118 protein-coding genes and 1 tRNA gene (1 of these 119 only partly in view) are annotated in these 111,642 nt (G+C 62.0%); 50 read left to right on the top strand and 69 right to left on the bottom strand.

Translation table 11 applies throughout. The features are described from left to right. The 7 genes from AC05QJ_RS15115 to AC05QJ_RS15085 form a co-directional block, all read right to left on the bottom strand. On the bottom strand, nt 1-114 hold the start of the coding sequence (locus tag AC05QJ_RS15115) for a S49 family peptidase (RefSeq protein ID WP_476747627.1). The gene continues 858 nt to the left of window position 1, outside the view; 114 of the gene's 972 nt are visible here — the first part of the coding sequence; it begins with the start codon at nt 112-114; the stop codon falls past the left edge of the window. After that, nucleotides 111-1,382, bottom strand: a complete 1,272-nt coding sequence (locus tag AC05QJ_RS15110) for a phage portal protein (RefSeq protein ID WP_476747626.1) — start codon at nt 1,380-1,382, stop codon at nt 111-113. The genes AC05QJ_RS15115 and AC05QJ_RS15110 overlap by 4 nt, the downstream gene beginning before the upstream one ends. A 2-nt stretch (nt 1,383-1,384) precedes the next feature. Continuing rightward, nucleotides 1,385-1,573 carry a hypothetical protein gene (locus AC05QJ_RS15105; protein ID WP_476747625.1) on the bottom strand — a complete coding sequence of 63 codons (189 nt, stop codon included), beginning with the start codon at nt 1,571-1,573 and terminating at the stop codon, nt 1,385-1,387. Beyond that, nucleotides 1,570-3,375, bottom strand: a complete 1,806-nt coding sequence (locus AC05QJ_RS15100) for a terminase large subunit (protein ID WP_476747624.1) — start codon at nt 3,373-3,375, stop codon at nt 1,570-1,572. Before AC05QJ_RS15100 ends, AC05QJ_RS15105 begins: the two co-directional genes overlap by 4 nt. Next, on the bottom strand, nt 3,335-3,643 hold the full coding sequence (locus AC05QJ_RS15095) for a phage terminase small subunit P27 family (protein WP_476747948.1): 309 nt from the start codon (nt 3,641-3,643) through the stop codon (nt 3,335-3,337). Before AC05QJ_RS15095 ends, AC05QJ_RS15100 begins: the two co-directional genes overlap by 41 nt. 298 nt (nt 3,644-3,941) lie before the next feature. After that, nucleotides 3,942-4,259, bottom strand: coding sequence for an HNH endonuclease (locus AC05QJ_RS15090; protein WP_476747623.1), 318 nt, complete (start codon nt 4,257-4,259; stop codon nt 3,942-3,944). 3 nt (nt 4,260-4,262) lie between these two features. Next, complete coding sequence (locus AC05QJ_RS15085; RefSeq protein WP_476747622.1) at nt 4,263-4,586, bottom strand: phage holin, lambda family; 324 nt, start codon at nt 4,584-4,586, stop codon at nt 4,263-4,265. Nucleotides 4,587-4,737: 151 nt separating this feature from the next. On the opposite strand from AC05QJ_RS15085, the gene AC05QJ_RS15080 reads away from it, so the two are divergent. Continuing rightward, a complete protein-coding gene (locus tag AC05QJ_RS15080; protein WP_476747621.1) occupies nt 4,738-4,980 on the top strand; it encodes a hypothetical protein in 243 nt (80 codons plus the stop codon). A gap of 100 nt (nt 4,981-5,080) precedes the next feature. Here the strand turns inward: AC05QJ_RS15080 and AC05QJ_RS15075 are convergent, their stop codons facing one another. From AC05QJ_RS15075 to AC05QJ_RS15035, 9 genes are all read right to left on the bottom strand, one after another. Further along, a complete protein-coding gene (locus tag AC05QJ_RS15075; RefSeq protein ID WP_476747620.1) occupies nt 5,081-5,752 on the bottom strand; it encodes a hypothetical protein in 672 nt (223 codons plus the stop codon). Between the two features lie 11 nt (nt 5,753-5,763). Continuing rightward, nucleotides 5,764-6,084 (bottom strand): hypothetical protein, encoded by a 321-nt coding sequence (locus tag AC05QJ_RS15070; RefSeq protein ID WP_476747619.1) that lies wholly within the window; start codon nt 6,082-6,084, stop codon nt 5,764-5,766. Further along, the gene (locus AC05QJ_RS15065; RefSeq protein WP_476747618.1) at nt 6,081-7,406 is read right to left on the bottom strand and encodes a tyrosine-type recombinase/integrase; all 1,326 of its coding nucleotides are present in this window, start codon (nt 7,404-7,406) and stop codon (nt 6,081-6,083) included. Before AC05QJ_RS15065 ends, AC05QJ_RS15070 begins: the two co-directional genes overlap by 4 nt. Continuing rightward, a complete protein-coding gene (locus AC05QJ_RS15060; RefSeq protein ID WP_476747617.1) occupies nt 7,403-7,843 on the bottom strand; it encodes a VRR-NUC domain-containing protein in 441 nt (146 codons plus the stop codon). Before AC05QJ_RS15060 ends, AC05QJ_RS15065 begins: the two co-directional genes overlap by 4 nt. Further along, nucleotides 7,840-8,136 (bottom strand): DUF1364 domain-containing protein, encoded by a 297-nt coding sequence (locus tag AC05QJ_RS15055; protein ID WP_476747616.1) that lies wholly within the window; start codon nt 8,134-8,136, stop codon nt 7,840-7,842. The genes AC05QJ_RS15060 and AC05QJ_RS15055 overlap by 4 nt, the downstream gene beginning before the upstream one ends. After that, entirely contained in the window at nt 8,118-8,321 is a 204-nt protein-coding gene (locus tag AC05QJ_RS15050) for a hypothetical protein (RefSeq protein WP_476747615.1), read from the bottom strand. Before AC05QJ_RS15050 ends, AC05QJ_RS15055 begins: the two co-directional genes overlap by 19 nt. Beyond that, on the bottom strand, nt 8,308-9,696 hold the full coding sequence (gene dnaB, locus AC05QJ_RS15045; RefSeq protein WP_476747614.1) for a replicative DNA helicase: 1,389 nt from the start codon (nt 9,694-9,696) through the stop codon (nt 8,308-8,310). The genes AC05QJ_RS15050 and dnaB overlap by 14 nt, the downstream gene beginning before the upstream one ends. Next, nucleotides 9,689-10,399 carry a helix-turn-helix domain-containing protein gene (locus tag AC05QJ_RS15040; protein WP_476747613.1) on the bottom strand — a complete coding sequence of 237 codons (711 nt, stop codon included), beginning with the start codon at nt 10,397-10,399 and terminating at the stop codon, nt 9,689-9,691. The genes dnaB and AC05QJ_RS15040 overlap by 8 nt, the downstream gene beginning before the upstream one ends. Before the next feature lie 279 nt (nt 10,400-10,678). Next, on the bottom strand, nt 10,679-10,915 hold the full coding sequence (locus AC05QJ_RS15035) for a helix-turn-helix domain-containing protein (protein ID WP_476747612.1): 237 nt from the start codon (nt 10,913-10,915) through the stop codon (nt 10,679-10,681). A gap of 113 nt (nt 10,916-11,028) precedes the next feature. Between AC05QJ_RS15035 and AC05QJ_RS15030 the strand changes: the two genes are divergently transcribed. The 3 genes from AC05QJ_RS15030 to AC05QJ_RS15020 all read left to right on the top strand — a co-directional run bounded on the left by AC05QJ_RS15030 (nt 11,029) and on the right by AC05QJ_RS15020 (nt 13,389). Beyond that, nucleotides 11,029-11,850, top strand: coding sequence for a S24 family peptidase (locus AC05QJ_RS15030; RefSeq protein ID WP_476747611.1), 822 nt, complete (start codon nt 11,029-11,031; stop codon nt 11,848-11,850). A gap of 145 nt (nt 11,851-11,995) precedes the next feature. Continuing rightward, nucleotides 11,996-12,388, top strand: a complete 393-nt coding sequence (locus AC05QJ_RS15025; protein ID WP_476747610.1) for a hypothetical protein — start codon at nt 11,996-11,998, stop codon at nt 12,386-12,388. 122 nt (nt 12,389-12,510) lie between these two features. Further along, on the top strand, nt 12,511-13,389 hold the full coding sequence (locus AC05QJ_RS15020) for an exonuclease domain-containing protein (protein WP_476747609.1): 879 nt from the start codon (nt 12,511-12,513) through the stop codon (nt 13,387-13,389). Nucleotides 13,390-13,461: 72 nt separating this feature from the next. Here the strand turns inward: AC05QJ_RS15020 and AC05QJ_RS15015 are convergent, their stop codons facing one another. Further along, nucleotides 13,462-13,788 (bottom strand): DUF1654 domain-containing protein, encoded by a 327-nt coding sequence (locus AC05QJ_RS15015; protein ID WP_476747608.1) that lies wholly within the window; start codon nt 13,786-13,788, stop codon nt 13,462-13,464. Nucleotides 13,789-14,333: 545 nt separating this feature from the next. On the opposite strand from AC05QJ_RS15015, the gene AC05QJ_RS15010 reads away from it, so the two are divergent. The 9 genes from AC05QJ_RS15010 to yejK all read left to right on the top strand — a co-directional run bounded on the left by AC05QJ_RS15010 (nt 14,334) and on the right by yejK (nt 19,337). Then, entirely contained in the window at nt 14,334-14,639 is a 306-nt protein-coding gene (locus AC05QJ_RS15010; RefSeq protein WP_476747607.1) for a hypothetical protein, read from the top strand. Between the two features lie 58 nt (nt 14,640-14,697). Further along, nucleotides 14,698-14,880 (top strand): hypothetical protein, encoded by a 183-nt coding sequence (locus AC05QJ_RS15005; RefSeq protein ID WP_476747606.1) that lies wholly within the window; start codon nt 14,698-14,700, stop codon nt 14,878-14,880. A 68-nt stretch (nt 14,881-14,948) separates the two neighbouring features. Continuing rightward, entirely contained in the window at nt 14,949-15,146 is a 198-nt protein-coding gene (locus AC05QJ_RS15000) for a hypothetical protein (RefSeq protein WP_476747605.1), read from the top strand. Between the two features lie 251 nt (nt 15,147-15,397). Then, a complete protein-coding gene (locus AC05QJ_RS14995; RefSeq protein WP_476747604.1) occupies nt 15,398-16,249 on the top strand; it encodes a ParB/RepB/Spo0J family partition protein in 852 nt (283 codons plus the stop codon). 3 nt (nt 16,250-16,252) lie between these two features. Continuing rightward, entirely contained in the window at nt 16,253-16,636 is a 384-nt protein-coding gene (locus tag AC05QJ_RS14990) for a response regulator transcription factor (RefSeq protein ID WP_476747603.1), read from the top strand. Nucleotides 16,637-16,655: 19 nt separating this feature from the next. Next, the gene (locus tag AC05QJ_RS14985) at nt 16,656-16,916 is read left to right on the top strand and encodes a hypothetical protein (protein ID WP_476747602.1); all 261 of its coding nucleotides are present in this window, start codon (nt 16,656-16,658) and stop codon (nt 16,914-16,916) included. Beyond that, nucleotides 16,913-17,443: a MerR family transcriptional regulator gene (locus AC05QJ_RS14980; RefSeq protein ID WP_476747601.1), complete on the top strand. Its 531-nt coding sequence runs from the start codon at nt 16,913-16,915 to the stop codon at nt 17,441-17,443. The genes AC05QJ_RS14985 and AC05QJ_RS14980 overlap by 4 nt, the downstream gene beginning before the upstream one ends. A 24-nt stretch (nt 17,444-17,467) precedes the next feature. Continuing rightward, a complete protein-coding gene (locus tag AC05QJ_RS14975) occupies nt 17,468-17,902 on the top strand; it encodes a hypothetical protein (RefSeq protein ID WP_476747600.1) in 435 nt (144 codons plus the stop codon). 427 nt (nt 17,903-18,329) lie between these two features. Further along, complete coding sequence (gene yejK / locus AC05QJ_RS14970; protein ID WP_476747599.1) at nt 18,330-19,337, top strand: nucleoid-associated protein YejK; 1,008 nt, start codon at nt 18,330-18,332, stop codon at nt 19,335-19,337. On the opposite strand, the gene AC05QJ_RS14965 is transcribed toward yejK, so the two are convergent. After that, nucleotides 19,338-19,544, bottom strand: coding sequence for a hypothetical protein (locus tag AC05QJ_RS14965; protein WP_476747598.1), 207 nt, complete (start codon nt 19,542-19,544; stop codon nt 19,338-19,340). A gap of 199 nt (nt 19,545-19,743) precedes the next feature. Next, a complete protein-coding gene (locus AC05QJ_RS14960; RefSeq protein WP_476747597.1) occupies nt 19,744-20,307 on the bottom strand; it encodes an SEC-C metal-binding domain-containing protein in 564 nt (187 codons plus the stop codon). Between the two features lie 186 nt (nt 20,308-20,493). Between AC05QJ_RS14960 and AC05QJ_RS14955 the strand changes: the two genes are divergently transcribed. Next, nucleotides 20,494-21,606 (top strand): hypothetical protein, encoded by a 1,113-nt coding sequence (locus AC05QJ_RS14955; protein ID WP_476747596.1) that lies wholly within the window; start codon nt 20,494-20,496, stop codon nt 21,604-21,606. Between the two features lie 218 nt (nt 21,607-21,824). Here AC05QJ_RS14955 and AC05QJ_RS14950 read toward each other — a convergent pair whose 3' ends face one another. Together AC05QJ_RS14950 and AC05QJ_RS14945 are read right to left on the bottom strand one after the other, a co-directional pair. After that, nucleotides 21,825-22,043: a hypothetical protein gene (locus tag AC05QJ_RS14950; RefSeq protein ID WP_476747595.1), complete on the bottom strand. Its 219-nt coding sequence runs from the start codon at nt 22,041-22,043 to the stop codon at nt 21,825-21,827. A gap of 98 nt (nt 22,044-22,141) precedes the next feature. Then, nucleotides 22,142-22,369: a hypothetical protein gene (locus tag AC05QJ_RS14945; RefSeq protein ID WP_476747594.1), complete on the bottom strand. Its 228-nt coding sequence runs from the start codon at nt 22,367-22,369 to the stop codon at nt 22,142-22,144. Nucleotides 22,370-22,467: 98 nt separating this feature from the next. Here AC05QJ_RS14945 and AC05QJ_RS14940 point away from each other — a divergent pair, with 98 nt between their 5' ends. Together AC05QJ_RS14940 and AC05QJ_RS14935 are read left to right on the top strand one after the other, a co-directional pair. Continuing rightward, a complete protein-coding gene (locus tag AC05QJ_RS14940; RefSeq protein WP_476747593.1) occupies nt 22,468-22,776 on the top strand; it encodes a hypothetical protein in 309 nt (102 codons plus the stop codon). A 3-nt stretch (nt 22,777-22,779) separates the two neighbouring features. Next, nucleotides 22,780-23,151: a hypothetical protein gene (locus AC05QJ_RS14935; RefSeq protein ID WP_476747592.1), complete on the top strand. Its 372-nt coding sequence runs from the start codon at nt 22,780-22,782 to the stop codon at nt 23,149-23,151. Here the strand turns inward: AC05QJ_RS14935 and AC05QJ_RS14930 are convergent. Then, nucleotides 23,140-23,736: a hypothetical protein gene (locus tag AC05QJ_RS14930; RefSeq protein ID WP_476747591.1), complete on the bottom strand. Its 597-nt coding sequence runs from the start codon at nt 23,734-23,736 to the stop codon at nt 23,140-23,142. The genes AC05QJ_RS14935 and AC05QJ_RS14930 overlap by 12 nt on opposite strands. 61 nt (nt 23,737-23,797) lie before the next feature. Between AC05QJ_RS14930 and AC05QJ_RS14925 the strand changes: the two genes are divergently transcribed. The 13 genes from AC05QJ_RS14925 (at nt 23,798) to AC05QJ_RS14865 (ending at nt 30,808) form a co-directional block, all read left to right on the top strand. Beyond that, a complete protein-coding gene (locus AC05QJ_RS14925) occupies nt 23,798-24,721 on the top strand; it encodes a DNA cytosine methyltransferase (RefSeq protein WP_476747590.1) in 924 nt (307 codons plus the stop codon). Nucleotides 24,722-25,007: 286 nt separating this feature from the next. Then, entirely contained in the window at nt 25,008-25,838 is an 831-nt protein-coding gene (locus AC05QJ_RS14920; RefSeq protein WP_476747589.1) for a hypothetical protein, read from the top strand. Beyond that, complete coding sequence (locus tag AC05QJ_RS14915; protein ID WP_476747588.1) at nt 25,835-26,095, top strand: hypothetical protein; 261 nt, start codon at nt 25,835-25,837, stop codon at nt 26,093-26,095. Before AC05QJ_RS14920 ends, AC05QJ_RS14915 begins: the two co-directional genes overlap by 4 nt. 49 nt (nt 26,096-26,144) lie before the next feature. Then, nucleotides 26,145-26,540: a hypothetical protein gene (locus tag AC05QJ_RS14910; protein WP_476747587.1), complete on the top strand. Its 396-nt coding sequence runs from the start codon at nt 26,145-26,147 to the stop codon at nt 26,538-26,540. Next, nucleotides 26,531-26,896: an HNH endonuclease gene (locus AC05QJ_RS14905; RefSeq protein WP_476747586.1), complete on the top strand. Its 366-nt coding sequence runs from the start codon at nt 26,531-26,533 to the stop codon at nt 26,894-26,896. Before AC05QJ_RS14910 ends, AC05QJ_RS14905 begins: the two co-directional genes overlap by 10 nt. Next, nucleotides 26,893-27,162 carry a hypothetical protein gene (locus AC05QJ_RS14900; protein WP_476747585.1) on the top strand — a complete coding sequence of 90 codons (270 nt, stop codon included), beginning with the start codon at nt 26,893-26,895 and terminating at the stop codon, nt 27,160-27,162. The genes AC05QJ_RS14905 and AC05QJ_RS14900 overlap by 4 nt, the downstream gene beginning before the upstream one ends. Beyond that, nucleotides 27,159-27,494, top strand: coding sequence for a hypothetical protein (locus AC05QJ_RS14895; RefSeq protein WP_476747584.1), 336 nt, complete (start codon nt 27,159-27,161; stop codon nt 27,492-27,494). The genes AC05QJ_RS14900 and AC05QJ_RS14895 overlap by 4 nt, the downstream gene beginning before the upstream one ends. Then, nucleotides 27,491-27,955, top strand: a complete 465-nt coding sequence (locus AC05QJ_RS14890) for a DUF2591 domain-containing protein (RefSeq protein ID WP_476747583.1) — start codon at nt 27,491-27,493, stop codon at nt 27,953-27,955. The genes AC05QJ_RS14895 and AC05QJ_RS14890 overlap by 4 nt, the downstream gene beginning before the upstream one ends. After that, entirely contained in the window at nt 27,943-28,275 is a 333-nt protein-coding gene (locus AC05QJ_RS14885) for a hypothetical protein (RefSeq protein WP_476747582.1), read from the top strand. The genes AC05QJ_RS14890 and AC05QJ_RS14885 overlap by 13 nt, the downstream gene beginning before the upstream one ends. A gap of 43 nt (nt 28,276-28,318) precedes the next feature. After that, nucleotides 28,319-29,092, top strand: a complete 774-nt coding sequence (locus AC05QJ_RS14880; protein WP_476747581.1) for a DNA-methyltransferase — start codon at nt 28,319-28,321, stop codon at nt 29,090-29,092. A 56-nt stretch (nt 29,093-29,148) separates the two neighbouring features. Next, nucleotides 29,149-29,472: a hypothetical protein gene (locus AC05QJ_RS14875; RefSeq protein ID WP_476747580.1), complete on the top strand. Its 324-nt coding sequence runs from the start codon at nt 29,149-29,151 to the stop codon at nt 29,470-29,472. 39 nt (nt 29,473-29,511) lie between these two features. Next, nucleotides 29,512-29,757, top strand: a complete 246-nt coding sequence (locus AC05QJ_RS14870; RefSeq protein WP_476747579.1) for a DUF4224 domain-containing protein — start codon at nt 29,512-29,514, stop codon at nt 29,755-29,757. 1 nt (nt 29,758) lies between these two features. Then, entirely contained in the window at nt 29,759-30,808 is a 1,050-nt protein-coding gene (locus AC05QJ_RS14865; protein WP_476747578.1) for a tyrosine-type recombinase/integrase, read from the top strand. A 99-nt stretch (nt 30,809-30,907) separates the two neighbouring features. Here the strand turns inward: AC05QJ_RS14865 and AC05QJ_RS14860 are convergent. The 17 genes from AC05QJ_RS14860 to AC05QJ_RS14780 form a co-directional block, all read right to left on the bottom strand. Further along, nucleotides 30,908-30,981 (bottom strand) — tRNA-Cys (locus AC05QJ_RS14860). 191 nt (nt 30,982-31,172) lie between these two features. Beyond that, the gene (locus tag AC05QJ_RS14855) at nt 31,173-31,823 is read right to left on the bottom strand and encodes a methyl-accepting chemotaxis protein (protein ID WP_476747947.1); all 651 of its coding nucleotides are present in this window, start codon (nt 31,821-31,823) and stop codon (nt 31,173-31,175) included. A gap of 1,725 nt (nt 31,824-33,548) precedes the next feature. Further along, the gene (locus AC05QJ_RS14850) at nt 33,549-34,316 is read right to left on the bottom strand and encodes an autoinducer binding domain-containing protein (RefSeq protein ID WP_476747577.1); all 768 of its coding nucleotides are present in this window, start codon (nt 34,314-34,316) and stop codon (nt 33,549-33,551) included. Between the two features lie 253 nt (nt 34,317-34,569). Next, nucleotides 34,570-36,195 (bottom strand): methyl-accepting chemotaxis protein, encoded by a 1,626-nt coding sequence (locus tag AC05QJ_RS14845; RefSeq protein ID WP_476747576.1) that lies wholly within the window; start codon nt 36,193-36,195, stop codon nt 34,570-34,572. Between the two features lie 278 nt (nt 36,196-36,473). Further along, nucleotides 36,474-37,478, bottom strand: coding sequence for a CDP-6-deoxy-delta-3,4-glucoseen reductase (locus tag AC05QJ_RS14840; RefSeq protein WP_476747575.1), 1,005 nt, complete (start codon nt 37,476-37,478; stop codon nt 36,474-36,476). Between the two features lie 104 nt (nt 37,479-37,582). Beyond that, nucleotides 37,583-38,590, bottom strand: a complete 1,008-nt coding sequence (gene dmpG / locus AC05QJ_RS14835; protein WP_476747574.1) for a 4-hydroxy-2-oxovalerate aldolase — start codon at nt 38,588-38,590, stop codon at nt 37,583-37,585. 9 nt (nt 38,591-38,599) lie between these two features. Further along, nucleotides 38,600-39,532 (bottom strand): acetaldehyde dehydrogenase (acetylating), encoded by a 933-nt coding sequence (locus AC05QJ_RS14830; RefSeq protein WP_476747573.1) that lies wholly within the window; start codon nt 39,530-39,532, stop codon nt 38,600-38,602. Then, nucleotides 39,529-41,388 carry a feruloyl-CoA synthase gene (locus AC05QJ_RS14825; protein WP_476747572.1) on the bottom strand — a complete coding sequence of 620 codons (1,860 nt, stop codon included), beginning with the start codon at nt 41,386-41,388 and terminating at the stop codon, nt 39,529-39,531. The genes AC05QJ_RS14830 and AC05QJ_RS14825 overlap by 4 nt, the downstream gene beginning before the upstream one ends. 106 nt (nt 41,389-41,494) lie before the next feature. After that, the gene (locus AC05QJ_RS14820; RefSeq protein ID WP_476747571.1) at nt 41,495-42,277 is read right to left on the bottom strand and encodes a 2-keto-4-pentenoate hydratase; all 783 of its coding nucleotides are present in this window, start codon (nt 42,275-42,277) and stop codon (nt 41,495-41,497) included. Between the two features lie 40 nt (nt 42,278-42,317). Continuing rightward, nucleotides 42,318-43,289: an NAD(P)H-dependent flavin oxidoreductase gene (locus AC05QJ_RS14815; RefSeq protein ID WP_476747570.1), complete on the bottom strand. Its 972-nt coding sequence runs from the start codon at nt 43,287-43,289 to the stop codon at nt 42,318-42,320. Between the two features lie 43 nt (nt 43,290-43,332). Further along, complete coding sequence (hcaB, locus tag AC05QJ_RS14810; RefSeq protein WP_476747569.1) at nt 43,333-44,145, bottom strand: 3-(cis-5,6-dihydroxycyclohexa-1,3-dien-1-yl)propanoate dehydrogenase; 813 nt, start codon at nt 44,143-44,145, stop codon at nt 43,333-43,335. A gap of 120 nt (nt 44,146-44,265) precedes the next feature. After that, nucleotides 44,266-44,787: a 3-phenylpropionate/cinnamic acid dioxygenase subunit beta gene (locus tag AC05QJ_RS14805; RefSeq protein ID WP_476747568.1), complete on the bottom strand. Its 522-nt coding sequence runs from the start codon at nt 44,785-44,787 to the stop codon at nt 44,266-44,268. 11 nt (nt 44,788-44,798) lie between these two features. Further along, nucleotides 44,799-46,148, bottom strand: a complete 1,350-nt coding sequence (locus AC05QJ_RS14800; RefSeq protein ID WP_476747567.1) for an aromatic ring-hydroxylating dioxygenase subunit alpha — start codon at nt 46,146-46,148, stop codon at nt 44,799-44,801. Nucleotides 46,149-46,179: 31 nt separating this feature from the next. Continuing rightward, nucleotides 46,180-46,533: a non-heme iron oxygenase ferredoxin subunit gene (locus AC05QJ_RS14795; protein ID WP_476747566.1), complete on the bottom strand. Its 354-nt coding sequence runs from the start codon at nt 46,531-46,533 to the stop codon at nt 46,180-46,182. Further along, on the bottom strand, nt 46,530-47,378 hold the full coding sequence (locus AC05QJ_RS14790) for a DODA-type extradiol aromatic ring-opening family dioxygenase (RefSeq protein WP_476747565.1): 849 nt from the start codon (nt 47,376-47,378) through the stop codon (nt 46,530-46,532). The genes AC05QJ_RS14795 and AC05QJ_RS14790 overlap by 4 nt, the downstream gene beginning before the upstream one ends. A gap of 4 nt (nt 47,379-47,382) precedes the next feature. After that, on the bottom strand, nt 47,383-47,679 hold the full coding sequence (locus tag AC05QJ_RS14785) for an extradiol ring-cleavage dioxygenase (protein WP_476747564.1): 297 nt from the start codon (nt 47,677-47,679) through the stop codon (nt 47,383-47,385). A 5-nt stretch (nt 47,680-47,684) separates the two neighbouring features. Beyond that, nucleotides 47,685-48,500: an alpha/beta fold hydrolase gene (locus AC05QJ_RS14780; RefSeq protein ID WP_476747563.1), complete on the bottom strand. Its 816-nt coding sequence runs from the start codon at nt 48,498-48,500 to the stop codon at nt 47,685-47,687. A gap of 304 nt (nt 48,501-48,804) precedes the next feature. Between AC05QJ_RS14780 and AC05QJ_RS14775 the strand changes: the two genes are divergently transcribed. The 7 genes from AC05QJ_RS14775 to AC05QJ_RS14745 all read left to right on the top strand — a co-directional run bounded on the left by AC05QJ_RS14775 (nt 48,805) and on the right by AC05QJ_RS14745 (nt 56,912). Continuing rightward, nucleotides 48,805-49,386: a TetR/AcrR family transcriptional regulator gene (locus tag AC05QJ_RS14775; protein WP_476747562.1), complete on the top strand. Its 582-nt coding sequence runs from the start codon at nt 48,805-48,807 to the stop codon at nt 49,384-49,386. 547 nt (nt 49,387-49,933) lie between these two features. Then, the gene (locus tag AC05QJ_RS14770; RefSeq protein WP_476747561.1) at nt 49,934-50,968 is read left to right on the top strand and encodes a branched-chain amino acid ABC transporter permease; all 1,035 of its coding nucleotides are present in this window, start codon (nt 49,934-49,936) and stop codon (nt 50,966-50,968) included. Next, nucleotides 50,968-52,734, top strand: coding sequence for a branched-chain amino acid ABC transporter ATP-binding protein/permease (locus tag AC05QJ_RS14765; protein WP_476747560.1), 1,767 nt, complete (start codon nt 50,968-50,970; stop codon nt 52,732-52,734). The genes AC05QJ_RS14770 and AC05QJ_RS14765 overlap by 1 nt, the downstream gene beginning before the upstream one ends. After that, the gene (locus AC05QJ_RS14760) at nt 52,731-53,495 is read left to right on the top strand and encodes an ABC transporter ATP-binding protein (protein WP_476747559.1); all 765 of its coding nucleotides are present in this window, start codon (nt 52,731-52,733) and stop codon (nt 53,493-53,495) included. The genes AC05QJ_RS14765 and AC05QJ_RS14760 overlap by 4 nt, the downstream gene beginning before the upstream one ends. Before the next feature lie 53 nt (nt 53,496-53,548). Next, entirely contained in the window at nt 53,549-54,685 is a 1,137-nt protein-coding gene (locus AC05QJ_RS14755; RefSeq protein WP_476747558.1) for an ABC transporter substrate-binding protein, read from the top strand. A 32-nt stretch (nt 54,686-54,717) separates the two neighbouring features. Further along, nucleotides 54,718-55,989: an OprD family porin gene (locus AC05QJ_RS14750; RefSeq protein WP_476747557.1), complete on the top strand. Its 1,272-nt coding sequence runs from the start codon at nt 54,718-54,720 to the stop codon at nt 55,987-55,989. Nucleotides 55,990-56,120: 131 nt separating this feature from the next. After that, the gene (locus AC05QJ_RS14745) at nt 56,121-56,912 is read left to right on the top strand and encodes a hypothetical protein (RefSeq protein WP_476747556.1); all 792 of its coding nucleotides are present in this window, start codon (nt 56,121-56,123) and stop codon (nt 56,910-56,912) included. Between the two features lie 124 nt (nt 56,913-57,036). Here the strand turns inward: AC05QJ_RS14745 and AC05QJ_RS14740 are convergent, their stop codons facing one another. Beyond that, on the bottom strand, nt 57,037-58,455 hold the full coding sequence (locus AC05QJ_RS14740) for an amino acid permease (RefSeq protein ID WP_476747555.1): 1,419 nt from the start codon (nt 58,453-58,455) through the stop codon (nt 57,037-57,039). A gap of 456 nt (nt 58,456-58,911) precedes the next feature. On the opposite strand from AC05QJ_RS14740, the gene AC05QJ_RS14735 reads away from it, so the two are divergent. From AC05QJ_RS14735 to AC05QJ_RS14695, 9 genes are all read left to right on the top strand, one after another. Continuing rightward, complete coding sequence (locus AC05QJ_RS14735; RefSeq protein WP_476747554.1) at nt 58,912-60,330, top strand: aminotransferase-like domain-containing protein; 1,419 nt, start codon at nt 58,912-58,914, stop codon at nt 60,328-60,330. 57 nt (nt 60,331-60,387) lie between these two features. Next, nucleotides 60,388-61,116 carry a FecR family protein gene (locus AC05QJ_RS14730; protein ID WP_476747553.1) on the top strand — a complete coding sequence of 243 codons (729 nt, stop codon included), beginning with the start codon at nt 60,388-60,390 and terminating at the stop codon, nt 61,114-61,116. 98 nt (nt 61,117-61,214) lie between these two features. Further along, the gene (locus AC05QJ_RS14725; RefSeq protein ID WP_476747552.1) at nt 61,215-61,973 is read left to right on the top strand and encodes a class I SAM-dependent methyltransferase; all 759 of its coding nucleotides are present in this window, start codon (nt 61,215-61,217) and stop codon (nt 61,971-61,973) included. Between the two features lie 299 nt (nt 61,974-62,272). After that, nucleotides 62,273-63,124 carry an STAS domain-containing protein gene (locus AC05QJ_RS14720; RefSeq protein ID WP_476747551.1) on the top strand — a complete coding sequence of 284 codons (852 nt, stop codon included), beginning with the start codon at nt 62,273-62,275 and terminating at the stop codon, nt 63,122-63,124. 4 nt (nt 63,125-63,128) lie between these two features. Beyond that, nucleotides 63,129-63,491: an STAS domain-containing protein gene (locus AC05QJ_RS14715; protein ID WP_476747550.1), complete on the top strand. Its 363-nt coding sequence runs from the start codon at nt 63,129-63,131 to the stop codon at nt 63,489-63,491. Beyond that, nucleotides 63,488-63,892: an anti-sigma regulatory factor gene (locus AC05QJ_RS14710; protein WP_476747549.1), complete on the top strand. Its 405-nt coding sequence runs from the start codon at nt 63,488-63,490 to the stop codon at nt 63,890-63,892. Before AC05QJ_RS14715 ends, AC05QJ_RS14710 begins: the two co-directional genes overlap by 4 nt. Then, the gene (locus tag AC05QJ_RS14705) at nt 63,883-64,896 is read left to right on the top strand and encodes an ATP-binding protein (RefSeq protein WP_476747548.1); all 1,014 of its coding nucleotides are present in this window, start codon (nt 63,883-63,885) and stop codon (nt 64,894-64,896) included. The genes AC05QJ_RS14710 and AC05QJ_RS14705 overlap by 10 nt, the downstream gene beginning before the upstream one ends. Next, a complete protein-coding gene (locus AC05QJ_RS14700) occupies nt 64,893-65,762 on the top strand; it encodes a sensor histidine kinase (protein ID WP_476747547.1) in 870 nt (289 codons plus the stop codon). Before AC05QJ_RS14705 ends, AC05QJ_RS14700 begins: the two co-directional genes overlap by 4 nt. Continuing rightward, entirely contained in the window at nt 65,752-67,710 is a 1,959-nt protein-coding gene (locus AC05QJ_RS14695) for a response regulator (RefSeq protein WP_476747546.1), read from the top strand. Before AC05QJ_RS14700 ends, AC05QJ_RS14695 begins: the two co-directional genes overlap by 11 nt. Nucleotides 67,711-67,939: 229 nt before the next feature. Here the strand turns inward: AC05QJ_RS14695 and AC05QJ_RS14690 are convergent, their stop codons facing one another. Beyond that, nucleotides 67,940-68,836, bottom strand: coding sequence for a LysR substrate-binding domain-containing protein (locus tag AC05QJ_RS14690; protein ID WP_476747545.1), 897 nt, complete (start codon nt 68,834-68,836; stop codon nt 67,940-67,942). Nucleotides 68,837-68,987: 151 nt separating this feature from the next. On the opposite strand from AC05QJ_RS14690, the gene ydiJ reads away from it, so the two are divergent. Beyond that, the gene (ydiJ, locus tag AC05QJ_RS14685; protein WP_476747946.1) at nt 68,988-72,008 is read left to right on the top strand and encodes a D-2-hydroxyglutarate dehydrogenase YdiJ; all 3,021 of its coding nucleotides are present in this window, start codon (nt 68,988-68,990) and stop codon (nt 72,006-72,008) included. 17 nt (nt 72,009-72,025) lie between these two features. Here ydiJ and AC05QJ_RS14680 read toward each other — a convergent pair whose 3' ends face one another. The 24 genes from AC05QJ_RS14680 to AC05QJ_RS14565 form a co-directional block, all read right to left on the bottom strand. Beyond that, the gene (locus tag AC05QJ_RS14680) at nt 72,026-73,156 is read right to left on the bottom strand and encodes an OmpA family protein (protein ID WP_476747544.1); all 1,131 of its coding nucleotides are present in this window, start codon (nt 73,154-73,156) and stop codon (nt 72,026-72,028) included. 21 nt (nt 73,157-73,177) lie between these two features. Next, complete coding sequence (gene tssE, locus AC05QJ_RS14675) at nt 73,178-73,618, bottom strand: type VI secretion system baseplate subunit TssE (protein ID WP_476747543.1); 441 nt, start codon at nt 73,616-73,618, stop codon at nt 73,178-73,180. Nucleotides 73,619-73,622: 4 nt separating this feature from the next. Continuing rightward, on the bottom strand, nt 73,623-74,156 hold the full coding sequence (gene tssJ, locus AC05QJ_RS14670; protein ID WP_476747542.1) for a type VI secretion system lipoprotein TssJ: 534 nt from the start codon (nt 74,154-74,156) through the stop codon (nt 73,623-73,625). Then, on the bottom strand, nt 74,137-75,225 hold the full coding sequence (gene tssG, locus AC05QJ_RS14665; protein WP_476747541.1) for a type VI secretion system baseplate subunit TssG: 1,089 nt from the start codon (nt 75,223-75,225) through the stop codon (nt 74,137-74,139). Before tssG ends, tssJ begins: the two co-directional genes overlap by 20 nt. Beyond that, nucleotides 75,189-76,949, bottom strand: a complete 1,761-nt coding sequence (gene tssF / locus AC05QJ_RS14660) for a type VI secretion system baseplate subunit TssF (RefSeq protein ID WP_476747540.1) — start codon at nt 76,947-76,949, stop codon at nt 75,189-75,191. The genes tssG and tssF overlap by 37 nt, the downstream gene beginning before the upstream one ends. Nucleotides 76,950-76,978: 29 nt before the next feature. Beyond that, on the bottom strand, nt 76,979-78,565 hold the full coding sequence (gene tssA, locus AC05QJ_RS14655; protein ID WP_476747539.1) for a type VI secretion system protein TssA: 1,587 nt from the start codon (nt 78,563-78,565) through the stop codon (nt 76,979-76,981). Between the two features lie 21 nt (nt 78,566-78,586). Continuing rightward, a complete protein-coding gene (locus AC05QJ_RS14650; protein ID WP_476747538.1) occupies nt 78,587-79,420 on the bottom strand; it encodes a DUF3592 domain-containing protein in 834 nt (277 codons plus the stop codon). A gap of 44 nt (nt 79,421-79,464) precedes the next feature. Continuing rightward, a complete protein-coding gene (locus tag AC05QJ_RS14645) occupies nt 79,465-82,818 on the bottom strand; it encodes an ImcF-related family protein (RefSeq protein WP_476747537.1) in 3,354 nt (1,117 codons plus the stop codon). A 14-nt stretch (nt 82,819-82,832) separates the two neighbouring features. Then, nucleotides 82,833-84,122, bottom strand: a complete 1,290-nt coding sequence (locus AC05QJ_RS14640) for a hypothetical protein (protein WP_476747536.1) — start codon at nt 84,120-84,122, stop codon at nt 82,833-82,835. 45 nt (nt 84,123-84,167) lie between these two features. Beyond that, nucleotides 84,168-84,722, bottom strand: a complete 555-nt coding sequence (locus AC05QJ_RS14635; protein WP_476747535.1) for a hypothetical protein — start codon at nt 84,720-84,722, stop codon at nt 84,168-84,170. Then, complete coding sequence (locus AC05QJ_RS14630; protein WP_476747534.1) at nt 84,712-85,689, bottom strand: hypothetical protein; 978 nt, start codon at nt 85,687-85,689, stop codon at nt 84,712-84,714. The genes AC05QJ_RS14635 and AC05QJ_RS14630 overlap by 11 nt, the downstream gene beginning before the upstream one ends. A gap of 102 nt (nt 85,690-85,791) precedes the next feature. Continuing rightward, on the bottom strand, nt 85,792-86,220 hold the full coding sequence (locus AC05QJ_RS14625; RefSeq protein WP_476747533.1) for a hypothetical protein: 429 nt from the start codon (nt 86,218-86,220) through the stop codon (nt 85,792-85,794). 13 nt (nt 86,221-86,233) lie between these two features. Continuing rightward, a complete protein-coding gene (locus AC05QJ_RS14620; RefSeq protein WP_476747532.1) occupies nt 86,234-89,695 on the bottom strand; it encodes a type VI secretion system Vgr family protein in 3,462 nt (1,153 codons plus the stop codon). Nucleotides 89,696-90,137: 442 nt separating this feature from the next. Next, on the bottom strand, nt 90,138-90,680 hold the full coding sequence (locus AC05QJ_RS14615; protein WP_476747531.1) for a hypothetical protein: 543 nt from the start codon (nt 90,678-90,680) through the stop codon (nt 90,138-90,140). Between the two features lie 172 nt (nt 90,681-90,852). Next, on the bottom strand, nt 90,853-91,209 hold the full coding sequence (locus AC05QJ_RS14610) for a hypothetical protein (protein WP_476747530.1): 357 nt from the start codon (nt 91,207-91,209) through the stop codon (nt 90,853-90,855). A gap of 197 nt (nt 91,210-91,406) precedes the next feature. After that, nucleotides 91,407-91,928: a hypothetical protein gene (locus AC05QJ_RS14605; RefSeq protein ID WP_476747529.1), complete on the bottom strand. Its 522-nt coding sequence runs from the start codon at nt 91,926-91,928 to the stop codon at nt 91,407-91,409. A gap of 895 nt (nt 91,929-92,823) precedes the next feature. Further along, nucleotides 92,824-95,439 (bottom strand): type VI secretion system ATPase TssH, encoded by a 2,616-nt coding sequence (gene tssH, locus AC05QJ_RS14600; RefSeq protein WP_476747528.1) that lies wholly within the window; start codon nt 95,437-95,439, stop codon nt 92,824-92,826. Nucleotides 95,440-95,531: 92 nt separating this feature from the next. Beyond that, nucleotides 95,532-96,023 (bottom strand): Hcp family type VI secretion system effector, encoded by a 492-nt coding sequence (locus AC05QJ_RS14595; RefSeq protein WP_476747527.1) that lies wholly within the window; start codon nt 96,021-96,023, stop codon nt 95,532-95,534. A 48-nt stretch (nt 96,024-96,071) separates the two neighbouring features. Beyond that, the gene (locus AC05QJ_RS14590) at nt 96,072-97,769 is read right to left on the bottom strand and encodes an OmpA family protein (RefSeq protein WP_476747526.1); all 1,698 of its coding nucleotides are present in this window, start codon (nt 97,767-97,769) and stop codon (nt 96,072-96,074) included. Further along, nucleotides 97,766-98,443 (bottom strand): type VI secretion system protein TssL, short form, encoded by a 678-nt coding sequence (gene tssL / locus AC05QJ_RS14585; protein ID WP_476747525.1) that lies wholly within the window; start codon nt 98,441-98,443, stop codon nt 97,766-97,768. The genes AC05QJ_RS14590 and tssL overlap by 4 nt, the downstream gene beginning before the upstream one ends. Continuing rightward, entirely contained in the window at nt 98,440-99,795 is a 1,356-nt protein-coding gene (gene tssK / locus AC05QJ_RS14580; protein ID WP_476747524.1) for a type VI secretion system baseplate subunit TssK, read from the bottom strand. Before tssK ends, tssL begins: the two co-directional genes overlap by 4 nt. A gap of 23 nt (nt 99,796-99,818) precedes the next feature. After that, nucleotides 99,819-101,357 carry a type VI secretion system contractile sheath large subunit gene (tssC, locus tag AC05QJ_RS14575; protein WP_476747523.1) on the bottom strand — a complete coding sequence of 513 codons (1,539 nt, stop codon included), beginning with the start codon at nt 101,355-101,357 and terminating at the stop codon, nt 99,819-99,821. A 34-nt stretch (nt 101,358-101,391) separates the two neighbouring features. Beyond that, nucleotides 101,392-101,895, bottom strand: a complete 504-nt coding sequence (tssB, locus tag AC05QJ_RS14570) for a type VI secretion system contractile sheath small subunit (RefSeq protein ID WP_476747522.1) — start codon at nt 101,893-101,895, stop codon at nt 101,392-101,394. A 355-nt stretch (nt 101,896-102,250) separates the two neighbouring features. Then, nucleotides 102,251-103,336, bottom strand: a complete 1,086-nt coding sequence (locus tag AC05QJ_RS14565; protein ID WP_476747521.1) for a GlxA family transcriptional regulator — start codon at nt 103,334-103,336, stop codon at nt 102,251-102,253. A gap of 85 nt (nt 103,337-103,421) precedes the next feature. Here AC05QJ_RS14565 and AC05QJ_RS14560 point away from each other — a divergent pair, with 85 nt between their 5' ends. From AC05QJ_RS14560 to AC05QJ_RS14550, 3 genes are all read left to right on the top strand, one after another. Then, nucleotides 103,422-104,399 carry an ABC transporter substrate-binding protein gene (locus tag AC05QJ_RS14560; RefSeq protein ID WP_476747520.1) on the top strand — a complete coding sequence of 326 codons (978 nt, stop codon included), beginning with the start codon at nt 103,422-103,424 and terminating at the stop codon, nt 104,397-104,399. 61 nt (nt 104,400-104,460) lie between these two features. Then, nucleotides 104,461-105,579: an aryl-sulfate sulfotransferase gene (locus AC05QJ_RS14555; protein WP_476747519.1), complete on the top strand. Its 1,119-nt coding sequence runs from the start codon at nt 104,461-104,463 to the stop codon at nt 105,577-105,579. Between the two features lie 75 nt (nt 105,580-105,654). After that, entirely contained in the window at nt 105,655-107,958 is a 2,304-nt protein-coding gene (locus tag AC05QJ_RS14550; protein ID WP_476747518.1) for a TonB-dependent receptor, read from the top strand. Between the two features lie 206 nt (nt 107,959-108,164). Here the strand turns inward: AC05QJ_RS14550 and AC05QJ_RS14545 are convergent, their stop codons facing one another. The 3 genes from AC05QJ_RS14545 to yfcF form a co-directional block, all read right to left on the bottom strand. Next, on the bottom strand, nt 108,165-108,413 hold the full coding sequence (locus AC05QJ_RS14545; protein WP_476747517.1) for a type II toxin-antitoxin system Phd/YefM family antitoxin: 249 nt from the start codon (nt 108,411-108,413) through the stop codon (nt 108,165-108,167). 242 nt (nt 108,414-108,655) lie between these two features. Next, nucleotides 108,656-108,970 carry a DUF3077 domain-containing protein gene (locus AC05QJ_RS14540; RefSeq protein ID WP_476747516.1) on the bottom strand — a complete coding sequence of 105 codons (315 nt, stop codon included), beginning with the start codon at nt 108,968-108,970 and terminating at the stop codon, nt 108,656-108,658. 375 nt (nt 108,971-109,345) lie between these two features. Then, nucleotides 109,346-109,978, bottom strand: a complete 633-nt coding sequence (gene yfcF, locus AC05QJ_RS14535) for a glutathione transferase (RefSeq protein ID WP_476747515.1) — start codon at nt 109,976-109,978, stop codon at nt 109,346-109,348. Nucleotides 109,979-110,364: 386 nt separating this feature from the next. Between yfcF and AC05QJ_RS14530 the strand changes: the two genes are divergently transcribed. Further along, on the top strand, nt 110,365-110,799 hold the full coding sequence (locus AC05QJ_RS14530) for a hypothetical protein (RefSeq protein ID WP_476747514.1): 435 nt from the start codon (nt 110,365-110,367) through the stop codon (nt 110,797-110,799). Between the two features lie 15 nt (nt 110,800-110,814). On the opposite strand, the gene AC05QJ_RS14525 is transcribed toward AC05QJ_RS14530, so the two are convergent. Further along, nucleotides 110,815-111,624 (bottom strand): substrate-binding periplasmic protein, encoded by an 810-nt coding sequence (locus tag AC05QJ_RS14525; RefSeq protein ID WP_476747513.1) that lies wholly within the window; start codon nt 111,622-111,624, stop codon nt 110,815-110,817. Nucleotides 111,625-111,642 lie beyond the last annotated feature (18 nt).

The raw sequence follows: 111,642 nt of genomic DNA, 5'->3' as shown, positions 1-111,642 counted from the left end.
GATGTTGAGACTCATCGTTTGATTCGCCCAGCGGACCGCGAGATCCAGCATGTCGGGCGTTGTCAGCAACGGCTGATTGAACAGCAGGCTGGCAGCACGCAGATGTCGTTTCATGCAGCAAGCATCCTCAAGATGTCGTCGCGCTGCTGTTCAAGCTGAGCGCGAACGTTAGGGTTGTTCATGTCGGGTAGGCCGTTTGCCACGTCGGTCATGTTGAGCGGCTGCAGATAGGTGTCGCCGTTCGCTACTGGCGGCATGTTCTCCAAGCGGCGGATGTCGTTGATCGACAACCAACCCCATTGCCGTCCGATCGCGTAAGCGTCATAACGGCTTTTCTGATCGCCTCGCAGCAGCCCGGAAAGGTTAAATTCAATGAAGTACTCTCGGCGCTCCGATGGGAGCAGGAAGTCACGCATCATCGCTTGCTCATGGCGCTTCACCCACGGCATGAGAGCGAAGATCACGTACTGAATCAGCAACTGCTCCAGGCTGTTGTAGCTGGCCTTCTCCAAATCATTGACCATGTGAGGCGGGATCTTGTAGATCCGCGCGAGGTCCAGACCGGTCGCTTTGAGAATCCCCAGCAACTCCGCGTCGACGTTGTTCATCGAGACTGGCTTGAAGGTCATGCCCTCTTGAAGCATCGCCACCTTCTTGGCGTTGTCGATACCTGAGAACTTGTTACCCCACTGATCCAGAATGCGGTCGACGCTGCTCTGCTCTCTGATCGGCGGCGCCTCCTTTGGCCGCTCGATCACGCCACTGACCGCGGTGCCGTTCGCAAAGGATTTACCCGCGTACTGGCGAACTGCTTGGGCCAGGCCGACGGCATCTGCATGGAGTTCGACCGGAGACAGACCGGTATAGTGATTCTTGGTGTGCCAGCGCACATGGTGGATCAGGCGCATGGGCAGCGGCTCGTGGCCGCCGATGCGATACACCGGCCTCAAGTCACTGCCTTTCAGCACCATGACCTTGTCATTGTGCAACGGGTACAGCGCCTTCACCGATCCATCATCGTTACGCTCGACGTAGCTGAAGCAATTACCCCTCAGCCCGAGCGCAAGTTGGCTGGACTCACGATATTCGTAGGGCGTCTGCCAGGGGTTTGGCTGATAACGCAGGACATCGTAGAGCTGATGCATCGTCGCCGGTTCGCGCTTGCCATCCCCGAGTCGGCGATAGAGTTCAAGAGGTAGCTGGCCAACACTTTCAGCCAGCAGCGTGACGCAATTTTGTAGAACCGTGATCGCCAGCGCACTGTCTGGCGTGACCTTTACGCCGGAAGCGGAACGGCCTGAGCCGATCAAGCTGCGCCAGAAGCCGCTGCTGCCATCGGATACCAGGCCCTCATTCGGGCCGAGCACATTACTGAAAAACATGCTCACCCTCCTGCTGGGTTGCGTTTGTCTTGAATACGCGCAGCAGCCCTATCAGCTAGCCAGGCCCAGCCGATCATGCTGAGGCCAGCAACGATGAGTGCAAGGGGAATGCTGACCAGGGCGATCCCGGAAACCAGCAATCCAAAGCCCACCAGCCCGGCAACCCACGCCGCGATTGCGATTTTGTTCAAACCCCGACTCCTTCGTCGTAGATGGAGGTGCCGCTGCTGCCGGCAGAAACTGCACCACTGATACCGGTGGCCATGATCGACGCGATGATTCCGTCGACCCGACCGGTTGCCTTTGCCTTGTCAGCCTTGCGGTTGCTCGCCGGGTCGGAAACGATGACCGCATTGCCGGCACACCAGGTCATTACCGGATTACCGTCGTGCCGTAGCGACTCCACCGCCTGAACATCCGAGTCATCGAATAGGTCTCCAGCGTCGTCGTCACCTCCGGATCTGACTGCTGAAACGCCGAGCAAGCGGCGCTCGAATTCGTCCACCGCAGGCCCCATGTCCTTGAACCCCTGCCCGAACTCGACCAGCTCAGGGAGCTCAATGTCGTACTCGCTCATCAACTGACGCATATCCTCGATACGCCATCGGTCGTAGGCGATCTTGTCCACTTGGAAAAAGCTGCAAATCGTCTGCAACCTACGAAGCACATGCAGCTTGCTGATCGCTCGACCAGGTGTTGTCTCCAGCTCGCGAGCCTTGATCCATGCAGCGTAAGGGACCTTGTCGCGAGCCTCACGCTTGTCCAATTCATGGTCCGGGATCCAGAAGTACGGCAGCAGCCGCCAATGCGGATCCTCGTAGGTTGGATAGAAGAGCAGGACAAATGCAGTTAGGTCGGTGGTGCTGGACAGGTCCAGGCCGCCGACGCAAGGCCGATTACGCAGCAGCGACATAGGCACGCGCTCTTCCGCCTGGCTCCACACGTCCCAAGATATCCAGGGCGACTCCGCGCCCGTCCATTCGCAGAAATTGAGTCGGCGAACCATGGCCTCCTTGCTTGGCATGCCGCGAGCCTCTGTCACCTGCTCACGCAGATACTTCATCCCCGGCAGGTCGGCATCTTGCAGGGATGGGTTGGACTTGAACCAGCAGCTCTCGTCCTGGATAGGGTCATCACCCTCATCGAGCGAGCAGATGTATGCAAAAAATCCATCGTCGACGAGGGCCCCGGAGGCCACCTTTGAGCCGTACTCGTGGTACTCCCAGCAAGGCCCCCGTTTGTTCGACCCACTGTTGGTGATCATGAAAATGAGGGCCTGCTTGCGGCTCTTCGTGCCTGCTCGCATCATCTCCACGACCATGTTGGTCTTGTGCTCATGCACTTCGTCGATGAGAGCCATGTGCGGCCTGGGCCCAGACTGACCGTCATCGGAGCTGATTGGTCGAAAGAACGACCCCGTCTTGAGGTAGGCCAGGTTCCAGATATTCATCCCCGTGCCGCTGCAGGCAAGCCGCTTGGTAAGCTCCGGCGACTGCTGCACCATGGCCACCGCGTCGCGAAACAGGATCATGGCCTGGTCTTTCTTGGTCGCCGCAGCATAAACCTCAGCCCGCGCCTCATTGTCACTGACCAAACCTTTCAGGCCTACGCCAGCTGCCAAAGGCGACTTGCCAGAACCCTTGCCACTTTCGACGTATACAACCCGGAAACGGCGGTAGCCGTCACTACCCTTCCAGCCAAAAATGCTGCCCACGATGAATTTCTGCCAAGGCAACAACTCGAAGGGCTGGCCCTCGAACTCCCCACCATTGAGTTTCAGTACGGCGCGATAGAACCGGATAGCCTTATTGGCTTCTTCTAGATCCCAAAACAAACCGCGGCCAGGGCCTTCAACAAGATCCCGAAGGTGGCGAGCGCATGCGTTTCGGATGTCTGGCCCGGCGATCCGCACGCCGGAGTGCACTTCAGTTGCGTACTGGGTAGCAGGATCGTCAAGCGAAGTGCTCCGCGAGCGGGTCTTCTTTGTCGTCATGCTCTTTAACCTGAACCTTGGATCGAGCTGCTGGAGTAAGGCCGAACTCGACCAGGTAACTTTTGAAGCGACGATCAACGTCGGCAAGCATGGCAACAGCAGGGTTCGCCTTGAGAACCAACTCCCCTTGGGTGCTGGTGGTCTCGTAGGTGCGCCCCTGGGCGTCGACCATTTCGCGCAGTGCGAGGATTTCGGCGTAACAATCGCAGAGCCGTTCGAGCGCGAAGCCATCCGCCTCGGTGAGAACACCCATCCGATCGAGTAGCACTGTCAAACGGCCCCATGCCACCTGCCCCTCACTCGCCAGATGCGCGGGCGCGCTAGGGATGCGCCTGGCCGGCTGAGGCTCGTTCTTGTTGATCGGGCGCTTGCCGGGATTCCCTCTGACAAGCTTCAGCTCTGTCGGAGTGGGTCGTCTCCCAGCCATTTATCAGCTCTCAAAAAAAAGATTTCATTTCGCGGTTTTGCGTAAAGAGAGGGGCGATCGGTCAGGAATGCTTACGGAAAAAACATTCTCACCCCCCTACCCCTCAGGGATGGGGCCCCGAAGCGCCCACAGGGCTTCATCAGCGGCGATTCCAGTGGTGCTTGGGGTCCAGCGGCCTCCCACTGGTGTCGCAGCCAGCCTCGCGCCCTGACTTCTCCAAGCGCTGCTTGTAGGAGCTGTGGCAGTTGGTGCACAGGGACTGCCAGTTGGTGCGATCCCAGAACAGGGTCATGTCACCACGGTGTGGGTTGATGTGGTCAACAACGGTGGCAGGCTTGTTCAGTCCTGAGTTCAGGCACCGGATGCACAGCGGGTTCTTGCGCAGCCAGCCTTCGCGGGCCTGCTGCCAGCGGTAGCTGTATGGACTTGGCTTCTTGGCTGGTTCGCGAGCGAGCACCTGCTATCCCTCCACTTTCTTACTCATGAACCGATCCGAGTAGTCACGCAGCTTTTCCACTCCAATGAAGCCAACCATGCAGCCGGCGAAGACCGAGAGATTCGGGGGTAGCGCGAAGTACTCCAGAACCGGCAGCAAGCTGATTGCGATCAAGCCGCAGATAGCGCCCTCAAGGGCAATCTTGCGGCCGCGACCACCACCATAGATAACGCGGCACATGGCAACAGCAGCAGCGATGCCGCCGGTATAGAGCTGAGGCTGACGTGCTACCAACCAGGCAAGCGCCGCTGCCCACAGTGTTGGGTCCTTTTCCGGCATGTTCGGCATCTCGATTCCTCCCGTTGCGGGGAGCGCAAATGAATTGGCCCACCGAAGTGGGCCCTTGAATTGTTTCCGGGAAGTCATGGATGAATAGACAGCTACGCCCGAATATAGCCAAGGGCTACCATCCAGCCTCAATCCATGAAAAGGAAGTCCCATGCAAGTTGACCTGTATCGAGACCAAGACCGCTGGCTCATTATTGAGGAAGGCAGGGAGATTCCACGGATTAGTGGGGCTGGATCGGTGTTTCTAGATGGCATTAGCTACGAAAGAACCGTCGCTATCGAAAATCTCCCAACAGGACTCAAGCAAGCCGAGGTCCTCAACTCACTACAAACGAAGGGCTTCTATGCTGCGAGGTATCAGTCAACCTTGACCGAAGTCGAAATTCAGGACTGAACAAACAAAAAAACCCGGCTTTGGGCCGGGTTTCTTTGTTTGTTCGCCAAAGGCGAAATTATCACGATGGCGAAATAGTGCCAAAACACTCGCCAAATAGTCAAGCAGCTTTTTCGCGCGCCCTCATACGCTCTACAACCTGGGCAACGGGCCGCAGAGCCTGCCGGTCCAATTTGTCGATGTGGGCACCCAGCCGGCCCCATACTTCAGCCCAGTCACGCGCCCAATGGCTGGGCTCCATCTTCACGCCGGTGCGCTCCTCCACGAAGATGCACACCGCACTTGGCCCCCACCCTTCTCGATCATGGACCATTTGCTTGTGCGATTGCAGAGCCGCCATCGCCATCCAGTAAGCGCGCTCCTTTTTGCGGCCCGACAAATCATCCAGCCCGCTACCTAGCCACGCTAGGCCATGAGCAATGCTCAGGTCGTTAGCGTTGGTGATCGGCGAATACATGAAATTGCCGAAAGTTCGTAGCGATTTAGGCAGTGTGTCGATCGCTACCATGACCATGCCGGCGACCAGCATGTGTGCGCAGCGTGAATCAGTGAGGCGGCGTCCTGATCGGGTTTCGTGTACGCCTTCCGTGCGGATTTCGTAGACCTTGGCTACCTCTTTGCCGTCATGGTTCTCCAGCATGACCATAATCTTGTTTTCCCCCGCACCGAACTCCCGCCCGATCACAGCCGCCTCTGCGGCGACCGCCAATGCAGAAGGCCGGTCTTCGTGGAGTGCGTCGTGCCAAGCCTGGCGTGCGCAGATTACCTTCATGTCCTTTCCCCTCAATCCCCGGTGTAGTTGCTACCACCGGCACCCAGCCGGTTGGCTTCCTGATAAATCGCCTCCGGCCCAGTGGCCCGAGGGTTCTTCAATTGCTCAATCTGCTTCTTCGCTGCGCGCAGGTTCATCCCCAACTGGGCGGCCAATGCCTCCACCGGCATCGGCCGATTGGTCCAAGGATCAATCCAGCCGGAGCCGCAGCAGACGTCACAGCCCAGTTCATGAAAAACGCCCTGCACGACCCCGCGACCTTGGCAGGCGCCGCACTCGGCAAGCCTGATCATGTGCTGTTTGAAGGACGGCCCGTGGCTCTTCCTTGTCATTTCGAATCCTCGCCTATGGTTGACTCCGCAATGCCGCTGGAGCCCTCGACGGGCGCGGCCTGTGGCGAAATACCGGAAACTTCGGATCTAGGTTCGGTCAAGCCGTGAATCAGGCCGAATCCCTTCTGGTCTAGGTGCGCGTGCCACTTCTCCAGGGCCTCGCGCCTGCGGGCCATCATGTCGGACTGGACATACACCTTTACGTTGTGGCTGACGGCGTGGTTGATCAGCATCTCGCCCACCAGGTGGTCTACGCCGAGATCGGCCCAACTGGTGCGGGCAAGTTTGCGCAGGTCGTGACTGGTCCACTCGCCCTGGCCAAGCCGGGTGAACACCTGACTGGCTTTCACGTCGCTCAACGCCTTGCCGTTGCGGCCCGGGAATACGAATACGCCCTCATAGCCCTGATTGCGCTGAGCCTCCCGGTAGGTCATCAGCACCGAGCGCACTTGATCGGTCAGTGGTAGGCGATGCTCGACGCCAGTCTTCGTGTGCTCGGCAGGGATGAACCACTCGCGCTCCGCCAGGCTGATATGGCTCCAGCGCGCCTGCCTTGTCTCACCCAGGCGGGTCCCGTGACAAAGCATCATCAAGCCCAGCAGGCCAGCCAGCGAGCTGGTGTCCTTGGCGACCAGCTTGCCCTCGCCCGCATCCTCGCGAAGCTCCAGGGCAAACAGATCCATCAGGTACTCGATGTCCTTCGCGCGAAGCCGGGACGGCTTGACGCTAACCTTGGCCTTGGAGAAGTCACTGAAGCGGATTCCGGTGAACGGGTTCTTACTGATCAGCCCGAGCCGGTGCGCTTGCCGGAACGCCAGGACCAACAGTTGGAAGACCAGGCGCACGTAGTCAATCGATAGCGACTCCTGCAGCGGCCACATCAACTTGCGATCGAGCAGCGCCTTGTCGATCTCAGCCAGTGGCGTGTCGCCCAGGCGAGGTATCAAGTGTTGCTTCATCACCGAGGCCGCAGTGCTCTTGCGCTTGGCCGACAGGCTGCGGTCGCGGGACATGCGATCGGCAAACCACGACAGCAGCTCACCGGTCAGGATCCAACTGGATAGGCTTGAGCCCTCCCCGGCCTCAAGCCGCAGGCGGATATCCGGCAACGCAGTGGCGACCTTGGAGGCGCTCAGCTCAGGGTAGGAACCGATCAGGTTCCACTTGCCCTTGTGGATCAGGTACCAAGAACCGCGCTCGCGGGACCGATGAAATCTGAAATAAAGACCCTGATTGCCCAGCGCGCGCAGATCGCGGACCTGGCCAGTAGCCTGGCGGCGGATTTCTGCATCGCTGATTTTCACAGCGGCGGTGTTGGTCATGCTGCAACCTCCGTTTTCGGCAGCAGCAGATAGGCCCGAAGCTGCTCCATAGCGTCGAAGTGCCCACGGCAAACGATGGCCAGATAGCCTTGATCGTTCAGGCGGCGAATACAGGCTTGCTGACTGGCGGACACTGGCGCCGGATCGATAGTCGCCTTGAACTCAACGTACAGCCCGAAGTAGCCACCGCGGGCCATGGGCAGCACCAGGTCCGGGATGCCTGCCTTCACCCCCTGGGCCTTGAGCTTCGCGGCCACGGCCTTCACGCGGTGCCCACCGTTCGGGACGTGATAAATCAGATCGCGCACTTCGGGATAGCGGAGCTCGATCTCCCTCATGAGTGCGGCCTGCTCCTGCCCTTCGCGGTCGACAGGCTTGGCGCGTGTGATCTTGGTACCGGGCGCACGTGGATTGCGAAGTGGTGGTCTCTGAGTCATGCGACAAGCACCCCCTCGTTGAGCAGGATGTCCTGGGTGCGCATGACGCCTTCCGCGTGATGATGCCGAGCCGTTTCGCGATCAACACAGCAACTCCGGCCGTCACAGGCGTCATGACATGCACTACATGCCCACGCGCCCTGCATGTCATGCGGCTTCCTGCCCATGCCGCAGGTGCCGGCGAGCCGGTAGTGCGCGAGCACCGTGGTTTCAGGGTTGCCGTTGCAGACGCCAGGAATGCGCACTTGGCACTCCCGACCGCGCGCGGCCTTGGTCAGTTTCGATTGCCGCATGGGCTTTCCTCTCCGTGGAGGTCGATGACTTGATAGGCGCTCGGCCACAGGCGATAGCCGTGGGCATTGGCCAGGCTTTCGTCGCGGTAGAGCGCTATCGGGGGTTGTGGTTTGTCGGCCAGGCCGAACAGGTCGGATCGGCAGTACAGGGCATAGCGGTATTCGGTGAGCTCAGGCTGCAGCATGGCGAGACCTCCCCTGGTAGCGGTCGGCCATGGACTTGCCTTTTTCTGGTTTTGCAGATGAAGGGGGAATCCACCCGGAGGCGAGGTCTTCGAAACGGTTGTACTGCCCAAGGAACGCGGCGCGAACGGTGCCCGTTTCGATGTCCCGGCCCTTCCCGATGATGATCTCGGCGATACCCTTGGCTTCGGTGTGCTCGCTGTAGACCTCGTCGCGGTACACGAACATGATCACGTCGGCGTCTTGCTCGATGGCCCCGGACTCGCGAAGGTCAGACGGGATTGGGCGCTTGTTGGGGCGCTCTTCGCACTTGCGGGACAGCTGACTCAGCAGGACGACCGGGATACCCAGTTCGTTTGCAAGCAACTTGCAACCACGGCTGATGCTGGAAACCTCCTCGGTGCGATTGCCCCCGTCGCCCTCAACGAGCTGGAGGTAATCGATCATCAGGATGTCGAGGCCGTAGCGAAGCTTGTGGCGTCGAGCCAGAGAACGGATCCGGCCGATCGATGACCCGGCCTTGTCGGCGATGTACAGCGGGGCAAACTGGATGAGCCGCGAAGCGGTCGCCAACTCGGCGCCGTGGTCCTGGCAGGCAGTGCCGTTCTTGATCAGGTTGAGCGGGATACGACCTTCAGCAGCGACAAGACGGTCGATCAGCTGTCGCTTGTTCATTTCAAGGCTGACGACCAAAGCCGACTTGCCCTGCCGGATGGCCGCATTGGCTATGAATTTCATGGCAAGAGTGGTTTTGCCCATCGCTGGGCGCCCCGCGAGCACGTAGAGATGATCGGGCTGCAGGCCGCCGGTCTTCTCGTCCAGATCGACAAGCCCCGTCGACAGTCCGATCAGGGTTTCACCGCGAACATGGCGGTCGTGGCGCTCCTGCCAAACCTCGATCTGCTCACCCATCACATCCCCGGCCTTGACGATCTCGTCGTCATTGGTGGCGCTATCGATGGCCATCGCCGCGGCCTGAACGGCAGCGATCTTCGCCTGGATGCTCTCGCTACCCTGAGCCACCTCGATGGCGTGCTCGCCCAGGCTGTACAGGGCGCGCTCAATGGCCCGCTCGCGAACGATGCTTGCGTAGGTCTTGGCGCTAGCGACACTGGGGGTGTTGTTCACGATCTCGGCGCAGTAGGCCAGCGCCCTATCACCGTTCGCCAAAAAACCAATTCGATCTGCAACCGTCAGGAAGTCCACGGCGTTGCCATCGGATCGCACCGCGAGGATGCCGCGGAAGACCTCAGCGTTCTCGGCGAAGTAGAACGACTCCGGCGACAGGTCTTCGCTCAGGGTGTCGATCAGCTCGGGGCGGATCATCATCGCGCCCAGTAGGCCGTGCTCGGCCTCGGCGTTGTAGGGATCACGCATGGTAATTGCCCTCCACCACCTTCACGAAGTTGGTCGGGGCGATCAGCCAGTCGAACGTGCAGCGGAATGGGTTCCCGTCCCTACCCTTCGCTTTGCCCATCAGGAAGTCGCTCGACTGAACCATGCCGAAGAAATCGCGCCAGAATTCCAGATCCTGGTGTACGGGACTTTCGCTCCAGCGAGCGCCGACTTTCTTTCGGCGATCAGGGTTGATCAGGATCACCTTCGGCAATTGCGGCAGCATCTCGTTGAACAGGTCGACGATCTGATCGACCGGAACCTGCTTCGAGGGGTCGCGAGTAGCTACTGACGGTTCCTTGATGGTTCTATTACGGTTCTGGGGGCAGGAGGTGCCGGGGTGTCCGGCATCTGGTGCCGGGGTGGTCGGCATATCCTGCCGGGGTGGGGCGGCATCTGGTTCCGGGGGGCAGGAAATGCCGGGGTCATATAGATTCGGGCTCACCGTGTACCAGGTTGAGCGCCCTGCTCTCTGATGCGCAGTCAGAACATGGACCTGCTCAAGCCAGCGCAGCGCATTGCGAACCGCCCGCTCTGACAGGCAGGTGCGTTCCGCGATACGAGCCACAGAAGGCCAGCAGACACCGTCATCGTTTGCGTTGTCGGCGAGAGAGATCAGCACAGCCTTTTGAGCTGGGCTCATACCCTGCAATGGCCAGCACGCGGTCATGATGATCGTGCTCATTGGCCGCCCTTACCCGCCTGACGCGACAGTTTTGGGGCATAACGAAAACCTGCCGCGCGAGCGTTGCTTGCGTCGTGATGGAAGTGCATAATCGACCTCGAAAAGATGTTGAAGAGACCGCCCTGCCAGGCGGTTTTTTTTCGCCTGCGATTTATGGGCTGGATAAATCAACAGGTGTTTTGCCCATCTACTGGCAAGGCGCCAGACGGTAAATAATTCGAATCGCGGCAGATGGATTGCTCGCCAAAAGCCATCTCATGCAGTGCCTGGGTTGATGGATCACGCGACACCCTTCAGCGCTTTCCGTGCAAACTGAATGAGATCAGGGCGCAGTCCGGCGATAGTGATCTCGCCATCAGATGCATCCTGAAGACGTTCGGCCAGCTCTGTAGAAGCCTTTCGATGGCCGCCCGCTAGCTGCCACATGTGGCCTATGGTGGTTTTTGCGGCGGCAGCCACTTCCTGCCGCCGCTCGTTCGTGGCCCCACCCAGCCAATCACGAAGGTGCTCATTCATGAGGATTCTCCTTACACATCTAACAGAATTTAGCTTGCGGCTAATGTTTGAGCAAGGAGAATTTAGCTTTGCGTACATTTAGCAGACAGCTAAAGACTGGCATTCTTCGCGTCATGGATATCTACGAGATTCGCAAGCACAACCTGGTCAAGCTGATTGGCAGCCAGAAAAAAGGATCCTGCGCAGAGCGCTGGGGAATGGCGCCCGCCCATCTCAGCCAGATTCTTTCGGACAAGACGGCGAAAAACTTAGGCGATGACGTAGCGAGGCGTATCGAAGCTATTGAGGGCCTGCCGCGCGGCTGGTTCGACTCAATTCCTGAGGAGGTCCACGACGCATCGCCAATGGCCGATCCGAGTCCGAGATCAGCTTCCGACCTTGTCAAACAGATGCTTGCGAAAAGCGGTAAACGAATTCCCGAGGCTACACGTCAGCGACTGCTTGCAGCGGCCGAAGAGACAGCAGCGCCAAACCCGATCAACGCAGACCTCTCCAGACCAGGATTAGTTGGCGATGAGGTATGGATCGCGCATTACGACGTCCGTGGTTCCATGGGTGGAGGGCAAGTAGCGCACGACCATCCAGAGATGCTTCAGGATGTGCGGGTAAGCCCTAGACACCTGCGAGAGCTGGGCGTCGAGTTCAAGGAGCACTACCACCTGAAGCTGGTTACAGGATGGGGCCAGTCCATGGCGCCCACGATTAAGAATCGCGACCCGCTAATAGTAGATGCGAGCATCCGCGCGTTTGTTGGCGATGGGATCTATTATTTCTCTTGGGGAGGCCATGAATACATCAAGCGACTGCAAATTGCGGACGAGGAGTATTTCGAAATGATCTCTGACAACCCGAACCATAAAGATCGAATGATCCGCCAAGAAGAAACCTATATTCAGGCAAGAGTACTTCTGGTGTGGAATGCGAATTTGTTGTAGCGGAACCCCTAACCATGCGCAAAACAGCCTCAATGGGTAGAGCGACTCGGCACCAACTTGTCTGAATAAGCAGTGATACAACGCGCAGGAGCGATGTCGTCTTAACAAGACAGAAAATTAATAGCATGGAAGAGCCAGCAAAGATATGAGTCGATTAATTCACCGCAACCACAGCGAGCCTGAGCGACTGGGCTTGGATTGGAACTCTGTTTGGCAAGGCGCCGACTCAGGATTGATCAAGTCTTGGGAGGTCGGCCGTCAGCTTGCAATTCGAGAACCAGTCTTGGCCGAATGCGCCAGGGCGGATGAGCTCCCGCCGCTAAATTGGAAGGGCGGAGTCAGTAAACAACTCAAGAAACGTGAGAAATTTGGATCGCTACATTACCTCGCCCAATGGCAAGGCCTTCGCGGACAAGACCTTGAAATTGACATGGATGCAGAGGTCACCCTCACCTGCTCCAAGACTGGAATGGTGGTAACTTTCACTCCAGATTCCCGCAAGTTTGCTACCCAGCAGAATGACAGTGCCGATGATTGAGATGGCGTGACGGACCTAGGTCGACACAGACACCTGAGATTCCGCCTGTTGTACGAAAAGCCGGCTGCCGGCCTAGCGCTTGGCCTTGGTAGCCTCTGGTTTCACTAGACCAAGGAGAGGCCGTGCATAAAAATCGATTTATAACCATTGACGTCGAAACTGCAAACTCTTGGTTTGGTTCGATCTGTCAAATCGGCGCCGTTGAGTTCGTAGATGGCCAAATAGTCAACGAGTGGGAGAGCTTAATTGATCCCGAGGACGAGTTCCTTGATTTCAATATTAGCATCCACGAGATCACTGCAGATATGGTTGTGGGCGAACCACTGTTCGACGCCGGACTTAATCAAATAAAGCTGTTGGCTGGTGACAGTCTAGTAGCTAGTTATGGCCATTTCGACAGATCAGCCTTCAGTCAAGCCTGTGATGTTCGCAGACTACCTCGAATGAGCAACCATTGGCTGAACATTCACCCTGTAGTCAAGCGTGCATGGCCAGAAAAGTATGCCGAGGGTGGTTACAGACTGAATTCGGTTTGCAAATACCTAGGTATTCCTCTTCCCCGTCATCACAATGCCGTAGACGACGCCAGGGCTGCCGGATACGTCCTCTTGAAGGCTTGCGAGTCGACCGGGATCCCACCCTACGACTGGCTGGCAAGAAACAAGCGCCCGGTACGCATAGCGGATGCCCCCGCTGTCAACGTTGATGGCCCTTTGGCCGGGGAGAGCATTGTCTTTACCGGCGCTATGCAGATGCCTCGTCAGCATGCCCAGAACCTTGCTGCATCTATCGGTTGCGCTCTCACTAATGGTGTGACCAAAAAAACCACCATCCTCGTGGTCGGAGATCAAGATCTGACCAAGCTCGCAGGTAAAGAAAAGAGCAGCAAGCACATTAAAGCCGAAGAGCTAAATACTGCGGGCCAGAACATCCGCATTATTAGTGAGACTGACTTTATGGCAATGGTCGCGCTTGATGACGAGGACAATCGAAGCGCCTGAACCGGGGTGCGCAAATCCATATAAGTACTCCGAGAGAGCGGCGGGCTGACACCCGGCGCGCTCTCTGTCTCCTCAGAACGGCAGCTCGTCTCCAGCAGCCTCTTCGCCGCTACCACCCTCCCCCCTTTCAACCGGCTGCTCACCAGCTGGCTTCTCCCATTGCAACAGCACCGATCCATCATCGCAGAAGGTCATATCCAAGCCGTCCGTTTCGGATAGGAGCTCCATGATCGAATCCCAATCCTGGTCGCTGTCCGTATCCAGACGATGGATAAGCACTCTCCTCCCCAGCTGCGCTAATGGCGAATTGATCATTTCCGAAACGCGCAAGCCTAGACGCTCCAGGCTAGTCAACTGATCCCGTGTCGCATCGAGATGCTCCCTGATTGCCGCCGGCATTTTCCTACCTCCATTACTGTATATCCGTACAGGTCCCGACCAATAGTAGCTCACTGCTAAACGAGCCGTAAAGGTGATCGCCAACGGAAGGCAATCCAGTCGATTTTTAGTGCCGGCGAAATTAATTTAGCTTTGAGCTATTGACGATACTTTAGCTTGAGGCTAAATTTGGTCTTGCTCGAGACACAGGCTCCCGAGGAGGCCGTGAAGGCCATCGCTCTTTACACAATCAGACGTGACCACCGCGACGCACCCGAGCCATTACTCGGGTCGGGAAAAGCTAAGCCGCCGCCCATGCAGCCTCTGGATAGCTGCCGTGTACCCACAAGAGGTCACGCGAAACTACGCAAGCCAGTCGGGCCACCAGTAGTGGCAGCGGCCAGTGATACGAATCGGGCGATGCGCGTAGCGGAGAGGAACTACCGAGAATTCCTCGGCAGTTCAGCCCAGTCCACCGTGGCGAGTAACGGAGACCAGAAAGACCGATTTCACTGGCTGGCCTTCGAAGTTGAGGGCCAGACGGGAAATCACTCGGAGACAGCACCGTGAACAAAGAAGAGATCTACGACGAACAGATCAGCCCGCTGATGCAAAAAATCATCGGCATTTGCCGTGAGCACGGCATTGCAATGATCGCCAGCTTCAACATCGCCCACGACGGTGAAGGGCCGAACGGCGAAGACTGCTCTCGCCTGACTTGCACCTCGCACTTGCCTGATGCTGAAGGCACTTTCGATGAGCGCTTCAGTAATGCCGCCGTGGCGATTCAACGAAGCGCACCGCACCACATCGGCATGAACATCACTACGCAACACGCCGACGGCACCAGGACGCTGACGGCGGTGATTTGATTTCACTGGCTGGCCTTGGCGACAGGGCCAGACGGGAAATCAACCAGCGGGGAAGGCAATGAGTAATCAAATCGCGCTATTTGAAGCGCTCAAGCTGGCCAAGGCGGAAGAAAAGGTCGCCTACGAAGAGGCCAATCGCCTTGAGGCTGAGTTGGGGGCTGCGACGCATCGATATTCCGATGCAAGAGCTCAGGTAAGCAAGATGCTGCGCGCAATCGAAGAGTCAGCACTGGAAACCTGAATTGCTCGATTTCACTGGCTGCCCTTCGGGGTTGAGGGGCAGACGGGAAATCAACCAGGAGATAGCAAATGCCCCAGTACAGCTTTCGCCTCATGGCGGTTTGCGAGGTCGTCGTGACCGCCGAGAACGAAGAGCAGGCCGGTCTGCTGGCCGCTGACGAAACGCCAATCAGCGCCTATTCATTCGAGTCTGGTGAGCTTTCTTGCTTGGTTACTGACGCGAATAGTGCCCAGTGCGTGCGCCACGCCGATTACGTAATCGACTGAACAACCAGCGCCACGTCAGCCTGACGTTAACTGCCCGATCCACCTGGTGCCCCTATCTCCAGGCTGCATCGGAGATTGATCTGAGCGTGCCCGAGCGGGCTGCAACGCCGGATGAGTAAAGACCGCTCAAATCCCCTGTGTCCGAGCAACTGCGGACGTGTACGTAAAAGATCTGCGTAGCGGAAATAAGCAGGCTTGCGCCCTGGTGTTCCGATCAATCTCCAATGCAGCCCCCAACGGAAGTTAATTGCATGACCAAATCAATCAGGCAAATGCTCAAGGACGGCGAGATGCGCCGCGCCGACGCAATCAAAGTGCGGCTTGAAGATATCCACGAAGAGCCAGGCTTCAACCTCCGCACCGAGGGCGAGGCGCTTGAGTCCAGCATCAACGCCCTCGCGGAGTTCATCGCGGACGGCGGCGTCATACCGGCGCTTGAGATTCGCCCGCGGGATGCCGGTGGCGTCTGGGTCGTTGATGGTCACCGCCGGCGCCGGGCGCTGCTGAGGCTTGACCAGGCTGGACGACTGCCGCGCACGCCCAGCAAAGAAGATCCGAACGTTCTGGAGTTCTGGGTTGATGTGCGCATGTTCGAGGGCAGCGATGCCGACCGAGTTGCGCGGATCATCAGCAGCCAGGAAAACGAGAAGCTTTCCCCGCTCGAACTGGCCGAGGGCTACAAGCGTCTCAGGGCGTTCGGCTGGACCGTGGAGCAGATCGCAAAGAAGGTCGGCAAGACCCGGCAGCATGTCGAGCAGGTCGTCACCGTCGGCAATGCAAACACCGATGTGCAGAATCTGGTCGCCGCCGGGCAAGTATCAGCAACGACCGCCGCTCAGGTCGTCCGCACTCACGGTGACGACGCCGGCAAGGTACTCGGCGCCGAGCTCCAAAAGGCCCAGGCCAGCGGCAAGAATAAGGTCACAGCCGGCACGATCAAGGGCCCGTCTATACCGAAGCCACGCCTTGAAGCCGTACACGCCGCCTCACGCAATTTGATTGCATCACTCAACGCAATCGACGAAGACAGCCAATCCCTCACCCTTTCGACCGCGCTTGTCCTTGAGCTGCGCAAAGCCCTGGAAGGCGCCCTACCGAGATAGATCATGGACACGATAACCAACGGCGCATGGACGGGCCATCTTGGTAAAGGCCTTGCCCCTCGCGAGCTTGAAGCCCTGCTGCTGGTCGCGCAGGGGCTGACGACAAAAGAGATCGCCCGCCAGATGAGCATCGCACCTGGTACCGCGGCGAATCGCATCGAGACGGTGCTTTTCAAGCTTGATGCAAGACGCCGGACCGACGCGATCGCAAAAGCAATCAAAGGCCAGATCATAAGCCCGCTCTGCTTCATCCTTGCTGGCTTCATCGCTATGCACGCCATGCTCGACGACGGCGACCCGATGCGCCGCGACCGACGTGTACCAGAGCGCCGCACCGCTCAAATCCGAATAGTTCGTAAGGCTGAGGCCTTCGAGCATCACGTCTGACCCCTTCCGAGGTATCCCCATGCAACCAGCAATGCATCCTGCGTTCGCGCAGAAGCTTGCTGTGCTCGCGGCATTGCTTGAGCGCAGCAAATACGTGCGAGCCGAAGCTCGCGCCAAGGCCTCTCCCCGCTTTCAGGCTTCGAGTAATGGGAAGACGTGGGACGTGATCGAGATCGCGACAGGTGTCGTACACGGCTTCGCATTCAGCTATCAGGCCGCAATCAATTTCGTAAATGCGATGGAGGCTGGAGCAGCCAGTAAGACGAGGGCTCACCCATGAACATCGGTACCGCTATCCCCGATCCGCACCAAGCGATCGCTGAGCAGTTGGCAGACCAGGTCAACGCCTATCTTGCCGCTGGTGGCAGCGTCACTGTCGGGCCGCCCTTTAACTACACCCCTCGCCCGCCGGCCCGATTCAATAATCAGGCGCCAGTGGTCGAGCGTAAGGAAGCCGGCCGGAAGCGGCGTGAAGAGCTCGCGAAGCGAAACGCGATGGTTCGCGAGTTGGCCAAGACCATGACCTACAACGAGGCAGCAAAGGCCACCGGTATCGCCATGGCAACGCTGCACCGCATCGCCAAGGAAGGTGAATTCCTTTTCCAAGTCAGCGAGGGACGGAGCAGCAACGGTCGGAAAATCGACCGCAACGCCGATGCCAAAAAGCTGGAACGCCTGGTCTCGCTGCGCGACTGCGGTATGTCACGGAACGCCGTGGCGAATCGAATGGGCATCAGCGACAAGCTGCTGCAGCGCTTGATTGATGACTACAGCATCGACTTTCCGGCACGAGGCTTACGGCGGTGAGCAAGGTTTCGAACCGAGCCCGGCATGGCCGGCGCCAGCAATTCATTCATCTGCCGCCCAGCGGCTTGGGAGGCGCCTGTGGCAAACAAGGACAAGACGAAGGGTGCGGAATATTCGCGCCGATCCAGGGAGAAGAAAAAAGCCGAGGGTGCTCGACTAGGTGTAGAGCAGGTGCTGATCGAAATGCCTGCCGGCATCAAGAAGCTGCTCGCTGCCGAGGTGAAGGCTCACGGCTACGACCAGGTGCAAGCGCTCTGGCAAGACCTGGCTCTGTCCTGGGCTGCTGCTGATACTGAAGAGCGAGCGCGTCGGCTGCAACGACCTGACGCGCCAGCTTTTGAGATATCGCCGAAACTGGCGAGAAAGTTCGAAAAGGCAAGCTTAGCCGAGCTTAGTCGCTATGCAGGTGATGACAACTCAGCCTCGCATTCAGCCAAGAATTTATCTAATGCCTCCTGATTGGCAAGCATAGAATCCGTAGCAAAACGGTAATTGATATGCAAATCATCATGCGTCAGATCTAGTTCGCTACAAATAAACTGCCGGCAACGAATCAGCGCCGTGAGAATTCGGTGAAGCTCAAGTTTCAGTTTTGTATTCGAATCGGTTGGCTTCGCTAGATCAAGCTTTTCTAATACTCGCTTCACTTCATCTATTTTTTCACGAACCGTAAGTCCACCTATGTAGTTACTGTGATTGTGATAGATGTGAGTCCAGTTATGATCTACTTGCGCTCTAGACATAGATCCCTCGTTATCAGCCGGCCAAGGCTGACTTTCTGGTCAGATTATTCCTTTCGAGACCGGTCCGATTGCCGGCCCTCATTAAATAACGCATTCGCAAACAAATTGCCACCATGCCGAGCCCCGGCCGCGGAGGATCCAACATGCCCATTCGCAACGCAGTGATGCACTTCATCGACAAGAAGCCGGACGGCAGCCCGGCATGCCTGCACCTCGCCAGTTCCACTCTGCCCGACAGCGCCGCCATCGAGAACCTGGTGCACGATGTCAACGACACCTACAACGCCAAGACCGGCAAGGGCTGGGGTTACTTCCAGCCGTCGTCAGGCGCGTATCCACTCTGTGACTGGCTGGATGAGTGGTTCCTTCAAGGCTTCAGCTTCATCGACTTCACCAGCACTGCGGTCGAGCACCTGACCAAGCTGATGGAAGAGTCGAATCTGTCCGTCGGCGGGCATGTGCTTTTCGCCCACTACCAGCAGGGCCTGACGGAGTACCTGACCATCGCCATCCTGCAGCAGGTCGAGACGGTGGCTGTAGCTCATGACCTGAGCGTGGCGATCTCGCGCAATCTGGACACAGGCACCCTCGCCTTCGGCGCTCGCATCAATCTCAGCGAATGGAAGGGCAACCCTGCGTCAAGGCAGTACGTGTCGTTCATCAAGCCCAAGGGCGGCCGCCGCGCTGTCGGCTACTTCCAAGACTTCATCGGAGTGACAGAGGGTGTAGACTCGCCGGGCGAGACGCGCACGCTGCTGAAAGCCTTTAGCGACTACGTGAAGGCGGAAGACTTGGCCGACGATACTGCCAGCGAGAAGAGCCATGACCTGGTGGCGTACGCCCAGGCGCAGAGCAAGACGGGGGAGCTGGTAAAGCTGGACGATTTGTCGGAACTGCTGGACGAGGAGCGCCCGAAGACATTCGCCGAGTTCATTCGGGGCGGCGACTACGGGATCTCAGAAACCTTCGCTCCGGACAAGCGTACCCTCAACCAGTACCGGCGCTATACCGGACGGGCTGAGGGTATGTCGATCAGCTTTGAAGCCCGCCTGCTCGGTAAGCGCATCGAGTTCGATCAGGACGGCGCCACACTGACCATTAAAGATCTGCCTACGCAATTGATAGAGCAGTTGAAAAGACGTGCGGCCTGATCAACGGCGTCGGAGGTCGAAAACCAGACTTTTTCCGACGCCCAGTCTATCGAGAATAGCCTTGGGGGTTTCAAGCTTGAAGTAGACCCAGTGCCCGGAATCATCAGCCTTCGGTTCGTTGTGCGAAATATACCGAGACACTTCACCTTGAAGCATTCCCAGAGCATGTGCCAATTCAGACTCTTGCAGCTCACCTGGCATTGCCATTTCCTTCTCCTTTCTGGATCACTCGCCCATTAGAAATACACAGACCCTACCCCCTCTGTTCGCCCGCGCAGTGCCAACTCGCCGATACTTTTCTGGAAAGCCGCGGCGAGAACAGCTGGTTCTACGATGAGACCGCGCTGGCAGAGCGCTGGTCTTCAATCCAGCAACTTAAGGAAATGGAATTTATACTAGCAAGCGATCATCCCCCGAGCGCTGCCAACCCAATAGCCGCTGCTAGCTGAATCCACATAGCAGCATTAATTCCTTGTTTATCACACCAGGCCTTCAGATCGGTTTTCTCAATAGCATTTGCGGCTCCTGTCTTTTTTATATCCTGTATAGCCTGATCTATAAGCTCCTGCGGAGGGCGGTCACTTTGATCCAGTCGATTCAATACTTCCCCAAGATTAGGGGCGTTCGGATCGACATGGAGATAGTCATCAATATGGCCATTACTGTGCACTAGATCCACCCCAACATCTGCGATAATACGGGCCTTGCCTACAGTGAAATTGCTGTGCTCAGATTTAATTCCAATAGACATACCGCCTCCCAAAGAACCATGACAATGTTTATATTTTTTCAAAGATCCGCAAGGACAAAGCTGGTTTCTACCAACCTTAAGTCTCCTTCCAGAGCTAATATCTATGTTATCTAAACGCCCACTCTTAGCTCCACTCAACTGAATACCTACATCAAAACCATGAACAGTAATGTTGTTCATAACAACAGTTTGATAGTTGCCGATTTTGATTCCAGCCACGTACACCTCCTATGTTGAAAAGCAGTTGAGCATTCGGCTGGCCAAGTCACAGAAATCGAAAGCCGGACCCATCACCTTTCTTGCCGCTTTTTGAAATTTGCGTTCAATGACTATTAGTAATAAGTAGCTCAGGCGCGCAAATCACGCCACCCCTGCAAGGGGTATACTTGCACGGAGAAACCCCAAATGCCCCAAATCAACCGCACCGCCAGCATCATCTTCGGCGACGCCGAAATCATCATCCGCGAGCCGCACCCAGGCCGCCAGCCATGGGACCAGGAGAAGGCCTGGGAGCGGGAGTACCGCAACCAGGTGCTGAAGCGTATCGTGCAGACGCTCAATCGCTTGGGGTGGACCTGCGCCATGCCCGAGCTGAGCGAGCGCGACAAAAAGGATGACCCATACGGCATCAAGGAGAACTTCCGCCGCAACAAGCGCGTGTGCAGCAAGGGCGACCTGAAAGCCGATCTGGAGCTGTCCGGCGCTTCGATCACCTTCGAGATGTTCCAGAACGTCAACGCGCCTGATCGCCCCGACCATGACGGTCGGTACCAGAGCGACAAAGAGAAGCACATGCCCTACCTGATGCGTCTGGAGATGGAACGCACCCGCCGGCGTATCCGCACCTATCTGTGCAACATCTTCAGCGGCTACTACTTCGACGAGGAGTGGATGCGCAAGCACGAGAAAAAGGTCGGCCCGGGGCACCTCACGGCTCTCGAGCGAATCCAGCTCCACTACGAGGGAAGCTGGCACTTCAAGGGTGTGGACTGGAACGAACGCAAAAACCAATCGTGGATGAGCAGCAACCTGAAGTCGGCGGACGGCCATATGCTGGAGCATGGCCAGACCGTATGGTTCACCGACTACAAAGGCCGGTGGCAGCGCGGTACGGCGCTCTACAACATCAACAACATGTGGTGGGTGGTCACTGGGCCTTACAGCTACACGAACGAGTGCTGCCGTGAGCTGTACGTGGCTCCGCCTGAGCACATCCAAATCAAGGTGAACCAGAAACGACGCCGGAGTCGACTGGAATCCTTGATGTCTCAGGCAGCGGCCAAGCTGGAATTCAAGCGTGCGGAGGTGCTGAAGAACATCCTATTCCCGCCGGAGGAGTCGCTGTACATGATCTGGACGGAGCGTCATGGCGGCGCATTCTTCCGACCTGGTTACAGCGGCTATACGACTGATACCGGCCAGGCGGGTAAGTACACTCGCGCCGAGCTGAAGCCATATTTGGGCAGCGCAGACGAACGGGACTACCTGCGCGCGATTCCCGTGCGCACGGCTGCGTGACCCGCCCAGGCTACAAGCGTCCATCCCTTTGCGTTCGGCGTGCCCATGAAACTACCCGTTGTCAAAACGGCGCCCATCACCACTATCCTTGCAGGGTCAGCGGCGAAGCATATTATCTCCATCAAACCCCCTACCTCGACAGGGCCGAGCGCTGACGGAAGACATGGAGATCGGCGGCTCTGGTGAGGAGACGCAGAGCCTTCGAGGCTAGATAGCCTTCAGGATTCGAATGAACAATGCGACAAATACCGCCACACGGCGTCTTGGGCCCGTGCCAGCAGCTTTTGATAATCCTCCGGCGGTTCGCTATCAGCCTGTAACGGCTTATCCATCAGGTAAGCGCGTACAGCACCATAGGTCTGAGCGCATTCTTGCGACAGCTCTTTTGCCCTTTCTGAAAACTTTGCATTTCCCACAGCAGCCTCCCTGGCCAGCATCATTGCCAGCCTTTAAATGGTCTATATGCTGAAAGTTTCATAATGCGAAAGCAAGCGGGCCCAACATGTGCCCAACCCTTGAGCTAAAGCGTTGGAACTTAACCACCCTTCTCTGACCACCGGTAGCCGATCTCCCTGGGAATCTCCAAGGACAAAGAGCCGTTCAGCTTATAGGCAAGCGTGGGGTCATCATTGGCTGAGCTCCGAAACCAGAGCAGCCATGAGCCGTCTGAACGCTCATACGCCTCGTCGAGATGAGTGCGTACCTGCTCTTCTGTAAATCCGAAAAACGTAGCGATCATTCGGTCGCGCAGCTCAATGTTCACCAGCGCCTCCACTCGGCTTCGGTGCCGACAGAAATGAATAGCCCACTTTAATGAATCACGCCAGCCCGGTGAGGGCAGCGCCTGCAATGGAGATTGCCGTGAGCATCCCAGTGAATGCCCTGAAAGAAGATGAGCTTCTGCACTACGCCGCGCTCGACCCGGGTGCTGCTGCGGAGCTTGCGCGCCGTATCGCCGAGCAAGGCGTTGACCCAAGCGCCATTGCCGAAGGGCTGCGCGAAGAAATCCGCACCCTTGAAAGCCAGCTCGACGACGAGTCCCGCGATGCCGACGAGCTGCGAGATAACGCCGAGGACGCCTGCCGCTGGATTCGGCGCGCACTCGACCCTGATGACCGCGAGCTTTCGACGGAGCAGATGCTCCAGAAGGCTCTGGATTGCCTGGAGTAAGCAATGAGCACGTTTGCAGTTTTTGGCATGACCCGTGATGTAGCGCTGGCCGAGGCCAGGAAAACCACCAAGACCACCAAGCCCAGCGGCAGGGTTGGCTTCCCCCCCATTGACCTCACGGTCGCTGAATGGGGCGAGGCGGTCGACAAGCAGGCGCTGAAGATCATGCAGGGCAAGAAGGTGCGCCAGCTGAGCCCTACCTTCGATGCGCCGCAGTATGCCGAGCAGTTCGTTGCCCTGGTCCGCAAGCAGTGTGAGTGCCGTGATCTGCGGATCAGGGCGAAGTGCGTGCTGACGGACTCCGATGGGCGGCCGATCATCAATGCGAAGACCAGGGCACCAAAGACTGGCTGGCAAGACTACTCACGAGGTTAAGCCTTCCAGGGTTTCAATCGCTAAGCGCAAGTCGGAGATCGCCTGCCTGCAAGAGTCGCTAGCTTCTACCTCATTGTTCAGCATGTTGATTGCATCGGACGCTGGCTCACGCAAAACTTTATCGACTCCTACGGCCCGAGCGTGCGCTACTCGCAAATCAGCCAGTAATGAGAGTTCAAACCCGACCATGGATCCTACTGGCATCTCGCTCAATATCTGGCCCAAGACGCTCAGTTGCTCTGGCCCGCCAGAGTAGATCCACCTAACAATAAAGGTTCGATCTTTAAGAGCCCTTTCCATATGTTCAAAGTGCCGTTTAAGCGGCCAAGCAATATAAGTTAACGTCACTCGGATGTTTGATCGCTGCTGCCGTTCTTTGGCCCGTTCGTGCAGCGCTGGAAACAAACCGGCGGCCACAATAGCAACTACCGAAAAAATGGCCTGTATCCAAGCGGGCATCGCCTCATTCGCCATGGCCGCCTTGCCAAACTCCCAAATTCCGCCATCGGGAAGCAGTTTCGAAAACACCACGCCGGCCCCAAAAAGGCAAACACAACCGCCCCAAACAACCCTGTCTCTCTTCATTTGACCACCCTGGCAATTAGCCGATGGATTATGCCCGGCAGTGGCTACACGAGGTATCCCCATGACAACAGCAATCGACCTGTTCGCCGGACTCGGCGGATGGAGCACCGGCGCGCGCGCCGCAGGCGTCCAGGTTCTCTGGGCGGCAAACCACTGGCCAGAGGCCGTGAAGTGGCACGCAGCCAATCACCCGTCCACCGAGCACGTCTGCCAGGACTTGCACCAGGCACGCTGGGAGCAGGTGCCGGCCCACGACATCCTGCTGGCCTCGCCCTGCTGCCAAGGTCACGCGAAAGCGCGCGGCAAGAAGTCGGGCAACCCGGAGCACGACGCATCGCGCTCGACGGCCTGGGCGCCGGTATCGGCCCTTGAGTTCCACCGACCACAAGCGGCGGTGATAGAGAACGTGCCGGAGTTTACCGACTGGGTGCTATACCCAGCCTGGCTGCAGGCAGTGCAAGCGCTTGGATATCAGGCAGCGCCGCACATCGTGGACTGCGCAGACCTCGGCGTGCCGCAACACCGGGTTCGCCTGTTCATGGTCCTGACGCGCAGCAAGGCCCCGCTGATGCTGCAACTGCCACGCGAGCGGCATGTGCCGGCCGCCAGCTTCCTCAACTTCGATGGTGGGCGGTGGTCACCAGTCGAGAAGCAGGGGCGCGCCCAGGCCACGCTCGACCGAGTCCGCAACGGGCGCCAGCGCTTCGGCGGCCGCTTCATCATGCCCTACTACGGCAAAGGCTCCGGGACCACCGGCCGCGACATCAACCGGCCGATCGGCACCATAACCACCTTGGACCGTTGGGCCCTGGTCGACGGTGACCGCATGCGGATGCTCAGCGCCAACGAGGCATTGGCCGCCATGTCATTCCCGGCTGAAACCCTGCGACCGGAAAATCACCGGCTGACCATGCACATGGCAGGCAACGCGGTGCCCCCGCTGGCAGGGCAAAGAGTGATTGAGGCGCTACTCAAGGCTGGGTAACGGGAGGATTCAGTATTTAGGGGAGCGCTCGCAGGAAGGGCTTGTCCACCCCCTCTTTTCGGCGCTCAGCCAGCCATTTCCGACTTAACTCAACATCGATCTTAAGTGCTCTATGGCGGCAGAGATGTAGAACGGTTCCACCTATGTTGTATGGCCCACACGCAGGGCAATTAACTGATCGCCCCCGGTGCTTGATAGTTTTTTCCCTAGCGACTTCCCTACAAACATAACACCGCATATCAACCTCCTTTTCGAATTCGGCCCACTATAGCCGCGAGGTATCCCCATGCCCACAGAAAACCGATCCAGCAATACCGAGATGGTCAGCGTGCCCCGTGAGCCAACGCCAAACATGTTGGCGGTAGGGCTTGAGGCTGATGGCCTGCTGCACAAGTGGTACGCAATGGTCAACGCTGCGCCAGCCCCGCATCCCCACGCCGAGCCGATAGCGTGGATGGTTGGTACTGCCTTCTGGTGGACCAAAGAAGAGGCAGAGCGGGATGCTGCGGCGACTGGGCTGCCGATTGTTGGCCTGGGGCCGATGACCGGCGCTGGACCAGTCATGCAACAACAGGGCGCGCCGGTGGCGCTTCCAGAGCGAAAGCGCGCTCCATCGGATCGAGCCACAACCTGGAACTCCCGCATCGAGGGCTTCAATGAGTGCCTTGACGAAATGTCCAAGCTTGGACCGCTCTACTCCCGACCGGTCCAGGCAGAAACTGTGATTACGGTAATCACCGCTGAGCAGGTCTTAGGCGCTTATCAATTCGCATCATTCGAGCCTGCCAAGCATCTTCGAGGCACTACAAACTGGTGCGCCGCATTTGCTCAAGAGCTGAACTATCGAATCGGCGCAGACACAGGCGAAGTCGAGCGAATCGCCAAAGAGCTTCGCGAGACTCGAGAAGAGCGTGATGGCCTGCGCCGAAGCGTGGATGAGTTCCAGTCTCGTAGCCACGGGATCAAGAATCTCGCGGCGATTGAGCAGCTGAACGACAAACTGGCCGATCGGGATGTGCTGCTACAAGACCTTCTGGATTACGACATCAGCGCGAACGCTCGCCGAAGGATCGAGGAAGCTCTATCCGCCAGCGCAGAGCCAGAGGCGAAGTCGTGAAAACGCATTTCGCACCATTCACCGACCTGGATGACATTGAGCAAGCACCCTGCGGCACCTGGCTAGGGGAATCCTCCGAGCTGTCAGGAGACTGGGCCATGGTCGATTGCCAGCTCTGCAAGAATCGCCGAGAAAGGATCATCGCTGCCGCAGCTGAAGAAGAGCGCTTCATCGTCGAGCAGATGGGCGACATGGCGGCCTTCATGCGCGCGGTGGATTCAGCCCCGCAAGAGAACATCTGTACTCCTCAGCTGTAACCCCTCTCCCCTCTATTCACTGCCGCGATATAGCGGCCAAGGAACGACCGTGCCTGAAGAAATGAAACAGGCCGCGCAGAAGGCATGCACCTTCCATCGCGGCACCTGGGAATGTCGTGGTGATGGATATCTGTGGGATGCAGACCACGATGGCTGGGACCCCGACGAAACCGACAATCCCTGCCCCTGCTGCAACACGCTCGAATACCTGGAGCGCGCAAAGGAAGAGGCCGAGAGCGTCAGCTCCTGGTCGGACGGGCATTCATCCGGCACCGGTGAAGACATCTGGCTCAACTGCTTGAGCTGGGCGGAGGCGGCAAACCCCGAAGGGCTTCCGGAGGTCCTCCAGAAGATCGGCCCGGTAGAAGCCTTGGTCAGTGACCCAGAGTCGCCCGACGGCTACTTCGTCCGAACCAACAATGCCGAGGTGACGGCATGCGCCTGAAGAAAGCCGAGCGTGAGCAGGTCCGGCTGAAGTACGGCGGTCGTTGCGCCTATTGCGGCAATGACCTGGGCGAGCGCTGGCACGCCGACCACTTCTCCCCGGTGATCCGCTTGCCCGATGAGCGCGTGGCTGAGCAGCTGCAGAACCACAACCTGGCCAACATGATGCCGGCCTGCGTGCCCTGCAACCTAAGCAAAGCCCGTATGCAGCTGGAGGACTGGCGCCGCTGGCTAGCCGGCCACGTAAACAGCCTGAACCAATACCACCCCATCTATCGCCTGGCCAAGGCCTACGGCTTGATCGCCGAGACCGGGGCCGAGGTCGTCTTCCACTTTGAAAAGGTTAGCCAACCATGACCCGCCTCGCCCTCTGCCTCCTGCTGGTGGCCACCGGCGCCAGCGCAGACCAAATACCCAGCGGGGTAACCGTTTTCCACGACGACGCCCGGGGCGCGACCTGTTGGCTCTACGAACTGGGTGTGCGCGGCGGCATCAGCTGCATCCCCGACAGCCAGCTTCAGGCCGGCAACCAGCGCCAGCTCTCCCCGCACGAACAGCAGGACAACGGACCTACACCCGCACTGGCGCCTGGGCGCTGGATTGATGAGAGGTATCAGCTGTGACCGAACTTGAAGAACTGCTGCTGGCCGCCAAGGCCGCCGGGCTTGAAGTTGAGCCCTGCACCTGCAGCGATCCGAAATGGCCGCTTCGCATCAAGGGCCAGTCGGGCACCCGGGCGCACTGGAATCCCAGCATCAACGACGGCGACGCATTCAAGTTGGCCATTGATCTGGGCATCCAGATCCACGTCGAAGGGCCTGGCGAGTCTGAAGCCGTATGGGCTGACGACACCATGATCTGGGTGAACAGCGAATACGCCCAGGGCGATCGCCGGAAGGCTGCGCGCACTGCCATCGTCAGCGTTGCCGCCCAGCGCGGAGAGCAAATGCCATGACCGACCTGATCGAAGTGAGCGCGTCGAACCTCTCCGGCGAGGCGCTGGGCTGGGCAGTTGCCACGGCCGAAGGGCTAGATGTGTACTTGGAGCCGCCCGGGTACAACGGCGTGCCTTGGCGGGTGTTCGCCCGTTACCAGGGCCAGGCGATCGAGCACACCAAGCGCTATAACCCGTGGGAAGACTGGGCGCTGGGCGGGCCGCTGATCGAAAAGTACAAGGTGTCGCTCTCGCCGCCAACCAGCGCGGTGCACCGCAACTTCGGATACATGGACAAGCGCAACGGCTACTACGAGTCTGGGTTCTGGGGTAGCACGATCTTCGGCAGGGAGCGCAAGCACCGCCGCACGGCATTCCACCACCCCGACAACCCTTTGACTGTCGCCATGCAGGCGATCGCCCAGTTTGAGCTCGGCGATACCGTCCAGGTGCCAAAGGAGCTTATTCCATGCCCAGCATGATCAAGGTTTCAACCTGCGACCTTGCCGGCAAGGCGCTGCTTTGGGCCGTCGAAATGGTAGACGGCCCGATTCCGGCGGCGGACGGCCAGCTGCAACTGCCACTGGGCGGCCAGGCCATAGACGACGCGACCGGTGAGTATCTGATCCAGAAGCACGGCATGTGGATTGATCGCGGCTACAGCTGGCCCTGGCTGGCCTGCGTGTCAGGTCATCCGCTGGACCGCCAGCCCGGCGATACCCGGGCAGAAGCTGCAGCCCGCGCTGTAGTTCACCACGCCCGAGGCGAAACCATCAACGAGCCACAGGAGCTGATGCCATGATCGCCCTCGCCTACATGGCCTACCTGATCTACAGGGGGCCGCGATGAACGAAGTCAGCCTGTACCAGGGCGACTGCCTGGAGGTGATGAAATCGTTGCCCAGCGCCAGCGTCGACATGGTGCTGGCTGACCTGCCATACGGCACCACGCAGTGCGCCTGGGATGTTGTCATCCCCTTCGAGCCGCTGTGGGAGCAGTACCTGCGGATCGCAAAGCCTGATGCTGCCATCGTGCTGTGCGCGGCCCAGCCGTTCGCGTCATTGGCGGTCGCCAGCAACCCCGCACACTACCGCTACGAGTGGATCTGGGAAAAGGGCAACGCCACCGGCTTCCTCAACGCCAAGAAACAGCCTCTGCGCGCCCACGAGTCTGCCCAGGTCTTCTACCGGCGCCAGCCGGTGTACAACCCCCAGATGACCGGCGGCCACCAGCGGCGCACAGCAAGGCGGAAGACGGTCAATTCGGAATGCTACGGCAAGGCGCTGCAGCTCACTGAGTACGACTCGACAGAGCGGTACCCTCGCTCCGTGCAGTTCTTCTCGAGCGACAAGCAAACCGCCAGCTATCACCCCACGCAGAAGCCCGTAGCCTGGATGCGGTTCCTGATCGCCACCTACACCAACCCTGGTCAAGTGGTCCTCGACAACACGATGGGCAGCGGCACGACCGGCGTTGCCTGCATCCAACTGGGCCGGCGCTTCATCGGCATCGAGCAGGACGAGGTGCATTTCGGTACCGCGCAGCAGCGCATTGCTGAGGCCATCACCATCCGCGACACCCCTGCAGCGCAGATCGAACTGTTCGAAGCGCGCGCCTAACCCCTCCCCCTACAACTCAAGCCCGCCGACATGCGCGGGCATGGAGAGCTATTGCCATGACGAAAGAAGAACTGGCGGCGCTGCCCGAGAAGGTGCGTATAGCCATTGAGGCCGGCAAAGCGGCTGCAGCGGCCCATCCCAACGACGGCGGCAGCGCCAACCTCGACCGCGTCGTGATCCCGATACCTGGTGTGCGCGCCAGCCAGTTACCCAGCCTTCCTGGCTACGTGCAAAAACGGAGCGGCTACCTCCAGCAGGGGATTCACTTGGACACGCCCTGGCCGGGGCAGGGCAACCAGCACAGTGCTGGCGTACGAGCCATGCATCTCTCACTTCAAGCGCAAGGCGTGGATTGCCACGTCTGGCATCAGCTCGACTGAGCACTCATCTGCCGCCACCGGCGGCGTGGAGACCATCCCATGGAAAACGAAATCCTCTCGGACGAGGAGCTGGTGGAGATCACCGGCTACAAGCCCAGGGCGTGGCAGCGCCGCTGGCTCAATGACCGCGGCTGGCACTACATAGAGAGCCGCGGCGGTCGCCCGCTGGTTGGGCGCCAGTATGCGCGCCTGAAGCTGAGCGGCGCGGTCATCGACATCGTTCCTTCAACGCCGCCGCCTACGCCAAAGCCGGCATGGGTACCCGACTTTTCCCGAGTGAAGTGAGATGCGCCCTAGGAACATAGAAAACCGCGACCTGCCGCCGGGCATGTACCGGCGCAAGCGGACCAGGAAGAACGGCAAAGAGTGGGTCGGCTACTACTACCGGGACCAAGCCGGAAAAGAGCTCCCACTCGGCACCGATCTGGCCAGGGCCAAAATGAAGTGGGCCGAGCTCGAAGCCAAGCGCCTACCCGCAGAGCTCACGACCATGAAGGGCATCTTCGATGAGTACGAGAAGAAGATCATTCCAGGCAAGGCGCCGCGAACCCAGAAGGACAACATCTACGAGCTGAAGCAGCTGAGGGACGTATTCGACGAAGCCCCAATCGACGAGATCACCCCGTCAATGATTGCCCAATACCGCGACAGCAGATCGGCCAAGACCAGGGCAAACCGGGAGATAGCCTTGCTCTCCCATGTAATCAACACTGCCCGCGAATGGGGGCTCACGACCAGAGAGAACCCCTGCCTGGGTGTGAGAAAAAACAAGGAAAAACCACGGGACTACTACGCAAACGAGATCGTCTGGAAAGCCGTGTATGAGGAAGCGCCGCAGGAGCTGAGGGAGGCGATGGATTTGGCCTACCTTTCAGGGCAACGACCAGCGGACGTGCTCGCAATGCGGAAGGACTTCAGGGAGGGAGTTTATCTGCGGATAGCCCAGGGCAAGACGGGCAAGAAGCTGCGCATCCTCTTGGAGGTCGATGGCGTGCAAAACGCCTTGGGCAACCTGCTGGACCAGATTGAGAGACGGAACAGCCATCATCTGTCGCCTTTTTACATCGTGAATGAAGACGGCAAGCGGATGAGCTGGGGCATGCTGCGAAACCGTTGGGCAGATGCGAGAGAGGCAGCCAGGGCCAAAGCCATGGCAGAGAAGAAGACGGACCTGGCCAAGCAAATTGCCCAGTTCCAGTTCAGAGACATTCGCCCGAAAGCGGCATCGGAGATCAAAGACTTGGGCGATGCGAGCACCCTGCTCGGGCACTCCCAGACAGAAATTACCGAGCGCGTTTATCGACGAGTGGGCGCCATCGCGAAGCCGTCTAAATGACGAAGTTTCGGAACTCTACCCCTAAAGTTTCGGAACTCCGGTATCATTTCGCGCAAACTAAAAAGCCCCGCAGACGTTAATCTGCGGGGCTTTGAATAGTGGAGGCCGAGGTCGGAATCGAACCGGCGTAGACGGATTTGCAATCCGGAGCATAACCACTTTGCTACTCGGCCTCATGAGCTTCTGAAATCTTTCGATTTCTCTAACTCGTTGAAAACGTTGAGTTTTTTATTTCTCGTCGCTTTCGATGGGGGCCATTATGCGTGCATTCCCCGATGCTGGCAACCCCCTGATTTAAAAAAAGTTTCTGCCCGTACAGCGGGGCGGTTTTCCTTACGCAACCGCCCTGCCCCGTGGGCTCCCTTCATGCCGCCTTGCGCTGCCCGCTGGCGCGGGTGACTTCGAACAACCCCACCAGTTTCTGCAGCTTGTTGGCATTGAGTCGCACGGTTTCCGCACTGGCGTGCAGAACGCTCACGGTCTGGTGCATCTCGATCGAGGACTGGTCGACCTCCTTGATGGTCCGGCCGTAGTCCAGGCTGCGCTGGTTGAGTTGCTCGATGATGCTGAACATGTTTTCCACGGCCTGGTGCAACTGCACGTTTTCCGAAGACGCCTGCTCGGCGAGGCCCAGGCTCTGGTCGACGTTTTTCACGCCGTCTTCCATGAAGCCCACGGCTTTCTGGGTTTCGCCCTGCAGGCTTTCCACGGTCACGCGGATTTCCTCGGCAGCGCTGGAGGTGCGTGCGGCGAGGCTGCGCACTTCATCGGCCACCACGGCAAAGCCGCGACCATGCTCTCCGGCCCTTGCCGCTTCGATGGCGGCGTTGAGGGCCAGCAGGTTGGTCTGGTTGGTGATGTCGCTGATCAGGCCACTGATCTTGCCGATCTCGGCCATGCGGCTGTCGAGCAGTTGCACGCTGGAGGCGGAACGCTCGACCACGTCACGGATCGACTGGGTGCCCGCCTGCACGGTGAGGAACTGCTGGTGGGCACGCTCGACCACCTCATCCATGGCCTGCTTCATCTGTTCGGCGCCGGCCGAGGCCTGCTGGATCTCGCCCAGTTGCTCCTCGACGATGACCATCATGCGGTGGATGGCCTCGGCCACCTCCACCGAGGTGCTGCTGGCTTCGCGGCTGCGGCCAAGCATCATCTGGTTGGTGGTGCCAACGCTGTGACTGGCCTTGACCACCTGACCCACCACTGAATCGAGGTGGTCGATGAAGCTGTTGATCCAGCGCCCCATGTCGCCGGTTTCATCATTGGCCATGCGTGCCGGATCCAGGCGCTGGCGCAGGTTGCCCTCGCCTTCGGCGATGGTACGGATCACCCCGGTCATTTCGGTCAGCCGCGCGGCCAGACGCTTGGGCCCCAGGGTGCTGAACACCCAGGCGGCGACCAGCAGGCTGCCGGCTTCGCAGAGGTCGATCAGGTGCTGCGGCAGGCCGCTGTAGTGCTGCACGACATAGTTGCAGGTGAACAGGCCCAGCATGGTCGCCAGGTACGGTTTCATCAGGCCGTAGCTCAACGAGCGGCGCCGGTAGACCTCCTCGAGGTCGGCCTCGCACATCATGCCCCAGCGGTCTGGCGAGCCGGGCAACTGGAAGGTGACGCCCTTGCCCACCACCGGGATGTGCCGGTAATCGGAGTACCCCGGATAGGTGACGAACAGGTTGGAGCCATTGCGGATGGTTTCACGCACGCCGGGGTGCAGTTGCTGGGTGGCCGGGTCGGTGAAGCGCAGTTCCAGTTCGGTGTGACGCTGCACCTGTACGGTCTTCCAGGCCGTGTGCACCCCACTCTTGAGGTTTTCACCGTGGCTGAAGGTGCCGTCCTCGAAGCGCGAGCGAGACAATGCCACCCCCGGTTGCAGGCTCGGGTCGAAACGCGACTGGACCATGAACAGGTAGTTGTCTCCGGACTCGGCGAAGATATGCCCGGCCTCGCGCTGGATCAGATCGCCCAGCACATCGTTGGGCACTCGCCCGCACAGGCAGGCGACGGCTTTGCCGGCAACCTTGATCGGTTGGTAGAACATCAGCGTCACTTCGTCATGAAAGCGCGACGAGGACGGCCCGATGCTCAGGGTCAGCGGGTCGCTGTAGGGCCCGTGCAGGAACGGCGCCTTGAGGCCTTCGGCCAGGGCCGCCGGATTGACGGTGCGGCGCTCCGGGCCTGTCCAGGTCGAAGCCAGCAACTTGCCGCTGGGGTCGAGCACGAACAGCTCGGAGAAGTCCTCGGCTTGCGCCAGCTTTTCCTGAAGGGACAGCGGGTGGAGAGCGCCCAGGTCGCCCAGGCCCTGGCCCAGCTCGGCCAGATGCTCCCACTGCTCCACCGTCCAACTGGTGAGTAGCTTGACCCGGGTTTCAGCGATCGCCTCGAAGGTTTGCTCGATGACCGGATAGGCCGAGCGATTGACCCGGCAGGCCCAACCCATGGACAGCTTGCCGGTCTTGCCGAACCACGGCAGCCAGCGACGCTCTTCCCCCGATAACTGCATGGAGTTGCTTGCAAGCGACATAGACCTCTCCAATGACGACATCCCAATGGGTTTCGAGAGGCAACTTACAGGCCAACTGAAAGCTTGCTAACTAACCGAACGGTCAAAGGCTGGCTTTATGCCACTTCCGAGGAACCCGGATGAACGCCGCAGCGGGTTGGGAAGAACGAAAAACGCCCCAAAGCGGGGCGGATTGTTCGACAGAGCGTTCATTAAGGTGCAATAACTCCAATCGATTCAGGAACTTGCCAGCATTGGCCAGTCACTGGCCCGACGCCCGAAATCGACCGGCTCGGTTGAGGGGTGGGTTTCGCGGGTCTTGAACAGGCCGAGCTGCGCGGCACGGGCGATGGCCGCCACCTTGTTCTGCACGCCGAGCTTGACGATGGTGTTGCGTGCGTGAAAGTTCACCGTCGACTCCGACAGATGAAGGATCTCGGCCACCTCTTCGGCAGTCTTGCCAATGGCCGACCAACGCAGCACTTCGATCTCCCGCTCGCTCAGGTGCAACGCCTCGATCTTGCGCTTGAGTTCATCGACCTGGTTCATGTGGATCACGTTGCACAGCAGCAATACCTGCCCGGCCTTTTCGTACCACTCCTCATCGCCGATCGGCCCGTCCCGGCGCGACACGTCGAGGATGCTGAACACCCCTTCGGAGTGCGCGCCCTGAGACCAGCCATGGCACATGCCGAAGGTCTGGGCGTCGCTCCACATCCCCGGCGCGCAGCGAAAGAATTCCTCGTTCCAGAAGATCGGCAGGATCGAACGCCGGCAGTGCGCAATGCGCGGGTCGACATCGGTGTAGCGCCGGGTCTTGTAGGTCTTGATCCAGCCCGCCGGAAAGGTGCTCCAGAGCACGGGACGGGCGTCGAGGCTGGTCCAGCAGGAAAAACCGAAGAAATCGAACCCCAGTTGCACGATCAGGCCGTGCAAGGCATTGAAGCGAAGGTTGGGGGAGATTTCCCGTGCCAGGACATGCAGGACTTCGGCACTGAGCGACATGATGGCAACGCCTCTTCATCGGCGCCGGTATCCATTCCAGTGCGCGTGCGGGTTATTGAAAATGTGGGTAGCAGGAACCTGAGGCTAGATGGGCGCTGGCAGCCCAACAACCAGAACTTGGATATATATCCAAAGCATTCCCTGCCGCGGGGAAGCGTCTAGGTCGAGGCTCGACGGGAAAGAACAGGCAAACGCCGGCAATCGCCGCGACGGAACTTTTTTCTCCCGTCGCGGTAACTGCCGGCGCCGCTACTCAGACCTTGAACTTGGAAATCATCACGTTCAGTTCCACCGCCAGGCGCGACAGGTCCTGGCTGGCGGCGTTGGTCTGGTTGGCGCCGGCCGAGGTCTGCATCGACAGGTCGCGGATGTTGACCAGGTTGCGGTCCACTTCCCGCGCCACCGAGGCCTGCTCTTCCGAGGCGCTGGCGATCACTAGGTTGCGCTCGTTGATGGCGGCGATGGCTTCGGCGATCACCTTCAGCGCCTCGTCGGCGGCCTGGGCCACTTCAAGGGTGCGGCTGGCCTGGCTCTGGCTGCTGTGCATGGTACTGACCGCACGGTGAGTACCGGCCTGGACGCCGCCAATCATCTGCTCGATCTCTTCGGTGGACTGTTGGGTGCGATGCGCCAGGGCGCGGACTTCGTCGGCGACCACCGCAAAGCCCCTGCCCGCCTCGCCGGCTCGCGCGGCCTCGATGGCGGCATTGAGGGCCAGCAGGTTGGTCTGGTCGGCGATGGAACCGATCACATCCAGCACGCGGCTGATGTCGTTGACGTGGTTGGCCAGGGTCTCGACCTCCTGGGCGGTGTCGCCGACATCGCCGACAAGGCTCTGGATCGAGGCCAGCGCCTGGTCGACCTGGGCCCGGCCATGCTGAGTGGTGTCATCGGCGCGGCGCGAGGCATCGGAGGTGGACACCGCGTTGCTGGCGACCTCCTCGACCGCAGCGGTCATCTCGTTCACCGCCGTCGCGGCCTGTTCGATCTCGGCGCTCTGTTGCAGCAGGCCGCGGCTGGTGTCGTCGGTAACCGCATGCAGCTCTTCCGAGGCCGACGCCAGGCGATCGGAGGACTCGGCGATCTGCCGGATCGTGGTGCGCAGGCGTTCCTGCATGGTGCGCATCGACTGCAGCAGCAGCGCCGGTTCGTCGCGGCCGATCACGATGATTTCCTGGGTCAGGTCACCGTGAGACACACGGTCGGCCACCACCACGGCTTCGTGCAGCGGGGTGACGATGCTGCGGGTGAGGACGGCAGCGATGGCGATCATGGCGGCGAGGATCACCACCAGGGTGATAGTGATGATCAGGATCGCCCGGTTGTACGACTCGTTGCTGACCTTGCCCGACTCGACCAGCCCGTCGTAGTTGTAGCGGATCAGGTTGCTGAGGTCGTTCATCATGGCATCGGCATACGCCACCAGCGGGCCGTTGAGCAGATCGATGGCATCGTCCGGACGCTCGGCGCGCACCGCATCCAGCAAGCGTTTCTGCAACTCGTGGTATTTGCCGTAGGCGCCCTTGAAGGTGTCGAACAGCTCGCGGTTCTGCGGGCTGTCGATACTGGCCTCGTAGGACTTGAGGTTGGTGTTGATCTCCTGCTGGCGCTCGGCAATCAGGTCCAGGGTGCGCTGGCGTTCCTCCGGGTCACGCAGCATGATCGAACGCAGCGTCAGCGCCCGGGTGCGGCCAAGGGCCAGGCCGACTTCGGCCAGGGAGTGACTGCTGGGTTGCCAGTAACCGGTGATCTTGTCGGTGGCCGAGTTCATCTTGTCGGCTTCGAAAATGGCGACCGCGCCCAACAGCAAGACCAGCACCGCCAGCACCGCGAAGGCAAATCCGGCTCGGTAGCCGATGGAGAGATTTCTGACCCGCATTGACCTTTCCTCAAATATCCGCCCTGGCCTGGGTGGTTGTGAAAGCCAGGGGGATGAAGCCTTGGAGCCCACGGGCACGGCAAATTGCGCCGGCTGCGGGGCGTGGTGCACACAAGGTTTCTGCCGCGGTGAGCGGTCAATTTCTAGTTAGGTCGGGAGGCCCGATGCATCAGGTGCCGACGCGGGGCGCTGGCACCTGAAAATACCTTTGGATTCTACGGGAATGGCAAAATGATGGCAAACCGTAAGGGCGCACAAATGCCTGTCATGCAGTGCGACTAAACAAAGGCATCCGCGTAGAAATCCGCCTCCGCCAGCCCCCGTTCCGCCACATAATCCCGCCGCGCCGAATCCACCACGATCGGCGCGCCGCAGGCGTACACCTCGAAGCCCTTGAGGCTCTGGAAATCGCTGACGACCTGGCGGTGCACGAACCCTGTCGCACCCTGCCAGTCGCAGGCCTCGGTCGGCTCGGAAAGGACCGGGGTATAACGCAGCCACGGCAGCTCCGCCTCCCAGGCCAGCAGTTGCTCATGGCGGTACAGGTCTTCGCGACGGCGACCGCCCCAATAGAGGTACACCGGGCGGCGGTTGTCGCCGCGCTCGCGCAGTTGCTCCAGCAAGGCCTGGATCGGCGCAAAGCCGGTGCCGCTGGCGAGGAAGATCATCGGCGCATCACCGTCGCGCAGGAAGAACGACCCGAACGGCCCTTCCATGCGCAGGATCGCCTTGGGTTGCAGGGCGTTGAACACATGGCCGCTGAACACGCCGCCGGGCATGTGGCGAATGTGCAGTTCCAGTTGCTGGTCGCGGGCAGTCGCGGTGGCCATGGAATAGCTGCGCCGGCTGCCGTCCTTGAGCAGCACTTGCACGTACTGCCCGGGGAAATAGTTGAAGGCGCTGCCCGGCGCCAGCATCAGGCGCAGCACCGCCACGTCATGGCTGACCTTGTCGATGGCGGCGACCCGCACGCCCATCTGCTGGATGCTGATGCCGCGCAGTTCGGTGACTTCCGGCGCATCGATGACGACATCGGAGCGGGCCCTGGCGCAGCAGAACAGTGCCAGGCCCTGTTCGCGTTCGGTCTGGGTCAGCACATCGAAGGGGCTGTCGCCGTGGTCGACGTCGCCGTCGAGCACACGGCCCTTGCAGCTGCCGCAGGTGCCGGTGCGGCAACTGTGCTTGAGCATCAGGCCGTCGGCCAGGGCCGCGTCGAGAAGGGTCTGATCGGCAGTGACCGGGCAGCTCAGGCCGACCGGCTGGATGTTCAGGGTGTAGTTCATGGTCTGGGCCTCGGATGGGTTTGGTGTTCAGAATCGCCAGCGCCCACAAGCACGCTGTGCACACAGCTACCGCCTGTGGGAGCCGGCTTGCCGGCGATGGCGATCTAACGGCGACTCAGCAGATCCAGCGCCACATCGACGATCATGTCTTCCTGCCCACCCACCATCCGCCGCTTGCCCAGCTCGACGAGGATGTCCACGGTCTTCAGCCCATAACGCGCCGCCGCGATCTCGGCATGCCGCAGGAAGCTCGAATAGACCCCGGCATAGCCCAGCGCCAGCGACTCGCGGTCGACCCGCACTGGCCGGTCCTGCAACGGGCGAACGATGTCGTCCGCCGCGTCCATCAGGGTGTAGAGGTCGGTGCCGTGGTTCCAGCCCAGGCGCTCGGCAGCGGCGATGAACACCTCCAGCGGCGCATTGCCGGCACCCGCGCCCATGCCGGCGAGGCTGGCATCGATGCCGTCGCAGCCCTCTTCCACCGCCACGATCGAGTTGGCAACGCCCAGGCTCAGGTTGTGGTGGGCGTGCATGCCGGTCTGGGTTTCAGGGTTCAGCACCGCCTTGAAAGCGCGCATGCGGTCCCTGATGTCCTGCATGTTCATGGCGCCACCGGAGTCAGCCATGTAGATGCACTGGGCGCCGTAGCTTTCCATCAGCTTGCCCTGGGCCGCCAACTGCTCGGCGGGGATCATGTGGCTCATCATCAGGAAACCGACGGTGTCCATGCCCAGTTCGCGGGCGTATTCGATGTGCTGCTTCGACACATCCGCCTCGGTGCAATGGGTAGCGACGCGAACCACCCGGGCGCCAGCATCGTAGGCGGCCTTGAGGTCGTGGACCGTGCCGATGCCCGGCAGCAGCAGCGTGGCGATCTTCGCGTGGCTGACCACATCGGCGACCGCCTCGATGTACTCGAGATCGGTGTGCCGGCCAAAACCGTAGTTGAAGCTGGAGCCCTGCAGCCCGTCACCGTGGGCGACTTCGATGGAGTCGACCCTGGCGGCATCCAGCGCCCGGGCGATATCGCGGGCATTGTCGAGGGTGTACTGGTGGCGAACGGCGTGGCTGCCGTCGCGCAGGGTGACGTCGGAGATGTAGATCTTGTTCATGGTCGGTCCTCAGCCGTTGATCATCGACAGGGCCATACGCTCGGCGGTGGCCAGCGCGGCGGAGGTCATGATGTCGAGATTGCCGGCATAGGCCGGCAGGTAATGGGCGGCGCCTTCGACTTCGAGGAACACCGAGGTCTTCAGGCCCGAGAACACGCCAAGGCCGGGGATTTTCAGGTCGCTGACGTCGTCGAACTGCACCTTCTGCTTGAGGCGATAACCCGGCACATAGGCCTGCACCGCCTGGGCCATTTCTTCGACCGAGGCTTCAACCCTGGCCCGGTCCGCCGCCTCCGACAGCACGAACACCGTGTCGCGCATGATCAGCGGCGGCTCGGCCGGGTTCATGACGATGATCGCCTTGCCCTTGGCCGCACCGCCAATCACTTCGATGGCGCGGGCGGTGGTTTCGGTGAACTCGTCGATATTGGCGCGGGTGCCGGGGCCGGCGGACTTGCTGGCGATGGAGGCGACGATCTCGGCGTAATGGACCTTGGCCACGCGGGACACCGCCGCGACCATCGGAATGGTCGCCTGACCGCCGCAGGTGACCATGTTGACGTTGAGCTGGCCGAGGTTCTGCTCCAGATTCACCACCGGCACGCAGTACGGGCCGATGGCGGCCGGGGTCAGGTCGATCAGGCGGATGCCGGGCTTGATGGAACGCAGGAAGGCATCGTTTTTCACATGAGCGCCGGCGCTGGTGGCATCGAAAACGAAGTCGATTTCGGCAAACTCCGCCATGCGCGTCAGCCCTTCCACGCCCTCATGGGTGGTGGCGACCCCCATGCGGGCAGCACGGGCCAGGCCATCGGATGCCGGATCGATTCCGACCATCACCGACATATCCAGGTGCTGCGCATGGCGCAGGATCTTGATCATCAGGTCGGTGCCGATGTTGCCGGAACCGATGATGGCGACTTTCAGTTTGCGTTGACTCATACCGCTTCTCCGTAGACTTCGGCGAGCAGGATCACGTCCTGGTCGAGGGTGTCGGCATACAGGCGCTGGACCGCTTCGGCACGCAGCGTCAGGGCGGCGCGCTGGTTGATGTAGCCCTTGTCGGTGATTTCGCCGTCGTTGAGGCTCGGCGGGGTGTCGAGGATCAGCAGGCGCACCGCGTGCTGGGACGACGCCGGGAAGTCCCGGGCCAACGCCTGCAGGCCGGCGCACAGGGCCAGGCGCACCTCCGGCTGCAGCGCCAGCTGCGCACCGCTCATGCCCTCGCCCGCCTTGCCCAGCAGCTCACGCAGGGCCGGGGTCGGGTAGACCAGCGCGCCGATCACGTCGCGGTCATGGCCACAGATCACGCAGTCGCTGGCGTAAGGCGCCAAGGCGCTGACCAGCCGCGGACGCAGGGTGCCGACCGAGACCCAGGTGCCGCTGCTGAGCTTGAAGTCTTCGGTGACGCGGCCATCGAACAGCACGCCCAGTTCAGGACGCTCGGGGTCCACCAGGCGTCCGGCATCGCCGATGCGGTAGAAGCCCAGTTCATCGAACGCCGCCTCGGTGCTCTGCGGGTCGTTGAGGTAGCGGGGAAACACCGACGGCCCGCGCACGCGCATCTCCAGCTTGTCGCCACTGGGCACGAAACGCAGCTGTGTGCCCGGCACCGGCAGGCCGATATTGCCGGCCTTGTCCAACTGAAAGTGCACGCTGGTTACCACGGGCGAGGTCTCGGTCGAGCCCCACTCGGTGGCGAAGAACAGCGGCGCCTCGCGCACCTGTGCGGCGCGAGCCACCAGGCGCTGCCAGGAGCTTTGCGGCAGTGCGGCGGCGGCGTAGAACAGCAGCTCCAGGCGGCCGAACAGCGCGTCGGCCAGGGCCTCGTCGCGCTCCAGGTACGGCAGCAGCGCCTCGTAGCCGCGGGGCACGTTGAAGAACAAGGTCGGCCTGACCGACTTGATGTTCTCTACGGTGCGGTCGATCTGCCCCGGCAGCGGGCGGCCGTCGTCGATGTACAGGGTGCCGCCGTTGCGCAGTACCAGATTGAAGTTGTGGTTGGCGCCGAACACGTGGCTCCACGGCAACCAGTCCAGCACCACCACCTCGATCTGCTCGATGAAGCGCCAGCACTGGGCGATGGCCTGCTGGTTGGCGCAGAGCATGCCGTGGGTGTTGATCACCGCCTTGGGCGAGCCGGTGGAGCCGGAGGTCAGCAGGTAGCGCGCCGGGGTGTCGCCATTCAGGCGGGCGAAGGCGTCCATCACCGCCAGGCTCTCGGGCTTGTACAGCAGCGGCAGGGCCAGGCCGTCAGGGATCTCCTGGGCATTGCGCGCGGCCACCACCGGGCAGCGCGGCTTGACCAGCTCGATGGCACGGCAGTAGGCGTCGCCGTCGTTGACGAAGATCAGCGCCGGGTCCAGCACCTCGATGATCGCCTTGAGCTTGGCGCAGCCGCTGCCGGTGTTGCGGGCATAGGCCACCGACACGGTGGACACCGGAATGCCCACATGCAGCGCCGCCAGGGTCAGCAGCGCCTGGTCGATATCGTTTTCCGAAAGCATCAGCACCGGACGGCCCGGCACGGTGTCCAGTTCCAGCAGCCCCTGGGCCAGGGCACCAACGCGCTGGCGCACTTCGCCGTAGGTCAGGGTGAACCAGCTGCCATTGCGCCGCTCGGCCAGGTAGGGCCGGTCGGGCGTGAGTTCGGCCCAGTGCTCCAGCCATTCGCCGATGCAGCGGGCATAAGGTTGCAGAGGCTCGGGAGAGCTGAGGATGAAACTGCCGTCCGCGCCGGGCTCGCAGAGCACGCGCGCCGGCGCCAACCGCGTCGGGTCGTTGAAGATGTCGTACATGGCACGCCCTCGTGAGTTCGGCAGACCGGGTGGCCGCCGCTCACTGATTTATTGTTGTGACGTTCGCCGGCACCCTCGCCGGCGTGTGTGGATTGGTCAGCCTGGATCAGGCGAAACGGCAGCTCACTTCGCCCAGCCGGGTCAGGCGCAGGCGCAGGCTGTCGCCGGCGGCAACCGGGACCATCGGCCCCAGCGCCCCCGACAGCAACACATCGCCGGCCTGCAACGGACGCCCGGCCTCGGCCATGGTCCGCGCCAGCCACAGGCAGGCATCCAGCGGATTGCCCATGCAGGCGGCACCGACGCCGATGGCCGCCTGGGCGCCGTTCTTCTCCAGCAGCATGCCTTCCAGGGCGAGATCCAGGCCACTTAGGCTGACTGGCGTCTTGCCCAGCACATAGAGGCCGGACGAAGCGTTGTCGGCGACTGTATCGACCAGGGTGATCTTCCAGTCCTCGATCGCCGAATCGACGATCTCCAGGGCTGGCAGTAGGTGGTCCACCGCCCGCAGCAATTCGGCCAGGGTGGTGTCGGCATGGGGCAGGTCACGACCGAGGATGAAAGCGATCTCGCCTTCGGCCTTGGGCTGGATCAGGCGACGGCTGTCGATGGTTTCGCCATCGCGGATTTCCATGTCGGCGAAGAGCATGCCGAAGTCCGGCTGATCGACGCCCAGTTGCTGTTGTACCGCCAGCGAGGTCAGGCCGATCTTGCGCCCGCTCAGGCGCCGGCCGGCGGCCAGGGCGGCCTGGGTGTTGAGTTCCTGGACGGCGTAGGCGTCGGCCAGGCTGTTGATGTCGAAGCGCTCGGAAATGCGGCCGCACGGGGTGCGGCTGTCCCGGGCGCGGGCCAGGGCCTCGGCGGCCGGTTGCAAGGCGGGATGGGTCATGGCGTTTCTCCTGAAAACAACGCTTGAAAACGAAGTCGGCTTACAACGCGCGGGCGCGGCTTTCGCGGTAGCCCTGGTGCAGTTCGTCCACCAGTTCGGCCACGCAGTAGTGGCGGTTGATCTGGCCCACGCCCTGCCCCGCCGACCACACGTGTTTCCAGGCCTTGTTGGCGCTGGCGATGTTGCCGGAGAAGTCGATGCTGGCGCGGCTTTCGGCGGCCGGATCGATACCGGCCTGCTCCAGCGACGGGCGCATCCAGTTGGCAAGCACGCCGCTAACCGCCTTGGTGGTCACCACGTCGTCCAGCGAGCAGTCCACCAGCATGTCGCGGTAGGCGTCTTCCACCAGGCTCTCTTCGGCAGCCACCAGGCGCGTGCCCACCAGCGAAAAATCGCAGCCAAGCACTTGCGCGGCGTGGATATCGCGGCCATTGGAGATCGCCCCGGCCAGGCCCAGCGGCCCGTCCCAGAACTGCCGCACTTCGCCGACGAAGGCGAACGGGTTGTAGTTGCCGGTGTGGCCGCCGGCACCGTTGCAGACCAGCACCAGGCCATCGACGCCGGCGTCCACCGCCTTGCGTGCCAGCGCCGGGCTGATGACATCGGCGATGACCACGCCGCCGTAGGCATGCACGGCGTCGAGAACGCGTTTCGGGCTGCCGAGGGCGGTGGACACGATAGGCGGCTGGTAGCGTTTGACCAGTTCCAGCTCGGCGTCGAAGCGGTCGTAGGTGCTGTGCACGATCATGTTCAGCATCCACGGCGCCCGCGCCTCACCGCGCCGGGCGGCGGCTTCGCGCTCGGCGACGATCTCGCCGAGCCACTGGTCCAGCTGCTCGACGGTACGGGCGTTGGGTGCCGGGAAGCTGCCGATGATGCCGGCCTGGCAGCAGGCCGAGACCAGCTTCGGCCCGGAGACCAGGAACATCGGCGCCGCCAGCACGGGCAGGTTGAGGCCGGCGAACAGTTCCAGCAGGTGTTGTTGCGGTGCACTGAGGCTTCTGTTGCTCATCACGCATCTCTCTTGTTTGTCTTGTAGAGCACGCAGGTGTGGTTCAGGTCTTGCGGTGCTTCGCCGCGCCGCTGCTGCGGATTTCCCAGCCGCCATCGCTGTGGATGATGGTGGCGGTGGTCAGCCCGGCGTTTTCCCGCGAGGCCAGCAGCACGTAGTGGCCGGTGTGGTCCTCGGGTTCGGCGATGCGTTGCAGCGGTACCGCCTGGGCCGCGCCGGCCTCGAACCCAGGGATCTGGTTCAGTGGCACGCTGCGGCTGTTCAGCCCTTCCAGGCTCTTCATCGGCGTGTTGGTGGCGCCAGGGGCGACACCGTTGACACGGATGTCCGGCGCCAGCTCATAGGCCAACTGGCGGATCATGCCTACCAGGGCATGCTTGGCGGTGACGTAGAGGATGCCACCGCCGCCGGCATAAAAGGCACTGTTGGACAGGGTGAAGATCATGCTGCCACGGGATTCACGCAGCGCGGCGGTGGCCGCCTGGGCGCCCAGCAGGTAACCCTGCACGTTGATCGAGAAGAGTTTCTGGAACGCGCTCTCGAAATCTTCCGGGGCGATGCGGTCGAGCCGGGTGAAGTAGTCGAACACCGCGGCGTTGCCGACGAAGGTGTCGAGCTTGCCGAAGGCTTCCAGCGTTGCCGCCACGGCGCGCTGGTTGTCCTGCCAGCGCGACACGTCGCCCTGTACGGTGATGATCGCCTCGCCCAGTTCGGCAGAGAGTGCCGCCAGTTGCGCGGCGTCGCGGCCCATTACTGCGACCTTCGCGCCTTCGGCGACATAGCGACGCACGATGGCGCTGCCGATGCCGCCGGTGCCGCCGGTGACCAGGGCGACCTGGTTGTCTAGCCAACCCATAAATCCATCCTCAAGAATTTGCAGTGCTCATTCGGGCCTCATCGCCGGCAAGGCCGGCTCCCACAGGGTTCGGTGTCGCCGCGAACATTGTGGGAGCTGGCTTGCCAGCGATAGGCACCCCTACAGGAAGGTATTGATGTTCTTGCACAGCAACATGGCATTGGGGATCAGGATCTTGCGCTTGAGCAGTTTCAATCCGTCCGCCTCCACACGCAGTACATCCTCGCGCCGCCCGGTGATCTGCGACTGTTCGTCCAGGCCGCGGCTACGCACATTGATGAAGCAGGAATAGGCGCGGTACTCGCCCGGCGCATCGCCGGGGTACACCTCGATATTGCTCACCAAGTGCACATTGCGGGTCGGCGGGTTCTCGGCCCAGGCCGAGGGCTGCTTGAACCGCGACACCCGCCGCTGCAGCTCGCGAATACCATCGTCGAAGAAGGCCATGTGCTCCAGGGTGTAGGGCCCGGACTTGTCTTCACGGCGGCGGTTCTCGATGCCCGGCATCCAGTAGTGGATCGCTTCGCTCAGGGTACGCAGCCAGTCGTCCCAGCATTCGTCATCCAGCAGGCGCGCTTCGCGCAGCAGGAATTGCTCGACGCGGCGCACCTCTTCGAAGGTCAAGGGTTGTTCCAGTGTCATGGGGTTTCTCCTCAGCGCATCGTGCCGTTGCGGTCCGGGACATCGGCCCAGGTCGGCGCTTGCAGCAGGTCTTTCCAGCGCTGGTAGAACGCCCGCGCGTTGCATTCGTTGAGCTGGCCCTTGAACACGTTGCCCGGCAGCTCGCTGTCGTCCAGGCGGGTGTGCATGCCCAGGCCGACGTAGAGGTCCTGGTAGCGGGTGACCACGCCCTTGGCCGTCTTGGTGCAGTACTCCCAGTTCTCGCCGTCGTCCATCTCGAACACACCGGTGGGCGAGAAGGTCATCATCGCGCCGCGCCGCCATTTGTCCTTGATGTCCTGCGGGGCGTTCTTGTTGACGATCACCCAGGTGAACAGCTCGATCTTGTGCGGCCCGCGGGGCTGCCAGATGCGCACCGTGTTCTGCCCCGGCAGGAAGGAGAAGTTGGGGAACACGGTGAACGAGGAAATCGCCCCGATCAGCTTCGAGCGGAATTCGCCCAGGCGCTCGGCCACTTTTGGCCGCAGCACATGCAGGTATTTGTTGATGTCGCGCTCACCGAGGGTGGCGGCGTTGCCCACCACATCGGTGGCGAACTCGTAGCCGTGGCCGTTCCAGTTCACCGAGTAGGATTCCGGCAGCTCGCCGACATTGGCCACCGGGCCACCGAGCATGGCCTTGGCCGCCGAGTCGTGGGTCCAGCCGCCGTGGAGGATGTCGCCCACGAAGTTTTCCGCAGCGATCTTCCAGTTGCAGTCGATGGTGGAGCGGATGCAGCCGCCGAGGAACTCGCTGCCGCCCTCGTCCATGTCGAGCATCACGTCCAGGTACCAGGTCATCGGCCCGAGGTATTCCTCGAGGGTCGGGCCATCAGCGGCGAAGGTGGCGAACACCAGCCCCTTGTAGGTAGCGACCCGGGCTTCGCGCAGGCCGTGCTTCGCTTTGTCGAAGTGGCTTTCCTCGTAGCACTTGGACTCGTGCATGCCCATCAGCCGGCCACCGTCGGCGCCGAACGACCAGCCGTGGTAGTTGCAGATGAAGCCGCGGGCATTGCCGGCCTCGGCGAAGCAGACCTTGTTGCCGCGATGCGGGCAGGCATTGAGGAAGACTTTCAGCGAGCCGTCCTTCTGCCGCACCACCAGCACTTCGTCCTCGCCCATGGAGGTGGTCAGGTAGTCGCCGAATTTCGGCAGTTGCGACTCGTGGGCAACGAACAGCCAGCAACGGGCGAAAATCTTCTCCAGCTCCTGTTCGTAAATGGCCTGGTCCCAGAACACCTTGCCCGACAGGCGGCCCTCCTCCATGTCGCAGATGCGGTCAAGGTTATCCAGGCTCGGGGTCGATTCGAGGGTGCGCAGCGGTATGTATTTATTGTTATCCATGGTTCGGACTCACACGGGAATGCGGTGGATATCAGACCGGGCTTTCGGCTTCGGCCAGGGCCTCGTCGGCTTCCAGCGCGACGTCGGCGTAGACCTCGCGGTCGGTGACGATGATCTTGTAGGTGCGCAGGTGCCGTTCGCAGGGGAAGGTCACCGCCTTGCCCGTGGGGATGTGGAACTGGCCCCAGTGCACCGGGCAGGTGATCAGGTCGTCCTCCAGGTCGCCCTCGGCCAGCGAGGCCGTGGCGTGGGTGCACATATCGGTAGTGGCGTAGAAGGTACCGCCCAGGTTGTAGACGCAGATGGCGTCGCCCTCGGCCTGCTCGACCTTCTTCAGTTCGCCTGGCGCCAGTTCGTCGCGCTGGCACAGCAAGACCCGACTCATACCCGGCCCTCCTTCAATTGCAGGAAGCCCAGCCCGGTGACCCAGGCCGGCACTGCCTCGTAAGCGATCACCTCGCCCACCGGCTGCTCCAGGGCCGCCATGGCGCAGGCGAAGTTGCGGATTTCCATGGCGCCGTTGCCGCCGCGCCGCAGGATGTCTTCATCGCGGTAGGCGCACAGGGCGTCGAGATCACCCTTGACGCCCAGGGCGAGAATCTCGCGGTCGAAGTCTTCGGCCACCTTGCCCATCTCGACGGTGCCAACCCAGTGGCTGATGCCGCCGCTGCCGATGATCACCACGCGCTCGTCGGCGTCGAAGGCCTCCACCGCCGCGCGCAGTTGCCGGCCAAGGTCGGCCGAGCGTTTCAGCGAGATATAGGGATCGACGCCGCAGGCCAGGTACACCGGGATGCTCGGCAGGGTCTTGCCCATCAGTTGCTCGGCGGCCTGCACCACCAGTTGGTGCGGGATCGAGAACGAATGGTCGACGGTGAAGCTGCGCGCCACGCTCCAGTCGATGCCGCTGGCGTCGCCGTGGGCGACGATGTGCTCGGCCAGCGCCTGATGGTTGGTCACCACCCGGCGCTGCAGGCCCGGCAGGCGGTCGATCGGCCCGTCCACGTCGCCGGTGCCGATCACGTAGCGCGGCAGGCAGTGGGTGCCGAACAGAATGTAGTGGTCGCAGCCGACGATGATCACCGAGGTCGGCTCAAGCTCCGCCAGGCGCCGGGCGCAATCGGCGTAGGCCTGCCACACTGCGTCGCGCTGGGCTTCGGGCGGCGCCTTGGGCGCCACGAACATGACCGGGTCGTGCGGCATCCAGAAGCCGCCAACTATCTTGCCCATCTCATCACCCCTTGAGCGCGGCGGAGAACCCCGCGCTGTCTTGGTCAGTGCAGCCCAGGCGCTGCTTGTAGATCGCCATGTCGCGTTCGGCAGAAAGCTCCTGCCAGAAGCCCATGGTCAGCATCGGATTGACCCCGGCGGCCTGCAGCCCGGCCACATCGAAGCCGAGGATCATCGCCGTCTCGTCCTCGCTCAGTTCGAAGCGGGCGAGAAAGCCCGCCGGATCCTGGCGAAAGCGCTCCTTGGCGGCGCGCTCGACGCAGAGTTGCCAGAGCACTCGCTCCATCAGGTTTCGGCTCATGGCACTTACTCGCTGAGAAAATCACGGACCAGCGCTGCAAAGCGCCGTGGCTGCTCGCTCTGCACCCAGTGACCGCAATGGCCGAACAGATGCAGGTCGGCATTGGGCACGCTGTTGGCGATCAGCAGGCCGCATTCCGGCGGCACCACGCGGTCTTCACGACCATGCACCACCAGGGTTGGCGCCGTGATTTTCGCCAGCGCCGCCGCCGGGAAGCCCTTGACCAGGGTCTGGCCTTCGGCGGCTGGTTGCGGGATCAGCTTGCGCAGGGCGTCCTGGGCACCGGGACGGGCGCTGGCCTCGAAGCGCGACTGCACCAGTTCGTCGGTGATCAACGATGTGTCGTAGGGGAACAGCTCCATCAGACGGCGCATGTTGTCCAGCGATGGCTCGTACTCCCAGGCGCCGCGCAGGCCGGGGGTCTGGATGAACTCGCCGGCCGGCGTGCCGAGCAGTACCAAGCGATCGACCCGCTCGGGGGCGAACACCGCCAGGCCGATGGCCACGGCGCCGCCGAAGGAGTTGCCGATGAACGAGGCTTTCTGGATGTCCAGCGCATCCATGATGCCCAGCAGGTGGTTGACCCACAGCTTGATGTCGTACTTGGCATCGGCCTGGAATTCGGTGAAGCCGAAGCCGGCGATGTCCGGCACGATCACCCGCCAGCGGTCGGCGAATACCGGGATGGTTTTCGCCCAGTTGGTGCCGCCGGAAACGCCCGGACCCGAGCCGTGCAGCAGGAACAGGGCCTCGCCCTGGCCGGCTTCGTAGTAGTGGGTGTTGTGCCCTGCGGCCAGCAATGTCTTGGCAATTGCGCTCATCGAGGTCTCCGTTTTTATTCTTAACATACAGATGTGTATCTAGATGCTATGGAGGGTTTTGACGTGCGTCAACGAAAAAAATGGAGAATCGTGCAAAATTATGCAGGTCAACCTACATAACTGTATTTTAAGAATTGAGGAAATTCGGCACACTGGCAGCGTTCCAGGGCACGTCCCGCCTGCGTTGGCGGCGATAGCCTCGGCATTGCGCCGGGCGCTAGAATGCCCTCCTTCGCGCCCCGGGCCGGACCACGAATCTGCCGCCCCTGGCGCCCTCCAGCTCGATGAACAAGGCCCCTACACGATGTCATCACGCACCAATCTCACCCGCGAAGACTGGATTCATGCCGCTCAACACGTGCTGGTCAGCAGCGGCGTCGATGCGGTCCGGGTCGATACCCTGGCCAAGGAACTGAAGATCACCCGTGGCAGCTTCTACTACCACTTCAAGAGCCGGGGCGAGCTGCTCGAAGGCATCCTCGGCAACTGGCGCGCCCGCGCCACCGAAGACGTCATCCTCAACCTGCGCAACGCTCATGCCTCGCCGCTGCAGCAGTTGCAGCGCCTGCTGGAGCTGCCCTCACACGGCCAGACCGCCAAGGACGCCGCCGCCATCGAACTGGGGATCCGTGCCTGGGCCCGCCGCGACAAGCAGGCGCGCCAGGCCATCGACGAAGTCGACAGCCATCGGCTGAACTACATCGAAGGGTTGCTGATCCAGGCCGGGGCACCGGCGGATGAAGCGCAGGACCGGGCTTACCTGATCTATGCGTACCAGATCAGCCTGTCGCTGCTGCACAGCGACGACACCACCGAGCAGCGGATGGAACGCAGCCAGCGCATGGCCGGACTGCTGCTGCCACAGGGCGCGGCCGTTCCGGCCTGACACTGTCTGATTGCCTGGCACAAACCCTTGTAGGAGCGGCTTCAGCCGCGATTGGCCGCATAGCGGCCACAAAACCAGTATCCCGGGCGCATCAGGCAGATCGGGGGCTCAGGTTTTGCGACGGCTTCGCCGCCGTTCGCGGCTAAAGCCGCCCACAAAAGACCGATGCAATCTTCGGATTGCGAGCAAACCAGCCTCCTCCGAGCCAGTTGCCGCCCTGCCGACTCCATGCACCCAACCCCGCCAAGAGATACATAACTGTATCTTCTAATTTCAAAACCCCCTCTTTCTCCCTTCCCCTATTGACAAACCTCCTCGGTGACCCGCTAGTCTATACATACACATTCGCATGTGTATTCAAATAAGGTCGCCCACAGCCCACACCGGGGCTGGACCCTAAGACAATAAAAATACAGTTGGGTATCTCACTATGTTCTCGCATGCGCGCACCGGCCGCCCCGCCGATACACCGCCTCCCCTCGACCTGACCGACAGCCCGTCCGCGCGGCCCGGCCTTTCCTGCCCCATCACTCGCTGAGGCTTGCTCATGGATCTCTCGATACTGGCGTTTCTCGGCCAGGACGGCCTGACCACGGGCGCGATTTATGCGCTGGTGGCCCTGGCCCTGGTCCTGGTGTTCTCGGTGACCCGCACCATCCTGGTGTTCCAGGGTGATTTCGTGACCTACAGCGCCCTGACCCTGGCGACCCTGCAATTGGGCCTGCTGCCCGGCACCCTGTGGCTGCTGATCGGCCTGTCGCTGCTGGCCTGCGGGCTGGACGCGGCGCTCGCCCTGCGTCACGGCCACTACCGCCGGCTGCCGGGCCTGGCGCTGCGCTACCTGAGCCTGCCAGCCCTGCTGTGGCTGGTGCTCGGCTCACTGGACCTGAGCGCCCTGCCGGGCGTGCTGCAGATCCTCGTCACCCTGGCACTGGTCACACCGCTGGGCCCGCTGCTCTATCGCCTGGTCTACCAGCGCGTGGCGGAAACCTCGGTGCTGATGCTGTTGATCATTTCGGTGGCGGTGCACATCGCGCTGGTGGGCATCAGCCTGTGGATGTTCGGCGCCGAAGGCGTACGCACCCAGGCCCTGGCCGAGGCCACGCTGCTGCTCGGCGAGCTGCCGGTCAGCCTGCAGAGCCTGCTGGTGATCGCCTGCGCCCTGGCGCTGATCGGCCTGCTCTATGCCTTCTTCGGCCACAGCCTGTACGGCAAGGCCCTGCGCGCCACCGCACTGAACCGCAACGGCGCGCAACTGGTGGGCATTCCCACGCAACTGGCGGGGCAAAGCGCCTTTGGCCTGGCGGCCTTCATCGGTGCGGTGTCCGGGGTGCTGATCGGCCCACTGACCACGCTGTATTACGACTCGGGCTTCCTCATCAGCCTCAAGGGCTTCGTCGCCGCGATCTTCGGCGGCCTCGCCAGCTACCCCATCGCCGCCTGCAGCGCGTTCTTCGTCGGCGTGCTGGAGAGCTTCGCCAACTTCGGCGCCTCGGCCTTCAAGGAAGTCATCGTGTTCACCCTGGTGATCCCGGTGCTGCTGTGGCTGTCGCTGAAACACCCTCACCTGGAGGACCACTGATGAGCCGTCGCCTGCTTCCCTTGCTCCTGCTGCTGGTAGCGATGTGCGCCGCGCCGGCAGTGCTGCCGCCGTTCCATGTCACCCTGCTCAACTACGTCGGCCTGTACAGCCTGGTCGCCCTGGGGCTGGTGCTGCTTACCGGCATCGGCGGCATGACCTCCTTCGGCCAGGCCGCGTTCGTCGGCATCGGCGCCTACGCCACTGCGGTGCTGAGCACCGAGTACGGCCTGTCGCCCTGGCTGGGGCTGCTGGCCGGGCTGGCGATCACCCTGGCGGTAGCTACCTGCCTCGGCCTGCTGACCCTGCGCCTGGCCGGCCATTACCTGCCGATCGGCACCCTGGCCTGGGGCCTGGCGCTGTTCTACCTGTTCGGCAACCTGCCGGGCCTCGGCGGTTTCGGCGGCATCCAGGACCTGCCGGCCATCGAGGTGTTCGGCTGGCGTATCGGCAACGCCGCCGACTTCAGCCCGCTGCTCGGGCTGATCCTGGTCGCCAGCCTGTGGCTGCTGCACAACCTGCTGGACAGCCGCCAGGGCCGCGCCATCCGTACCCTCAAGGACGCTGCGGGCATGGCCGAAGCCATGGGCATCCCCACCGGCCGCAGTCGCCTGCAGGTGTTCCTTATCGCCGCGCTGCTGGCAGCGCTGTCGGGCTGGCTGTACGCCCACCTGCAACGGGTGGTCAATCCAACGCCGTTCTCGGTGGTGATGGGCATCGAGTACCTGTTCATGATCGTTCTCGGCGGTGTCGCCAGCCTGTGGGGCGCACTGCTCGGCGCGGCCTTGCTGACCCTGCTCAAGCAAGTGCTGCAGGACGTGCTGCCGCACCTGTTCGGCCAGGCCGGCAACTTCGAAATGATCTTCTTCGGCGTGCTGATCATCCTCGTCCTGCAGTACGCCCGTGGCGGGCTGCTGCCGCTGGTGCAGGCGGTACTGCCGAGCGTCCGCCGACACACGCCGGTACCCGCCAGTGCCGCCGCCCTGCCCCGGCGTAGCCTGCCCGCTCACGGCCAGCCGCTGCTGGTGGCCGAAGGGCTGGTCAAGCGCTTTGGCGGCCTGGTGGCCAACAAGGACATGGGCCTTGCGATCAACAGCGGCGAAGTCACCGCGCTGATCGGCCCTAACGGTGCTGGCAAGTCCACCCTGTTCAACCTGCTCTCCGGGGTCCTGGCGCCCAACGCCGGGCAGATCAGCTTCCTCGGCCGGCGCATCGACGGCCTTGCACCCCGCGCCATCGCCCGCCTGGGTGTCAGCCGAACCTTCCAGCATGTGCGCCTGCTGCCGGAGATGAGCGTGCTGGAAAACGTTGCCCTCGGTGCCCACATGCGCGGCAGCGCCGGGCTGCTGCGCTCGATGCTGCATCTGGAGCGCGCCGAGGAAGCCAGCCTGCTGGCCGAGGCGGCGCGGCAGATCGAGCGGGTCGGCCTCGGCGAATTCATGCACACCCCGGCCGGCAGCCTTGCGCTGGGCCAGCAACGCATCGTCGAAATCGCCCGGGCGCTGTGCAGCGACCCGATCCTGCTGCTGCTCGACGAACCCGCCGCCGGGCTGCGCTACGGCGAGAAGCAGGCCCTGGCGCACCTGCTCGAACAACTGCGCAGCGAAGGCCTGGGCGTGCTGTTGGTGGAGCACGACATGGACTTCGTCATGGGCCTGGCCGACCAGATCGTGGTGATGGAGTTCGGCCAGCGCCTGGCGAACGGCACCCCGCTGCAAATCCAGGAAAACCCCGCGGTCCTGGCCGCCTACCTCGGAGGTGTGGAATGAGCCGCCTGCTGGATGTACGCAACCTGTCGATCAACCACGGCAAGGTCGAAGCGGTACGCAACCTCGACCTGCACCTGGACGAAGGCCAGATCGTCAGCCTGATCGGCCCCAACGGCGCCGGCAAGACCACCCTGATGGCGGCGCTGATCGGCCTGTTGCCGTCCACCGGCGACGTCAGCTACGCGGGCGCGCCGCTGCTGCCCCACCACAGCGTGGCCCAGCGCATCGACAAGGGCATGGCGCTGGTGCCGGAAAGCCGCGAGCTGTTCGGCCTGATGAGCGTCGAGGACAACCTGCGCCTGGGCGCCTTCAGCCGCCATCGCCAGGGCCACCGCGACCACCAGCAGACCCTCGACGAAGTCTTCGCCCTGTTCCCGCGCATGCATGAACGCCGCGACCAGGCCGCCTGCACCCTGTCCGGCGGCGAACGGCAGATGCTCGCCATCGGCCGCGCGCTGATGGCCCGGCCGCGCCTGCTGATGCTCGACGAGCCGAGCCTGGGCCTGGCGCCGCGGGTCATCGGCGAGATCTTCGAGATCTTCAAGACCCTGCGCGAGCGCGGCGTTTCCATCCTGCTGGTGGAACAGAACGCCCGCGCCGCACTGAAGATTTCCGACTACGGCTACGTGCTGGAAGTCGGCGACATCGTCCTGCAGGGCGACGCCGCCGACCTCGCGCAGAACCCCCGGGTGGTCGAGAGCTACCTGGGCCGCAAGTCCCCTTCCCCCGCCACGGAGGCCGACCGCGCTACCGGCACCTAGCGCCCGCTGTACCTGCTTGCTCAACGCCATAACAACAATACTCAGGAGCTTCCATGAAACCCTTCCTTCCCTTGCTGCTGGTGGCCGCCCTGTCGGCTGCCGCACAAGCCGACGTCACCGTCGGCGTGGTTCTCTCCACCACCGGTCCCGGCGCCTCGCTGGGCATTCCGGAACGCAACACGGTGGCCCTGCTGCCCAAGGAAATCGCCGGCCAGGCGGTGAAATACTTGGTACTCGACGACGGCAGCGACAGCACCGCCGCAGCCAAGAATGCGCGCAAGCTGGTGAGCGAAAGCCAGGTCGACCTGCTGATCGGCTCCACCACCGTGCCGACCTCGGCAGCCGTGGCGCAGATCGCCAAGGAAAGCCACACCGCCCAGATCGCCCTGGCGCCCTACACGCCGGCCAGCGGCGAACAGCAGTGGATCTTCACCATCGCCCAGACCAACGCCCTGATGGCCGAAGCGCTGATCGAGCACATGAAGGAAGCCGGGGTGAAGACCCTCGCCTACATCGGCTACAACGACGTCTGGGGCGAGGACTGGCACAAGGTCCTCAGCGAACTGGCGCCAGCCGCGGGCATCAAGCTGGTGCGCGACGAGCGCTTCAACCGCACCGACTCCTCGGTCAGCGGTCAGGCCCTGAAGGTCATGAGCAGCAAACCCGACGCAGTGCTGATCGGCGCCACCGGCACCCCGGCCGCCCTGCCCCACACCGAACTGCGCCGGCTCGGTTACAAGGGCACGATCTACCACACCCACGGCGCGGCCAACTCGGCGTTCCTGCGCATCGGCGACAAGGCCCTGAACGGCGCCATCCTGCCGGTGGGCCCGGTGGTGGTCTGGGACAAACTGCCCGAAACCCATCCATCCAAGGCCGTGGCCAGCGACTACGCCCAGCGCTACGAAGCACAGTACGGCGCCGGCAGCCTGTCGCCGTTCGGCGCCTACCTGTACGACGCCATGCGCCTGGTCGAGGCCGCTGTCCCCGAAGCCCTGAAAACCGCCCAGCCCGGCAGTGCCGAGTTCCGCCAGAGCCTGCGCGACCAACTGGAGAAGACCAGGGACGTCGCCGGCACCCATGGCGTCTACAACCTCAGCGCCACCGACCACTTCGGCCACGACCAGCGCGCCCGCGCCCTGGTCACCGTGCAGGACCAGCAATGGGTCCTGCTGCACGCCCCTGAATGAACCGTCAGAACAACAATAAGAAAGGCCACACCATGAACCGACTCAACACCGCCATCGCCCTCGGCTCCCTCTGCGCCCTCAGCCCGGTGCTGCACGCCCAGGGCTTCTTCGAAGACAGCAAGGCCAGCATCACGGCCCGCAACTACTACTTCGACCGCGACTACAAAGGCACCTCGGCGCAATCGGCCACCCGCGAATGGGCCCAGGGCTTCATCCTGCGCTTCAGCTCCGGCTACACCGAAGGGCCAGTGGGCTTCGGCCTTGATGCCCAGGGCCTGCTGGGCCTGAAACTGGATTCCAGCCCGGACCGCACCGGCACCGGCCTGCTGCCATTCGACAGCACCGACCGCCATCCCCGCGATGACTATTCGGAACTGGGCCTGACCGGCAAGCTCAAGGTGTCGAAGACCGAACTGCAGGCCGGCACCCTGATGCCGATCCTGCCGATCCTGTTCGCCAGCCCGACCCGGTTGCTGCCGCAGACCTTCCGCGGGGTGAACCTGAAGTCCCAGGACATCGACAGCCTGACCTTCACTGCCGGTCGCCTCGACCGGATGAACCAGCGCGACTCCACCAACGACCAGAAAATCAGCATCGCCGCGCCCAACCGCCGCTTCAACGGCGCGGCGCAGTCCGATGCCTTCTACTACATCGGCGGCGATTACCAATGGTCCGAGCCGCTGACCCTGAAGTACTACCACGCCGAACTGGAGGACATCTACAAACAGGACTACGTCGGCTTCGTCGACAACCGCGCCCTGGGCGGCGGCCGCCTGAAAACCGATGTGCGCTACCACATCAGCCGCGAGGACGGCGCCGCCCGGGCCGGCGAAGTGGACAACCGCACCTTCGGCATCATGGCCACCTACAGCCAGGCCGGTCACAGCCTGGGGCTGGGCTGGATGCAGCTGGACGGCGACACCTCCATGCCCTACATCGCCGGTTCCGAGCCGATGGTGGTCAGCGAAGGTGCCCTGAGCAGCGAATTCCTCAACCCGAAACAGCGTACCTGGCAGGTGCGTTACGACTACGACTTCGCGGTCATGGGCGTGCCGGGGCTCAAAGGCATGCTGCGCTACCTGGACGGCAGCCATATCGAGCTACCGACGGCACTCGGCGGCTCGGGACTGAACGAGAGCGAGAAGGACATCGAGCTGTCGTATGTGGTGCAGAGCGGGCCGCTGAAGAACGTCGCGCTGCGTTTGCGCCATGCCTGGTATCGCAATGACTTCGCTTCGGCGGCGTCGTTCAGGGATGACAATGAGCTGCGGGTGAATATCGACTACACCCTGGCGCTCTGGTAAGCGCCCACTCCAGCCCCCGTCCGCGGGGGCTACCTGATATTTCTGTCAGGTGTGCCGTTGAAAAAAAGCCAATAGACTCACCCACGTCCCATCGTCATCGTCCCGTGACCCACAGGGCATCGAGGTGCACAATGAGCGAAACGTACCAGTATGGCGTGTTCAATTATTCCAAAGGCCCGTTCGGCGTTATCAAAAGCCATGGAAAGCACCACCTGGTCGGCCATGCAGACTTCGACCAGAACATCAACCTGGCTCACAAGGCAGGTGGTGTCGAGAGCCTGAGCTACAACGAAAACTACGACTTTTCCCCTGACTACCGAGGCATGGACGGAATGCCCGTGCTGTTCTTTACGCAGAGAAATGCCAATGGTCACCACATCTATTGCCTGGGGGAACGGACGGTTTTCCGCCCGCTGGACAAATACCCCTTGCCCGTGGAAAAGCTGGATGCGCCGGTCGAAGACACCAAAGTCATAAAGGTGACGGTACTCATTCTGTTGGAGGGGCTGGGGACGGCGCATATCGACAACAGCAGGTTCGCCGCCGAACGCATGCAGTTCTACGCAACGCCAGACACGCTGGCGTCCGCCCTCCTCCAGGCCTGCGTTGACGCGCTGGCAAGCGGAAGCACTACAGCCTCCAGCAAATACCCGTTCTACCGAAAAACGAGCGCTACTTTTGGCGAGTGCGTCGTCGGGTTGAGTTATGAAGCGCTCGGCCCAGGCCGCGAGTCGTATCTGGAAAAAACCGGTGCGCAGTACCGAGCGCTCGGCTTGCCATGGCATGTCATCGGCAAAAAAGACATGGCCAACGCCGCTCCCGCGCTCGACAAGAACAAGTCCCTCAAGGAAAACGGGGTGACGGCGTCCAATCTTGTCTATTGCCGTGCCTGGTTGCCGGGCAACAATCTCCAGTCCTATTAACGACACGGCGCCTCAACAAGGGCCAGCGTTCGATGCCACCGGCAAGCTAGCGCTTCCACGGCACAAACGAAAAAGCCGGCACCCCAAGGACGCCGGCTTTTTCACGGGTAGTGTCGCAGGTGCATCAAGCCGCCTTCTTCAGCGCCCGATAGTGCACCACCATCCCCATCAGCGCCACGACCGCCGCCGCGACACCGGTGGACACCACCAGCACCTGATACTCCTCGACGAACGCCATGGTAATCAGGCAGCCGACGATAAAGATGATGCTCAGGTAAGTCAGCCACGGGAACAGCCACATCTTCAGACGGATCTGCTTGCCCTCGGCTTCCAGCTTGCGGCGCATCTTCAGTTGCGAGCAGGCGATCACCAGGTACACCAGCATGGCAATCATGCCCGTGGTGTTCATCAGGGTGTCCAGCACGTCTTTCGGACGCAGGGCTTCGTTGAAGTTGATCAGCGCGCAGATCACCGCCACGGCGCAGGAGCCGATGATGGCGAACACCGGTACGCCAGTACCGGCACGGGTCAGTTTGAAGATCTTCGGCGCATCGCCACGGGTCGACAGGGAGAACAGCATGCGCGACGCGGTGTAGTGGGCCGAGATCAGGCAGCTGCTGACCGAGGTCAGAACGACGAAGTTCATCACGAACTCGGCACCCGGAATGCCCAGCATTTCCAGGGTACGGCGGTACGAACCGTAGCCGGAGGTGCCCATCAGCGGGTCATTCCACGGTACCAGGCAGACGATCAGGAAGATCGAGCCGATGTAGAACAGGCAGACGCGCCACACCACCGAGTTGGTGGCCTTGACGATCTGGCCGGCCGGGTCTTTCGACTCGGAGGCGGCGATGGTGACGATTTCCGCGCCGAGGAAGGCGAACATCGCCCCCAGCATGGCCACCACCACCGACTCGATACCGTTGGGCATGAAGCCGCCATGGGCCGTGAGGTTGGCCATGCCGCTGACTTCACCGGTAGGCCACAGGTTCATCACCGCCGCCGTGCACACCACCAGGAAGCAGACGATGGCCACCACCTTGATGAGGGCGAACCAGAACTCGAACTCGCCGTAGTGCTTGACGTTGAAGAAGTTCACGCAGATCAGCGCCAGGGTGGCGATCAGCACGAAGCTGTTGATGCTCACCGAGGGGAACCAGCCATGGAGAATCTTGCCGGCGACGTAGGCTTCCCAGGCCATCAGGATCACCCAGTAGCCCCAGTACAGCCAGCCGATGGTGAAACCGGCCCAGCGGCCGATGGCGCGCTCGGCGTAGGTGGAGAACGAGCCGGTATCCGGCGAGGAAGTCGCCATTTCACCGAGCATGCGCATGATCAGCACCACCAGGATGCCGCCGGCCAGGTAGGCCAGTACCGCAGCCGGGCCGGCGCTGTGGATCACGCTGCCGGAACCGACGAAGAGTGCACCGCCGATCACGCCGGCGATCGACATCATGGTCAGGTGACGCGATTTGAGCGAAGCCGCCAGCTTGCTCTCGTGCTCCGACTTCGCTGCCGAAGTCGTTGTGGATGTTGCGTCCATCAGTTGGTCTACCCCGTGTTCTTTTTATCCAAGGAAACTCGACGGGGGCGTGACATGGAGTCGCGCCCCTTTTGCATCAGCTGCTCTGATTTGACGTGCACGACGCTGTCCGGGCCGACGAACGGCTACATGCTGGACAGATTTTCTGTCGTACTCAGGCTCGTCCGCTGGGCCTGAAAGGTGCTGCAAAGACGCGATGACCGGCCCTGACGGGTGGCGGCATCAGCGGGTGAAACGCAAGGGCGCTGCCCTGCGTCGGGAATTCATGGTGCGACGAACGGTTGTTCATGAAGCTTCACGGCTTTGATCTAGCGGTAACTGGTACCTAATGTAAAAATGTCCGGCCTCAAGAGCCATGCACAGTGCCCACTGATTGTCACTGCACTGTACAGGCCGCCAATGCAATACAGCGCAGGCGCGGCCGGCGACACGCTCACCCGAAGGCATAGTTTTCCCATGTTCGAACTCCATCCCGACGCCTCGCACCCGCTGGTCAACCAGATCATCGACGGACTGCGCGAGGCGATCGAGAACCAGACCCTCAAGCCCGGCGCCAAGGTCCCGTCGATCCGCGCCTTCGCCGCGAAGTATTCGGTCAGCACCTTCACCGTGGTGGAAGCCTACGACCGCCTGGTGGCCCAGGGGCTGCTGGTCAGTCGTGGCACCGCCGGGTTCTTCGTCAACCGGGCGGCCGGCGAACTGCTTGACCCGCAGGCCAGCGAACCTGACCTGGCCAAGCCGGCGTTCAATTCCGAGTGGTACCTGCAGCAGATTTTCGAAAGCCGGCAACTGGCGTTCAAGCCCGGCTGCGGCTGGCTGCCGAACGACTGGATGTACGAAGACGGCCTGCGCCGCGGCCTGCGCCAGGTCGCCAGCAGCGTGATGGAGCTGAGCGGCTATGGCGACCCGATGGGCCTTGCCGAGTTGCGCGCCCTCACCGCACAGAACCTGCAGCAGGACCTGCGCATCGTCGTGCCGCCCAACCAGCTGATGCTCACCCACGGCGCCAGCCAGGCCCTGGACCTGGCGGTGCGGACCCTGGTCAAGCCCGGCGACGTGGTGCTGGTGGACGATCCCGGCTACCCCAACCTGATGAGCATCCTGCGCTTCCAGGGCGCCACCCTGCTCGGCGTGCCACGCACGCCGAACGGCTACGACCTGGAGCACTTGCAACGGCTGCTTGATCACCACCAGCCAACGGTCTTCTTCACCCAGCCGCACCTGCACAGCCCGACCTGCTCGCGCACGCCGCTGGTCCAACTGCACCGCCTGCTGCAACTGGCCACCCAGCACGGTTTCCGCCTGGTGGAAAACAACCTCTACGCCGACATGATCGAAGAGCCGCTGCCCTGCCTGACCAGCCTCGACCATCTGCAGCAGGTGGTCTATGTCGGCAGCTACTCCAAGAGCATCTCGCCCAACGTGCGGGTCGGCTACATGCTGGCCAACCCGGAGCTGATGCAGCAGTTGCTGCAATTGAAGATGCGCTCCGGGCTGACCACCTCGCAGGTGATGGAACGGGTGGTCTACGCCGCCATCACCGACGGGCGCTGGCGCAAGCACCTCAAGCGTCTGCGCCAGCGCCTGGCCGAAGCGCATCAGGAAGTCGGCCGGCAACTGGCACGGCTGGGCTTCGAGCGCTTCATCGAATCGGACGAAGGCATGTACATCTGGACCCGTCACCCGGCCATTCCCGACAGCGCCGCGCTGCTGGACGATGCCCTCGACCAGGGCATCATGCTCGGCCCCGGCCAGTTGTTCATGGTCGATTCCCAGGCCACCGGCTGGATGCGCTTCAACGTGGCATTCAGCACCGACCCGGCATTGTGGGAGCAACTGGAGAAGTTGCTGGTCAAGCACATCCGTCGCCTGTAGGGCGCGCATCAGCCCGATGCGCTAGGGTTGTCCCATCGCCGACAACCCCGAGCCGCCATGTCACGCTCAACCTACAACCGCATCACCGTCGTCATGGGTCTGTGCGCGCTGATCGCCGCTTCGGCGCTGCTGGGCCTGCCCTACTGGCAGCAGGACTTCGTCATCGCCGACCTGCGCACCGAAACCGGCCAGCGCCTGGGCGAACGCCTCGATGACGGCAGCCTGCTCGACCTGGATGCCGGCACTACGGTTGCCCTGCAGTTCGACGACGATCAGCACCGCATTCGCCTGCTGACCGGACAAATCCTGCTGCAGGCCGCCGCGACCCCGCTGGCCATCACCACCCCGCAGGGCCGCATCGAGACCCGGGATGCCCGGTTACTGGTGGAGCGTCTGGACGACACCACCCTGGTCAGCCAGCTCAGCGGCAGCAGCCGCATCGGGCCCGACCTGAACCTGGACAGCGGCCAGCAGGTTCGCCTCAGCGCCGACGGTGCCGGCCCCGTGCACCCGCTGGACGCCGTCGCGCTGCAACGGGCCTGGACCCACCACCAGTTGCTGGCGATCGACCAGCCGCTGGCGGAAGTGCTGGAGCGCCTGGCCCGCCACCATCCGGGCCTGCTGCTGTTCGACCGAACGGTGCTGGCGCGGCAGCGGGTAACGGCCACCCTGCCCACCGACGACAGCAACGCCGCCCTCACAACGCTGGCACAACAGGTACCGCTGCGCATCCGCCGCCTCGGGCCCTGGCTGACGCTGGTGTCCCTGGTCGAAACGACGCACTGAAGGTTCCGCCGGCCAGGGGCAGAAAAAGGTCGAATGGTGAAGGCTTGCGCCGCGGCGCTAGGATCAGCGAACCAAAAAGAAATACAGAGGCCGGTTTCATGACAAGCAGCATGTTCAAGGATCACTTTTCCAGCGGCTCGGCCGGTTACGCGGCCTACCGACCGGGCTATCCGCTGGAACTGATCGACGAGCTGACCAGCATCAGCGCCGGCACCGGCCGTGCCCTGGATTGCGGCTGTGGCACCGGGCAACTGTCGGTGCTGCTGGCCGAGCGCTTCGACGAAGTGATCGCCACCGACGCCAGTGCCGCACAGATCGCCGCCGCCGAACCCCGCGAGGGCGTGGTCTACCGCACCGCCCCGGCCGAGGACAGCGGCCTGGCCGATGCCAGCGTCGACCTGATCACCGTGGCCCAGGCTGCCCACTGGCTGGACCTGGACAAATTCTACGACGAGGCCCGGCGCATCGCCCGGCCCCAGGCAGCCATCGCCCTGATCACCTACGGCGTGCTGCATCTGCAAGGTGGGGCTGACCGTCATCTGCAGCACTTCTACCACGACACCATCGCCGGCTTCTGGCCGCCCGAGCGCCGCCATGTGGAAAGCGGCTACCGCGACCTGCCCTTCCCGTTTGCCGAAATCGACGTACCACCCCAGGTCATCGAAATGCACTGGAACCTGGCGCAACTGATTGGCTACCTGAACACCTGGTCGGCGGTGAAAGCCGCGCACAAGGCGCTTGGCGTCAATCCCGTGGATGCGCTGGCGGAAATGCTGAGCGAAGAATGGGGCGATCCGGCGAGCCGGCGGCTGATTACCTGGCCGTTGACGGTCCGGGCCGGGCGGATCCGCGACTGACACCCCCGACAAGCTCGCTCCCACAGGTCCAGCCAAAACAAATAACCATGTTGTGTTCCATGAACGCTGGCAGCGTCGGCAGCCCCAAGCAGCCGCAGGCCCCGGAACAGCGGCATGGATCAGGACTTCCCGACCAGAAAATCCCCACACTCCCCCACGGAACCATTTGCCAAACCCAAAGATCGGATTCTCATTCCCCGCCCATACTGGCAATGCGCCAAATAATTTTCTGCGGGCAGTGATACTGTCAGCAGGCCGGACTTACGAAACCGGCCCCATTCTCAGGAGCAACGACAGAAATGGCAGCACTCAGCACCAGCACGCTCGAAGCGATCCAGGCACACCGTACCCAACTGCTCGGCGAATGGATCCGCGACCTTCAGGACAGCGGCGCGACCCGCAACCTCAAGGAACAGGACCTGCAACAACAAACCAACGAATTCCTGCAGTTGCTGATCGCAGGCCTGGAAACCCAGACAGGCGAAAACATCGGCACCGCCGGCTGGGACAATGTCCGCCAGTTCCTCGAAAAGCTCTCCCACAGCCGTGCCCTGCTCGGTCACGATTCGCACCAGACTGCCAATTTCATCTTCGCCCTCAAAGGCCCGCTGTTCGCCCTCCTGCAAAAGCAGTTCGGCAAGAAGCCCGCACAACTGGCCGAACAGCTGTGGGTGGTTTCCGAGTTGCTCGACTCTCTGGGCATGCACACCATCCGCACCTACCAGAAATCCCGCGAAGCGGTGATCAAGCGCCAGCAGGAAGAACTGCTGGAACTGTCCACGCCGGTGGTCAAGCTGTGGGACGGCGTGCTGGCCCTGCCGATGATCGGCACCCTCGACTCGCAACGTACCCAGGTGGTGATGGAGTCGCTGCTGCAACGCATCGTCGATACCGGCGCCGAAATCGCCATCATCGACATCACCGGTGTGCCGACCGTCGATACCCTGGTAGCCCAGCACCTGCTCAAGACCGTCACGGCCATCCGCCTGATGGGGGCCGACTGCATCATCAGCGGCGTGCGCCCGCAGATCGCCCAGACCATCGTGCACCTGGGCCTCGACCTGCAAGGCGTGACGACCAAGGCCAACCTCGCCGACGCCCTGAAACTGGCGCTGTCGCGCCTGGGCACCTCGATCGTCAAAGCGGTCTGAAGCCATGGACCGTATTCCGATTCTGCAGATGGGCGAATTCCTGCTGGTGACCATTCAGGTCGACATGCATGACCAGCTGGCCCGCACCCTTCAGGACGATCTGTCCGAGCGCATCAGTCGCACCTCCGCCAAGGGTGTGCTGATCGATATTTCCGCGCTGGACATGGTCGACTCCTTCATTGGCCGGATGATCGGCACCATTTCCGGCCTGTCACGGATCATGGACGCACAGACCGTGCTGGTAGGCATGCAGCCCTCGGTGGCCATCACCCTGGTGGAGCTGGGTATGAACCTGCCCGGCGTCATGACCGCACTGAACGTCGAGCGCGGCATGCAGAAACTCCGCGACCAGGTAGCGCATTCATGAACCTGCTCAGCAGCGGTACCCAACCGGTCCGCCTGGAACAGGACGTGGTCCTGGCCCGGCAGACCGCGCGCAAGCTGGCTACCGAGTGTGGCATGCGTCTGATCGACCAGACCAAGCTGGTCACGGCGGTCAGCGAGCTGGCGCGCAACACCGTGGTCTACGGCGGTGGCGGCGACATGGAGTGGCAAGTGCTGGAGGACATTGGCCGTGTCGGCCTGCGCCTGAGCTTCCGCGACAACGGCCCGGGCATCGCCGACATCCGCCTGGCAATGACCGACGGCTGGACCTCAGGCGGCGGCCTTGGCCTCGGCCTGACCGGGGCCAAGCGCCTGGTAGACGAATTCGACCTGCAAACCGCGCCCGGCGAGGGCACCTGCGTGACGATTACCCGATGGACCTGAAAATTGATGGATCGCCGACCTGCGTGCTGGCGATAGAAGACAGCTCCCAGGTCGGCCACGCCCGGCGTACCGCACAAACCCTGGCGCAGATGCACGGGTTCAGCGAAACCGACATCGGTCGGATCGGGCTGGTAGTGACGGAACTGGGCAGCAACCTGCTCAAGCATGCCAGCCGCGGCGAATTGCACCTGCGCACCCTGCCACGCGCCGGCCAGCCTGGCTTCGAAGTGCTGGCGGTGGACCGCGCCGGCGGCTTCGAGCGCGAGGCCTGCCTGGCCGACGGCTATTCCACTGGCGGCACCCAGGGCATCGGCCTTGGCGCCGTGGCACGGCAAGCCGAGGTGTTCGACCTGTACAGCGACGAACGCGGCACCGTGCTGCTGGCGCGCCTCTACCGCAAGGAAGACCGCGACCCCGACGTGCGCTACGGCATCAGCCAGCACGCCCTGCACAACGATGCGCATTGCGGCGACAGTTGGTACCTGGCCCTCGCCAACGGTCATTTCAGCGCACTGGTGGTGGACGGCCTCGGCCACGGCGTCGAGGCCGAAGAGGCGGCGCTGCTCGGCCGCGCCACCTTCGCCGCGCAAGCTTTCGAAGCGCCGGACCTGATTCTCGACGACATGCACCAGGCGATGAGAGGCAGCCGCGGCGGCGCCGTGGGCATCGCCCAGTTCGACGGCTACCGCGACAGCCTGCGTTTCGCAGGCATCGGCAATATCGGCGCCAGCCTGATCACCCCCGAGAAAGCCCGCGGCCTGACCTCCCACCCGGGGATCGTCGGCGCCCAATACCGAAAGGCCCAGGCCTTCGACTATGCTCCGGTGAGCGGCAGCCTGCTGATCCTGTACAGCGACGGTTTGCAGTCACGCTGGAATCTCAACGACTACCCCGGACTGATCCATCGCCACCCGGCGGTGATCGCCACCGTCCTGCACCGCGACTACTGCCGCGGCCGGGACGATGTGACCGTGCTGGCGATCGCGCTGGAGGCCGTGCAATGACCGATCTGTCCAACCTCAGCCCCGAGCAACGCGCACTCTTCGACCGCCTGCAAGGCGAAGCCGATGCGCTGCGCGCCGAACTCGACGAGACCAACCAGGGCGTGCTGGCACTGTACTCGGAGCTGGATACCCAGGCCGAACAGCTGCGCCAGGCCTCGGACCTGAAAAGCCGCTTCCTGTCCTACATGAGCCACGAGTTCCGCACGCCACTGGGCTCGATCCTGAGCATCACCAGCCTGCTGGCCGACGAGCTGGACGGCCCCCTCAGCCCCGAGCAGCACAAGCAGGTGGCCTTCGTCAGCAATGCCACCCGCGAGCTGAGCGACATGGTCGACGACCTGCTGGACCTGGCCAAGATCGAGGCCGGACGCATTACCGTCTCGCCTGGCTGGTTCGACATGCTCGACCTGTTCGCCGCCCTGCGCGGCATGTTCCGGCCGATCGTCACCAGCGAGGTGGCCCTGATCTTCGAGGAGCCGGCCGGCCTGCCGCGGCTGTATACCGATGACAAGAAGCTGGCGCAGATTCTGCGCAACTTCATTTCCAACTCGCTGAAGTTCACCACCAGCGGCGAAGTGCGGGTGTCAGCCCGCCTGGAGGGCACCGACCGCGTGCGCTTCGCGGTCACCGATACCGGTATCGGCATCGCGCCAGAGCTGCACGGCGCGTTGTTCGAAGACTTCTCCCAGGTCGACTCGCCCCTGCAGAAACGGCTGCGCGGCACCGGCCTGGGCCTGTCGCTGTGCAAGCGCTTCGCGGCGCTGCTTGGCGGTGAAGTCGGGGTGCGCAGCGAGCCCGGGACCGGCTCGACCTTCTACGTCATCATCCCTCTGGCCGTTGCCACGGAGCCCGTCGATGAAACCTGATACCCAGTTGCTGATCGTCGACGACAACGTCGCCACCCGCTACGCCCTGAGCCGGCGCCTGGATCGTCATGGCTACAAGGTGCTGGAGGCGGGCACCGGCGGCGAAGGGCTGGCCCTGATCGCGCAGTCACGCATCGACGCCCTCATCCTCGATGTCAACCTGCCTGACATGAGCGGCTTCGATATCGTCCGTCAGTTGCGCGCTCATCCCGACACCGCCCTGTTGCCGGTGATCCATGTCTCCGCCGCGTCGATCCAGACCGGCGACATCATTACCGGCCTCGACGCCGGCGCCGACGCCTACCTGATTCACCCGGTGGACCCGGACGTACTGCTGGCGACCCTGCGCACCCTGCTGCGGGTGCGCGACACCGAACACGCCCTGCGTGACTCCGAGGCGCGCTTTCGCGAGATGTTCACCAACGTCTCGGCGCCGATTGCCGTGCTCGACGCCAACCTGACGCTGCATGAATGCAACCCGGCGTTCGCCCGGCTGCTGCCTGACGAGCCCGATCCGCAAGCGCTGCGCGACTGCCTCGACGACAACGAGCCAGCGATCCTGGGCGAACTGCGCCTGCGCCTGGCCGACGGCGGTCGCTGGAAAGGCAAGCTGAACATGCGCGTGCGTGGCGAGCTGCGCGAGACCGAATGGCAGATCTCGCCCTATCGCACCCCGGGGTCGAGCCTGGTGTTCGTCGAGGACGTCACCGAACACCGCCATCGCGAGCGTTCGCACCAGGCCAAACTGGATAGCGCCAATACCCAGCTGGCCAGGGAAGTCGCCGAGCGTGCGCGTACCGAGGCGCAGTTGCTGCAGGTACAGAAGATGGACGCCCTGGGCAAGCTTACCGGCGGTATCGCCCATGACTTCAACAACCTGCTGACCGGGATCATCACCAGCCTCGAACTGATCCGCAAACAGGTGGCCGGGCATCCTTCGGGGAAGGTCCAGGTGTATGCCGACGCCGCCTTGAGCTCGGCCACCAGCGCCGCTTCCCTGACCCATCGCCTGCTCGCGTTCGCCCGCCAGCAACCGCTGGACACCCGGCCGGTGGACGTCAATGAGCATGTGCGCTCGCTGGAAGAACTGATCATCCGCACCGTCGGGGAACGCATCGCCCTGAAACTGGAACTGACCGACCAGCCAGCCACGGCCCTGGTCGACCCGGTGCAGCTGGAAAGCGCGGTGCTCAACCTGGTGATCAACGCCCGCGACGCCCTGCCCCACGGCGGCACCATCTGGATCACCACCCAGACCGGCACAGGCCAGGGCAATCCGAAACTGGCGGAGGGCGACTACGTGGCCCTGTCGGTTCGCGACGACGGTATCGGCATCGACCACAGTGTGATCGACAAGGTGTTCGAACCGTTCTTCACCACCAAGCCACTGGGCCAGGGCACCGGCCTGGGGCTATCGACCATCTATGGTTTCGCCCGCCAGTCCGGCGGCGACGCGCGGATCCACAGCGCGATCAGACGTGGCACCGAAGTGACCCTCACCCTGCCCGCCAGCAGCGCACCCGGCGTGCCGATCACCCTGCCGGGCACGGTCAACCCCCAGGGTCACGGCGAGCACCTGCTGATCGTCGAGGACATGGCGGCGGTACGCATGTTCGTCAGCGAAGTGCTTTTGGACGCCGGCTATCGCTGTACGGCGGTGGAAAGCATCGAGCTTGCGCTGGAGCGGCTACAGAAGGACCCTTCCATCGACCTGCTGCTGACCGACGTCGGCCTGCCGCGCATGAGCGGTCGCGAACTGGCGGATGTGGCGCGGGGCTGGCGCCCGGAGTTGCCAATCCTGTTCATGACCGGTTACGCCCAGAATGCGGTCAACCGCCAGGCGTTCCTTGCGCCGGGGATGGACATGCTGTTCAAGCCGTTCCAGATCGGCGAGTTGCTGGACAAGGTGCGACGGGCGCTGGACGACGGGCAAGTCCAGACGGGCTGAAGCTGTCCGTCGCCCTGGCGCCGCGCTGTCGCGCAGAACGGTGGAGCGAGCTTGTCGGGGCGCCGAACCGTCGCGAACGGCGGCGCAGCCGTCGTAGACCCTGAGTTCCCGATCAGCCTGACACACCCGGGGCACAGGCTTTGTGGCCGCTGCGCGCCCAATCGCGGCTGAAGCCGCTCCCACGAGGGGACCAGGCACCGAGCCTGGCCCTGGAAGGTATTCCACAACCTTACGGCCGCATGTCCGGCTCCTCCAGCAACCAGGCGCGAAACGCCTCCAGTGCCGGCAGCGACTGGTTGCGCGCGGGATACACCAGGTAATAGCTGCGGGTGCTGGCATAGGGCAGCACCGGGCTCACCAGTTTGCCTTCGGCCAGTTCATCGGTAATGAGGATCCGCGGCACCAGGCCGATGCCGATATCTGCCCGGACCGCCTGGATCAGGTGCGAGGTCAACTCGAAGCTGGGCCCCAGGCGCATGGCCTGGTGGGCCAGGCCGTGATGGGTGAACCAGTCGCCCCAGGCGTGGGGGTTGTTGGCGACGTTGAGCAGCACCTGCTGGCTGATGTCCTCCGTTGTCCAGCGCGGGCGGGAGGCGGCCAGGGCCGGCGACAGGATCACCACCAGTTCCTCGGCATGCAGCAGGTGACTGACCAGCCCCGGCTGCTCGCCGCTGGCGACCACGATGGCCGCATCGATGCCGCTGGTGGCGAAGTCCACCGGCTCGATCCGCGAGTTGATGTGTACCAGCACTTCCGGATGGCGGCGGTAGAACTCATGCAGGCGCGGCAGCAGCCATTTCGAGCCGAAGGTAGGCAGCGTGGCCAGGCGCAGGTTGCCGCCGCCGGCCTGGTGGGCGATGGCGTGCAGGGTGGCGCTGCGGATACGCCCGAGGGCCTCGCTGATCTCGCGCTGGTACACCCGGCCTACCTCGGTGAGCTTGACGGTGCGGCCTTCGCGGCGGAACAGGATCACCCCCAGTTGCTGCTCCAGGGCCTGCACCTGGCGACTGACCGCGCTCTGGGTCAGGGACAGCTCCACGGCGGCGCGGGTATAGCTTTCATGCCGGGCGGCGGCCTCGAAGGCCAGCAGCAGCGACATCGACGGGGTCAGGTTGCGGTAATTCATTCATAAAACTCATCAAAGGCTGCGCCATTATCCGTTTGTGCCCGGCGCGGGACTCAGGAATGATTGGCATCATCCACTACCCGGCGATGAGTGACCATACATTCACGTCAGGAATAAATGATTAGCCCAAGATAAAAGAGGCCATCCCGTGATGATCGCCCAACTGCCGGTGAGCGCGCCTGCCACCGACTACACCGCCTTCCTCGATGCCCTGCGTGACGCCGGTTTCCGCGGCCAGTTCAGCACCGATTACGGCACCCGCACCGTGCTCGCCACCGACAACTCCATCTACCAGCGCCTGCCCCAGGCGGCGGTGTTCCCGCTGGATGCCGACGACGTGGCGCGGGTCGCCACGCTGATGGCCGAGCCGCGCTTTCGCCAGATCAAGCTGACCCCGCGCGGCGGCGGCACCGGCACCAACGGCCAGTCGCTGACCGACGGTATCGTCGTCGACCTGTCGCGGCACATGAACACCATCCTCGAAATCAACGTCGAGGAACGCTGGGTGCGGGTCCAGGCGGGCGTGGTCAAGGACCAGCTCAACGCCGCGCTCAAGCCCCACGGCCTGTTCTTCGCCCCCGAGCTGTCCACCTCCAACCGCGCCACCGTCGGCGGCATGATCAACACCGACGCCAGCGGCCAGGGCAGTTGCACCTACGGCAAGACCCGCGACCACGTACTGGAGCTGCACAGCGTGCTGCTGGGCGGCGAGCGCCTGCACAGCCTGCCGATCGACGCCGCCGCCCTGGACGCCGCCTGCGCCCTGCCCGGCCGGGTCGGCGAGGTCTATCGCATGGCCCGCGACATCCAGGAAACCCAGGCCGAACTGATCGAAAGCACCTTCCCCAAACTCAACCGCTGCCTGACCGGCTACGACCTCGCCCACCTGCGCGAGGACGACGGTCGCTTCAACCTCAACAGTGTGCTGTGCGGCGCCGAAGGCTCGCTGGGCTACGTGGTCGAGGCCAAGCTCAATGTGCTGCCGATCCCGAAATACGCGGTGCTGGTCAACGTCCGCTACACCAGCTTCATGGACGCCCTGCGCGACGCCAACGCGCTGATGGCACACAAACCGCTGTCCATCGAGACGGTGGACTCCCGCGTGCTGATGCTGGCGATGCAGGACATCGTCTGGCACAGCGTCGCCGAATACTTCCCTGCCGATCCGGAGAAACCCACCCTCGGCATCAACCTGGTGGAGTTCTGCGGCGATCAGCCCGACGAGGTCAACGCCCGGGTCGCGGCCTTCATCGAGCACCTGCAAGCCGACACCAGCGTCGAGCGCCTCGGCCACACCCTGGCCGAAGGCTCGGCGGCAGTGACCCGGGTCTACACCATGCGCAAGCGCTCGGTGGGCCTGCTGGGCAACGTCGAAGGCGAAGTGCGTCCGCAGCCTTTCGTGGAAGACACCGCCGTACCGCCTGAGCAACTGGCCGACTACATCGCCGAGTTCCGCGCCCTGCTCGACGGCTACGGGCTGACCTACGGCATGTTCGGCCACGTCGATGCCGGCGTGTTGCACGTACGCCCGGCGCTGGACATGAAAGACCCGGCCCAGGCCGCGCTGGTCAAGCCGATCTCCGACGCGGTGGCGGCACTGACCCAGCGCTACGGCGGCCTGCTCTGGGGCGAGCACGGCAAGGGCCTGCGCTCGGAATACGTACCGGCCTACTTCGGCGAGCTGTACCCGTCGCTGCAACGCCTCAAGGGCGCCTTCGACCCGCACAACCAGCTCAACCCCGGCAAGATCTGCACCCCGCCAGGCAGTGCGGAAGGCCTGATCAAGGTCAACGAGGCGCCGCTGCGCGGCGAGCACGACCGGCAGATCGACGAGCGGGTCTGGCAGAGCTACGCCAGCGCGGTGCATTGCAACGGCAACGGCGCCTGCTACAACTTCGACCCCGACGACGCCATGTGCCCGTCGTGGAAAGCCACCCGCGAGCGCCAGCATTCACCCAAGGGCCGCGCCTCGCTGATCCGCGAATGGCTGCGCCTGCAGGGTGCGGCGAACATCGACGTGCTGGCCGCCGCGCAACAGCCGGCGTCGTGGCTCAAGGGCCTGCCGCAGCGCCTGCGCAACGTGCGAAACAAGCAACAGGGCCAGGCCGACTTCTCCCATGAGGTGTACGACGCCATGGCCGGCTGCCTGGCGTGCAAGTCGTGCGCCGGACAGTGCCCGATCAAGGTCAACGTCCCGGACTTCCGCTCGCGCTTCCTCGAGCTGTACCACGGCCGCTACCAGCGCCCGCTGCGGGACTACCTGATCGGTTCGCTGGAATTCACCATTCCGTACCTGGCCCACGCGCCAGGGCTGTACAACGCCGTGATGGGTTCGAAGTGGGTGAGCAGGCTGCTGGCGGAGCAGATCGGCATGGTCGACAGCCCGCTGATCAGCCGCTTCAACTTCCAGGCCACCCTGAGCCGCTGCAACGTGCGCGCAGCCAGCGTTCCAGCCCTGCGCGAACTGACCCCGGCCCAGCGCGAGCGCAGCATCGTGCTGGTCCAGGACGCCTTCACCCGCTACTTCGAGACGCCGCTGCTGGCCGCCTTCATCGACCTGGCCCATCGGCTCGGTCACAAGGTATTCCTTGCGCCTTACAGCGCCAACGGCAAACCGCTGCACGTACAAGGCTTCCTCGGCGCCTTCGCCAAAGCGGCGATCCGCAACGGCACGCAGCTCAAGGCCCTGGCCGAGTGCGGTGTGCCGCTGGTGGGACTGGACCCGGCGATGACCCTGGTCTACCGCCAGGAATACCAGAAAGTCCCGGGCCTGGACGGTTGCCCGAAGGTGCTGTTGCCACAGGAATGGCTGATGGACGTACTGCCCGAGCAAGTCGGTGGCAAAGCCGCCAGCTTCCGCCTGATGGCCCACTGCACTGAAAAAACCAACGTACCGGCCAGCACCAGACAGTGGGAGCAGGTGTTCTCGCGCCTGGGCCTGAAACTGGTGACCGAGGCCACCGGCTGCTGCGGCATGTCCGGCACCTACGGCCACGAAGCCCGCAATCAGGACACCTCGAAAACTATCTTCGAGCAGTCCTGGGCCGGCAAGCTGGACAAGGACGGCGAGCCGCTGGCCACCGGCTACTCATGCCGCAGCCAGGTCAAGCGCATGGCAGACAAACAACTGCGTCATCCGCTGGAGGTGGTGTTGCAGTATGTGATCGGCTGATCGCGCGCCGGGCAGGTCTAGCCCGAGGCGTCCTGATCACAGCCATGGGGTTGCGGCAGGAGGCGGATATCCACTCTGCGGTTGGCGGTGCGCCCGGACACCTGGGCGTTACTCGCCACTGGCTGACTGTCGGCGACGCCCTGCACGACGAAACAACTGTCGGGAAGCTTGCCAATGCGCTGGATCCAGTCCCGCACGGCGATGGCCCGGGCCTGTGACAACTGGCGATTCTGCTGCGCTTCGCCAGTGCTATCGGCATGTCCGGCGATCACGATCAGCCATCCGGGCCGCGCTTCGATCTCCACGAATGCCTTGACCAGCCCCGCCAATGCATCCGGCCTGATCTGTGCGCTACCGACATCGAACAGAACCGGACTGCTCAGGTTTACCGGCCCGGGAGCAGGCAGGGCGACAGCACGCTCGGCCCGCCCATGGGACCAGACGCTCCAGACCAGCAGTCCGACCAGCAGCACCAGTCCTGCTCCGATCAACGCAAAACGGCGACGCCCGGGTGGTGGCGGCTCGGCCGGGAGCAGCGGCGGTGCTTCGGGCGGCGGCATGATCACCAACGGCATCAGCCGCTGCGGCGTCGTGTGCCTGATCCGCGGGGCGTCTGCGTTCGGTAATGGCTGGGCATCCTGTGTTCTGAGCTGCAGCCCCTCGAGCAGCTTCAGCAGTGCCTGCAGTGAACGCGACGGCACTTGCAGGTGTGCGAGAACCTGCTGCATCCGCTCAAGCCGAGCCTGCAACTGCAACCACAGCGATGCGCTGACGGAATTCTCCGACCAACCCCGCAGTAGCGGCGGCAACTGCAGAAACATCCAATCGAGCATCCCTGCCTTCGCCGCGTCGGCCGCGGGCCAGAGCCGCGGCCAGTGGGAGAGCAGCGACTCTATCAATTCCAACCCTTGCACCATGCCATGCAGGCCATGGCGATGGCTGCGCGCCAGAACGCAAGCCACCATCGAGTACAGGTCCGCACCGTTGCTCTGAAACAGACGGGTGCAAAGCACCTCGACCCTGTCCCAGTCCACATCCGGGCAGGCCGGATGGCCAAGCTTGCCCAGTTCCTCGCGCAACGCCTTGAAGGCTTCAAGGTGCCGTGGATCTTCTGCCACGTCGGCTTCCATCTCGATCAATGCCGTCATCAGGGTTCTCCTCGCCGGGGCTCAGGGCGACTGCAGGTAATCCTGGCGTTTCAAATGACGAAGCAGAATGCGGCCCTCCGCCCCCAGGGTGGTGCCGAACGTCACCCTGTCCCCTGCCTTGAGACAGGCATGGAGCACGTACTCCAGATGCCCCGGACAGGACTGCGGTGCCAGTTCGATCTGCAACTGCGCAAGCCTTGGCTCGTAGGCCAGCAGCGTCGCAGTCATCGCACCGGTGAGGCCGTGGGCGGCACCGGCCAGCCCCTGCAGTACCATGCCCATGTCCGGTAGTCCGTACCCCGGCAAATGCGCCAGAGCACCTGCCCGGCTGTTGAGGACACGCTGCAGGTTATCGAGAACGGAAAGCACCAGTTGATCTGCCTCGTCGACCTGATGAAGCTCCAGCTCGCCGGAAAAGTTCTGGAACAGGACTTCATAGAGCGATGGCCCGGTGTCGTGCATGAAATCACTCCGCCAACGGACGCAAGGTCAGATGGTTGTCGCCCAGTTCGAGCGTCCTTGCCCGATCAGGATCGAGGTCCTGGCGGTCCAGCACCTGGCGCCAGGTGTTGGCCTCGGCTTCCGGGTGCCGGAACAGGGCGATGACGGCCACGTAGCGGGCGTCCTGGTGCATAGGCTGGTTGAACTGCACGCCCTGCCCCGGCATCAGCATCAGCGAGCGATGCTCGAGCAGGTCGGCGCCGAGCGTGCCCTGGCTGTCCACCAGCAGTTCCTCGTAACTGGCCTTGTCCAGGGACTTGCGCTCACGTAGCTGGTAGACCCGGACCAGGGTAGGCACCGACAGGCCGCTCATTTCCTGCAGGTCATTGTTCATCGCCGCCCGCCCGCGGAGGTCCAGATGCAGGGTTTTCACTTGCTTGTAAAAGAGGGTGTGGGCGGTGCTGCGCGTCTCATCGCTGATGCTCTGAACCAGGCCGCAACCACCCAGCACGGCGGTCAACGCCACTACACCCGATGTTCTAGAAACGGTACGCCACATGTTGTGCCTCTCTGTGCTGCGAATTGCGGGTCAGACCGTGATAGCGACCCAGATTGATGGTGATTCGCGCCGCTCCCGGCGCGTCGTCGAGGCCGCCGCCGAACACGGCGGTCATGCCCAGCAAGGCACCACCCCCGGCGGTCGGCACCGGCAGGCAGGCGCGTGCCAGCGACAATTTCAGGCGCGCGGTACACCGCCAGCCCAGGTAGACCCGCAGCAGCACCAGCAAATCACGGTGCAGCGCGGCGCCCGGCAACCACCCCCGGGCTTCATCGGGGTCGTCGGTAGACAGCAACAGGCACATCTCGCTATTGGCGTCATGGCCGACCGGCCCCAGCGGCATGCCTCGATCCAGCCGCGCATTACCCTGCGGCCCCAGGCACGCGGGATACGGCAGACGGACCTGACGAGGCCAGTGCGCCGTGATGCGAACGCGAGTGCCAGGCGCCAGCAAGCTGACCAACGCGCTCACGCCTTCGGCATTGCGTGTCGGCAGGCGCATCACACTGAGTAGCGCCAGGAAGCGCGACACCGGCGTGGCGATCTGCTCGGCCGTACCCGGAATACCCAGGCCGATCAGCCCCAGCAGGCATTGCGATGTCTCGTCCCGGCCACCGGCCTCGAACGTCGCCGGGTAGGAATATTTGCGCCAGATCCGGTAGAACTGGGTGAAGACCCGGTGATTGAAGATGTCGAGAAAGGCTTCCAGTGCTTCATGCCCTTCGCGGCGCTGGGTGATGTCGTCCAGGTAGGCGCTGGGCATCGGCGAATCGACGCCGTAAAGCCCCAGCACCCGGGTGCGTACCGTGGCTGGGCGCTGGGGGTCGTCCGGGTCGATCTCGATGGCACGCAGTTCTCCCGCCGGAAAGCCCATGCCGGGGTCGGGACGAAAACGCACCGGGTCGTCCCCAGGATGAGTGCTGCTGCCCAAAGGCGGGTGCCCTGGCAGCGCCCGCTCCAGCAATTGGCAAAAGCGATGCAGCCCGGCTTCGGCCACTCGTTTTTGCAGTGCTTGCAGCACGCCGGTCTCGATCAGCCGGGAATGCGCTGATTGTGGTTCTCGTTCCATCGCAAGGTTTTCCCGGTCGGTTGCAGGATCAGCGTGAGCTGGTTGAACAAGTGGATGTCGGCATACAGGCCGAAGAAGCGGTTGAGCATTTCTCCGAACAGGGCGATGTCACCCTCGCCGCAGAAGCCGCTGGCATCCAGCGTCACCTCGATGTCGACACCCCGCAGCAGGAAGCCTTTCTCGAAGCGCTGGATCAGGTGATGACGGACCTCGGCAATGGCCGCCAGCCGGCGCCGGTTCAGTTCACTGCCGCTCCAGTCGTACAGCGCCAGGGTGCCACGCAGCACTTCGGCGCTATCGAGCATCGGCAGAAAGTTGGAGCCCAGGTGACTGAGCACGCGCCAGTGGAAGCGGTCGTTGTCGGGCGGGTAGCAGGGCAAGGTCGGCGCACACAGGTTGCGCACTTTCAGGCCTTCACCGGCGGACTGGCCGAAACCGTCGAGTACCGTGCTCTGCAGCGCCTTGCGCGGCAACTGACCATTGGTGCCGGTCAGGGACAAGGAAAGACTTCTGGCTCCAAGGCGGTCCTCTCGTTCGAAACCTTCACCGCCGAGAATCAGCCAGGTGTCGTGCAAACCGTTGGGGCCACGCTTGAGCCGGGTGTGAAAATAGCGCTCCGGCGCCTCGTCGCGCAGCATGCCGCCCTTGTGGCGGAAGCTGCTGAATGGCACATAGTGCAGCGCAGCGCCATCGGTCGCCGACGAGACATTGTCTACCGAGTAGATTTCCGTATGCCCATCCTGCAAGCGCATGGGGCGCAACAGGTACTCGGACTGCAACGGGTCGGGCTGCAGCGGGTCGGCCTCCAGGGCAAACAGGTTGATCACCGGAACGGCGTTGAGCCGAATATTCTCGGTTTCCGGCTCGACCGAGTGCGGCCAGGGCTCGTGAAGCACTGCCTCCACCTCGAACCACGGCGTATCCGCATTGATTGCAAGACGCTCCAGACCGTGCAATTCAACGAACATGAACTTTTCGCGGAAGGTGAAATATTCCAGCAACAACTGGTAGCCGCTGAACGCGCTGTCGCCCTTGGGCCACAGGCAGTCCTGCGGGGCGAAACCACCCGGAGCGAAGTGGCCGTCGAAACGACGCCGCTCACCGCCGCCGGGCAGCCGCAGGTAGAGTGCGGCGGTATTGAGCGTCAGGGCCTGGTGCAAGGCGCTGGTCATCGCCGGTTCGCCATTGACATACAGCGACAGACACCGCAGGTCGTTCGCACTCTGCAATGCGGTGGTGCAGTCGAAGCGCAGGCGCAGCAGCGTTCGGCCATCGGCCTGGCGGGCGAGCCGTACCGAGCTGAGCGTCAGTGGCGCCAGCACCAGATCGCGTGTGGTGGTGTAGCTGCAACGGGTCTGCTGCGGGCCTATGGGCTGCGACAGCACTTCGAACCCTCTGGCCACGACCTTGCCAGGTTGCTTGCCCGTCATGTCCGGCGTCAACTCGACGATAGACAGCGAAGGAATGGTTCGCAGGTAATGGGGCCAAAGCAGGCTGACGAGGCCTTCGGTGAGCTCCGGCAGGTCGTCGTCGAGCTTCTCGCGCAGGCGGCCCATCAGGAATGCGAAACCTTCGAACAGTCGCTCGACAAAAGGATCGCGAGCACCGGCCTTGTCCAGGTTGAGATGGGCAGCACGATCGGGGAACGCTTGTGCGAACTCCTTGCCGGCCTCGCGCAGGTAGCGCATTTCGGCGTCGAAATAATGCAGGGTCAGATTGTCCATGCTCCAGAACAGCTCCGTATCAGTGAGGGTCAGCCGCAGAGCACTGCGGCCCGTACCGGGTCGATGGCCACCAGGGCCGCCAGCAGGGTTTCCATCTGCCGCGCAAGGGCAACCCGGTCGGCATCACCCCGCTGCGACCTGACCCGCAACGACTTCAGCAGCCGGGCCTTGATCTCGAACTGCAGTTCGGGCTCCCATCCGGCCAGGGCGTGGCGTTCGCCGGTGGCGTCCAGGTCACTCAGCAGATGCAACGCCAGGTCGGTCTTGCCGTATTGCTCGGCAACCCGGGCCATGAGCAAGCGCAGCAACCAGCGCTGGCGACCGGTACGTCCCTCGGGCCTTGCCGCCAACCAGTCCATGGCCGCGTCCACACCCTTGCCGTCCGCCTGGGCCAGCGCCTCGCCTTCCAGCGCCAGGATGTCGCCATCGATGGACGGACTGACCGTAGTCGGCGCAGCCAGCCATCCCAGCGTCTGATGGGCAGACACCTCGCGAGCGATCCATTCGCGCGTGGCTTCGCTGGCGAGCGGCGTACCGTCGTCCCAGCACAGGGCCTCCAGCCCCGGGAGCCGTTCGAGAAGCGCGCCCAGGTCTTGTGCAACCACCGTCGCCCAGCCACGCTGCGGTTCGGGCAACTTGCCCAGGGCCTGGTGCACGTACCAATGCAAGTCGAGCCAATAGTGGTTCACCCCTTCGGCGAAGGCATGCTCGGCCTGCTCCAGCAGTTCCTCCCAGCGTTGCTGTACATGGAGGCGCTGCAACTGGCTGGCCAGGGTGCTGCGCGGTGACGACAGACGGGTACAGCCCTGGGCATTATGCGGTGGCACGTCATGCAGGGTGTCCCAGCGCAGGCTGCGCATCAGCCGATGGGCCGACAGCCAGCCTTGCGGTTGCTCGCGCAGCCAGGCCGCCAGGAGCCGCCCACTGTCCAGCAGGTCGCGGCCCGATTTCGGCGCGATCGGCATGGCGGTCTGCTCCAGGCCGGGTGCCACCTGAGGGGCGCTGTTCTGCGGCACTACCGCTTCCACGCCACCGGACTGGGCCAGACGTGCCGCCAAGGCCGAATACAGCGGCCCCAGTTGCGGGCGCTGCTCGGCAGGCCAGCGCTGCACGCCCTGCTCCAGCCAGGCAAGGGCCGCCACGGTGCGCTCCGCTTCGGCCTTGACCACCGCCGGATACCGCGACAAACCATCGAGCACCTTGGCGGTGGCCAGCCACTCCAGTGCCAGGCGGCGGCTGTTGGGGCGGCTCGGGAGCACCTGTTCGGGAAAGCGGTCCAGCAGGGCCGCCAGCAGGTTGAGGCCGTCCGCCAGCCCCAGCTCGCCGTCCATCTGCAAGCGCGCCCAGAGGTAATAGGTGGCGACGCGCAGATCCTTGCACCGTCCCTTCAACAGCCCCTCGGCCAGACGGGCTACCTGAGCGGGGTCCGCTCCGGAAAGCTTGTTGACCTCCTCGCGCATGAACTGGAAATCATCGTTGTAGGTTGGCTCCTCTCCCACGGGCGATTCACCGTCGATGGGCAGCAACCAGGACTCCCGACAACGCGCCTGCTCGCGGGCAAACTCCAGCGGGTCGCGATCGGCAAGGCAATGGCTGACAAGGGCGGGCAAGGTCATGGTCAAAAGATTCCGGCCATGTCAGCTCGCAACTTTTGGCAAGAAGGAAATATCTACGTGATATTTCCCGTAGTTGCCCTTGTCGACAAGCACCCGAATCTTGTCTTCACCCATATAACGGGAAGGGTCGAACCAGATATTCTCACTTTCGAAAACATGAATCTCGGAGGTCTGCGGATTCAGCCAGTGACACACGATAATGTAGGGATTCTTTCCGTTGACCGAAAGACTGTGATTACGCTCTACCTCCTGAAACTCGGCCATTACCGGCATACCGTGTTTCTGCAGATAGTCCTGCTTGCGTTTCTTGCGCATGCCGAACAACACAATCGACAGACCGATCAGGAAGAACGGCGCCCCGAGGATCGACATGATGAGGCTGGCGCCCCAGTGCTCGAAGAAACGGTCTATGCGGGCATCTTCCGGCTGGCCCGGCAGGTACAGAACCGGGACTTGTTCAGCTTTTCGGTACGCAGCGGGCGAACTGCCCACGCTGGAAGTGAAGCGGACAGTTTTTTTGCTCTCGCCCAGGAAGACGACTACCGGGTGATAGCTGACGGTCCCATCGCCGCGCTGCTCCTCGAGGGCAACGACGACGCCGGTGGCACTGACGGCCTCTTCCAGGAAACGATTGGCGCTCTGGTACGACGCAACTGCACCGAGCAGCAACAAGCCACCCACCAGCAGGAACAGATATTTTATGACTGCAAGGAATTTCATTGTTTTTCCAACCCGATCACAAGCGATAACCATCGAGGCGACATGCGCATTAGACGCGTCGCCTGATGTGGTTTGATAGTCTTGATATTTTTCGCGCGAAGAACAGTAAATGTTATCGGCCCGCAGTTCTACCATTCAGATAATACTTGGGATAATTCCAAACTAATTTAGGAATACTCCTACAAAGATTGGGAAGTAGTTTCCGCATCTGCCCTCTCATCCAGGAAAATCTGCTTCGGCAACTCGAACCCCCGCAACCTCAACAACGCCAGCGGCCCTTCCCCCAGCTCCGTGCGCAGGTGCCAGGTCAGCTTCAGTCCATCCGGTGCCGGCAGCTCCAGGTGGTAGCGGCTATTACCGTCGTCCAGCAAGGTCACCTGGGCATTTTCCAGCAGGCGGATCAGGCCCCAGGTGCCCTGGTAGTCACCGTACAGCCGCTCGGCCGTGACCACGCTGGTCCAGCTCACCCGTGCCCCCGGATGGTCGCTGCCGCCCGGCCAGGTGAAGCGCTGCCAGCGCTCGCGCTGGTTGAAGTATTGGTGTTTCTCGCCGTCGAGGATGAACACCGTCTCGGCGATGTTGCGCACCGGCTTGCCGCGCAGTTCGAAACTCAGGCCCATGCCGCCGTCGGTGTAGAGCACGTCGGCCAGATGGCCCAGCTGGTTGACCGCCTCGAGGAACTTCGGATTGAAGCGCAGCCCCTGGCTGTGCTGCGGATCCGCCACCCAGCGGCTGCCTTCCTTGCGCAACACCCCGCCCAACTGGCTGTGCAGGAAGCGGTCGATGCGCCCGGCGTCGGCGCGGATCATCTGCCCCAGCATCGGCAGCGACGCCTCGCTGTCGGTGGAGGCAAACGGATAGCGACCGACGAACGCCCGCTGCCACTCGTCCACCACCGCCCGCTGCCACTGGCGGTTGAGGCTCGCCGCCGACGGTTGCAGCACCCGTTGCCAGGCTTCGTCCAGCGGCTGCACGAACAACGTCTCGCCCACCGCGCCCCACTCCGCGCCCAGGCTCGCCGCCAGCAGGCTGCCGTAGGCGCGGGTGTCGGCCAGGTCAACGTTGTTGCCGCGAAACACCGTCTGCGCCAGGGCCTGGGTCATGGCCTGCGGGTCGGCGGCGTTGCTGATCTGTTGCAGCTTCAGGCGCACGCGGGTGACCCGGGTGAGAAAGGCTTGCAGGCTCAGGCGTTCGTCGTCGCCCAGGCTCGGGTTCTGGGATTGCGGCTCCTTGCCCAGCACTGCCAGCAGCGGGCCGAAGGTTTCGTCCAGCGGGTTTTCCAGGTGCGCAGCCAGTTGCCCCACCAGTGGCGCCTTGTCCTGGCCGATCAATTGCTGCGCCGACTGCAGCAGCGAGTCGGCCAGCGCCTGTTGCCGGCTGCCGGCGCGGCCCTGCCAGGCCAGGGTGTCCATCAGGGCGATCAGCGGCGACTGGCGCACGTCGCTCATCAGGGTCAACTGGTCGATGGCTTCGCTCAGGCTGCCGGCGCGCTGCCAGCGCAGGCTGTTGAGAAAGCCCAGCCAGGCGTCGCTGTAGTCCTGGAAATAGCGGGCGGTCAGGCGCTCGCGCAAGACGTCCGGGGCCAGGTCGTCGGCGATGTCGTGGTGGGTGTCGCTGAGCACCCAGTCGATTTCCTCGCGGCGCGCCTCGGCGATGCGTTCGATGGCCTCGCGCACCTGGCCCTCCCAGGCCTGGCGGGTGAACACGCCGGGCACGCTGCGGGCGGTGTCGAACAGGCTGCCGTCGGTGTCGCCGAGCATCTGCGCCAGGGTCAGGTCGGGGTAATGGCTGGCGGCGCTGTCGAGCACCTGGCGGTACAGGCTGGCGTCGGCGTTGCGCTGGCCCAGCTGGGCGATCAGCACCTTGCGCACCTGGCCAAGCAGCAGCGGGTCGAGGCTCACCGCCGGGTGCGCTTCCAGGTGCTCGCCGTAGAACTGCCACAGCCGCGGCGTCAGCTCGCGCCACACGCCCTGGGAGATGCCGGCGCGTTGCGGTTCCAGTTCGCCCATCACCCGTACCAGGAACGCCGCATCGGCCTTTTCCGGGCGGGCCATCATCAGCCAGGCCTTGAGCCGGTCGTAGGCCACGCTGGCGCGGCGGGTGCGCTCGGGGCTGTCCGGCGCCAGCCTGACCAGGGCGTCCAGCTCGGCGCGCAGGCGCGCCTCGGCGGGGTCGCGCAGCAGGCGGGCGTGGGCCTCGACATAGCGTGGCCACAGCGCGGCGAGCAATTCATCGTTGTGGTTCAGGCCGAAGCGCTGGTACCAGGGCGCGCCTTCGCGGGCCCGGTAATCCAGGCGCGACAGCTCGCTCACCAGTTCGTACAGCGCCAGCACCTGCGCATCGCCCTGCCCGGCCTGCTGCAAGGTCGAAAGCGCCGCCTGCACCTGGGTGATCTGCGAGCGGTTGTGGTTGAACGACAGCGCCATGCCGACGCTCCACAGCAGCGCCCCGCCCAGCAGCGCGGCGTAGGCGATCCGTGGTGCCGGCCAGCCGACGCGGCGGCTGCGGGTACGGTCGTCGATGACGTCCTGCCAGGCCTTGTCGGCCAGCCAGTGATGGCCCAGGCGCTCATTGTCGCGGGGAGCAAACGCGAGGCTGAACCACAGGCCGCGCAACGGCACGCCAGGCACGGACTGCGTCAGCCACGGCGCCAGTTGCGAGCACCAGCGGGCGATACCGCCGGCCTGCAGGTCGCGGGACAGGCGAAAGAGAAAGTCGTGGTACATATTGCCGTTGATCTGCTCCATGCCCCGCACCCGCAGCGGTTCCAGCAGTGCCGTCAGCTCGTGTTCGAGGTCCGCCGCCGAGGCCTTGGCCGGCAGCAGGCACCCCACCGGCTCCGACTCCCGGCCCGGTTGCGGCCAGCCGCTGTCGCAGACGTGCCAGACATACAACGGCAACTGCCAGCGCAGGTCCCGGGCCAGCTCGCGCAGGCGCCCTTGCGCCATGCCCATCGCCGACTCGTCGAGGCTCTGTGCCCCCGTCAGTGCCCAGACCAGGCCATCGAACCCGCGCCAGCGGCTGAGGCTGCGCCAGAGCTGGAGGTCGGCGGGGTCGGTGTCCTGGTGCAGGCTGCCAGCCCAGAACAGCACGGTGCGCTCGCCGACCAGCCAGCGTTGCTGGGTGAGGCCGGGAGCGATGGCTTCGACTTCGGCGGGTTCGCCGGTGAGGAGCAGGAGGCGGGTCTTGCGGCGCCAGAGGGGGCCGTAGAGGTCGCGAAGACTATCCCTAATTGCATTCCGCACCGGTCTAACTTCGACACCAGCGAAAGCGCCCTCAACCGGATGCGCCTCGATTCGATCATTGTAAAAAGAGCGTCCCAGCTTACTTGCCCATGCTTGATACCCGAGTAATAGCAGAAAGATGCCGAAAACACCGACACAAACCGCCGCCAGTCCCAAAAACTGCTGACGGTGAGCGGAGCTCATGTTTAATCGGTCTGGGTAAAACCAAACTATACCGGCTAAGAGCAGGCATACTAATAACACGCCTCCCACAACCATTCCGGTCATTTTGAAAAATCGATACTGCATATACAGGTCCTACGTCAGGCTGAGGAGGCTGGGGTCACAGCAACACTCCAAAGTTCATTGTTTCCAGGCGCTGCGCCGCTGAAGATGATTTGTGATCCATGCCCCAATTGAATAACTTCAACTGCCAGCGAGATGGCTAGCCAAGCAGACGTCCTTCCAGGAAGCCCAAGCACGCGATCCAGATCATGCACACGTCGAAAAGCCAGGTTCGATACAGAAAATTTGTTGATAGCCATTGAGAGCGCAGCCTTTTGTGGCGGACTAATACCCACCTGCCAAATTCCTTTGGTACTTTCGACCTCCATTGATGCCCAATCCAAGGCGAAGTGCGCCGCACTGATCAAGGCGTCGGGGCTCGTTCCAAGCGCTTGCTCAGGTCGATGCAAGTTGGCACGAGGAGATAAGTGCACTTGCTGACCAGGATTGCCCAGCAGCAAACCCACTACGCTCTCGGCAGTCTCGTTTGGATCTTGCAGGGCAAACTGGAAAGCGAGCACCAACAGCAAAGCAGAATCATTGGATCGCTGGTCCAACCAGTTATCCAGCGCTGCTAGCCCGTTGCCAGGAACAGGCTCCATCGACTGACGAATTCCAGATCTGCGCCACGCTTCACGCCATGCCCTGCGCAATGAAGACTCGGAAAGCCCACTGTCGGTCTCGAACAGAAAGGCGACTGGTGTATCAACAGGCAGCTCATTCAAAACCCTCGAAAGATCCTTGAGGACCGCCATCAAGAGTTCCATCAGCAACAGCTCGGGGTCGACGTTTTCATTGGGCAATTGACTGTGTCTCGCGGGGCGCTTTTGCAACCTGCAAGGCTGTGTCTTGATTACCCTGCCGCCATCCAGAATCGAGTGAAGCTGTTTCGAAGATGATTCATTGTGCCTCCTTAAGGCAGTGTAGGTACTGCTGGCGAATACCAGAAACGAACGTCGGCCCAAGCATTCCTTTCGACGGACATCCTCTGACCTCGCTTGATTCCACCCCTCAGCAGCGCGCAGCTGTCCGATGTAAATCAGTGCTCTACCGACTCCCAATGAAATCCATAGAACCAACGGTAAACCAAAAACATCTGTCCAAAGTTGTAGAGACTGTACCTGCAATACAGAGGTACTAAATAGCGACGCGCTGGCGACACCCAAAATCAGGAAAAGAACCAACAAAGCCAGCCAAAGCCATATTCTAGGGGCTTGAGGAGCCGCCGCTTCGGGGGCGACATTATCAAATTTAACCGGCATAATTACTCCCGACCCTTCATTGCCAAACAAGCGAAAAGCCCGATCAAAACCAAAGTCGACAGACATGATCTGCACCTTTGGAATTATCCCTGCTCGACTACCAAAGCAGTTTCAACTCGGAACATTCTCAGGAATAAAAACCCCATTTCTTAATGTATACTCTGTTGAACTCAATGGCCGCCCAGCGACGTCTTTGTTGCTAAACCAGTCAATAGTAAACCCCGACTCATTCCACTTCACCGATGAGAAATCACCTTCCTGCCCCGCTTTTCCACTATTTTCGCTAACGACAGAAATACTATTAATACAACTACTCACCAACACCTCACACTTTTCCAGAAGCATGTGGGAACGTAATTCATACACATGCAAACGGACCTCCCTGCCAGCTCCACACAACCCCATTGGTTTGCTTGGATTAGACTGAGATACTTGAAAAACAGAGAGAAAAACAGAATTTCCAATCTTGTGTTTTCGCTCATCGACGTAAACGCCCTCTACGTGAGCGCCTAGTGGTAGAGCGATAGACTCCCCATCGACGAGAGAAAAACTTAATCTTCCGTAATCTTTTTCATCCCATGAAATATATTGCATAGCAAAAGCGCGATGCCCATCAAAGTCACCTATCACCACAGCAGAAATAACGTATAGGGCGCTAATCCGCAAGAACATGGTCCGCATAACAGACCCCAACATACCTCCACCGATGCTCAGCAGTCTGCCCACCGCTACCCTTCTTGTAGGTATCTTTATCGCGCTCATGTAACTCGGCCTCTGTCTTGTTTTTGTTTTTCTCGTCATCCGTCACCCAACCTATATTCCCGGTAGCAGAGTCACATAACACATTTTTCTTTCTCACCCATGCCAACTCCCCCTCATCCCACTCATGGTAAGTACCTCCATTCCAGCGACTAAATATTTCGTATTGCAATTGTTCTTCTGTGTAAGTCCTACCAGAACTTCCAAGGAATTTTTTTGCAGCAAGAACCTTTTCCTTATAAATGGCCGACCCTGCTAAAATATTGGCCTTCCAGTTCCAAGCCTGTTCATAGTCAGGTGCTGGGTTTGTCATTTGCGTCATACCAAAGCCCTGATCGAATGCCATAATGGGAAGACCATCAAAGTTTATGAAGTGTTTGCTGCGAGTTTCTTGCTCTAGTAGTTTCTCGAAACCGGTCATATCTTCCAAGGTTGAGACATAGGTAGCGATGCTTTCCTTATCCGGATTAACGCCTTTGATCACTACCGACCGACTTAGAACGTGTCCCCCAACTGTCACAGTGACAACAAGCGTTCCACCCAGAACTTTGTCTAACAGATTAACAACCCAAACCTTTTCATTACTCTTGAATGATCCTGACTCACGAAAAGATCTCAATACCTCGCCTTTTCTCTCTCGCTCACGCAGTCCACTGACTTTTGCATCCCATTCGATGACCCATGACCATTGATATGGACCAGGATCCAGCGAATTGAATTCAAAGATGATTTCTGGAAACTCTGCCGCATCGGAAATCAAGAACTCTGCTTGATCAGTCGGACGAACCCAAGTATTCCCATTCGCAGTAGAAACCACTTTCGTGACACTTCCTGGCACAGCATTACTATTGAGAGAACCTAGAACCCGCTGCATTAAACCCTCCAATAATTACTGATAGGAATTTTCTTTTCACATGCACAAACGATCAGAATCACTCACAGGTATCTACATTGCGCCGCCCGACCTGCATATAAGTTATCCGCCCACTCGAGCTTCTCTTCGGACAAAAAAAGCAGAATAAGAAAAAACCTCTGATCTTGTTTTGGGTTGCTGCAGACTATCAATACTAAAAAAGTATTTTTTTACAAGCTCAAACGACACACCCCATTCTTTCTTTTCGTACTCCGAAGAAACAAACGCGTAGCTTAGACATTGCCCGGGCGTCAAGAAAACAGGTTTACCACCTTGTTTAACTCTAAGAACCCAGTTTTTGTTTATTTTATTTCTTGCATCTGCAATGTACGCGATGTCCACCGTTAGACCTGTCAAAGCCGATCGCGGCACGCATAAAGCAGGGCTATTGTGGTCGGTAATAATAATGCCATCACTTACCCGACCCCACGGCATTGCATTGGCCTTAGGGAGAAGCAAAAACAAGCAAATTAAAAAAACAGCCCCTTTCAAAATATATACCCTTCTAGAGCGGCAAATGCCTAACATCACTAGGATTATTCAAAAAGTCAGAAAGCACCGAAGCCAGGAGCTCCGGAGACTTATCGTAATTCCTTGGATTCCAAACACCCAAGGGGTTACGAAGCACACAAATCACATAATAGTCAGAAATTATTTCACCCTGCTGCTCCAGGTTATATTTATTCAGGGATCGCCCATCCAACTCGTACTCATAAGCTTCGCCCCCTCTCCGAGAGACCAGAAGCCCGTTCCATTTCAATGCGTACCCCAGACCGTATTGCCATACATGAACCATCTCATGTATGAACAGCGCTTTGTCCCTATCATCTTCAGTTGCAGAGAAATCATCCCTGTAGTAATCCGTACTGGGTGGATAGTACATATTTCCATTAGGCGAGGCGGCGGTAAACTGCATCCCCAAAAAACCCCACCAACCGCCGTGATGCACCCTGACACCATTAAAGTCAATCGAGTCCCCGAAGATAAGCCTCGCCATTTCAACTTCGCCTTCAGTCAACCCCCTAGACTTCCCTTCCGGCAGTCTTACAACCCTTACTGACAATCCAATATCTACATCATTGGTATGTATTTCTTCTTTCGCCAATTCTATTGTCAATCTTTCCGAAACTGCCGACGCTGCGCAGCAGATCGGCAATGGCAACTCAGGTGGCTCAAGTGTAATTGCTTCCAAACGGATCGGCTGCTGCGTCGTAACTCTTTGCGTATAACCTCGTTCATCAGTCACGCCCTCATGGAGTTCATCGTCCGCCGTCCTTATACAGTAAGGGAGGTTACTGACAATTGCTCCACTGGCTGTCATTAGACGAACCTGTTCGTCATAGAGTGTTTCCTCCTTCAACTCTTGTCCGTAGACCAGAGATAGCTTCTCCGGTGTCGCGGTTTGTACTCGTTCGGTGAAGCCTTGACTGTCGGTTATGCCTCTCCACACCCGGCCTGAAATCGCGGTGATTTTGTAAGGCATATTGGGTAAGGGCCACTTGCCAGCAGAATCGAAAATCTGGAACTGCTCATCAAACGAAAGATCTGGAGCCACGATCATTGGCATTGACCTCAATGGCACCTCTTGACCAACACCCCCAGCAAAGTCCACATGCGCTGCCTTGACGTCGTAATCACCAGCCGTCCCCGACTCGATGCGGCAGGGATCCAGCGTGATGTAGCTGCCGCCGGCGTTGAGGGTGATCTTCTTCTTGGCGACGATGCGGATCTCGTCCTCGCTGCTGATGATCTCCAGGCCCTGCCGGGCCATCAGGCCAAGACCGTCGTTCTGCGCCTGGATCTGCACCGGGCCCTGGTTGGCGATCAGCTTGATGCCGAGCTTGCGCACGAACAGGCTCACGCCCTGACCCACGCCGATGAACAGCCGCTTGATCACGCTGACATCGGCATGCCCGCCGGCGTTGAGCATCAGGTTGTCCTGTGCCGCCAGTTGCAGGTGTTTGCCGCTTGTAAGTGCGATGCCCTGCGGCGCGCTGAGCAGCAGCACGGCGGATTTCAACTGCTCCAGATCGTCCCTGAGCAGCGCCAGTTGCGCGGCCACGTCGGCTGGCTCGGCCTGGCTGACCTGTGCGTCGGCCGAGAGGTTTTCCAGTTGCTGGCCGGCCTGTTGCAGGCGGTCAACGGCGCTTGCCATCTCCAGCACCGGCCCCTGCGCCTTGGCCTGCACATCAGCACTGATGAACATCCCCTTCCCCGCCCGCAACGCACCCCAATGGTCCGTGCGCAGCTCGAACCCTTCGCCCCGCGCCTGGCGCTGCGCATCCACCAGATGCCCCAGGTTCAACTGGCTCTTGCCAGCAAAATCGGTACTGAGCTTGACGTGCTCCTTGCCGCGGCTGTCGTCCATGCGCAGCTTGTTGTTGGCCGGGGTGCGCAGGACGTTGCGCTGGTCGTTGTCCATGGTGACGAGGTCGACATTCTGGCTGTCGTGCAGGGCATGGGCGATGTACGGGCGGTCCGGGTCGCCCTGCTCGAAGGCCACCGCCACTTCGGTGTCGTCCAGCAACGGCAGGTGCAGGCCGTACTGGCTGCCGGCATACGGCCGTGCCAGGCGCAGCAACATGCTTTCCCGCCCGCGCTCGCGCTTTTCACGGTCGAACAGGAACTGCACGCGGTAGCGGCCCTGGTTGTCGATGTGGCTGTAGGTGGCGCCGGCCTTGAAGGCGCGCACCCGCGCCGGAATAGTGCCGGCTATCTGCGGCTTGGCCAGCAGGGGCGGACGGAAGCAGACGAAGTCGGAGTACGGGATGCCCTTGAAGTCGATGACCAGGTTGCTCGACCGCCCGCCCTTGACGGTGGTCTCGGTGATCAGCATGCGCTCGGTAAAGTCCCGGGGGATCTCGCCGCCGATCTTCAGCACCTGGGCCGGCTCCAGGGTCGGGCTGTCGCTGCGGGCGCTCAGGCGGATGCGCTGGTTGATGTCGCGCTCGCGGCGCAGGCGGGCGAAGAAATGCGCGCTCTCGCATTCGACCTCGTGGTTGTGCGCATGGCGGTTGCCGAGCTGGGTATAGGGCTCGGCGTAGGCGTAGGTTTCGCCGTAGGTGTTGGCGGAAATGCGCCCCTGGTTGACCTCGTCTTCCAGCCAGGCGCCGGCCTGGCGGTAGTCGTAGCGGCGCAGGAACAGGCTGCGCTCCACCAGGGTGTGCTGGCTCTGCAGGTCCCAGACCGCCCGTTGCTCGCCGGGCAGCCCGGCGGGCGGGCGCATCGGCAGCTCGACGCCGAACTGGAAGTGTTTCTGCCAGTCGTTGAAGTGCACTACGTCGATGCCCACCCGCTTGTCCACGCCGATGCGGTACCAGATGCCGACTTCGGCCAGCAGGCGGCTGATGAAGGCCAGGTCGCTCTCACCGTACTGCATCACCTGCTCGCGGCGCGGGTACTCGCGCTGCAGTTCGAAGATGAAATCGTGGCCGCGATAGCCGTGGCGCTCGCGCAGGATCTGCTCGACGATTTGCGGCACCGACTGGAAGCGGTAGATGCGGTACTGGCGCCCCCGGTCCAGGCGGGCGAAACGCGGTTGCAGGATGACTTCGTAACGGGCTTCGTCCAGCGAGGCGCTCAGGCGCTGGAAGCCGGTGATGACGCCGTACACCCGGCGCAGCGGCTCCGGCTTGGCCGGCTCGGTTTCCCAGGGGTACACCGGCTTGGGCTTGTCGAACCAGGCGAAACTGGCGGGGCGGTTGATGACGGCGGCGGCGTCGATGTCGAGGGGTGAGATCTTCGGTTCGTCCAGGGCCTCGAACTCTTCGCGGGTCATGCGAAAGCCGCGGCTGTAGTCGATCTTTTCCACCGCGCTGGTGAACTGGATGCGGTAGCTGAACGGCTGGCTGAGGTACTCGTTGCCGGTGAACGAGAGCACGTCGAGGGGTACGCTGAGGTCGCCGATGGTGAGTTCGTAGGGGTTTTTCTGTTCGGGGGTGTATACCCGGCCACGAGGTCTGGACATGTTCTGGCTCACTTTATCGATGGAATAGAAAGCAACGAGAAGCGCAGTGCGTGGCGCTGAACTTTTGGAAGGGATTTATCAGTTGAAAGAAGGAGTTCTGACCGATGAAAAACCCTGAAACAGTCAGAAATATTTTGAACCACCTTTAACCGTTAACCCCACGAATGAAGCGTTATTTTCTCGACGCGAACGATAAAACATCGCTAGGGTAACTTTCTAGAGTTCGGGATAACAATCAGATCATTCCGATAAACTTAGGGAAAATTCTTACAGAAAATCGAAATTTTCGGGGACGATGAGTATCCGGGGGACGCCATGGCCAGGCACCGGACAACTGACCTGATCCCTCCAGCGCCAAAGGTTTTTCCTGCTCCAGAAATTCATCTAGAATCCTCTTGCCCTCATTAAATTCCGGTGAAAACATCACACCCCAAATCAATATTCAATAGATAAACTTTGAATAGATAAGTACTAAAATCAACCAGAACAGAACCATCATCATTAGAGCAAACGCCCACCGCATGCGTCTGCGAGTCGGCAAAGGCAGACAATGCATCTCTTCTGGATCAAGATGACCCCTACGAATATGCAGAGTGGGCGTCGCTATTACCCCTACAAATATCGTCATCAAAGAAAATCTCTGAAAAAATGAAGCATCCTCACTACCCTCCGAATACTCTACGATCGCAATGCTTTTTTTAAAATTATTGCGCACAACCTCAAAGTCATAGCGCGCCATAAAACCAATCAACCCGATCGCCAAAAAAAGCGGGAAGTGATATCCAAAAACAAGCAACAACTTCAATCCAGAAGACATAGCGCAACCCCAAAAAAAACCGTTAAAAATCACTATGGATCTTCCCGCACACATCGAATAATAACGATGCAAGGTGACGAGCAGCGGATGCAATCCGTCCAGCCGGGTAACGCCCTGCTCGTCACTTTGCCCGGTAAAAAACAGGCACGCATCCGGCGCGGGTAGCACCGTTGACCGCCTTATACGGCATATTGGCCAAAGGCTCGCCTTGCTCATCGACAAGCTGGAATTCGAGCCAGATCTTTTTTCCAGCAACAACGGTCTTGCAGCTATAAAGTGTGTCGGCTCTGTGTTGACAATCGTCCAGGCGTACCCCTCGATAACCCTCGTAATATTCGATCTAACCAAGAATTAGCCAGGCAAAAAACAGCGTTAGTGTGCACGCTCCCATTAAAAGCCATGAACAGGCAGCCAGGCGCCATCTTCTCATTCGAGGCAACGCCATTAGTTCCTGATACTCAAGAACTCCTTTGGCAACATATTTTCGCGAACAAGCGACAACCCCTGCATACCTCACAATTTGTGAACACTTGACAGAGAACGGGGCTGTAGGCGTGGCCTTGCCATAATAAAAAACGAAGGTACTTTCAGGGAAGCCGTCGACAATCAACTCAAACTCAAAGCGTGCCATGTAAAAAAGCAGAGATGCGCCTCCCAGCCACATACCCGCCACTACCCACCCTGCAATCAGCAACATCACTCACCTCGCACCGCTGAGTAATACATCCAGCATTCTCCTGCCCATCGGGTGCCGGCAGCTATGCGGGGGATCGGCCACCCAGCGGGTGACATCCCTTGCGTTGCTGAGCCTGCGAACTCAACATCACCAAACCCGCTCCAGCCAGACATGATCTACGCCTTGGGCATCATTCCGACTCAACTGTTCAAGCAGCTTTACCCCGGTACATCTTGAGGAATAAAAAATCCATTTTTTAATATATATTTTGTCGACTGCAATGGCCGACCGGTGACGTCTCTGTTACTAAACCATTCAATAGTGAATCCCTGTTCACTCCATACCACCGATGAAAAGTCACCATCTTGCTCCGCCTTGCCGCTATTCTGGCTAACGATAGAAATGTTATTAATACAGCTACCCACCAAAACCTCATACTTTTCCCGAAGGCTATGGGAGCGCAATTCATATACATGCAAACGGACCTCCCTACCAGATCCACACAATCCCATGGGTTTGCTTGGACTAGATGAGGAAACCTGAAAAATGGAGAGAAAAACAGAGTTCCCGATCTTGTGCTTTCGCTCGTCGAGGTAAATACCCTCAACATGAGCGTCTAGAGGTAGAACGAAAGATGCCCCATCGACGAGCGTAAGTTTTACTCTGCCGTGATCTTTTTCTCTCCATGAAATATGTTGCGCAGCAAAAGCTTGCCCCCCATCAAAACCGGCAAGCGCCACAGCAAAGACAAGGTATAGGACGCTAGTCCGAAAGCACATGGCCCGTACGGCAGACCACACCATACCTCTACCGACTCTCGACAGCTCGGCCCAATAATGTCTTTCCACATACGCAAACAACCAAATCACTTGCAGGCATCTACATTGCGCCGCCCGACTTGCACATAAGTGACTGCTCCACTCGAACTCCGTTCAAGACAAAAAAAGGCAGAATAGGAAAAAACCTCGGACCTTGTTTTAGTCTTGTGCAGACTATCAAGACTAAAAACGTATTTCGCCCCAAATTTCAACGACCCACCCCGCTTTTCGCTCTCATACTCTGGAGAAAAAAAGGCATGCTTCAGACATTGCCCGGGCTGCAAGAAAACAGGTTCACCACCTTGTTTAGACCTGGCAATCCAATGTATTTGATTCTTTACATCGGCAACATAAGCGACCCCTACCGAGAGACCTACCAACGCCGATCGCGGCACGCATAAAGCAGGACTATCGCCCTCCGCTACAATCACCCCCTCACTTACTCGACCCCACGGCATTGCATTGGCCTTGGAAGCCAGCAAATATAAGGAAGCAACAAAAACAGCTCTCTTAAAAAACATATATCCGCCTAGGTCGGCAAGTGTTTTGCACCGCCAGGATTGTTCAAAAATCCGGAAAGCACCGAGTCCAGAAATTCGGGAGACTTGTCGGAATGTGTTGAGTTCCAACCCCAGGAGATTCGCGGTAATTTCGCAAGACCTATTGAGTAGGGGCCAAATGCCAGGAAGATCGAAAGCTGAAACTGCTCATCAAACGAAAGTTCCGGAACCACGATCATAGGCATTGGCCTCAACGGCAACTATTGAACAACACCCCCAGCAAAGCGATCTGCGGGTTCTGTCTGCTGCGGGCGCATTCACTCAAACCCCAGAACAACCCCGTCCTGGTCGTCATACCCCAGGGTCACCCTGCGGATCTCGAGGCGATCGGCCCGACGCTGCAGCAGGTGCTGGCTGAGCACCGGGAGGATTTGTTGATTGAGCAGGCTGTCGATATTCCGCGCGCCACTGTCAGGCAGCAGGCAGGCAGCGACGAGCGCCTGGCTCAGGGAGGGCTCGATGTGGCAGTCAAGTCCGTAGTGCCGGTGCAGGCGCCGGGCTACCTTGTCGAGCTTGAGGCCGACAATGCGTTCGAGGGCATCACTCGACAGCGGTCGGTAGATGAGGGTCTGGAAACGTGCCAGCAACGCGGGCTGGAAATGTTCGCGCAGGAGGGGGCACAGCAGTTCCTGCAAGGTCGCGTCCGGAGCGTCGGGCTGCTCTTGCAGCAATGTCTGCAGCGGATCGCTGCCGAGGTTCGAGGTCATCAGGATGACGGTATTGCGAAAATCGATTTCGCGCCCTTCCCCGTCGCGCATGAAACCGCGATCGAACACCTGGTAGAACAGGTTGAGCACGTCGCGATGAGCCTTTTCCACTTCATCGAGCAGCACCACGCTGTAGGGACGCTGGCGTACGGCTTCGGTGAGGACGCCGCCCTGGCCGTAGCCGACATAGCCCGGCGGCGAGCCTTTGAGCTGGCTGACGGTGTGGGCCTCCTGGTATTCGGACAGATTGAGGGTAATCAGCGACTTCTGGCCGCCGAACAAGCTGTCTGCCAGTGCCAACGCGGTTTCGGTCTTGCCCACGCCGCTGCTGCCCACGAGCAGGAATACGCCCAGCGGGGCCTGTTCGTCGCTGAGCCCGGCGCCGGACGCCCGCAGGCGCTGGGCCAGGGCCGTCAGGGCGTGTTCCTGGCCGATGATGCGCTCGCCCAGTTGTTGCTCCAGTGCCAGCAAGCTGGCCTGTTCGTCCTTGAGCAGGCTGCCCAGCGGTACGCCGGTCCAGTCTGCAATGACTTCAGCAACGCTGCGCGGATCGACATCCAGCGACAGCAATGGGCGCTCTTGCTGCACCTCGCTCAGTTGCCGCTGCAGTTGCGCGCACTGGTCGGGGCAGACCGGCTCGGCCTGCCGTGCATCGAGCAGTTGTCGGCTCAGCTCCAGCTCCTGGCGGTACTGCTGCTCCAGCGTGATTCGTTGCGCATGCAGGTCCTCGCTGCGCGAGCGGATCGCCTCAATGGCGCTGGCGACAGTCTGGTCACCCAGGCGCGCATCCTGCTCCAGGGCTTCCCGCTCCAGCACCAGGGCGGCTTCCCGGGCCTTGAGACGAACCAGCACCTGAGGCTCGCAATCCAGGCCCATGCGCACCCTGGCGCTGGCCGTGTCCAGCAGGTCCACGGCCTTGTCTGGCAATTGTCGTCCGGTGAGGTAGCGCCGCGACAGGGTGACGGCAGCCTGTACCGCAGCATCCTGGACATGCACGCCATGGTAGCTGGCATAGCGCGCCTTGAGCCCACGCAGCATCAGGCACGCGGCCGCGTCATCCGGCTCGTCGACCTTGACCTGCTGAAAACGCCGCTCCAGTGCCGCGTCACGTTCGAAATATTGTTTGTACTCGCTCCAGGTGGTGGCTGCGATGGTGCGCAGCTCGCCCCGGGCCAGTGCCGGCTTGAGCAGGTTGGCAGCATCCGCACCGCCCGCCTGGTTGCCGGCGCCGATCAGGGTATGGGCCTCGTCGATAAACAGCAGAATGGGCTGGGGCGCCTGCTGGACCGCCTCCATGACCTGCTTCAGGCGTTGCTCGAACTCGCCCTTCACGCCTGCCCCTGCCTGCAGCAGGCCCAGGTCCAGCGTGCGCACCACAACGGTCTTGAGGCTGTCGGGTACGTTGCCTTCGACGATGCGCAGGGCCAGTCCTTCCACGAGGGCGGTCTTGCCCACGCCGGGCTCGCCCACCAGGATCGGATTGTTCTTGCGTCGCCGGCTGAGGATGTCGATCACCTGGCGAATTTCGTCATCACGGCCGAAGACAGGATCGATCGCACCCTGCGCCGCCTTGCCGGTCAGGTCGTGGGTATATCGGTCCAGCGGGCCGGATGCCGCAGCACCAGCGCTCGCCAGCGGAGCCTGAGCCATTGGCGTGAAGGGCTGCTCGCAAGCCCGGTCTTGCTGCACCTGCGGGCGCTCCTCGGAATGCTGGTCGAGTATCCCGGCCAGGCGCTGCAGTTGGGTTTTCCCGACACTCAACAACGGCCAGGCTTCGTCGCATTGCAGCAGGTCCGGGCTTTCCACCAGGGCGCCCAGCAAATGGGCCGAACGCAAGCGGTCGGTGTCTTCGTCCAGAGAGGCAAGCAACCAGGCGTTGCTGATCAGTTGCTGCAAACGGCCGCATAGCTGCGGCTTGTCCTGCACACTGCGCGGCAAGCGGTCGAGATGATCGAGCAGGCCACGCCACAGCGCGTCCATGTCCCATTGATAGCGGCGGGCGATCACCGTCAGATCACCTTCGCCCTGTTCCAGCAGTTTGAGCAGCCAGTGCTCGATGCTGACGCTGGCATGCGCACGGCTCTGGCAGAGCGTAGCGGCAGCACTCAGTGCCTGGGCGCAGTAAGGGTCGAGACGGCGGAGCAGACGAGCGGAATTCTGGGCCATGCGAGGGCTTCCTTGAGGCTGGGGTCCGGGCAATGGCCGGCAGGAGAAACATTGCAGGCCGGCAGACGGCGCGCGTCTGCCGGCCAGGGGCATCAGCTGCCCGAACGCTCGTTCCAGGAATCTTCGTGGACGATGTTGCCGTTCACGTAGGTCCACTTGGCTTTTTCGTAGCGGAACTGGATTTGCTCCAGGTGGTTGTGCTTGGCCTTGGTGGGGTCTTTCACGTCATGCATCACGGATTTGACGTGGACCACTTTCACGTTCTCCAGCAGCAGGTTGTAGTACTCCACCTCGTTCCCGGCATCGTCGATGTGATACCACCTGAACTGTGCGCTCTTGAGTGTCTGGCCCGTGGACACCGCCTTGTAGAGATAGGGGCTGCTGACGTCGATTTCCTTGGTGAACTGGAACGGCGTGTGAATACGGGTACCCGTGAGCTTGCCGCTGTTGTCGTCGGTAGGAATGATCAGACCGTGGTCGTAGGCGAGGACTTCGATGCTGCCCTCTCGACCTTGCACGCCTACCGAGCCCTTGAGTTCTGCGCCACCATCGTTGGTGAGCCAGAGGTAAACCGGAATTGCCATGTGAAGCTCCTTACTACGGGAATGTCTGTCGCAGTTGCGACAGGGTTGTCAGCCGGAAACCACGGAGGTCGCCAGGCAGGCGCCCTCCGCCGGTAACAGACGGATATCGACTCGACGGTTGCTCATGCGACCGTCTTGGGTGTCATTGCTGGCGACCGGGTGTTCGGCGCCAAAGCCCTGGACGGCAAAACAGCTGTCGGGGATGTCGCCCATGTGTTGCATCCAGTCGCGCACGGCTGCAGCACGGGCGCGGGACAGCCGCAGGTTGTCGTCACGGTTGCCCGTGGCGTCGGTATGTCCGGCGATGACGATCAGCCAGCCGGGCTGGGCCTTGATGTCGACCAGCGCATTGACCAGCACGCGGGTGGAACCTGCCTTGAGCCGTGCGCTGCCGGAGTCGAACAGCGAAAGGCTGTTCAGGCGCACCACCTGTGGCACCGCGACCGGTTCTGGCGGTGCCGGCGGCTGACGATGAGCCAGAAGCGCATCCAGCAGCCGGGTGCGCATCGGCTCGTCGCGGTACAGGCCCAGCCCGAGGGCCAACGGCACACCCCCGCTGCGATAGCTGTCGAGGCGCGCTGCGTGCGCTCGCAGCACTGCGATGGCCTCTTCGCGCAGGGCGTGAGCCGGCTCATCGGTGCGCTCGGGCGCGGGAATCGACGCGTAGCGTTGCAGGTCGGCACTGACCTGGCGGATCAACTGATGGTTCTGCGAGGCCGAGCTGCACAGGCCGACAACACCGGCGAGGGCCAGCAACCACAGTGCCCGAATGGCTGCCCGCGACTTCGGCGGTACGTGGCGGCGCACAGGCAGCAGCGCCAGCAATGGATCGGGAAAGGGCAACGGCTCGACCTTGACCTGTTTCGAGCCGCCGCCACTGATCAATGCCAGTTGCTCCTGCGTCCACTGCTGCCAGAGATTGCCCACGACCTGCCCCGGCATCACCGGAACGAGCGCGATACCCAAGGCAACGGGGTCGACCGCCTGGCGGGCCGAACCGCTGCCCGCCAGGTGAGGCAGCACCTTTTCCTCCAGCCATGCGAGCGTGCCATTGACGCACACACCAGCCTGGACCCTCGCCGCATGGCTGGCGTCGCACTGGCGCTGCCAGTCGTCGAAGCTGGAGCAGCCGGCCGCTTCGTGTACCCGCGGACAGGCCTGTCCCGCGTGCCAACTGAACCACGCCTCGTGCCCCTGAACGGCTGCCCGGTAGGTCACCAGCGACAAGGGCAATGCGCTGCCGCGCCGCGAGATCAAGGCGAGCTGATGACCGAGGGCACGCACCTGCCCGGCCAGTGCTGCGGCATCGGCCCGCTCGCCGGGGTTGACGACGAACATCACGCTGAGTTGCTTGCTCCAGCCCGGTCGGCGCTCCTCCAGGGCAGCCACTACGTCAGGCAACTGCTCCGGTGAACGCACGCCCAGGTAGCAGCCCTTGGTCGTCATTTGCAGGCATGGCGTCTCGCTGCAATCGCCACCAAACAGCGCAGCCAGACCATCGCCACACACCAGCACCACCGGCTGGCGATACCCGGCGGGAGGCAGGCACGCTCCCTCCGCCAGGTGCAGCGAGTGACGCAGACGCACGGCCTTGCGCTCCGCCTGGCGCCAGCCGCGCACCACCACGAGAATGACCAGCACCGCCACCAGTGCGCGCCATCCGACGCTCTGAGGCAGCATCAGCAAGACAGCCAGCGACAGCCCCCCAGCCCAGAGCCACAATGCGCGTGTCAGCCTGAGAGTCATTCGCCCGCCTCAAGGGAGATGCCCGGCGACAGCGCGTGAATCAGGTTGCCGAGCACCTGGTCCAGCCCCCACCAGAGCGCCATGAGCAAGAGGGCTACCGTCAGTCCGTGGGTCAGCGACGACTGTATTCTCGCGCCCAGGCCGAACGCTGAAGCTCGACGTCCCAGGCGCAATTGCCGTGCTCGCAACGGTGCAACACGCGCGCTGAGTTCAGCCAGCAGGCGCTCGCGCTCGGGGTCGTTGTCATCGGGATAGCGACCCCGGAAGCCCAGCGCCAGAATCCGCTGGAACGCTGTCAGCACCTGTGGGTCGGGCGAGGGTTCGCGCAGCACCTCGCGCATCTCCTCATAAAGCGACTCGCCAGCCTGGTGGCTGTTGAAGAACCTGGCCTGCAACGGCTGCAGGGTCCATTGGGCGCGCAACTCGCCTGTGGTGGACTGGAGCACACGCTCATCCAGCAATCCGCACTGCGCATGGCTGATCAATTGCGCAGAGCGTTGGCTCAAGCCCGCTTCCTCGAGATCCCGGCGCGCGTCTTCGATCAGACTCACGCAGCGCGACCAGAGCTCGGGACTCTTTTCTATCTTGCCGCCTGCGCCCAGTTCCACGACCAGCAGGTAGCTGTTCTGCAGCAGTGCATCGACGTCCAGTCGCCTGGTTTCTTTCCGTTTCATGTACGCAGTACCGCGAAGAGTTCAAGTTTCACCTCGCCCAGCGATCCCGGCACATGGAACGCGCAGACCGACTGTTCAAGCACGGCCTTGCCTTTCGGGTGACTGAAGTCCAGGGCGAAGTACTGGTTTTCCAGGCGCAGCGGGATCGCCGCCGGGACGTGGCTGAGGGGACGCAAGGGCACGCCGTCGAGCGCCGCGTTGACCAAACGATCGACGTCATCCGGCGCACCGACCTTGCACAGCCGCGGGAACTGCTCCTGCAGTTGCACTGCCGGAACAGGGCAGCGTACCGACAGGTAGAAATCCACACCCTCCGGCTCACGCAGGCGGGCATCGTGCAACGACACCTTCCAGCGTCCGGGGCCGCTGTCTCTCAGCTCCAGTGCAATCACCCGCGATGGCAGGCTGGCTTCGAGCAAGGTGGAGATGGTCTGCATCAACGGCGCAAACACCGTCTCCAACTGCTCATGCCGATAGACCGGCACCTGATCGAGGTCATGCTCCAGCGAAAACGTCAGCAAGCTGCCGGCGAGCTTGGCCAGTTCCAGGTAGACCTGTTCGGGATGCCGCCAGGGATGCTCCTTGAGATCGGCAAGCACCGGCTGGCTGGTGTTGAGCGCATTCAGCAGCCAGAACAGCGAGACATCGGCCACCGCAAAATCCGCCATGCGCTGGTTGCTCTCCCGCCGCATGCCCATCAGTCGCTGGCGCTTGGACGACAGTTGCGTCAGCAGGCTGTCGAGCTGGGCCAGCAGGCCATCATGGGCGGCGAAGCTGAGCAACGGGGGAACGTAGCGCTGATCCAGCATCCACTGCCCCTGCCCGTCGCGAGCAAGGCGCACGATCGGACAGGTGACATAGTCGGCGTTCTCGTCGCTTTCCAGACGCACGCTCAGGCAGTGCTCCAGCACACCCATTTCCTGCCGATCGTCGCCGTACAGATCCTGCACCCGGCGCCAGTCACGGCGGTAACGCACCGGTCGTTCGGCGACGTCATCGTCGAGCACGCAGTTCCCGCCATTGGCCTGCTCCAGCGGCACTGCCAGCACCAGCACGACACTTCCCTGCTCGTCGGCCAACAGCCGGTCGAGCTCCAGGGCCGGAGGCAATCGATCGGCGTTTTCCGTATCGATCAGCGTGCCATCCGGCATCCGGACCTTCAGGCAGGTCGCCTTGAGTTTGCCCTGGCGCAGGGCCAGCGGGTCGAACCCGACAGCCTGCACGCCCCAGGGATGAGCCCGCGACAAGCGGGCGACACTTTCATTGGCCCAGGCTTCCCAACGGGCCTGTTGCTGAAATTGTTGCGGACAAAGCAAGGCACCCGCTGACCATAGTGGCCGGTCGATTTTCATGAGGGTCGTGTCCTGTGGCGGGCTCAGGCTTTCGCCTTGGGCATGCGGGATACCAACGACAGATTCACGTCCAGTCCTTCGACCTGGAAATGCGGGATGGCAAACAGCTTGACGCGGAAGAAACCGGGATTGTCGTCAATGTCCTCGACCACCACTTTGGCTTCACGCAGCGGGTGCGACGCCTGCAGGTCATCGCTCGGGTCGGTCATTTCCGTGACCAGCCCACCCACCCAGCGATTGAGCTCCAGTTCCAGCAGACGGCGGTCCTTGGTGGTGCCAATGTTTTCGCGCTGGATCAACTTCAGGTAGTGAGCAATGCGCGACAGCAGGAAGATGTACGGCAGGCGCGAGTTGATCCGGCTGTTGGCAGTCGCTTCGGGGGTATCGTAGAGCGCCGGCTTCTGCGCCGAGTTGGCCGAGAAGAAACAGGCGTAGTCGCGGTTCTTGTAGTACGACAGGGGAATGAAGCCGAGGTTGGCAAATTCGAATTCGTGGGTCTCGGGAATCATCACCTCCGACGGGATCTTCACCTGGTTGCCAGTCCCCAGGTCATACAGATGAATGGGCAGGTCGCTGACCGCGCCGCCCGATTGCGGACCGCGAATCTGCACGCACCAGCCATTGCTGATGAAGCTCTTGACCATGTTCGCGGCAAAGGCAAAGGAGGCGCTGGTCCAGAGGTATTTGTCGTGGTCCGGCCCTTTGACGCTTTCGATGTAGTTGAAACTGCGCACCGGCACGGTATCCGGCCCATAGGGCAGCCGGCCGAGCACCCGTGGCAGGGTCAGGCCAATGTAGCGGGCATCGTCACTGTCACGAAACGCCTTCCACTTGATGTACTCCGCACGGTCGAAGTAGTTGCCGATGTCCTTGATCGCGGCGACCTCTTCCATCGACTGCTTGCCGAAGAAGGCCGGCCCCACGGCGCCGATGAACGGCATGTGTGCCGCGGCAGAAACCTTGGAGATGTTGCGCAACAGGGCGATGTCCTGTGCACCGCGATCGAATTCGTAGTTGGAAATCGCCGCCGCGATCGGCTCTCCGCCCGGCGTGTCGTATTCCTGGGTATAGGTGTGACCGTACAGGCCGCTCTGGGCAATTTCGGGGGCATCCTCGAAGTCCTGGACCAGATGTTCCTTGCTCACATCCAGCAATTCGATACGCACGTTCTGGCGGAAATCGGTCTGGTCGATGAGAAGTTTCACCCCACGCCAGGTGGATTCGACCCTCTGGAAATCCGGGTGATGCATGACGGCATCGAGTTGCCGGCTGATTTGCCCGTCCAGCGCGGCGATATGCTCGTCGAGCAGTGTCTTGTCGAGCCGCTCGACTTTACGCGAAGACTGTTTCAGCAAGTTCATGAACACACTGACCGCGGCCGTAACCCGCTCGTCGGCGGAAACTTCCGATAACGCCTCGGTGTGTTGATAGACCTCGATGTCACCCAATTCCGAGACCGGATTCAGGTTGATCTTTCCAAACAGCGAACTGTAGATACCCTGGCTTTCATCAACCAGGGTAGTGGCGCCATGCGACGGCGCGGAAGATTGTTCCGTGGACATATTCAGAATTTCCTTGATAGCGACGCGAATAGGATCAGCGAGATGATTTCGGAGCGAGTTTCGCCAGTTCCGAGCGCAACTCGTCACTGAGCGCCTGATCCTTCAGGATGCGTTCCAGCTCACTGCGGAAAGTGGCGTTGTCCAGAAGGTTCGACTTGAGGTCGCGCAACAGATTGCGCGCCGCCAGCAGTGCGCGAAGCTGCGGAATCTGCCGCGCCACCTGCTGCGGCTCGAAGTCGCTCATTTCGCGAAAGCTCAAGGCTACCGGCAGCTCGGAGGCCTCGCCGTCCAGGGTGTTGGGTACCGCGACCTTGAGCGCTGGGGAAAACTCGGCCAGCACGCTGTTGAAGTTGTTCTTGTTGATATTGATTTTGCTTCGTTCGGACAGCGGGCGTTGTTCTCGCCCGTTACTGTAGTCCCCCATCATCATCAGCTTGAGGGGCAGTTCGACTTTCTTCAGTGCGCCCCCCGTGTGCAAGTCCAGCTTGATATTGACGCGCGCCTTGGGAACTTCGTTTTGAAAGCTGTTTGAAGCCATCTATGCTCTCCGAGAAATGATTCGACCAGCCGAAAAGACTCGGCTCCCGAGATTGTTTGCAGGAAAAAAACAGATCAGCACGGCCCTACGCGAGCCGGCCCTGGAAAACTGCGAGGAAGGATGAACCATCCCACTTGCGCTTTCCAGAGCACTCGAACAACTTGCTCCGTTTCCTACAACAAATAAGGAAAATCCAACAAAACTTCAGAATTGAAATAGAAAGAAACAAAACTTAACAAACAGATTCAATTAATACACTCGTCATTAGAATTATTTCAAAACAATAAATCTTCTCTGGAGTTAACGGCGACTGACATCAGACTCCTGAGGACGCCGTGACGCGCCAGCACCCTGCTCACTGCGCCAAGCGATCGAGCCCGATTGCCACCCGCTCCTCGTGCCTGTAGCCGGTCTGCCCGGCGACGGGCCCCTCTTCATCGCCCGTGTCCACCCGTGAGCGCGAGCGATAGCCCAGCGGGCTCACGCCCAACTGACGCTGGAAACTGCGGCGCATCCGTTCCTCGTTGCCAAAACCGACCGTCTCGGCGATGCGCTTGATCGGTTCCTGACTGGTTTCCAGAAGCCGGCAGGCCGCTTCCAGCCGCAGGGTCTCGACCGTCTGCGCCGGGGTGCCGCCAGTGGCGGCGGTGTAGGCCCGGGCGAAATGGCGCGGGCTCATGCCGAACTTCTCTGCCAGCCGCTCCACCCGCAGGTCACTGTCAAGATTCTCGGCGATCCAGGCATGCAGCCGCACCAGGCGCTGGTCGCGGTCGCTGCGCAGGGCATCGCTCTGCGCCTTGAGCGGCGCGCTGAGCTGGGCCTGTTCCGCCGAGCGACGCAGGAACAGGGTGAAGTAGCGCGCCAGGTTGAGGGCGGCGTGGGGGCCCAGGTCCTGTTCCAGCAGCGCCAGGCCCAGGTCGATGCCGGCGCTGGCGCCACCGCTGGTCCACAGATGGCCGTCGGGCAGGTACAGCGCATCGCGCTCCACGGTCAGGGCCGGGTAGTTGCGCTGCAGTTCCTCGGCGAACTTCCAGTGGGTGACCACCCGCCGACCGTCCAGCAAGCCGGCGGCGGCCAGGGCGAAAGCGCCGGTGCCGATCGAGCACAACCGCCGCGCCGACGGCGCACGACGTCGCAACCAGGCGATGACCCCGGCGTCGCTCTCCAGCCTGGACACACCGGGACCGCCGATAACGATCAGCGTGTCCAGCGTCGCCTCGGCTTCGACATCGTCCAGCGAACGGGTCATCACGCCAATGCCGGAAATGGTCTCGATCTCGCCGCCCAGGGGCGAGGCCAGGACGATCCGGTACGGTGGTGTGCGCGCCAACTCGCCACCCAGCACCCGCGGGGCGGCAGCGAACACTTCCAGCGGGCCGGCGGCGTTGAGCAGCAACGCCCCGGGAAAGGCCAGCACCAGCACCGTACGCGGGGCCGTCATGGCAGAAAACGAGGGGTGTTTGGCATGGTGGCGGCTGGGGGGCGTGGACATACTGGGCGCACTTTCCGATTGAAGAGCCCGGACGATGCCGACAAAGTCTTCTCCTGCCAAGTCCCTCCGCCAGCGCCTGTCGTGCCTGCTGTTGCTGGCCTCGCTGAGCGCCGCCCTGCCCGCCCAGGCCGCTACCGAACTGGAAGTGGGCGACCAGAGCGGCCTGATCCAGGCACTGCTGAGCGCCGCTGGCGAAGACCGCAACCTGCCCTATGCCCTCGACTGGCACCCCTTCGGCACCGGCACCGCGCTGATGGAAGCCCTGAGTGCGGCGGCCGTGGATGTCGGCGTGGTCGGTAATGCGCCGCCGGTGTTCGCCCAGGCGGGCGGCTTCGACATTCGCGTTGTCGCCGCCGCCGAGGGCGCGCAGAACAACAACGCGCTGCTGGTGCAGGGCGACTCGCCCATCGGCACGCTGGCCGACCTCAGGGGCAAGCGCATCGCCGTGGCCAAGGGCACCAGCGGTCACTACCTGCTGCTGGCGGCCCTGGCCGAGGCCGGGCTGGGCAGCAAGGACGTCAACCTCATCTACGCCAGCCCCATCGACGCACAGAACGCTTTTGCCAGCGGCAAGCTGGACGCCTGGGCGGTGTGGTATCCCTTCGTCGGCCAGGCCACCTCCCGCGGCGCCCGCACATTGCTCGACGGCAGCCAGTGGCCGGAAACCGGGCTGAACTTCACGGTAGCCAGCCACAAGGCGCTGGACGATCCGCAGAAGGCCCAATGGCTGGGCGACTTCATCCAGCGCCTGGCCCGCGCCCAGGCCTGGGCCACCGCCAATCCCGACGCCTGGGCCGCGCGACTGGCACAGGTCACCCGCCTGCCCGTGCCCTTGCTGCAGGAAATGCTCGCGCAACAGCATCTGCAGTACGTGCCGCTGGACGCCCGGGTCACCGGCCTGCAACAGCGCCTGGCCGACCGCTTCGCCGAAGCGCGGCTGATTCCCCGTCCGCTGAAGGTCAGCGAAGCCTTCGACGACCGCTACAACCGCCTGCTGCCCCCACAACCCTGATCCGAACCCCTGAAGCCATGCCGCATTCGCCGGCAGGGCCTCGTTCACCCGGAGAAAAGCCATGACCGCTCTCGACCGCACCACCCTGCGCCGCCACGCCACCGGCCTGATCGCCCTCGACGCCGAACGCTCGGCCGGCGGCTATACCCTGTTCGCCCCGCAGACCGCCGACGGCAACGTGTTTCTCGTCAACCTGCGCGGCGAAGAGGTGCACCGCTGGAAACTGCCACAGCGCCCCGGCCGTGACGCGGTGATCCTGGCCAATGGCAACCTCGGCTACAACGGCAACCACCCGGACTCGCCGGAGCTGTTTCCCGGCTGGTCGGTGTGGCATGGCGGCGCCTTCAGCGAAGTGACACCGGACGGCGACCTGGTCTGGGAATACACCGACCTGACCCATCACCACGACGCCCAGTGGCTGGACAACGGCAATCTGCTGTACAGCAGCGCCGAGCCACTGCCGCTGGACATTGCCCGTCGCGTCCAGGGTGGCATCCCCGGCAGCGAGGCGCCGGGCGGAGTGATCTACGGCGACGTGATCAAGGAAGTCGACCGCGCCGGCAGGCTGGTCTGGGAATGGCGCAGTTGGGAACATCTGGCGCCGGAAGACTACCCGCTGCATGCCTGCTTCGAGCGCTACCACTGGCCGATGACCAACTCGGTGACCCCGGGCCGCGACGGCAAGGTGATCCTCAGTCTGCGCAGCGTGTCGTCGGTGATCGCCGTGGACAAGGCCAGCGACCGCGTGCTCTGGCGCCTCGGCCACGACCTAGTGGCACAGCAGCATTGCCCGAGCGAGCTGGAAGACGGCCGCATCCTGGTGTTCGACAACGGCATCTCGCGGCCCCATGTGTCGATGCCGCACTCGCGGGTGATCGAAGTGGATCCGCACGCCCAGCGCATCGAGTGGCAGTACGCCGACACCCCCGGCTACGCCTTCTTCACCCCGTTCATGGGCGGCGCCCAGCGCCTGCACAACGGCAACACCCTGATCACCGAAGCCAACTTCGGCCGGCTGTTCGAAGTCACCCGCGAAGGCGAGGTGGTCTGGGAATACATCAACCCGCACTTCGCCGCCTACCCGGACGCCGCCTCGCGCGCCTACCTGCCGGGCGAGAACAACGCGATCTTCCGCGCCCACCGCTACCAGGCCCAGGACATTCCCTGGCTGAACGACTGAGCCGACAACGCCCCTTCCGATCACGCTTACGCAGACCACGCGCAGCGAGAGGTTCTTTCATCACAGGAGTTTCCGATGACAGCGTTTCCCCTTTCCGCCCGCGCGTGCGTCCTGCCCGGCCTGTTCGCCCTCACCTGCTGCCCCGGCTACGCCGCCGAGCCTGAGCCCGGCACTCAGGCCGACGACACGACCCTGCAAACGGTGACGGTCAACGCACGACGCCGGGTCGAAGACGCCCAGGCGGTGCCCACCGCCATGACCGTGCTCTCGGCCCAAACCCTGGAAAACCAGCGGCTGTACCGCGTGCAGGACCTGCAGCAGGCATTGCCCAGCATCAACGTCGCGTTCATGAACCCGCGGCAATCCAGCCTGTCGATCCGCGGCCTGGGCAACAACCCGGCCAGCGATGGCCTGGAAGGCAGCGCCGGGATCTACCTCGACAACGTCTACCTCGGTCGTCCCGGCATGGCCGTGTTCGACCTGCTGGACATCGAACAGCTCGAGCTGCTGCGCGGTCCGCAAGGCACGCTGTTCGGCAAGAACACCACCGCCGGCGTGCTCAACATCAGCACCCGCCGGCCCTCGTTCACGCCCGAGGGCAGCGTTTCGACGTCCTTTGGCGAAGACGGCTACACCCAGACTCATGCCAGCTTCGCCGGGCCATTGACCCGGCAACTCGCCGGGCGCCTCTCCGCCTACCGCACCCGGGAAAACGGCTACGTGGAAAACGACCATGACGGCCACACCCTCGGTGGCGGCGTGCGCCAGGGCTTTCGCGGGCAGTTGCTGTTCGAGCCCGGCGACCACTTCAGCCTGCGCTGGATCGGCGACTACAACGAAGAAGACTCCAGCGCCGGCACCCGCTCGCTGTTCAGCAGCGGGCCGACCCTCAACGGCATCAACCGTTACGAGCAGCGGGCAGCCGCGGTGGGCGCCACGCTTGCCCAGGGGCGGCACGTCAACCTCGACGCCGACCAGAGCGTCAAGGTGTTCCAGGGCGGCACCTCATTGGAGGCCAACTGGACCCTGCCCGGCGACTACACCCTGACCTCGGTCACAGCCTGGCGCTGGTGGGACTTTACCCCGCGCAACGACGACGAGCTCAACGTGCCGGTGATGTACAACGTCGGCCAGTCGGCGCGGGACCAGCAATACTCCCAGGAACTGCGCCTGGCCTCGCCGGCCGGCGAATTCTTCGACTACGTGCTGGGCGGATACGGGTTCCGCCAGGAGATGCGCAACGAAGTCTTCACCGACTACGGCCCGTTGGCGGACACCTGGAACGGCACCCCGCAAGGCGCGCTGAACAACGTGCGCAGCCTGGGCAAGGGCCGCATCGACACCGACAGCTTCGCCCTCTTCGCCCAGGGCACCTGGCACCTCACGCCGCGTCTGGACCTCAGCGCAGGCGTGCGCGGCACCTACGAGGTGAAACAGGCGCGGGTCCGCCGCTACGCGCCAGCCGGCGGCGCCGCCGTGAGCGGTGCGGCGGCCAGCGTGCGTCAGGCGCGGCTGGGCGCCTATGACTCGGGCGACCTCAACCTGTACAGCTTCAGCCCGTCGGCGCTGGTGAGCCTGGCCTATCGCTTCAACGAACAGGTACTGGGCTATGCCTCGCTGTCCCACGGCGAGAAGTCCGGCGGCGTCAACCTCAGCGTCGCCAGCGCCCCGGTGGCCGGTGCCGACTCCCTGCTGATCGGTAGCGAGCGAGCCAACGATGCGGAACTGGGGATCAAGAGCACCCTGCTCGACCGGCGCCTGCTGCTCAACGCCAACCTGTTCTGGACCGAGGTCCATGGCTACCAGACCAACGCCTACGACGACGCCAACCTCACCAGCTACCTGACCAATGCCGGGGCCGTGCGCAGCCGCGGTGTCGAGTTCGAATCGACCCTGCTGCCGGTGCGCGGCCTGACCCTCAACCTCAACGGCTCGCTCAACGACGTACGCTACCTCGACTACAGCAACGCCCCGTGCCCGGCGGAAGTCGCATTGCAGCCGGGCGCACCGGCGTCCTGCGATCTCAGCGGACACACCGTGGTCGGCGCATCGAAGTGGATCTTCAATGCCAACGGCACCTATGAATGGGAAACCGGCCCGCTGCGGCCCTACGTGAATGCCAGCTACGCCTTCCGCTCCCGGGCAGTGGGCACGGTGGACGATTCGCGGCATGCGCAACTGCCCGGCTATGCGCTGGTCAACCTGTCCGCCGGCGTGCGGGGCGACCTGGGCGATGGGCAGTGGGATGTGGCGCTGTGGGTGAAGAACGCAGCGGACAAGACCTACTACACCACCCTGTGGAATTCGCCGAATGGGGGGTACACGGGCGTACTGGGGGCACCGAGGACGGTGGGGGTTACCGGGCGGTACGACTTCTAGGGCGGGTGTCGCTGACAATCCCACACAGCTCCGGGCCAGCCGCACATCAGAAGCTGGCTCAAGAGCCTGTGGGAGCCTCCCTGGCAAACAGAGACCTGCCAGCCTTAAAGCGGCTGGAGAAGGCAGTAACGAATGAGTTGATCTTCAACGCTCTGATGAGCTGTACGAGTGAAGCGAATGACCAGCTTCGGCATGCGAACTCCTGTTCAGTCGGGGGCGAACCTTTTTCTCAAGTGCTCCTTGAGGTCTTCGGTCGAGCAGTGCTCACCTCGTGCGTATTCGCGGGAGCCAATGGCAAGCAGTTTGACCAGCGCAATGGCTTCATCCCGGCGTTTACGCTCGGCGTAGGATTCCACGACATAGGCCGGTACACCATTTTGCGTAACGACCAACGGACCATCCAGGGCCAGGTCGGCCGCGTGTTTTTTCAGATAGCTGATTGTTTCAACTCGCATGAGTTGATTCCTCCGATTCTTTGCGCTGTTGCCGCAGCGTCAGGGAAGTCGTTGACCGAACTGCCACTTCGGATACTCGACTCCCGCGAGTTCTCATCGCCCGTGGGGCAGTCCACTCTGTGGGAGCCGGCTTGCCGGCGATGGCATCATTGCAGCCGGCGCAGTTGCCTGGCAGAGCCTCGTCGCGGCGCTTCGCCGCCCCGACAAGGCCAATTCCCACAGTGACCGCAACGCGCCCTGCTTCAGCGTGGATCGTCCCCCGGCGGCTCGACCATCCCTGCCAGCAATGCATCGGTCAGCGCCTGGCTGACTTCCAGCGACTGATAGGTCGCCCACGCCAGATCCGCCGTGGGCCGGGACAATTGCTCGCACAACTGGGCATTGGTTTCGAAGGCCGAGGTGATCGCGGCGCAGAGGTGCTTCAGCGCATCCTGGATATCGACCTGCGCCCGCACGGAGAACAACGGCTGATGGGCTCCGCCGCAGGTGCCGAAGTGGGTGAGGACGGTGGTGGGACGAGGCAGGGAAAACGGTGGATCGGGGACGACCTTGTTCATGGTGAAGCTCCTCAAACCGGGTTGAGCCGCTACCCATGTGACCAAACGATGGGTGGCGACTGTACGCAGGTTGGTCAACCGGGGTTCGAGGAAACCGGCGCACCCGAAGGTGCCCCACGCACAGCCGCCATAACGCGAGACGGCGACCACAAAAGTGGCCGCCGAAGCGGGATGGACGCTTACGCGCCGTCGAACATTCCAGGTGACCAAACCTGATCGCTGATGTGCAGCGACCGGCGAAGACTAGGCACGGATCCCAAGGGGCGCAACGGCTGATAAGGGCCGGAAGTATGATTGGGAAATTGCCTACGCAAAAGTCGGAAGAAGCCTAAATTTCGTAGCTTTATGCAACACCGACCGCCCCTCGCCCAACCACTACAACGCCGGCCGCACCTTGCTCACCCACTCCTGCACGCTCGGCCGCTGCCACTGCCGCGCCGCGTAGTCCTTCAGCATCGCTGGAACCGGGTCGCCGTTGAGGATCAGGCGATTGAGCATCACCGCCAATTCCACATCGGCAATGGACCACTGCCCAGCGATGTATTCAGCGCCACCGGCCAGCAGCGCTTCGGCAGCGTTGAACAGCTTGTTGGCCGCCGCCAGCCCTTCGGTGGACAGCGGGCCGCCCTTTACGCCGTAGAACACCACAAGAGTCGAGCGCTCCTGGCGGATGTCGCCCAGGTCGCTGCGCAGCCAGGCTTGCACCTGACGCACCCGCGCCCTCTGCAGTGCCTCCTGCGGGTATACCGGCACCTCGGGATACAGCTCTTCCAGGTATTCGGTGATGGCTGAAGATTCCGACAGGGCGAAGCCGTCGTCGATCAAGGTCGGCACCCGCTGGGTGAGCGACACGCGCGTGTAGTCATCCGAGCGGTTCTCGGACCAGTCGAGGTCCACCAGGACCGTTTCGAATTCGATGCCCTTCTCGCGCAGGGTGATGTAGGCAGACATCGCGTAGGGGCTGGCGTAGCGGGCATCAACGTACAACTTCAACGGCGAACGGCTCATGGGGGCTCTCCAGGTTCGAAGCGCTCACGCTATGAGGTCCGGCGGAAAAAATACAATTCAACGTTTTCATGGCCGTATTCCTGACTGGAATAGGTGTGTGCTGGATCTACCGCAACCTCTACGAAGATCCGCGCAATTTCAGGGGGGCGGTGCGGGCGACCTACTGAGTGTCGCCACCGCCCCGGTAGGAGCTGGTTTCCGGGCCGGCATTGCAAGTAGCCAGGAGTAATGGTTTGCTGCTCCGGCCTCATCGCTGGCAAGGCCAGCTCCCACAAGGTTCTGCGTCAAGCAATCAAACCGTGCACGACGCGGACACTGTGGGAGCTGGCCTTGCCAGCGATGAGGCCTGCCCAGACACCGAGGACTATTCACAAGGAACGAGCCACATGGAAGTCACTTACAACCTGCCGCTGGTCATCGCCGCTGTACTCAGCCTGCTCGCCGCCGCGCTGCATCTGGTGGTGATCGCTGTCGGCCCCGCCGGCTATCGCCTGGCCGGCGCCGGCGAGCGCTTCGTGCGGGCCGCCGAGAAAGGCTACCGCTACCCGGCGTTCATCACCCTGGGCATCGCTCTGGTGCTGACGGCCTGGGCGGCCTTCGCATTGTCCGGCGCGGGGGTGATGGAACCGCTGCCGCTGCTGCGCCCGGCGCTGTGCGTCATCACCCTGATCTATCTGCTGCGCGGACTGCTGGGGCCGTTCTTCCTGCACACCGACGGCCGCAGCCTGCGCTTCGTCATCATCAGCTCGGCAATCTGCACCGGCATCGGCCTGGTGCACGGGGTGGGGCTAATCCAGGTATGGGGCCGGCTGGCTTCCTGAGCCGCCCCGCTCCCTTCAATTGGCTTCCTGCTGGGCCTTCCAGCGCTCCAGGTTCTCGGTCACCCACTGCTCCGGCAGCGGCCCGGCGACGATCTCGCGCATCTTCTGCGCCAGTTGCTCGCGCAACTCAGGGCGGTTGCAGGGTGAGTCCCGGGACATCGCCAGATACAGGCCTTCGCTGGAAATGGGCGGCTCGAGCACTTTCAGCTCGTCTTCCATGCCCTGGGTCCGCGCCAGCGCCATGCCGGGGTACTGTTCGTAGATCACGTAGTCGTTGCGTTTGAGCTGCAACTTCTGAAATGCCTGGGTGGCCGTGGGCACCGCTTCGAGGTTGAGGTTGGCCCTGGCGTAGTCGTCGAACTGCTGGCCATGGCTGTTGTTGACCAGGGTGCCGCCCTTGCGCCCCTTGAGGTCGTCCCAGGTGTTGTAGGAGAAATCATCGCCCTGGCGTACCCAGACCACACTGGGGGTGTGGAGGAACGGCGGCTTGATGAAATCCATGGACTGCTGGCGCGCCTCGGTCAGGAAGTAGCCGGCCAACAGGTCGACGCGGCCAGTGCGCGCCTCTTCCTGAGCGCGTGACCAAGGCCCCTCGTAACGGATATCCACCTGCAGCCCCAACGCCTCGGCCACCCGCTTGAGCAGGTCGGCATTGGCACCGATCAGCCGCTGCGGATCCTGGGGGTCGCGCCACAGATACGGCGGGTATTCGGGGTTGCCCGTGGCGGTGAGGTGCTTGCAATCCACCGCAGCCGTGGCGGCTTCGGACATCACTACCAAGGCCAGCGACAACAACAGCGAGCGGCGCAAAGGACGCTGGATCATTCATGACCCTCGGCACAG

The sequence above is a fragment of the Pseudomonas sp. TUM25319 genome, from assembly GCF_056388475.1.
Note: the sequence above shows the minus strand (reverse complement) of the source record. Positions and strands in the feature narration are given on the sequence as shown.

Bases quoted from the DNA above. Each gene is read 5' to 3' on its own strand.
- AC05QJ_RS14710 (WP_476747549.1), top strand. From the start codon at position 63,488: ATGAACCTGCTCAGCAGCGGTACCCAACCGGTCCGCCTGGAACAGGAC.
- AC05QJ_RS14545 (WP_476747517.1), bottom strand. From the start codon at position 108,413: ATGCGAGTTGAAACAATCAGCTATCTGAAAAAACACGCGGCCGACCTG.
- AC05QJ_RS15030 (WP_476747611.1), top strand. From the start codon at position 11,029: ATGGATATCTACGAGATTCGCAAGCACAACCTGGTCAAGCTGATTGGC.
- AC05QJ_RS14595 (WP_476747527.1), bottom strand. From the start codon at position 96,023: ATGGCAATTCCGGTTTACCTCTGGCTCACCAACGATGGTGGCGCAGAA.
- AC05QJ_RS14740 (WP_476747555.1), bottom strand. From the start codon at position 58,455: ATGGACGCAACATCCACAACGACTTCGGCAGCGAAGTCGGAGCACGAG.
- AC05QJ_RS14755 (WP_476747558.1), top strand. From the start codon at position 53,549: ATGAAACCCTTCCTTCCCTTGCTGCTGGTGGCCGCCCTGTCGGCTGCC.
- AC05QJ_RS15025 (WP_476747610.1), top strand. From the start codon at position 11,996: ATGAGTCGATTAATTCACCGCAACCACAGCGAGCCTGAGCGACTGGGC.
- AC05QJ_RS14725 (WP_476747552.1), top strand. From the start codon at position 61,215: ATGACAAGCAGCATGTTCAAGGATCACTTTTCCAGCGGCTCGGCCGGT.
- AC05QJ_RS14730 (WP_476747553.1), top strand. From the start codon at position 60,388: ATGTCACGCTCAACCTACAACCGCATCACCGTCGTCATGGGTCTGTGC.
- AC05QJ_RS14955 (WP_476747596.1), top strand. From the start codon at position 20,494: ATGCCCCAAATCAACCGCACCGCCAGCATCATCTTCGGCGACGCCGAA.
- AC05QJ_RS14980 (WP_476747601.1), top strand. From the start codon at position 16,913: ATGAACATCGGTACCGCTATCCCCGATCCGCACCAAGCGATCGCTGAG.
- AC05QJ_RS14865 (WP_476747578.1), top strand. From the start codon at position 29,759: ATGCGCCCTAGGAACATAGAAAACCGCGACCTGCCGCCGGGCATGTAC.
- AC05QJ_RS14965 (WP_476747598.1), bottom strand. From the start codon at position 19,544: ATGGCAATGCCAGGTGAGCTGCAAGAGTCTGAATTGGCACATGCTCTG.
- AC05QJ_RS14790 (WP_476747565.1), bottom strand. From the start codon at position 47,378: ATGGGCAAGATAGTTGGCGGCTTCTGGATGCCGCACGACCCGGTCATG.
- AC05QJ_RS14875 (WP_476747580.1), top strand. From the start codon at position 29,149: ATGACGAAAGAAGAACTGGCGGCGCTGCCCGAGAAGGTGCGTATAGCC.
- AC05QJ_RS14590 (WP_476747526.1), bottom strand. From the start codon at position 97,769: ATGACTCTCAGGCTGACACGCGCATTGTGGCTCTGGGCTGGGGGGCTG.
- AC05QJ_RS14920 (WP_476747589.1), top strand. From the start codon at position 25,008: ATGCCCACAGAAAACCGATCCAGCAATACCGAGATGGTCAGCGTGCCC.
- AC05QJ_RS15000 (WP_476747605.1), top strand. From the start codon at position 14,949: ATGCCCCAGTACAGCTTTCGCCTCATGGCGGTTTGCGAGGTCGTCGTG.
- AC05QJ_RS14720 (WP_476747551.1), top strand. From the start codon at position 62,273: ATGGCAGCACTCAGCACCAGCACGCTCGAAGCGATCCAGGCACACCGT.
- AC05QJ_RS14990 (WP_476747603.1), top strand. From the start codon at position 16,253: ATGGACACGATAACCAACGGCGCATGGACGGGCCATCTTGGTAAAGGC.
- AC05QJ_RS14950 (WP_476747595.1), bottom strand. From the start codon at position 22,043: ATGCTGGCCAGGGAGGCTGCTGTGGGAAATGCAAAGTTTTCAGAAAGG.
- AC05QJ_RS14830 (WP_476747573.1), bottom strand. From the start codon at position 39,532: ATGAGTCAACGCAAACTGAAAGTCGCCATCATCGGTTCCGGCAACATC.
- AC05QJ_RS14650 (WP_476747538.1), bottom strand. From the start codon at position 79,420: ATGGTAGAACTGCGGGCCGATAACATTTACTGTTCTTCGCGCGAAAAA.
- AC05QJ_RS15085 (WP_476747622.1), bottom strand. From the start codon at position 4,586: ATGCCGAACATGCCGGAAAAGGACCCAACACTGTGGGCAGCGGCGCTT.
- tssA (WP_476747539.1), bottom strand. From the start codon at position 78,565: ATGACCTTGCCCGCCCTTGTCAGCCATTGCCTTGCCGATCGCGACCCG.
- AC05QJ_RS14820 (WP_476747571.1), bottom strand. From the start codon at position 42,277: ATGACCCATCCCGCCTTGCAACCGGCCGCCGAGGCCCTGGCCCGCGCC.
- AC05QJ_RS14610 (WP_476747530.1), bottom strand. From the start codon at position 91,209: ATGTTGCTGATTGCAGGGTGGGTAGTGGCGGGTATGTGGCTGGGAGGC.
- AC05QJ_RS14560 (WP_476747520.1), top strand. From the start codon at position 103,422: ATGCCGACAAAGTCTTCTCCTGCCAAGTCCCTCCGCCAGCGCCTGTCG.
- AC05QJ_RS15080 (WP_476747621.1), top strand. From the start codon at position 4,738: ATGCAAGTTGACCTGTATCGAGACCAAGACCGCTGGCTCATTATTGAG.
- hcaB (WP_476747569.1), bottom strand. From the start codon at position 44,145: ATGGGTTGGCTAGACAACCAGGTCGCCCTGGTCACCGGCGGCACCGGC.
- AC05QJ_RS14695 (WP_476747546.1), top strand. From the start codon at position 65,752: ATGAAACCTGATACCCAGTTGCTGATCGTCGACGACAACGTCGCCACC.
- yejK (WP_476747599.1), top strand. From the start codon at position 18,330: ATGCCCATTCGCAACGCAGTGATGCACTTCATCGACAAGAAGCCGGAC.
- yfcF (WP_476747515.1), bottom strand. From the start codon at position 109,978: ATGAGCCGTTCGCCGTTGAAGTTGTACGTTGATGCCCGCTACGCCAGC.
- AC05QJ_RS14780 (WP_476747563.1), bottom strand. From the start codon at position 48,500: ATGAGCGCAATTGCCAAGACATTGCTGGCCGCAGGGCACAACACCCAC.
- AC05QJ_RS14765 (WP_476747560.1), top strand. From the start codon at position 50,968: ATGAGCCGTCGCCTGCTTCCCTTGCTCCTGCTGCTGGTAGCGATGTGC.
- AC05QJ_RS15110 (WP_476747626.1), bottom strand. From the start codon at position 1,382: ATGTTTTTCAGTAATGTGCTCGGCCCGAATGAGGGCCTGGTATCCGAT.
- tssH (WP_476747528.1), bottom strand. From the start codon at position 95,439: ATGGCCCAGAATTCCGCTCGTCTGCTCCGCCGTCTCGACCCTTACTGC.
- AC05QJ_RS15005 (WP_476747606.1), top strand. From the start codon at position 14,698: ATGAGTAATCAAATCGCGCTATTTGAAGCGCTCAAGCTGGCCAAGGCG.
- AC05QJ_RS14550 (WP_476747518.1), top strand. From the start codon at position 105,655: ATGACAGCGTTTCCCCTTTCCGCCCGCGCGTGCGTCCTGCCCGGCCTG.
- AC05QJ_RS14825 (WP_476747572.1), bottom strand. From the start codon at position 41,388: ATGTACGACATCTTCAACGACCCGACGCGGTTGGCGCCGGCGCGCGTG.
- AC05QJ_RS15075 (WP_476747620.1), bottom strand. From the start codon at position 5,752: ATGAAGGTAATCTGCGCACGCCAGGCTTGGCACGACGCACTCCACGAA.
- AC05QJ_RS14620 (WP_476747532.1), bottom strand. From the start codon at position 89,695: ATGTCCAGACCTCGTGGCCGGGTATACACCCCCGAACAGAAAAACCCC.
- AC05QJ_RS15040 (WP_476747613.1), bottom strand. From the start codon at position 10,399: ATGAGCACGATCATCATGACCGCGTGCTGGCCATTGCAGGGTATGAGC.
- AC05QJ_RS15060 (WP_476747617.1), bottom strand. From the start codon at position 7,843: ATGACTCAGAGACCACCACTTCGCAATCCACGTGCGCCCGGTACCAAG.
- AC05QJ_RS14775 (WP_476747562.1), top strand. From the start codon at position 48,805: ATGTCATCACGCACCAATCTCACCCGCGAAGACTGGATTCATGCCGCT.
- AC05QJ_RS14855 (WP_476747947.1), bottom strand. From the start codon at position 31,823: ATGGATGAGGTGGTCGAGCGTGCCCACCAGCAGTTCCTCACCGTGCAG.
- AC05QJ_RS14705 (WP_476747548.1), top strand. From the start codon at position 63,883: ATGGACCTGAAAATTGATGGATCGCCGACCTGCGTGCTGGCGATAGAA.
- AC05QJ_RS14985 (WP_476747602.1), top strand. From the start codon at position 16,656: ATGCAACCAGCAATGCATCCTGCGTTCGCGCAGAAGCTTGCTGTGCTC.
- AC05QJ_RS14645 (WP_476747537.1), bottom strand. From the start codon at position 82,818: ATGCAGTATCGATTTTTCAAAATGACCGGAATGGTTGTGGGAGGCGTG.
- AC05QJ_RS15015 (WP_476747608.1), bottom strand. From the start codon at position 13,788: ATGCCGGCGGCAATCAGGGAGCATCTCGATGCGACACGGGATCAGTTG.
- AC05QJ_RS14890 (WP_476747583.1), top strand. From the start codon at position 27,491: ATGACCGACCTGATCGAAGTGAGCGCGTCGAACCTCTCCGGCGAGGCG.
- AC05QJ_RS14870 (WP_476747579.1), top strand. From the start codon at position 29,512: ATGGAAAACGAAATCCTCTCGGACGAGGAGCTGGTGGAGATCACCGGC.
- AC05QJ_RS14735 (WP_476747554.1), top strand. From the start codon at position 58,912: ATGTTCGAACTCCATCCCGACGCCTCGCACCCGCTGGTCAACCAGATC.
- AC05QJ_RS14760 (WP_476747559.1), top strand. From the start codon at position 52,731: ATGAGCCGCCTGCTGGATGTACGCAACCTGTCGATCAACCACGGCAAG.
- AC05QJ_RS14690 (WP_476747545.1), bottom strand. From the start codon at position 68,836: ATGAATTACCGCAACCTGACCCCGTCGATGTCGCTGCTGCTGGCCTTC.
- tssL (WP_476747525.1), bottom strand. From the start codon at position 98,443: ATGAAACGGAAAGAAACCAGGCGACTGGACGTCGATGCACTGCTGCAG.
- AC05QJ_RS14565 (WP_476747521.1), bottom strand. From the start codon at position 103,336: ATGACGGCCCCGCGTACGGTGCTGGTGCTGGCCTTTCCCGGGGCGTTG.
- AC05QJ_RS14805 (WP_476747568.1), bottom strand. From the start codon at position 44,787: ATGACACTGGAACAACCCTTGACCTTCGAAGAGGTGCGCCGCGTCGAG.
- AC05QJ_RS14900 (WP_476747585.1), top strand. From the start codon at position 26,893: ATGACCCGCCTCGCCCTCTGCCTCCTGCTGGTGGCCACCGGCGCCAGC.
- tssK (WP_476747524.1), bottom strand. From the start codon at position 99,795: ATGAAAATCGACCGGCCACTATGGTCAGCGGGTGCCTTGCTTTGTCCG.
- AC05QJ_RS15035 (WP_476747612.1), bottom strand. From the start codon at position 10,915: ATGAATGAGCACCTTCGTGATTGGCTGGGTGGGGCCACGAACGAGCGG.
- tssE (WP_476747543.1), bottom strand. From the start codon at position 73,618: ATGCACGACACCGGGCCATCGCTCTATGAAGTCCTGTTCCAGAACTTT.
- tssG (WP_476747541.1), bottom strand. From the start codon at position 75,225: ATGGAACGAGAACCACAATCAGCGCATTCCCGGCTGATCGAGACCGGC.
- AC05QJ_RS15065 (WP_476747618.1), bottom strand. From the start codon at position 7,406: ATGACCAACACCGCCGCTGTGAAAATCAGCGATGCAGAAATCCGCCGC.
- AC05QJ_RS14530 (WP_476747514.1), top strand. From the start codon at position 110,365: ATGGAAGTCACTTACAACCTGCCGCTGGTCATCGCCGCTGTACTCAGC.
- AC05QJ_RS14700 (WP_476747547.1), top strand. From the start codon at position 64,893: ATGACCGATCTGTCCAACCTCAGCCCCGAGCAACGCGCACTCTTCGAC.
- AC05QJ_RS14715 (WP_476747550.1), top strand. From the start codon at position 63,129: ATGGACCGTATTCCGATTCTGCAGATGGGCGAATTCCTGCTGGTGACC.
- AC05QJ_RS14975 (WP_476747600.1), top strand. From the start codon at position 17,468: ATGGCCGGCGCCAGCAATTCATTCATCTGCCGCCCAGCGGCTTGGGAG.
- AC05QJ_RS14750 (WP_476747557.1), top strand. From the start codon at position 54,718: ATGAACCGACTCAACACCGCCATCGCCCTCGGCTCCCTCTGCGCCCTC.
- AC05QJ_RS15100 (WP_476747624.1), bottom strand. From the start codon at position 3,375: ATGACGACAAAGAAGACCCGCTCGCGGAGCACTTCGCTTGACGATCCT.
- ydiJ (WP_476747946.1), top strand. From the start codon at position 68,988: ATGATCGCCCAACTGCCGGTGAGCGCGCCTGCCACCGACTACACCGCC.
- AC05QJ_RS14540 (WP_476747516.1), bottom strand. From the start codon at position 108,970: ATGAACAAGGTCGTCCCCGATCCACCGTTTTCCCTGCCTCGTCCCACC.
- AC05QJ_RS15070 (WP_476747619.1), bottom strand. From the start codon at position 6,084: ATGACAAGGAAGAGCCACGGGCCGTCCTTCAAACAGCACATGATCAGG.
- tssJ (WP_476747542.1), bottom strand. From the start codon at position 74,156: ATGTGGCGTACCGTTTCTAGAACATCGGGTGTAGTGGCGTTGACCGCC.
- AC05QJ_RS14880 (WP_476747581.1), top strand. From the start codon at position 28,319: ATGAACGAAGTCAGCCTGTACCAGGGCGACTGCCTGGAGGTGATGAAA.
- AC05QJ_RS14525 (WP_476747513.1), bottom strand. From the start codon at position 111,624: ATGATCCAGCGTCCTTTGCGCCGCTCGCTGTTGTTGTCGCTGGCCTTG.
- AC05QJ_RS14555 (WP_476747519.1), top strand. From the start codon at position 104,461: ATGACCGCTCTCGACCGCACCACCCTGCGCCGCCACGCCACCGGCCTG.
- AC05QJ_RS14745 (WP_476747556.1), top strand. From the start codon at position 56,121: ATGAGCGAAACGTACCAGTATGGCGTGTTCAATTATTCCAAAGGCCCG.
- AC05QJ_RS14845 (WP_476747576.1), bottom strand. From the start codon at position 36,195: ATGCGGGTCAGAAATCTCTCCATCGGCTACCGAGCCGGATTTGCCTTC.
- AC05QJ_RS14800 (WP_476747567.1), bottom strand. From the start codon at position 46,148: ATGGATAACAATAAATACATACCGCTGCGCACCCTCGAATCGACCCCG.
- AC05QJ_RS15050 (WP_476747615.1), bottom strand. From the start codon at position 8,321: ATGCTGCAGCCTGAGCTCACCGAATACCGCTATGCCCTGTACTGCCGA.
- AC05QJ_RS14795 (WP_476747566.1), bottom strand. From the start codon at position 46,533: ATGAGTCGGGTCTTGCTGTGCCAGCGCGACGAACTGGCGCCAGGCGAA.
- AC05QJ_RS14850 (WP_476747577.1), bottom strand. From the start codon at position 34,316: ATGTCGCTCAGTGCCGAAGTCCTGCATGTCCTGGCACGGGAAATCTCC.
- AC05QJ_RS14680 (WP_476747544.1), bottom strand. From the start codon at position 73,156: ATGACGGCATTGATCGAGATGGAAGCCGACGTGGCAGAAGATCCACGG.
- AC05QJ_RS14640 (WP_476747536.1), bottom strand. From the start codon at position 84,122: ATGTCTGTCGACTTTGGTTTTGATCGGGCTTTTCGCTTGTTTGGCAAT.
- AC05QJ_RS14935 (WP_476747592.1), top strand. From the start codon at position 22,780: ATGAGCACGTTTGCAGTTTTTGGCATGACCCGTGATGTAGCGCTGGCC.
- AC05QJ_RS14925 (WP_476747590.1), top strand. From the start codon at position 23,798: ATGACAACAGCAATCGACCTGTTCGCCGGACTCGGCGGATGGAGCACC.
- tssB (WP_476747522.1), bottom strand. From the start codon at position 101,895: ATGGCTTCAAACAGCTTTCAAAACGAAGTTCCCAAGGCGCGCGTCAAT.
- AC05QJ_RS14995 (WP_476747604.1), top strand. From the start codon at position 15,398: ATGACCAAATCAATCAGGCAAATGCTCAAGGACGGCGAGATGCGCCGC.
- AC05QJ_RS14770 (WP_476747561.1), top strand. From the start codon at position 49,934: ATGGATCTCTCGATACTGGCGTTTCTCGGCCAGGACGGCCTGACCACG.
- tssF (WP_476747540.1), bottom strand. From the start codon at position 76,949: ATGGACAATCTGACCCTGCATTATTTCGACGCCGAAATGCGCTACCTG.
- AC05QJ_RS14785 (WP_476747564.1), bottom strand. From the start codon at position 47,679: ATGAGCCGAAACCTGATGGAGCGAGTGCTCTGGCAACTCTGCGTCGAG.
- AC05QJ_RS14905 (WP_476747586.1), top strand. From the start codon at position 26,531: ATGCGCCTGAAGAAAGCCGAGCGTGAGCAGGTCCGGCTGAAGTACGGC.
- tssC (WP_476747523.1), bottom strand. From the start codon at position 101,357: ATGTCCACGGAACAATCTTCCGCGCCGTCGCATGGCGCCACTACCCTG.
- dmpG (WP_476747574.1), bottom strand. From the start codon at position 38,590: ATGAACAAGATCTACATCTCCGACGTCACCCTGCGCGACGGCAGCCAC.
- AC05QJ_RS14930 (WP_476747591.1), bottom strand. From the start codon at position 23,736: ATGAAGAGAGACAGGGTTGTTTGGGGCGGTTGTGTTTGCCTTTTTGGG.
- AC05QJ_RS14885 (WP_476747582.1), top strand. From the start codon at position 27,943: ATGCCCAGCATGATCAAGGTTTCAACCTGCGACCTTGCCGGCAAGGCG.
- AC05QJ_RS14840 (WP_476747575.1), bottom strand. From the start codon at position 37,478: ATGAACTACACCCTGAACATCCAGCCGGTCGGCCTGAGCTGCCCGGTC.
- AC05QJ_RS14630 (WP_476747534.1), bottom strand. From the start codon at position 85,689: ATGCAGCGGGTTCTAGGTTCTCTCAATAGTAATGCTGTGCCAGGAAGT.
- AC05QJ_RS15055 (WP_476747616.1), bottom strand. From the start codon at position 8,136: ATGCGGCAATCGAAACTGACCAAGGCCGCGCGCGGTCGGGAGTGCCAA.
- dnaB (WP_476747614.1), bottom strand. From the start codon at position 9,696: ATGCGTGATCCCTACAACGCCGAGGCCGAGCACGGCCTACTGGGCGCG.
- AC05QJ_RS14815 (WP_476747570.1), bottom strand. From the start codon at position 43,289: ATGAGCAACAGAAGCCTCAGTGCACCGCAACAACACCTGCTGGAACTG.